The following is a 91,319-nucleotide window of genomic DNA, read 5'->3' on the forward strand; positions in this document are numbered from 1 at the left end:
TAACTATAAAGCTGGGGAATAGTAACAAGGTATTATTAAGCCTCCATTGGAGGCTTTTTAATATCTTAAAGATAATCTTGGTCAGGTAAGGGGGTAGGGGAAATAGAACGGTCATCTGCTTTGTCAGACCGCTTGAAAAGGTCCAGATATTTCGCTGCACTGTCTTCCGCGCATTTGACCGTTCTATTACCCGCAGAGAATACATGGGACTTATTCACACCTTCCTAGCCAATAAACTGTTTAAGCGGTGTTATTATGTGGCCTTTTAAATCTATTAGAGCCCAATTAAATAGTGAAACCTGATCTGCTTAATGGTGAAGTTCGACCGACCCTAATTAAAATGACGTTACCGATGATGCTCGGTATCGTTAGTTTGATGCTGTTTAATGTTGCAGACAGCTACTTTGTTAGTCAGTTGGGAACTGAGCAGTTGGCTGCATTGGGTTTTACTTTTCCAGTTTCCTTTACCGTTATAAGCCTCTCCATCGGACTCAGTGTAGGAACATCGGCCACTATTGCTAAATTAATTGGCTCCGGTGACAGTAGTAAGGCTCGTCAGTTGACGACTGATAATCTGTTACTAACGACTCTGTTAATGGCGATGATAGCGATCATCTCTACTTTGGTTATTGACCCGCTGTTCAGATTGTTGGGAGCAGGCGATGACCTGATGCCCTATATTCACAGTTATATGTCCGTTTGGTTCTTCGGTGCTGTTTTCTATGTTCTGATCATGGTGTCTAACAGCTCGCTTAGAGCGAGTGGAGATACGAAAACACCCGCGATGCTGATGGGGTTCTCATCTATTCTAAATTTAATACTGGATCCGTTGCTTATTTTTGGCTGGGGTCCAGTGCCGGCATTGGGTATTCAGGGAGCAGCAATTGCCAGTGTGATCGCTTGGGGGATCGCTGCGGTTGCCGCTTTGGTCAACTTATATGCCCGTAAAGGGTTGTTAATACTGAAGATAGAGTCACTTTCTGTTGCGGTGCAGCATTGGCTTATGGTGATGGAAATAGGTTTTCCTGCAGCGCTTTCCAACATGATGACACCGATAGCCGCAGCGATTATGACTGCCCTAGTCGCAACTCATGGACCGGAAGCGGTAGCGGCCTTTGGTGTTGGTAACCGTCTTGAATCTCTCTGTTTGTTGGTAAATCTTGCACTGTCGATGACTCTGCCACCTTTTATTAGTCAAAATTATGGCAAGGGGCAGGGGGCGCGTGTACGTGTTGCATACTATAGCGCTATTAAATTTGCTCTGCTTTGGCAGGTACTTATCTATCTGTTTCTACTGGTCTTTGCTGGAGGAATTGGTTCTCTGTTTAGTGATCAGGAAGAAGTGGTTAGCCTCATCAGCCTGTGGATTCTTATTGTTCCTTTGGGCTTTGGTTTTCAGGCAGTAACTTTTCTGACGGCCTCCAGTTTTAATGCTGTGCACCAACCAATGAGAGCGATGCGGATCAGTATTTTCAGACTGTTTATTCTCTATGTACCGCTTGGTTTTGCCGGTAACTATTTAGGTGGTTTACAGGGGATGTTTATCGGCTTTGTTATTGCAAATATGTGCACTGCAGCAATGGCGTTTATGTGGATGAGACGCCATCTTGAGCGTATTTAGAGGCTTGGGAAAATAAGTTTTTTTTGTCTTTACTTTGTCACAGCTGAAAAGTAGCCTTAATTTACTAATTAGAAATTGCTCAATGAAATTAGAAATTACTCAACGAAAGTCATATTACTACTCAGTGGCTTTGGTTATATGATTTAGTTAGTAAAAAAGTATAAAAAGAAAATAATAACAATTCAAAACAACAAATCTCAAAAAGCAAAGAGGAAGTGAGCATGACACAGAAAATTGCTCTGGTTACTGGCGGTACAGGCGGTATTGGTACTGCAATTTGTCGCGCATTAGCTGATTCAGGTGTAAAGGTTGTCGCTGGTTATAACTCTGGTGGTAAGCATGAAAAGGCTAAAGCTTGGCAGGAAGAGCAGAAAGCTGAGGGTTACGATATTCTGGTAGCCTATGGTGATGTGACAGACGAAGAATCATGTGCTGCATGTATTAAAACGGTTGAAGAAGTAGCCGGCGGCAGCGTTGATATTCTGATTAACAATGCGGGTATAACCCGTGATGGTACTTTCCGTAAGATGACCTGGGAACAGTGGAGTGAAGTACTTTCTGCTAACCTGGACTCAATGTTCCATATGACTCGTCTGGTTATTAATCCAATGTTGGAGAAAAACTGGGGCCGGGTTATCAACATCTCTTCTGTAAACGCACAGAAAGGTCAGTTTGGTCAGTGTAACTACTCTGCAGCTAAAGCAGGTATTCATGGTTTCACTAAAGCATTGGCTCAAGAAGTGGCTGCTAAGGGTATAACCGTTAACACGGTATCGCCTGGTTATGTTCTTACTCCGATGGTTAAAAAGATTCCTGAAGAAGTTCTGCAGAAAATTGTTCGTCAGGTGCCAGTAGGTCGTTTAGGCGAGCCTGAAGAGATCGGTAAAGCGGTTTCATACTTAGCCAGCGATGATTGCGGCTATGTGACCGGTTCTGACTTCTCTATCAACGGTGGTCAGCACATGTCTTAAGCTGATATATCAGCCAAAAAAAACCCGCTTATGCGGGTTTTTTTTATGCTGAAGATAAGGGCTCAGTTTTAACCCTGACAAGCTTGGAGGTTTTTCTATCTCACCTGCTGCAAGTTACTGTAAAAGCGAATCTGAAGTGCTTCATGTTGCAGTGTAAATGGATGGCATAGCCACTCCAGTTCCAACTTTTTCAATTCGTTAGCATTGGCGGATTTTTCCCGTTGCTCAAGGGCCTTCTGCAATCGATCCATCTGGTATTCCATTCGCAGAGACTGATCTTGTTCAGGAGACTCCTGACCTAAGAGTATTTCAAGTCTGATACAGAGCTGTCGTAGGGCTGTCTCGGTGACTTCAAGCAGCTGTTCTATCTCAATCCTTCCAGATATGAACTCGAGTAGCATTTCATAGCGGCTATATATCAGCGGTTCAAAGTGCGAGGCTGGGCGGTCAGACTGTTCCCATGCGGACTGAATATCATCAAGAGCCAGTTGGTCCAGCGTACCGTTCTGAATCAGGTTTTCCAGCTGATCGCAGAGCTCGATTCGGCGGGTTAGTGCCTGGTCATGTTGTTTATTAGCGCTGGCAGCATCCGGAGTCTGCTTCTGTATCTGCTTCTCTTTATTCAGATTATCAAATACAAGGTTGCAGGCCTGGCGGAATTCAGGCCAGAGCTCACGTTCCACATTATGAAAGGTGTTGCCAGCTTCTTTCCAGCGTTTCTGTAGTGCTTTGATTAAACTGGCAGCGTTTTCGATGTTCTCAGTGGTGGATAGTTCGATTGCTTGTGCCAGAATAGCTCTTTTTTCGTTGGCAACCTGTTCTCGGTGACCCGATATTTTCGCATCAAGTTTTTTTAGTAAGGCATTGAATTCAGTCTGTACCTGTCGTCCAGGAGTCCGGTCAACAGGGGCATATTCTTTCCATTCTCGCTTAACTGTCCGGCTAAGTTGTTCCATCAGAACCCAGTCGGGCTGCTGCCAGTCAACTTGTTCAAGATAGCCACTGAGTTCAGAAACGAGGTGGGTACGCTTGCTAAGATTATTCTCACGTTGCTGCTTCTGATCCCGGAAATAACTTTCGCAAGGGGCATAGGCCTGATCGGAGGCTGCTTTAAAACGTTGCCAGATCGAATGTGAGTGGAACGGATCACTGCTATCAAGCTGTTTCCACTGCTGTTGTATCTGGTTAATTTTTTTAGCGAGTACGGAAGGCTCAGTGGAGTTGCCTATGAGCGCTTCCATCTGCTCGCAGAGCTGCTCTTTCTTCTCTTCTATGGCAAAGCCTTGCCTGTTCTTAAGTTCAGATAAGCGCGCGATAAGGCCTTTGTAGCGCTGCTGTAAGTGCTTGGGTGAGCGGCCGCTCATACTATTCAAGCTTACTTCTATCTGTTGCTCTATCTGCCCGGCGGCTTTTAGCTGCCCCGCTTCAATTTGCTGCTCGAACTTATTGAGCAGTTCTGACAGGTCTTGACTACAATGCTGTCGTTCAATGTTGAGCTGTTGTAGTTGATCGTGAATTTCACCTTGTCTCTGAACAACGGATTGTAGTTGACTTGGTTCTTTCAGATCCGCTGGCCAGCCGATCTGTTGAATAAGGAGGTTAATCTTATTCAAGTATTGCTGCAGTGGGGCTGCTATTTGGTTGTCTGGTGATTCACTGAGTAGAGCAGTTACTTCCTGATTGAGTTTTAACCACTCTCTGGCAGCGTTTTGGTAAAGAGCAAAACGTTGCTTTGGCTGTTTTAGCCCAGCGATGTTTGATTGGTTATCACTGCTGTTGCGCAATTGTTGCTCAATATCATCCCAGCAGCTTTGTTCAGCATCAAGATCAGCTTTGCAGAAATGTTCTCCGGCGATTAATGTTGCGCACCGAATAGTCGTTTCATCAAGTTTTTGCAGTAACTCTGTTTCTCGTTGTTCTTTTAGCAGGCTCTTTTGTTCATCCTGCTGTTCTGCATCATAGCGCTGCTGTTCTGCATCGAGAGTTTGCTGGCTACGTTCAGTGAAGTTTTTATATCGCTGGCTGATTGATTCATTCGGGGTACTTTGGAGCTGACTCCATTGATGACAAAGAGCATCCAGTTTAGCGCCATAGAGAGGAAAGAAAGCGGTCTGACTTAAGTGTTCAAGGCTGCTTAGTAGCTCTTCCTGTTGAAGACGTGACTTTTCTTCAATTCGAGATTGTTCTTGTAACTGTTGCTGTTTGTTCCGGATGATTCGGTAGACGGTTTTATCACGGCCTTTAATAGCCTTACCGGCTTGTTCCAGTAGTTCAGGTAGGTAAAGTTTTTCAGCTGCAGTCTGACGAATCTGGGTACAGTTACCGTTAATAGCCAGGCTGATAAGGCAGTGTTGATCGGATATCCTTTGCAATGCTTGCTGCTGGATTTCGGCACTGGAACTATTAAGTGCTATATGGGCGAGTATATTTTCGTCTTGAAGGTATGTCAGGCACTCTGACTGCTGGCTTAAGGTATAGCCAGGATTAAGAATGATATTGCAGATTCGTTGAGCGACACTGCGACGAATGTCAGGGTCTGCATCATGGGTCAGAATATCTGAAAGAAGGTCGGGTGCAGCAATCTTTTCGACAGCGGCCATGCGCACTTCCACACTCTGGTCCTGGCGGGCAAGTTGGGTTAAAACGTCAAGGTGCTCAGATTTACCGGGACTTAGCCGGTGAACTGCTTTAATACGTACGGCGGCTTTACTATGTTGCCAACGGGGTTTGAATAACTTCACAAACATTACATCGATCCTGCAATGGCCACTACATAAACTACGGTACCTGCGGCCTGAAGCCGGTATTCTACCGGCCTTTGACTGTGCAGGAAAAGCCTTGACAGAAAAGAAAACTGTAAGCCATAGCAGGTAACTCCCCCGGGGTGCTTGTCTGCCGGGCTTTACAGTGATTTTTTAGGGAAAAATATTTTTCTGATCAGTTACGTATTTCTACTTCTCCATCCACATAAAACCAGTGGTTATCCTGTTTTCTGAAGTTTGAGCGTTCATGCAGCTCGTTTTGTTCTTCGTCTGTCTCGAAGCGAGCAATAAACTCAACGACGCCATTAAGGTCATCAGCTTGTCCTGCTTTTGTGTTGAGAATCTTTAATCCTGTCCAGGTGGTCGCAATAACTTGTTCCGCGAGGAGGTCTGCATCCTCTGGATTTCGATATTCTTCAGCGGTTGTATTTATAATATAATCTACCGCTCCCAGTGCAAAAGCGGTATACCTTGATCGCATGAGTGCTTCAGCTGTACGGGCTGGCTTATGGCCTTCTATTGCCGGTTCACAGCAGAATGAAAATGGCTTATTCGAGCCACAAGGGCAGGTAAGCGTGGTATCTTTGTGATCGTGAAGCATAGAGTCCCCGGCTAAGTTTATGATTGCTCTTTTACTGGACATTATAGGCTGCTGACAAATTAAGCATATTGATCAAAAGCATAACCATACCGAGATAACCGGTTTTAAGGCGAACAGAATGGCTGCATCCTCTCAAAAGACTTTTTTCTGGCATGACTATGAAACCTCAGGCGCTGATACAAAGCGTGATCGACCGCTGCAGTTTGCAGGCATTCGGACGGACCAGGAACTGAACATTATTGAAGAGCCGGTGATGTTTTACTGTAAACCAGCTGAAGACCTTCTGCCCCATCCTGAGGCCTGTCTGATTACCGGTATCACTCCGCAGAAAGCGATTCAGGACGGTTATTGCGAAGCCGAGTTTATCGGGTTGGTCCATGAACAGTTATCTCGCCCGGGTACTTGTGGGGTGGGTTACAACAGTATTCGTTTTGATGATGAAATTACCCGTCACAGCCTCTACAGAAATTTTATTGACCCCTATGGCCGAGAATATCAGAACGGCTGCTCTCGCTGGGATATTATCGATATGTTGCGGTTAACCCGGGCACTACGTCCAGAGGGAATTGAATGGCCCTCCTATGAAGATGGCCGACCCAGTATGCGACTGGAAGACCTGACCCGGGCAAACGGGATCGATCATGGTAATGCTCATGATGCCTTGGCCGATGTTCATGCAACGATTGCCATGGCTCGGTTAGTCAAAGAGCGACAGCCAAAACTTTATGAGTATGCTTTGAATAATCGTGACAAACGGAGTATTCAGGAGAAACTAGATGTACTGACGATGAAGCCGGTTCTGCATATTTCTTCAATGTACCCATCGGAGTGGGGTAATGCGGCAGTGGTAGCTCCCGTGGCAAATCATCCCGTCAACCGTAATGCGGTGATCGCTTTTGATTTGCGCGTCGATCCTACTGCTTTGCTTGAATTGTCTGCAGAAGAGATTCGTCGTCGTATCTATACCCGAGCTGAAGATTTAGCGGAAGGTGAGGTGCGTATTCCTCTAAAACAGATTCATATCAATAAATCTCCGGTTATTGCGCCGGCTGGAATGCTTTCGGCAGTAGAAGCCGAGCGGTTGAATATATCCGGTGGTCTGTGTCGTACGCATTTGAAAATGCTCAGAAGTAGCCCAGACCTGAAACAGAAAATTGCAGAGGTGTTTGCAGAATCAGATTTTGCAGAAGATTTAGACCCTGATCACATGCTTTATAGTGGCGGATTCTTTGGTGATGCCGATAAGAAGAGTATGGAGCTGATCAGAAAGACTGAACCGCAGCAATTGGGGGGGCTTGAACTGGCTTTTCAAGATTCCCGACTGGAAGAGATGTTCTTGCGTTATCGTGCGAGAAACTATCCCTTCAGCCTCAATGATGATGAGCGCAGTCGCTGGGAAGAGTTCCGTCATCAGCGTTTGCTGGGGCCAGAAAATGGAGGATACCTTACGATGACTGCGTTATTCGCCAAACTAAATGAGCTATACCAGAAGCCAGAGCTAAGTGGCTCGCAAAAAGAAATATTAGAAGAATTAGCTTTGTATGCTGAAGCAATCTATCCGATGGATGAGATGCATTGATTAACCGAACTGTTTATGCAAAAACTGCTTGTCTGATCGCTTCGGTGATCAGCTTGTCAGTCTATGCTGACAGGAAAGAGGATTTGGTTAATCCAATCTCTTATGCGGTAACTGTTCCCGGTGGTTATATAGATTCACCGATCGATCCGAAAACCCTGTATGAAAATCGGCGCAGGGGTTACGTTGATAGTGAACCGATGCTAGAAATTGAGCCAGTGCTTATACCAGAATTACAGCTGCCTCCGCCCACGGTGATATCTCACGGGGACTATGAGCCGGTAGAGCGGGTTGTCAGTGTAGAAAAGAAAGCGCCACCACTGCAAGGTGAAGATCGGGTATTTGAACAGATTGCCCGGGATGAACTGGAAATTAAATGTCTGATGGATGATGCATTAGATCAGTGTGAAGGGATCGAGATTGAAGTACCACAAGAGAATAAACCCCGCTCTCGCAGGGTAATTGATCGTCAGATTCAGACTTCAGGTACAAACTGACCCTGCTCTTTTAACCGTGCGATTTCAGGATCGCAGATCTTTTCGAGAGCTTTTGAACTAGCTTCTTTTCGGTGTTCTTCACCAAAGGTACGCACCGTTAATCTGCGTTCTGGTAGATTCCTATAGCATTTGCGCAGGTCGGCCAACGTCAGGGAGCTAATTGCCTCGGTTAGCTGTTCCCGGCTGTCAAAGCTATGTTCATCCCGATCGATCTCTTGCCAGTAACGTTCACTTAACTCGCTCATTCGATTTTCTTTACGGTTTATTCTGGATAGCAAACTCTCTTTATAGCGCGCTACCTGCTCATCGGTCATCTTTTCCAGTTGAGATTCCATCTGGGTGATGAACTCGTCAATATGCTTTTCTAATCCTATAGGACCAGTGTTTGGCGATTGAATGACAAAAGCCATTCCCGGTGCTTTGCGCATCGATAAAGAGGTTTCAAATACCACGTAACCCAATTGTTGCTCGGTGCGTAGCTGACTATAAAAAGGTGCTGAGAGTATCTCGCTTAGCAGTGCGTACTCTGCACGGGTTTTCGTGTCACTATTATCCGCTTGAAAGTAGACGCTGATGGCAGAGTCGTTGTGTTCTACAGGCAGTGTCTGCGTCAGATTGGATTGCTTATCTAGCAGAATAACGGGTAGGCGGCTGCGATAGCTGATAATTGGCTGAGTAGGCAGGTGTGTGCGAACGGTATTAGCCATCTGCAGTGCTTCTGCTTCTGATAGGTTGCCATGGGCAAGCATTCTTACTTCTGTTTGATCCAATAGCAGAGGAATAAAAGTTTGTAGTGTTTCTAGATTTACACTGTTTAATGCGGTTAGCTTTTTCTCAGCGCTCCAGCTCTGCAAAAGGAGGTTGTATACTGCGCCAATTGTCTGGTTGTAGGGTTTATCTTTCAGACTGTTTTTTAATTCCTGTGCATACTTTTCTTTAATGCGAGAAAAATTGGTCTGAGTGAAGTCTATCTGCTGCAGGCTATTCATTACCTGGCTGAGTAGTTTAGGTTGCTTATCGTTATATCCAGAGATACGAATGCTCAACCCCCGCATATGCGGATAAACACGGGTTTTCAGGCCGGCGAGAGTCGCATCGTAAAGTGTCTCATTCAGCTGGTCTTTGACCAGTTTAGTATAGAGGGCCGTCATCACCGTGTTTTCAGGAGTCAGGCTAGCTTGTTTTGATATGATCGAGACAAAAAAGTCCGTCTTTGGCAGCTGAAAAGTCTGATCCTGTTTATGCCAGAGAGAATAACCATCCTGTTGCAGAATAAGCTCAGGTCGATTTTTTCTGCTATTTAATGCTTCACTAGCAATTTGTTTTACGTTGAGGTTTTCAGCAATAAAAGGATTCAACTCTCGCATTTGAAGAGCCTGATTCTTAGCTGGATTATTCCATAGTTCACGTCGTATTGAATCGATCGGCATAACGCTGTACTCAGCATTAAACCAAGGGTCTTTGTTATCTGTTTTAAGGTTTTGTGACTGCAGAGTAAGCAGTAAGTTATCCGGGGTCATCTGTGAAAGAATATCTTTAATCAGTTCGGGCTGGAACTTCTCTAATAGATAGTCGGCACTGATAACTGAGTCTGCTGGATAAAGCTGAAGGTTGCGAGACAGGTGTGCAACTTCATGAATTGGCTGAGATTTTTCTTTGAACCTGAAGCTGATGTTACTCAGTTTCTGTTCTTCCAGATACAGTGCTTCGTTAATGCCCTTTTCCTGTAGTAGCTTGATAGCTGCAAAGGTGGTTTCAATGACTTTGTCATGATTTTTAAGACCTTCATCGGTCAGGGAAAGTGACAGTGCAACAGATGATTGGTCGGGTAGGTCGTTACCCCGATGGGTATTCAAACCATTTACCCAGCCTTTAGCCTTAAGTGCAGAAAAAAGACTGCCTTTACCTTCATAGCCCAGCATTGAACCGATAAAGTGCGAAGGCTTTTCCTTATAGTAATCACGGGTTGCCTGAATTGGAAATGTCAGCGTTAGTTGCTGAAGATCTTTAAGCGTTTTTATGTTCTGTTGTAATGGCAGATTCTGATATAGAGGGACCTGGGAAATAAATTGGACCGCATTGCTGTTTTTGACCGCTGCAAATTTATCTTCAATAAGATGTTTCAGTTCTAATACCGACTCCTTGCCCAGAAGGACGACGGTCATTTGGTTCGCAGAGTAGTGTTGGTTATAAAAACTGGTCAGATCCTGTCGAAGGTTGCCATCTTCATTCGATAAGGTTTCCAGGTTGCCGACGGCAAACTGACTCATACTGTGTTTCGGGTTCATTACCCGCTTGCCTGCGGAATAGCCGCGGCGACCATCGTCTCGTAATTTCGACTGGTATTCAGAATTGACTGCGTGTCTCTCCCTGTCCACGTACTTTTCTGAAAAGAGTGGGTCGATAAAAAAGTGTGAGAAACGATCCAGAGCGGGTTCTAGCTGGTCAGCTTTGATATCAAAAAAGTAGTTTGTGTTTTCAAAAGCAGTATAGGCGTTATGACTCCCACCATTATTACTGATGTACTCCTGATAACTACCGGCCTCAGGATATTTCTTCGTCCCAAGAAACAGCATGTGTTCGAGGAAGTGCGCCAAACCCAGACGATTTTCAGGATTAGCATTGGAGCCAACATTGACGTCAACTGAGGCGGCTGCTTTATCTGTTGTTGGATCGGATATAACAAGGGCTTTCATCTGGTTAGGGAGTGTGAAAGCAAGATATTGGCGATCGTCCGTGGGGCTTTTATGGACTGCCGCGTAGGTCAGTTTTGTTGTCATGAAAAGCAATAGCATTAGAACATGACGGGTGCTTTTCTTATTATATCTGTAACGCATTCACTATAGCCCCTGTGCTTGGCAGTCTCTCAGGCAGAGAGAAATTCTGTTTTGAATAACAACATAACGTCTTTTTTAACGTCTATAAAAACCAGATTTAAAACTTTACGAAAATAGGAAAATAGCACAGCTGAAGAGCTACCAGATGAGCTTAGTTGGCTTTACGTTTTTTAGCGTTATAGCCGACATAAGCGTATAAGGATAGTTAAAAATCTCAATACTGTCTATTTTTTAACCAGTTGTTTTGTTATATGCCTTTGAACTTTGGTTATTTAAGATCACAAGCGATTAAGTGTTCGACAAGGGGTTTGATAGTTGGTTCGATGATTTCTCTATTATTACCGGATGCTTTACAATCCTCTGTAGTAAGCTTTTGTTGTTATTACTCTTTGTTTAAAAACACTACTCAGACTTTGGGATGGATTCTATGAATCGCGAAAAGGTAATTTTTGCATTTTTTATAGTACTGGCACTAACCTTGAATTTCGGTTTCTTTCTCGGTGAGATAGAGAACCTAGCCCACCATAATGTATTTGAATTCTTCGCCGCTATTGTGGTGAGTATGATCTGTACGGTACTCAAGTTTGGTGATCGAACTCACATAGGCGCATTGATGCTGGCAACCAGTCTGGTTGCTGACCTCCAGCTGGTAGTGGCGGCAATGATTTGGGGCTATGGTGCACAAATATCGGTTGATGGTGTTACTCCCGAAATGATTAGCAGCGTTGTATCTTTGTCCGGCGGAGCGTTGCTGGCTAACGTAGTGTCGGTGATTCTGCTGATGGTCGAGACGATTGTTGTACGTCGTTAAAGGCGAACCAGCATGAACGATATTTTCTATCTGCTGCTGCGTAGACTGCGGCAACCCCTGATCATTCTGATCGTTATCTATTCGGTCTCCACTGTTGGGTTCGTCATCATTCCTGGTCAAGATGACCAGGGTAATGTCTGGCATATGGATTTCTTCCATGCTGTCTATTTCGTTAGTTTCATGGGATCAACTATAGGTTTTGGTGAGATTCCCTATGCTTTCACTGCGGCACAACGTGTCTGGACGCTGGTTTCAATTTACGGAACGGTTATCTCCTGGCTGTACAGTATTGGTTCGCTGCTAGCGCTGTTTCAGGAACCAGTATTCGGGCGGATGTTACGACGTCGCTCCTTCGTAAACGAAGTCAGTAATTTCAATGAACCTTTCTATCTGGTGTGTGGCTACGGCATAACGGGAAGCGCCATTATCAAAAAACTCAGCGAACGAGGGATTCGTGCGGTTGTGATCGATATTGATCAAGAGCGTATCGATCGACTTGAAATGGATGATCTGTTGACTAGGGTACCAGGGCTTTGTGCTGATGCTTCGCTCCCTGAAGCGCTAGACGATGCAGGCTTGCAGCATGCTTCCTGTGTGGGTGTTTTGGCGTTGACTAATAACGACAATGTGAATCTATCAATCTCAATTGCCAGTAAGTTGCTAGCACCTCAGCGGGTGGTTGTGTCCCGGACTGAGTCAGAAGTAAATGCGCGTAACCTGTCATCTTTTGGTACCGATCATATTGTCGATCCATTCAGAGCCTATGCCGAATACCTGTCTTTAGCGGCTCATTCACCCTATATGCATCTGGTCTATGATTGGTTAATTAATCCCGACCATCGACCGCTATCCAGCGCTTATAAAAAAACCAGTGGACTCTGGATTATCTGTGGTTTGGGTCGTTTCGGTAAGGCGCTCTATTATGAGTTTGCAAAGCATGATGTGGAACTGGTGCTGTTGGATGATGATGAGCGTCAGTTGAAAAATTATAAAAATACGGTTGTCGGTCTGGGAACCGAGGCTGCGACCCTTGAGATAGCTGGGGTTCGTGATGCTGTAGGCATCATCGCCGGCACAGATAATGATGCAGATAACCTGTCGATCATTATGACCGCACATGAGTTGAACCCGAAATTAGTCACGGTAGTTCGTCAGAACCTGAATACCAATACACTGGTTTATAAGAACTCGAATGCTGATTTTATTATGGAGTCGGGACGGATAATCGCAAACCGGATTCTGGCAAAACTTAAAACACCGCTACTACCGATGTTCATTGAACAGATGCAGCAACAGGACGATGTCTGGGCGCATACGTTGTTGAACCGGATGAGTAATATTGCTGATGATAGAGAGCTGGATAGTTGGTCTATTACGGTGAATGAAGCCGAAACGCCGGCAATCATAGCTGTGTCGGCCGAATCTACGCCGGTGAAACTGAGTGTCCTGATGAAAGACCCTCGTCATCGCAAGGATCAACTTCGCTGTTTCCCACTGATGTTAAGACGCAACGGTGATTTGAAACTTTTACCTGGTGAGTTGACCGTTTTGGAAGAAGGTGACCAAATATTGTTCTGCGGTCTTGCTGACGCCAGTGATCAGATGAGTTGGAGTATTAATAACTACAATATTCTCTTCTATCTACAGACCGGGGAAGAGCCCAGTCATAACCTTTTGGCTAAACTACTGAAGCGAGTCTGATGCCCTATTTCTTTCTGACGATGACTGTTCTGTTCTGGGCCGGTAACTTTGTGACTGCCCGCGGAATACACGCTGATTTTCCGCCATTGACGATGTCATTTATGCGTTGGGGGTTAGCGTTACTTATCATATTGCCTTTTGTGCTGCCACGTATCTGGCGCAAGCGGGTGCTGATTAGGGCTAACTTGCCGATTCTAGTACTACTATCTGTGCTCGGAGTGGTCTGTTTTAACTCCTTTATCTATATGGGGGTGCAAACCACGCAGGCGACTAATGCGACGCTGATGCAGTCGGCAATACCGATACTTATTCTGGTAATAACATCATGGTTTCTGGGAGAAACGGTTGTTCGACGGCAGTGGTTTGGTGTTTGTCTCTCGTTAACCGGTGTATTGATGCTGGTGGCCAAGGGCGATCCGCAGGTATTGCTGACACTCTCTTTTAATCGTGGTGACCTTTGGGTTTTGACCGCGGTGCTTTGCTGGTCCGCTTATTCAGTATTGCTTCGCTGGAAGCCTGCTGAGTTGGATGGTTTAACCTTTTTTGGTTTCACTGTGATGATCGGAGTACTGGTGCTATTCCCGTTTATGCTGACGGAGGTTCTTGCCGGTGAACGGCCAGTGTGGAGTTCTTCTACTTTATCGGCTATTTTGTATATGGCAATTTGCCCTTCAATTCTTTCCTACCTTTTTTGGAATAGAGGTGTTGCTCAACTGGGGGCAGCTAAAGCCGGTCTGTTTATTCACCTGATGCCGCCGTTTGGTCTGATTCTGTCAGTTATCTTTCTTAATGAAACCGTTGAGCCTTTCCATTTTATAGGGATGGGGCTAATATTCAGCGGAATCTATCTGGCGATCATTACCGGTCGCAAACACAATGATAAAAAGGCACCTGCGTAATACAGGTTGTGTACTGAGTGCCTTAAATTCTGCGAAGGAGTTTCTATGCGAACACTGTTGGTTTCATTTTTTGCCCTGATTATCAGCTTTGGCATGTTAGTGCCTGATGCTGAAGCCAAACGTTTCGGTGGTGGTTTTAGTTTGGGTAAGTCTTTCAAGTCACCTAAGCGTGTTCAGCCTGCCGCTCCTTCAAAACAGCAGGCAGCCCCAGCCAGTGGAACAGCTAATAAGGCAGGTCAGCCGCGCCGTAGTGGTTTTGGTGGACTGATGGGAGGCTTGTTAGCCGGTGGTTTGTTAGGTGCACTTTTCTTAGGTGGTGCTTTTGACGGTATTCAGTTTATGGATATTCTACTCATTGGTCTGTTGATTTTTGTCGCGGTGAAAATTTTCGCTGGGATGAAGCGGGCTCAGCAACCGCAGTATGCGGGCCATCAACGCGAGCAACCAGAAACGGAACAACAGTCTGAGAGTGAAACATATCAGAATGTGCCGCCGGCAGCCGGTGCGGGTTTTGATTCTGAACCTTTGTCACTACCTGAGTGGTTTAATGAGGAAGCTTTCGTCGAGGGGGCCAAAGGACACTTTACTCACTTGCAACAAGCCTGGGACCGAAGTGACTGGGATGACATTCAAACCTACACTACGCCTGAGCTGTTAGAGACACTCAAGCAGGAGCGAGCTCAACAGACGGCAGACCAGAAGACAGAAGTTGTTTCTGTGATGGCTGAAATGGCTAACTTTATCGATAATGATGATCATGTTATCGCTTCAGTTAACTTCTATGGCTGGCTTAAAGAAGATAGTGATGAAACCACAGAGTTTAGTGAGATCTGGCATCTGCGTCGCGAGATGAACGGAGATGATTCTGATTGGGTTATTGTAGGAATTCAGCAGCCTTGATTGCTGAAGTTTAGCTATAAAAAAACGCAGCCATTGGCTGCGTTTTTTGTTTAAGCGAACGGTTTTCTCTAATTAAATCTCTTTACGGGTATATACCCAGGTATCTTCCTTAGAAAGGCTTTCGTCATATTGGTAGCCACCCAGATCAAAGTTTTTCAGCTGCTCAGCGTCGGTGATCTTGTTTTTAATAGCGTAGCGACACATCAGCCCGCGGGCTTTCTTGGCAAAGAAGCTAATGATTTTATATTGTCCATTTTTCCAGTCCTTAAACACAGGGGTGACCATTCTGCCCTGGAGGTTTTTAGGCTTAACTGACTTAAAGTACTCATTTGATGCCAGGTTAACTAGTACTGGTTGTTCTTCTTCTGTCAAAGATAGGTTCAGGTCGTCGGTGACAATATCGCCCCAGAACGCGTAGAGATTCTGTCCGCGGCCGTTCGCTAGCTTGGTGCCCATCTCCAGCCGGTAAGGCTGCATCAGGTCCAGCGGCTTTAGTACGCCATACAGGCCTGACAGAATGCGCAGATGTTTCTGGGTGAAATCTAATTCGTCTTCGTTGAAATCTTGTGCATTAAGGCCGCTGTATACATCCCCGTTAAATGCCAGCACTGCCTGTTTGGCATTATCGCTGTTAAAGGGCTGCGACCAGCTTTCATAGCGGGCAACATTGAGTGCTGAAAGCTTATCGCTGAGTTTCATCAGCTCGGCTATATCCTGTACTGAATAGGTGCGCAGTTGTTGAATCAGCTGGCTGGAATGCTCCAGATGCTGTGGCTGTGTAAAGCGGCTAGTTGTGGCCGGAGTCTCATAGTCGAGATTTTTTGCAGGGGAGATAACTAGTAGCATAGTTTTCTTGTGTCATTTTCGGATAATGATCTGATCCTAAACTAAAAAGGCCAGCACTGGGAAGAGCTGACCTGATTAGTTGTCGCTATCAGTGTGATAGTTCTGAGCTTTCTAGCTGTTTCTCAGGAGTGGAGCTGTACGTTAAGCTGGTCCACCACTTCACTCCAGTCCGAATCGTTGTCCAGGCTCTCTTTGATAAAATTGGCCTGGCTGGCCGTCCAGAATGTTGCCTCATCCAGCCTGATTTTTTGACTGAAAAGGGTATGGGTGCGGATAAACTGATCGATATATGAATCTTCGCCGGGCAGCCCTAGCTGCTCAAACAGGGTGTTCATAGTATGAACTGATCTGTCCATTGAAACCTCCGTTATTGACTGGCTGTCTTTACAGTCTTGGTCAGGACAGAGGCTTTGTCAAAGGCTGTAGTGATAAGCTTAATCGTTACTGTCTTGTTTGCGGACCAGCTTCTGCTTTTTATCCAACTTGATATAGATTGCCAGGGCGCAAAAAGTGCCTATAACGACCAGTATCGAAATAATGAGCGGGTCTGCGTTCTCATTACCAACCGCGCGGGTATACATCGCTGAGACCAGCATCCCGCCGACGAAACAGAGGGCGGTCATAATGATCCCACTGACAATCGTACCTGGCTGACGATCGGGTGCCCGTTTGAGCATAATAAACAGTGTTACCAGCAGTGAGCCGAGGACAATAAACGAAGGGAAAAGCGCTAACATAATCATTCCTTACATAAGAGATGGCTATTTGTACCACTGATCACTGTCTGAAAAAACCCTTCTAAGGGATACTCTATTGATTTCAGAGGCGATAACATCGATTTTCTTGTATTATAAGGCGCAATTTTAGTTAGCTTTCAGAAAAAGATAATCCGATGACCAAGCAGACAGTTCTGACCGGTATAACAACCACCGGTACCCCACATATTGGTAACTACCTAGGTGCCATTAAGCCCGCAATAGAAGCCAGTCTGAACAGCAATAATGACAGTTTTTTCTTTCTGGCTGATTTCCATGCGTTGATTAAGTGTCATGATCCCGAGCGGGTGGCCAGCTCTACCCGGGAAATCGCGGCTACCTGGCTGGCGCTCGGTTTAGATACTGATAAGGCGACTTTTTACCGTCAGACCGATATACCTGAGATTACAGAGCTGACCTGGATTCTTACCTGTATGACCTCTAAAGGTCTGATGAACCGTTCCCATGCGTATAAGGCGTCTGTTGATGCCAACCGTGAGGCGGGTCGACAGGATGACGATGACGTCACTATGGGATTATTTAGCTACCCTATACTGATGGCGGCAGATATTCTGATGTTTAACGCCGATATTATTCCGGTAGGTAAAGATCAGATTCAGCATATCGAGATGGCACGGGATATTGCTGGTCGTTTTAATCACACCTATGGCACGCTGTTTAATCTACCTGAAGCTCAGGTAGATGAGCAGACGCAGCTTATTCCGGGTCTGGATGGACGGAAGATGTCTAAGAGCTATGATAATACGATTCCTTTGTTCTGCTCTTCAGATGAACTGTATAAGTTGATCAAGCAGGTTAAGACCGATGCTCTTGAGCCTGGCGAACCTAAAGATGCAGACAACAGCACGATATTCCAGCTGTATGCTAATTTTGCCTCTGTTGCTGAGCAAGCACAGATGCGTACCCGGTTTGAGAATGGTATTGGTTGGGGTGATGCTAAGAAAGAGTTGTTTGAGTATCTGGACAGTTATCTTACTAAACCACGGGGTGAATATAATCGCCTGATGGGTGACCTCGGCTATGTTGAACAGCAACTTCATAAAGGTGCAGAGAAGGCCCGTCGTCACGCCTCACCATTCCTGGATAAAGCTCGTGTGGCTGTGGGTATCCGCCCATTAACCTGGCAGCCTGAAGCCGGTGCTCAGCAGGAAGCTAAGAAAGATAAAGAGCAGTCTGCTGAGCAGATTGCCCGGGCTGAAGAGGGTCGCCGTCGTGCTATCTTAATGCAACTAAAGCCGATGCTGGATCGGGTAAACAATGCAGAAGACAGTGCTGCAGAAGCTAAGTTGCTTGTTTCAGAGAAAGAGTCAGCGATCGAGTCTCTGAAGAAAAAAGCCAAACAGAAAGCTCAGAATGAACTGGATCTGTTACGCGAAGAGTTTGCTGGTTTATTAGGCTAAACCTTAAAAAGTGAACCCTGATAGAAATTTTCAAGGAGGCTAGTTGATGTTTACCACATTGATCTCAGTGTCAGAACTAAGCGACCTGTTACAGGAAAAAAGCTCTGCAACAGTGGTTTTGGACTGCCGATCCTACCTAACCGCTCCTCATCAGGGGAAGCAGGTCTTCCTTGAAGGGCATATTCCAGGTGCTGGATATCTCCATTTGGAACATGATCTTTCAGCGCCTGTAACAACTGATTCCGGTCGTCATCCGCTGCCCAGTTTTACTCAGCTGGCAGAAAAAATCCGCGCCTGTGGTGTAAACAGTGATACTCAGGTTGTGGTTTATGATGACTGCGGCGGAGCGATGGCTGCCAGAGCCTGGTGGTTGTTTCGGGTGTTAGGGCACTTTACAGTGGCAGTGTTGGATGGTGGTTATCCTGCCTGGACTAACGCTAGTGGGGATGTTTCAGATCAGCTGCCTTCAGTATCTCCCGGGACATTTAGTGGCGAGCCTGATCTTTCAATGATATTGCCACTTGGGCAGGTTGCTGGCTTCACTTCTGACGGGTTATTGGTTGATGCCCGGTCCCCGGAACGCTATAGAGGTGAACAGGAACCAATCGATCCAGTAGCCGGGCATATTCCAGGTGCGGTTAACCGTCCACTACAGTTAAGCCTGACCGCAGATGGATGTTTTAAAAGCGTTGAAACTTTGCAGCAGGAGTGGCTTGGTTTTATCGAAGGTTATGAATCAAACGAGGTAGCACACTATTGCGGCTCAGGCGTCACAGCATGTCATAACCTGTTGGCGATGGAGCATGCCGGGCTTAAGGGCGCAAAAGTTTATCCTGGCTCCTGGAGTGAGTGGATTCGTGATCCACAGCGGCCGGTGGCAAACGATAAATAGGCCCGGTCACAGGGGTGGTATTAGAGCAGATATCAGAGCTTATTAAAGGATATTATCTATGGATTATCAGGCCGCCCGTACTTATATGCTAAGTCGTCAGGAAGCCTGGGAAGATTTCCCTTTTTATCCCGATGTCGCGGTGATGAAAGTTCGCAATAAGATGTTTGCCACGCTCTCTTCTGAAGCCGGGGTAGCCCGGATGAATCTCAAATGTAACCCTGATGAAGCGCAAATGCTGCGGGATATTTTCAGTGCCGTATCGCCGGGCTTTCATATGAATAAACGTCATTGGAATACTGTACTGCTTGATGGCAGTATTCCTGCAGGTGAACTGGAGCGTATGATCGATCGTTCCTATGGCCTGGTAGTAAAAGGGATGACCCGTAAGGAACGTCTGCCGCTGGAGCTCAAATATGGTAGCGATGTTCTGTATCGTTAAATAGCTTATAGATTGTGTAAATCAGCTCAATAAATAAAGCTAAGCTTACTTGTGAACAATCTCTTTATATACTGGGCTTATTCGCACCGCTCTAAGGCTTAATTTGATATGGAGTTCGTTATGGCCCGCTTTCAATCGGGTGTTATCGCTGAAGCTAACACCGATGCACTTTTTATTACCCTGAATATCAATTCTAAAACTGATTCGATAGTAAATCTTCGACAGGTGCTGTCAGGTATTCCTGCGACTGAATTGTCTTTCAGGCAGCGCTATCCTGAGGCCGATCTACATATCACGATTGCTATTGGTAGTGAGTTTTGGGACCGGTTAAATCCGGGCGCAAGGCCCTCGGAATTGGCCGCTTTTCCTGCGCTGAAAGATCAGGCTTTAGATGCGCCACATACTCCGGCGGATCTACTGCTGCATATCCGCTCAGAGCGACATGATCTGAATTATGAAGCGGCAGTGCTATTGCAAAGCCGGTTAGCGGAAAGTGTGACTCTCATTGAGGAGGTTCATGGGTTTCGCTACCTAGATAGCCGGGATCTGACCGGTTTTGTGGATGGTACTGAGAACCCTCAGGGAGATCATCGTGCAGAAGTGGCTCTGGTAGGGGATAACGATCCAGTATTCAGTGGCGGTAGCTATTTGCATCTGCAGCGCTATGAACATGATCTGGAGGCTTGGAATCGAGTATCTGTGAAGCAGCAGGAAGATATACTAGGTCGTACCAAAGCGGATAATAGGGAATACGCCAGCGCAGATAAAGCTCCGTTTTCACATACCAAACGAACCTCGCTGAAAGATGCACAGGGTAAGTCTGTTGAGATTTTGAGGCACAGCATGCCCTACGGTAACCTGAGTCAAAGGGGGCTGTTATTTGCTTCTTACGCTCGCTCACCCGTGCCCTTTACGCAGATGCTGGAGAGTATGATTTTGGGCGATGGGGCTGGAAACCATGATCATCTCTTACACTATAGCCAGGCGGTAACTGGGCAAGCATTTTTTGCGCCATCGATTGACTGGTTGGAGTCCCAGGCATAGCTTTGTTTTGTCTATCGTTAAGAGGGCTACCCCAGTGGTCACATAAGCTTCAGTAAACTGTCACTGGCTTGTAAAACACCTGTTCTAAGCTAAGCTTTAAGGAATATGCAAAATATTCTGGAGAATAGACTGCAGCAGTTTTGAGATGCTATTGCTCATCGTGAGAGGCTTCTCATCTAAGAGAGTTCATTCGAGATAGGTGATTAAAGGGAGAGACTGCTAAAAAGCAAAGTGACAAGATAATAAAAGCGGAGCCCGATTATGCAAAACGAGGCGATTACTAAAACCATTGCAGTGTTAGGTGTAGATGGTGAAAACTTTGAAGTGGATGGTCATTTCAAAGGAGAAGAGCGCAAAGCGCGTTGGTATACGATACGTAAGTTGAGTGATGGACGGACCTTCGTCGATCACCTTTCTACTTTTCCTAGTCATGATGAAATTCGGAAAATGGTGTCTTAACCCTTACTATCATTAGAGATTTTCAATAAAAAAACCGGGCTTGGCCCGGTTTTTTTATATTTTCAATATCGATTGGTCAAGTTACTGAACCAATTCGTTCTCAGTGAACATCCCATCAAACAGGGCCGTTGACAGATAGCGCTCACCTGAGTCAGGTAGAATAACAACGATCATTTTCTCTGCATTTTCAGGCAGGTCAGCTAATCGAACCGCTGCAGTGAGTGCTGCGCCACAAGAAATTCCTGCCAGAATGCCCTCTTTTAACATCAGCTGGCGAGCCATCTCTATCGAATCTTCGTTACTGACTTGCTCTACCTGATCGACAATGGACAGATCGAGGTTTTTAGGTACGAAGCCCGCACCGATACCCTGAATTTTATGGGGTGAGGGTTTAACGTCATCACCATTTAATGTCTGGCTGATAACAGGGGAAGCGGTAGGTTCTACAGCAACAGAGGTTATCGCTTTATGCTGTTTGATATAACGGGAGATACCACTGATAGTACCGCCGGTACCTACGCCGGACACCAACATGTCGATCTGGCCATCGGTATCCTTCCATATTTCCGGACCGGTTGTCTGTTCATGTATTTGAGGGTTAGCCGGATTCTCAAATTGTTGTAACATCAGGTAGGTATCCGGGTCACTATCGACCAGCTCCTGAGCCTTATCGATGGCGCCTTTCATCCCTTTGGCTGGTTCTGTCAGGATAATCTCAGCCCCTAATACTTTCATCAACTTTCGTCGCTCGATGCTCATAGAGGATGGCATAGTAAGTGCCAGCTTATAGCCCCGTGACGCGGTAACAAATGCTAGTGCGATACCGGTATTGCCCGAGGTCGGTTCTACCAGGGTCATGCCGGGTTGTAGAGAACCATCTTTTTCTGCAGCCCAAATCATATTTGCGCCAATGCGGCATTTTACTGAGCCTGCCGGGTTGCGGCTTTCAAGTTTGGCGTAGATTTTTTTCCCCGGTGCAATTCGATTCAGGTGAACCAGCGGTGTTTCACCGATCGTCAGGGAGTTATCTTCAAATGTTTTCATTAGGGTTCCTGTAACGATTTAATGACTGACCGGACATCTGTCTCCGGTACTGCTCAAAGGTAGATTGGATAGCTTAGCTTATTCCTTTGAGATATAAAAAATGTATTTTCTATAGTTAAACTGATAATGATTTAAGCCTAAACTCTTGAGTATGGCAAGTCTGTATATAATCGTTATTGAGGCGGGGCGGTATGTAAGCCCTACTTTTTTATTGGCGGTTTAAATATTAGAGAATTCTGATATTGTAACGACTCTCTATAGTTTTGTAAGATGGTAATCAGATGCGTTTGTTTATGACCTTGTTTGCTCCGCTTTTGGGCTGGCTCGCTTTCCAGCTGTTTCGCTTTCCGCTGTTTAAAAAATCTCAGATTAAACATCGGTTAGTGATGAAATTATTCCGTTATGCCGCCGATAATGGCAGTGTTCGGGCGCTCTCTGTATACGGCCACCTGTTACTTTTTCGTGGAGAGGGGGTGACGAATCGAATACAGGGTGTTATCTACATTGAGCTGGCCGCAGATAAAGGCGACAGTAAAGCGGCCTATCAGATGGGGAAGATCTTTGAAGAGGGGTATCAAAACTACCCTGTTAATCCAGATAAGGCGGTTAAGTATTACCGCAAATCGGCGGATAGCGGTCATATGTTAGCGATTAGGCGGCTGGTTGATGTCTATAATAATGGAGAGCTGGAGCAGGCTAAGTCTGGAGCAGACGCTGCATACTGGTTAAATAAGTTGGAAGAAGGTCATTTCTAATTGCTTGATACACCCGGCTGAGTAACCGGGTGTATGTTGTATGTATAGTAAGCTGATGATTACAGCTTCATCGTTAAAATCTTAGAGCTTCTTTATTTCGGTCTTGAAATTTAACTGGGTGCTACTGTCCGCTGGAAGATCGATAATCCAACGGTTTTGACTGGCATTGACTCTTGTATAAGAGTGACTGCTGTCGGTAATTTTCCAGTCTTGATGAAAATTGGCCGTGATGCTTATCTGTTTTACCTGATCACTGCTGTTGATCAATTCCAGTTCATGGCCTGTTTGAAAAGAATCATAATTCTTTTTAAACAGGCTCTGCTGCCGCTTAATCGTCAGGTCGAACGCTTTGCCTATTGGCAATTCAACCTTCTGGCTTTTGCTGGTATTGCGGATTCTGGCACTGCCAATGAAGTGACGATTACCTTCGCTGTCCGGGCTGAAAACCCGGGCGTTACCCGCAGGCAAAGCGAATCCCAGACCCTGACTCTCCGTATTAGTGAAACTGATTCTAATATCTGGTTTCTGATCATAAAGCTGCCGGTCAAGTGAGGGGTAAACCTGCATCTGATAGTGATAGCTTTTGTCTGCCTTAACCTTCTCTGCACTGATCAGGCTGACTTGCTTGGTCTGGCCATTAAGCAAGTTTGCTCGCTGTGGCAGGCGGTATAACTGATAATCTTGAAAGGCTTCCGGAGTTCCGCTTTCAGAGATTGAGTCTGCCATCACCATGGCTGTTTTATGCCGGCGTATAAGCTGCTCCGGAGGCTGGTTAACCTGACCAGCCATTAGCAGCACTTTGCTGTTGCGAAAGTCTACACCGGTTTGGTTATTAAGTGTGGCAAGGCCATCCAGGTTCAGACGATCGCCTTTACTATTTAAAACCAGTGCGTAATCCATCTGCCAGCTGAGCCCCTGGGTCAGGTAGGTAAGTACTGCATCACTAGCTTTGCTGGTTCCTTCAGAACGGATCTCCAGACTGGGGCGGGCTTGCATTCCTTCCGGAATAGCCGGAAATATAAAGCGCCAGCCCTGTTGATTGACCGGTATTGTTTCAATCTTTCCCTGATGTTCTACCAACGCGAATTGACCATTGGCACTTAATAGCCAAGCATCCTTGATCGTTTCACTACCGCTGACACTGTTGAAACGGGCCAGTTGAATTTTTTTGCCGGTATATGCCTGCAACAGCGCTGGTACCGAGATAAGATTGTTATTCAGATTCTGTTCCAGAATCTTTCCTGCATTTTCAACCTGTAACGTCTGGCTCATGATCTGATGACTAACATCGCGTATGTAGAGCGTTTGTCCCTGATTAATGCGGGGTAGGCTACGAACATCCCGTACCAGTCCTAGATTTTGATTGTAGAGGGTGATACTCAGGTCCTGCTGTTTTTCTAAGTCGACTGTCAGCGGTGTTGCCAGAGTCAGCGGAGCGTTGATGAGCAGAGCGCAGATCAAACTACCGTTCAGGCCTGATATAAGATGTTTGTACATCAATTATTCCTCAGTTGCTGTATCGGACAGGTCGAGTGCTATGCGGAATCCCCAGCTATTCTTCGTGCTACCTGGAGGATGACGATAACGACTTGATGAACGAATTACTCGACCAATATCAAACCAGGAGCCGCCACGCATAACCCGGAATTCACAGGTGCCGTCGATCATCGCGGCGCCATCTTTTGACGCATTGAAATAAGAATCCTGATAGCAGTCCTCAACCCATTCATCAACATTACCGTTCATATCATGAATGCTCCATGAATTGGGTGGGAACGATGCAATAGGTGCTGTCTTTCGTCCATCCCATTCAGTTCCGCACTCACTGCATACCGCACGTTCCTGTTCTAGCTTATCTCCCCACCAGTAGTTGGTGTCAGTACCCGCGCGTGCTACATACTCCCACTCTGCCTCTGTAGGTAAACGGTAAGGCTGGCCAGTCAGTAAAGAGAGCCACTGCACATAAGCTTTTGCTTCCAGCCAGCTAACATTGATGACCGGCCTGTTTCCTCGGCCCCAACCTTCATCTGCAGGCAGCGGGCGGCCCATAGTGCGGGCGTAGTAGTCATAATCGTTAAAAGTGACTTCATTGCGGGAGAGGGCAAACCGTTTACTAATGATCACCTGATGGGCAGGCCGCTCGTTGTCATCGCCGATCAGTTGCTGATCACCCATTGTGAAGCTGCCCCGGGGAATAATGACCATCTGAGGTCCTTTAAATCCTTCAGGCAGCTGGTCTGTGAAAACGGTTAGTTTATCTGGGTCGGCAAATTTTATATCTAACAGCTCTTTGTGAAGAGTATCGACTTCGTTGATCTTCTTACTTAACGCGGTTTGTAGCGTTTCAGTTTCCGAGGTTCTTTCTTCACGCTCAAGACTCAATGTTTGCTGAAGGCCTGTAATGTCTTCCTGTACTTTCAGAAGCTCTATGCGTGTTTGGTTGAGAGCCTGTTCAATCTGATGGGTATTTTGCATTCCGAGAACGAAAGCGATAACAAAACCCAGTAGAAAACCGAAACAGAAAATAAAGACGGGTACTGTCCATTCAGGGATGGAGAACATGCCAATTTTGCGTCTTTTACGGGGTGTTGCTGAAAGGGGTTCTGGGGCTTCCTCTTCATCTACTTCGTCGCCTGCATTGATAATTTGTTTGAACAGCAGGCCTGCTTTCTGAGGACGTTGCTCCGGGTCTGTCGAAAAAGCTGACTGAAGAACTTCCCATTGATTTTGATTCAGTGATGCGGGCTTTTTAAGTTCTTTACGGACCCGGGTCATCTCATCATCATTGGGTTTGAATGGTGCTTTACCACTGAGCAATTGATAAACGATACAGGCGAAAGAATAGATGTCAGCGGCTATAGAAATCGGGGTAGGATGAAAGGCTTCAGGGGCCTGGAAAGTAAGGTGTGAAGAGGGGGTGTTATTCAGCTCCCCTGCGATAGTCATAGCCTCTTCAAAGGCGAAATCCGCAAGCTTTACTCCTCCTTGTTTGTTGATAAATATTGACTCAGGGCAGATCCCTTTATGAGCCTGGCCAGCTCCCGCATGAGCATTATCTATCGCCGTGGCTAGCTGCTGTAGTAATCCTTTTTTCTGGTTGTCTTTCAGTTTTCGGGCTTGTCCGCTACTAATTAACTGTTCCAGTGTTAGTCCATCTAACAGTTCCATGGCAAAAAATAATAGCACCCCTTTTTGACGAAACATTCCGTAATATTCGGCAAGATGAGGGTGTTTGAATTTTTTACTCAGGACGATGTGTTTCTGGGCGGCTTCAATAAACCCTTGATGCTTAAGCAGCGCAGGGTTAAAAACCTGTAGGGTGACGGGTACTGAAAGACTGGTAGACAGATCTTCGGCGTGCCATAGCTGGCCAAAACGATTGGTTTTTAATTGTGATGTCAGTTTGAACTGATGATGATCTGGACCAATGATCTGACCAGATTCAAGCCCATCGTAGATCGGTTCGTTTGTCGTCGCCATTCCTGTGCACCTTGAATCGATAATATCTGCTGATATTACTCGATAATAGAGTAAGGCTTACAAAGAGTTAAGGGTCAGAGTTGTCAAAACGACAGATATATTTTCAGAGTTGAGAGTGTTTATAGCTGAGAGAGGTTGAGCGACCCTTAGGGGGTCGCTCTAAGAACTATTCGGTCACGAGTGGAGGGAAGCTTTTAATCAGCTCATCAACTGCTTTCATCTGAGCCAGATAGGGTTCAAGCTTATCCAAAGGTAATGCGCAAGGGCCGTCGCATTTTGCTTTAGTGGGGTCGGGATGGGCTTCAAGAAACAGTCCGGCAATTCCTTGAGCTAGTCCAGCACGGGACAACTGTGCCACCAGTGCGCGTCGGCCATCAGCTGAGTCGCTTCGTCCACCGGGCATTTGCAGGGCGTGAGTTGCATCAAACATGACCGGATAACCCATCTCTTTCATGGTAGAGAACCCCAGCATGTCTACAACCAGGTTGTTATAGCCAAAGCTGCTGCCACGCTCACAAAGAATCAGGTTGCTGTTGCCTGCGTCTTCGCACTTGCTGAGGATATGCTTCATTTCCTGAGGAGCCAGGAACTGGGCTTTCTTTATATTAATCACTGCGCCGGTAGCAGCCATTGCCTGCACCAGATCCGTTTGGCGAGACAAGAAAGCGGGTAACTGGATAATATCGCAGACTTCAGCGACAGGTGCTGCCTGATAGGGTTCATGCACATCGGTAATTAAAGGGACATTAAAGGTTTCTTTAATCTCCTGCATAATTTTCAGCCCCTCATCCAGGCCCGGCCCGCGGAAAGAGGTAAGCGATGAACGGTTGGCCTTATCGAAAGAGGCTTTAAACACGTAGGGAATGTTGAGTCGGTTGGTGACTTCCACGTAGTGTTCAGCAATCTGCATAGCCAGGTCCCGGGATTCCAGAACGTTCATGCCGCCAAACAGAACCATCGGTGTCTCATTCGAGATAGAGATGTTGCCAACTTTAACCACTTTTTGTTGCATTTTTAGAACCCTGTCAGTCTGAATACGCCGCTGATTATACGTCAATCTTTCGCCCTATGGGGTATATTTATAATAGGGTTAACTAAATTAACAGAGAATAGCAAATGAGCAGAAAGGAAAATAAATAAGCGGCTGAACAGGCTGGGTATCCGCTGACTGAATTGCATCTTTGTTGCTTTGTGTTGTATCAGTTGACAGCCATTTATTCGTTTTAGCGTTAGCTTTGGTGCTTTTTACCGCCAGAGTATAGGGCGCTCCTATGATAGTCAGGCTGCAATCTGCTTCCAGAGTGAATATAAGCTGTCCATACAGGAATGGTTTTAACTAAAAATTGAACTGAACAACTAATTTCTTCCTCTACAATAGGCGCGAGGCTATTTTCAGCCTTGATGCAAAACCAATATTATTTTGATGAGGAGAGTCGTGTGCTTCCAATGGGAACAATTATGACGGGATGCATGGTGATAGGAGGGCTATTTGCGACTCGATTACCAGTATTGCGTACAGTGCAGAAATTACCTGCTTGGTTTAGAAAAACAATGGCGTTTGTGGTTTTTTCAGCGGGCAGCTGGAATGTATTTTGGTATGCCATGCAGCATTATGCTGAGTTTTGGGGTATGGCGGCCCTGATTTCTGGCTGCTTAATGTTACTAACCTCGGCATATATCTTTAACGTTAAGTGCTTACCGAGTTTTCTGCAAAAGATGCGTCCAGGTGTTTTGTTTCTGCTGCTATGTTGCGCAGTTTTATATGGGACTACTATTTATCGGTTATGAAAATGTTGCCGCTTAGACGTTAGTCTTCCGTCTTATGGGCATATTTATAACCGGGGAATCAATTAAAAGAGAATGTTAAATGAGCAGAAAGGAAGAACGGCAAGCGCCTGAACAGGCAGGGCAACAGCTGATCAATTTGCTCGAACGGTGCAAAACGCTGCAGCTGGCTACTTTGGGTCAAGATGGGCCAGAAGCCAGTTATTCGCCCTTTCTTTTTGACGAAGGAGTGTTGTTTATATTTGTGAGTCAACTCGCCAGTCATACGCAAAACCTGATTAATTCATCGGCGGTGGGGGTGATGCTGATTGAAGATGAGACAGATAGTCGTAATCTGTTTGCCCGAAACCGGATGACTTTGCAGTGCCATGTTTCAGAGGTGAAGGTTGATGCGAAGGCTTATGAACCGGTGATGGATCTCTATCGTCAACGACATGGGTCTACTGTCGATCTTTTGCGTACCTTGCCTGATTTTGTGTTGTTCAGATTGACCCCTGTTCGTGGGCGGCTGATATTGGGGTTTGGCCGGGCGTTCAGAATAAATTTGCCGGGTTTTGAGCTAGAAGCGATCGAATCATAAGCCAGCCTGAGTGACCGCAAGGAGGGCCTCTTTAGCTCGTTTTATCCTTTAGCCTTCTATCATATAAACAGCAACCGATTTGACCAGGAATGCAGCCAAGCCTAATCCCAGAGCAAAGAACAAAACCGCAGTGCCAAATTTGCCGGCCTTCGATTTTTTAGCCAGATCATAGATGATGAAGAATATATAAGCGGCGAAAATCACAAGGCCAACGTTGAGTGTTATCGTTTCAATTTCTGCCAGACGCACTTGAAAGGTTCCTTAGAATAAAGTGTAAAAAGGTCAGGAATTGTACAGAGACAGGTCTCCTAAGTGCAATCGGTCTGAAGTATAAACATCGGATAGTTAAAGATGTTTTCGATATAAACTTATATATCATGCACTAATAGGCGAAGTGGATTTGCTCCACTGCATGAGGTTATCGATCTCTTGCTTGAGCGATAGCATGCTTAGCTGGCCCTTACAGTGAATTCCCAATAGTTGATTGTCAGCCACCAAGACCGTGAAATGATCACCGGACTGAGTACTCAGGTGAAAGCTTTCCACGGCGCCAAAATCATCGACTCGTCGGCGTACCCGGGGGATTTCAGACGAGAACTGCTGGAGTATGTCGAGTTCTGTTTTTTCGAGGGAGGAGTACTCTGCTAGGTTGTCATTGTTGATCAGTGCGGTGCCGGTGACCTGATCAATTTTTTCAATATCATTAACGAGCCCAGGCGTAAATACCGGGAACTGTGGGGCTGTTGAAAACAGCTCATCAATACTCATTTCCTCTTCAGATTCCCATGCAGAAGAAGAGGGGGAGGCCTGAATTACGGGCTTTTCAGACTGCAGGACCTCATCAATTAGCATATGTATATCTTCAGCTCTTCGGGCATCAACAAAAAAAAGTGGTGCGTTGATTTCCAGCTCAGCTAGCCAGCCTGCATAATCTGACCGGGATGGCGTTTGTATCAGGTCGCTTCCGGTGATGCCGATAACTAATCGAACTTTAGGATTGTAAGTGCGGAAATTTTGCAGGTAAAACTCAAGATCCTGGCGGGGATGATTACGGGCATTATCTAATAACATAATATGTCCACTGCAATCGTGGGCAAGTTCTGTGGTAATCATTTCCCACATAAACCGGAACCGTTCCTGTCCCGGTGTCCCGTAAAGGTGGATACGTTCATTGCCGGTATCTAGTAATGCGTAATCCATGGCAACGGTAGTGCTTTTTTTACGTCTGACACTGCTATCAGATACACGGGCGTCAGTCGTAGCATTGTCGCTATGGGTGACAGCGTCAATGGCAGTGGTTTTTCCTGCCCCGACCGGGCCGAAGAAAATGATTTTCTTGTCCTTCATGTCTGCATAAGCCTGTCCATATGGGTCGCGCATCCACCTGATTTTTCTCTTATCGAACTACAACGGTTTTCCACGGAAATTAAAAGAATCGGTGAGTAATACCCCTGAGTTGATTGTTTATGCCCATATCAGAGTATATGGGCATACGATGGATTGGAAGGTTCATTCAGGATTTTCTAATTAAAGTGACTGTTGTGAAAATAGTGGTCAGAATTGCCAGTCCAGATGCTAGCAGTAATCCCTCGGCCATGGTAATTCCAAACAGTAATTCAGGGGTCCAGCCACAAAGTTCCCAGGGCTCGAAAATAGAGGGAAACCATTGGTCTAGTGCAAACCAGTCGGGCAGGCCAGCACCCATAGTACAGCTACCCTCGATCAGATTACGCTCAATGGCAAATGTCATCCAGGAACGTTCACTCAAACCGATTGCAGCAATAACAGTCAGTGCGCTTATGAAAATACTAAGGGGTCGGCTGTTTCTACATAGCAGTCCCACGACACCGAGCAGGATAAAAGCCATCACCCAGATTCGTACATGGATACAAAGCACGCAGGGACCGTAGTCCAGACCATACTGGAAATAAAGAGCTATTCCTTCCATCGCGAGACCTGTGAGTATCATGGCCAGCCAGTACCACTGACTACGAACGAAGCAGGTGAAGGTGTTGAGCATGGTTGTTCCTGTATTTGAAAAGAATGAATGATCTAGTCAGATTAATAATCGTAAAAGAAGTTCAGTTAGCGCTGAAAATATCAATGACCTGCTGCTTTATTGAGATCGCAAGTTGTTGATGTTGTTCCAGATCCAGATGTATTCCATCAACCCTGCTGGCGTTGATTACTGTGCCTGCATCAAAGAAGTAACACCGGTTTTCACTCGCAACCCGTGCAAGTTCCTTGTTAAAACCGGGCCACTTTAACTCAGCTCCCTTGAACTTAGCTGCTATGGCCCCTTTAGGACAGGTGATTGGAGGAGGGCTGATCAGTAGGATTTCAGGCATCGGCATGCCTGGCTCAATAGGCGCTTTGCGAACAATCGGTATCAGCGCGGCAACCCCTTGAGCGGCTTCCGCTGCTTTGAAATTATGAGAGCTCTGGAAATCATTGTTACCCAGCATGATGATAACGAGGGCTAATGGTGAATTGATTTCGATGCGTTGTTGCAGGCCTTTCAAACCGTTTCTTCCCGGCTTGAAAGGATCGTCCAGAACTGTTCTGCGACCATTCAGGCAATCTTCAATGACCCGGATGCTTTTGCTTTCTTTTGACAGGAGTTGTTCAAGCTTTCCAGGCCACCTCTGGTGGAAATCAAAACGGTTACGGCTATTGGGAATGATGCCCCAGCTGAGTGAATCTGCGTAAACCAGAATCTGTTTCATTGAGGGCTCCGATATTCTATTCCTGAAAATGAATCTGACTATTGAAAGCGATAACTACCCTATCTTTTTTGCTGAAGTAGGGCATGGCTGCATGTTTCAGGTATGAAGGAAATATGACTACCTGTCCTTCTACCGCTTCGAAATCCCAACTGCCGGTTCCATTAAGATAAGCGGTGCCGGCATCCAGATACTGATCAGCGCCGTGACGAGGGTCGTAGAAGCGGTTGATGCCGTTTCGACTACTGATGTCACACTCACCAGCATCCACATAGTAGATGCCGCACCAGGAGCAATTAGGGTGGGCATGAGTATCGTGGTAGCCGCCGTTCTCAGTAACATGAAACCAGGATTCAACAATATCTGCTCGCGCCTGAGCACCTTCCGGCCAGAAAGGTTCATTAACGGCGCTGGCAACGGTGATAAGCATGTCTTCAATAAACTCTCGAAGCTCTCCTATCACCGATTCCGGGCGTTGAAGAAGATCCAGAGTGCTTTCATAGAGAGCATGCTTGGCTGTAGGTGCAACCTCACTCTCTATGGCTTGCTGCTGGTTATCCCTAAGGTTGTAAATCAGTTTTAACAGTGGCTCACGGATATCGCTGTGCAGTGGATTTTGCACGGTGAACATTTGGGTTTCCCAAACGTTGATATCTTCGATAATGATTTCTGGTTGATCCATAGTCGGGTTTTATTTTCCAGAATCCAGAATATTTAAAAGAGCGTGGGCCTTGTCTGCTGCTTCATGGCCCAGAGGGGTTAGGTAGCCACCGTCAAACAAAGTGATCAGTTTTTTATCAAATAGACGTTGTGTTGAATTCACCAGTTCAGGCGCAGCTACGTCATGATGAACTTTCAATCCCTGATGATCGCTGCTCTGGCTAAACCGAATAAGCATGTTGATCTCTTCAAGAATGTCGTTTGTGCAAGGCATATTGTGATTCTCCAGACGCTATTACATATTTCCCACACATTGGCACAGGATAACGACAAGGTACAGAGGGTGAATGAATTAATCTGCAGGTTATTGATGTGAGGAGGGGCTTTAAAGCAGTGGTTCGATGTCCGAGCGTCATTAAGGTGCGTGACTTGTCCGTTGTCCGGAAGAGCGCTGTTAGGTTGGAGGGAGCAGATGGCTAGTAATTGCTGTTACTAAGATAGGGTTCAATTGAATAGGTTGTTGGATTAGTCGTGAAGAAGCTGCTTGAAGCTTTTGACGTTGCAGACAGAGTAATTGACGAAGTCGCGTCTAGGTGGATTACCGTTGCGAAAAGAGCGCACAACGTTGTCTCCGTTCGCAGGCTCACTTCGGCTCAAACCACCTTCGGTGGTGCGAACTCATTACCAAACGATAAAAACAAAAACGCCCCGCGAAAAGCTGCGAGGCGTTTTTGTTTTTAATTCGATGGTGGTGGGGGGGGGATTATTCCCCTTCGGGCCGTTGCGAAAAGGCGCCGCAACGTTGTCTCCGCTCGCAGGCTCGCTTCGGCTCGAACCACATTAGTGGTTCTCATCCCCCCCCATCAAATATTGGAGGCACAAAAAAGCCCCGTTGGTTAACGAGGCAATTTCGTATCGAATTCGATGGTGGTGGGGGGTGGATTCGAACCACCGAAGCTCGCGCGTCAGATTTACAGTCTGATCCCTTTGGCCACTCGGGAACCCCACCACAAGGAGCGCGTATACTATTGATTTGTGACCCGGCTGTAAAGCAGAAAGAGCAAACTTTTTGCACAGATTGGTAGGGTATTTTGATCATTATCAAAATTTATGAATTTTTTGATTTTAATTAAAATTATTCAATTTTTAAGTAATTTTCTGTAACGCTGATGGCACGGGCTTTTGACCAAAATTTAGCGTTTGGCTACACCCATAAAAAGTCAAAATCAAGTATTGTAATTAACTCGTTTATATCTATATTTAGTGGCTGTTGTTTTGGCGCGCACAACATGTAGTGTGCTTAACCGGTTACTGCTACAAGTCAGTCGTTGGGTCAAATTCAACATCAGGGATTTTTAGGTCTAATGGATCAATGAGCCTAGTCCCGCCCTTGAAAGGCCATTTAAGAAGCCTTCATACACCATAATTTTCAGACTTGGGAAAGCGAAATGCAGGACATATTGGTAACGAAACGGGATGGTCGTCAGGAAACTCTGGACCTGGAGAAAATTCACCGAGTAGTTATCTGGGCCGCACACGGCCTTCAGAATGTCTCAGTCTCTCAAGTGGAATTGAAGGCACATATTCAGTTTTACGATGGCATTAAAACCGCAGATATACACGAAACACTGATTAAATCAGCTGCGGATCTAATCTCAGAAGATGCGCCGGATTATCAGTACCTGTCAGCACGTCTTGCTATCTTTCATCTGCGTAAGCGCGCTTTTGACAGCTTTGAGCCCCCACATCTGATGACCCATGTGGCGCAGATGGTCGATGCTGGCCGTTATGATAAGCACCTGATAGAAGATTATAGCGAAGACGAGTTCAATCAGCTTAATGAATACCTTGATCACGGTCGGGATATGAACTTCAGCTATGTTGCAGTTAAGCAGCTGGAAGGTAAGTACCTGGTTCAGAACCGTGTCACCCACGAGATTTATGAAAGCCCGCAGATTCTATATATGTTGGTATCTGCTTGCCTGTTTGCTAACTACCCGAAAGAGAGTCGCCTGGAATACGTTAAACGTTTCTACGATGCCTGCTCTCTGTTTAAATTGTCCTTGCCTACGCCAATTATGGCGGGTGTGCGAACGCCGACACGTCAGTTCAGCTCCTGTGTACTGATTGAGTCTGGCGATTCACTTGATTCGATTAATGCAACCGCGAGTGCGATTGTTAAATATGTCAGTCAGCGTGCAGGTATTGGTATCAATGCAGGTCGTATTCGTGCGTTGGGTAGCCCTATTCGCGGTGGTGAAGCTTTCCACACTGGTTGTATACCGTTTTATAAGTACTTTCAGACCGCTGTGAAATCTTGTTCGCAGGGTGGCGTCCGTGGTGGTGCTGCAACTTTGTTCTATCCGTTATGGCATCTTGAAGTTGAATCGTTATTAGTTCTTAAGAACAACCGTGGTGTTGAAGAGAACCGAGTTCGTCATCTGGATTATGGTGTTCAACTGAATAAGCTGATGTACACCCGTCTAATCAAAGGCGGCGATATTACGCTGTTTAGTCCCCATGAAGTTCCAGGGCTATATGATGCTTTCTTTGCCGACCAGGATGAGTTTGAGCGTCTGTATGTGAAGTACGAGCAGGATGAAAGTATCCGTAAGAAGACCATCAAAGCGGTTGAGCTATTTGGTATTCTGGCTTCGGAGCGTGCATCGACTGGACGGATCTATATTCAGAATGTTGATCACTGTAATACTCACAGTCCGTTCGATCCTAAGGTTGCACCGATTAAACAATCAAATCTCTGTCTCGAGATCGCACTGCCAACGAAACCGATGAATGATATCAACGACGAGAAGGGCGAAATTGCACTTTGTACTCTGTCGGCATTTAATCTGGGAGCATTGGAAAGTCTCGATGAGCTGGAGAATCTGTCTGATCTGATCGTACGAGCATTAGACAGCTTGCTGGATTATCAGGACTATCCGATTGAAGCTGCCCGCACAGCCTCTATGAACCGTCGTACTCTTGGGGTAGGTGTAACAAACTTTGCCTATTATCTAGCGAAGAATGGCGTACGTTACTCTGATGGTTCTGCTAACGGTCTGGTCCACAAGACTTTTGAAGCGGTTCAGTATTACCTGCTGAAAGCGTCTAATCAGCTTGCTAAAGAGCAGGGCCCCTGTAAGTTGTTTAACGAAACGAATTATGCGAAAGGCATTCTGCCGACTGATACCTATAAGCGTGAAGTAGATGAGTTCTGTGATGAACCGCTGCACTACTTCTGGGAAACTTTACGTGAAGACATCCGTGAGTTTGGTTTGCGTAACAGTACCCTGACAGCGCTGATGCCATGCGAGACATCTTCTCAAATTACCAACTCGACTAATGGTATTGAGCCGCCACGCGGTTATGTTAGCGTCAAGGCCAGTAAAGACGGTGTGATGAAACAGGTGGTTCCTGATTATGCTGAACTGAAAGATGACTATGAATTGTTGTGGGATATTCCTACCAATGAAGGTTATCTGCAGCTGGTGGGTATCATGCAGAAGTTTGTCGACCAGGCGATCTCTTCTAATACCAATTATGATCCGGCTAAATTTCCAGGTGATAAGGTGCCGATGAAGCAGCTGCTAAAAGATCTGCTTACCGCTTATAAATACGGTGTTAAAACGCTCTACTACCATAACACCCGTGATGGCGCGACCGATCAACATGATGATATGACAGGTAGTTGTGAAAGTGGTGCCTGCAAGCTTTGATGCTGGCAGCACGAACTGTGTGAAGAATTCCAGGCCGGTGTGTCACAACCGCCGGTCGTTAGTTTTGTCACCCTGTAATCAGGGCAAGAGTATCGAGACGAAATGCTATATTCAACGTTTGATCCAACTTTCAATGATGCCACTAAAGAACCGATGTTTTTCGGTCATAGCGTCAACATCGCCCGTTACGATAAACAGAAGTACCCGATTATTGAAAGGCTGATTGAAAAGCAGCTTTCTTTCTTCTGGCGTCCTGAAGAGGTTGATCTGTCGACCGATCGTAAAGATTTCATGGTGATGCCAGAACATGAGAAACATATATTTCTCAGTAACCTGAAATATCAGACCCTGCTTGACTCTGTGCAGGGGCGTTCGCCTAATATCGCTTTTTTGCCGATAGTTTCTTTGCCTGAACTGGAAACCTGGCTGGAAACCTGGTCCTTTAGTGAGACTATCCATAGTCGTTCATATACTCACATTATCCGTAATATCATGACGGAACCGGCTGATGTATTCGATGAGATTGTGACTAACGAAGAGATCGTTAAACGAGCCAAGAGTGTTACCAAACTGTACGATGAATTCATTGAGATAATGACTATTTACATGATTCAGGGGGCTGGTCAGCATACTATCGATGGTAAGACCTACGATGTCAGCATGCGAACCCTGAAAACCAAGCTCTATCTGACCTTAGTCTCTGTAAACGTACTGGAAGCGATCCGTTTCTACGTTAGTTTTGCCTGTTCTTTTGCCTTCGCAGAGCGCGCGATTATGGAAGGTAACGCTAAGATCATTAAATTGATTGCCCGGGATGAAGCACTGCACCTGACTGGTACGCAGTTTATGTTGAATGTATTGGCCTCCGGTGCCGACGATCCTGACTTTAAAGAGATTGCCAAAGAGTGTGAACCACAGGTTTATGAGATCTTTAGAGAAGCGGCTGAGGAGGAAAAAGAGTGGGCTGAATATCTCTTCAAAGATGGTTCTATGATCGGTCTTAATGCTCGTATTTTGGCTGACTATGTTGAATATATTACTAATGTGCGGATGAAAGCGCTGAACTTGAAAGAGATTTTTCCGGCTAAGCAAAATCCGCTACCATGGATGAATGCGTGGCTGGTCAGCGATAACGTGCAGGTTGCACCGCAGGAAGCTGAGATCAGCTCGTATCTGGTAGGAGCGATTGATAATGAAGTGGCAGATGACGACTTCGACGATTTCGACCTCTGAGGCTGAAGGACCTAAGGAACAGGTGATGTCTGGAATTCCAAGAATAAAAGTTAATCATTACAGTACTTTTTTCTATCAGTATGAGTTTTCTCTACTGGATGCGCTTGAGGCACAAGAGATTCCCGCACCTTATAACTGCCGTGGTGGTTACTGTGGTTGCTGCCGGGTTCGCCTGATTGAGGGCGAAGTTGAAGAGGTTCAGGATGCGCTATATGACACCGTGGGTGATGAAATTCTGGCTTGTTGTATGAAACCAGTTTCCCATGTCGAGATAGAAATACCAGAAGATTAAACTCATTTGGAACCTTTAGGTTACATGATTGATAATGAGCGGTTACCTACGTGGGTAATCGCGCTATCCTGCGAAAGTTCTTCACAGCCTTCTAAGCTTTTCCTTAAGTCTATAGATTGTGCGATGCACAGGACTTAGATCGTTTCTGTGGTGGCCGCTAAGTGATTGAAAGATAATAGACTATATTTTATACAGCTGCTTTTCTAAACAGATCGCTGAAGTCCTTATATACCGTGCCTCAGGGCAGGTTGTAAAATAGTAATGCACTGACTTATCCACAGAAAATGTGCATTTTATAATGCTTGATACGTGGCTGTTTTTCTGGGTTTTTTATTCGCAGAGCAGCGTTAATAGTTTTATCAATTCGATCGATTCTGTGAACTGATCTCTAAACTCCGGTAGAATCACCGGTATAAGACTGAAATTGATTTTCCAGGCAGATGTTGCTCTGAGAGAGATGGGAATATGAACAAAAAGAAGAAAATTAACTCGATACTGAGAAAGCGAGCGAAGCGAGTGTCAGATCGCTTAAAGATTTCAAATAAACCTCGTTATGTTTCAAAAGCTGAAAGGGAACGTTTGGCTGAACAGGCCGAGGCATGAGCGAAGCACAAGGAACGGGCTCTCAACAGCAGAGCGCTCAGAAAAATAACCCATTACATGGGGTTACTCTGAAGCAGGTGGTAACCGAGCTTGAGGCTGAATATGGTTGGCAAGAGCTGGCTTCACGCATCGACATTCGTTGTTTCAAAAGTGATCCCAGTATTAAATCGAGTCTGAAGTTTTTACGTCAGACACCCTGGGCCCGTGAAAAGGTTGAGGGGTTGTGGATACGCCTACAGGAAAGTAAAAAAATCTGGGGATCTCCTGTAGAGTGAGAGTCTGATTATCTCATTCATCTACTGTGTTTATCTAATCCGGCTTGGTTACAGGGTAGTCTTGGCCTTGCCAGGAGTTAAATCCCCCGTCGAGCGCTACTGCTCTATCAAACCCTAGTTCTTTAAGAGTTGCTGCAGCAAGAGTGGATATTTTTCCATACTCACAGTAAGTCACGATCCTTAGCATTGGATTTGGCAAGAGCTCATTAACTTTAAGTTCCAGCTGTCCCCGTGGAATGTTAATTGCACCGGGAATATGCCCCTCTAGAAAAGCTTGCACCTCCCTGACATCGAGCAAAATAAAGTCCGCTGATTTTGAATTTACTCTCTTTGCTACTTCAGTTAATGACATAAAAGGTACTTTTTCAGCTGCTTCGGCAATCATCTTCGCAACCGTTTTTCCGCCGGAAAGGTTTGTTCGCAAAGCTTCGGTCAGGTGGTCTGGCATACTGAGGTTGAGGCTATTCATCTGCTTAATAAAGCCCGTTTGTTCGGTTATCTGAAGTCGCCGGTTATAGGCAAGTTCGTTAGCGATAGTAGAGTGCTTTTTGTCGCTGTAGATATGGGCGGGATAGACACGGGTATCGGGGGGTAAAAGTAATAACTTATTAAACAGGCTGTGATATAGCTTGCTGGGATCTCCTCCGGGTAGGTCACTGCGTCCTGTTCCACCTAGCAGGAGGGTATCGCCGGTTAGTACGCTGTCATTCACTACAATACAGATAGAGTCTTCCGTATGGCCAGGGGTATGCATAATCTCCAGTTTGAGGTTGCCTAATCGTATCATTTCACCGTCATTAACATGAAACGAGACAAAGGGGGCTGGGCTGCTCCGGTGCATGATGACCGGCACTTTTAGTTGTGATGAGAGAGTCTGGCTGGCGCTGAAGTGATCGGCATGTGTGTGAGTATCTATCAGGTAATGAAGACGTAACCCTTCTTTATTCAGTAAAGCCAGGTAGTTGTCCTGCATGGATAGTTCAGGGTCAACAATGATTGCGCTGCGTAGTTCACTGCAACCGATCAGGTACGACTGACAGCCGCGTTCAGTTGCAATTTGATGAAAGACTACCGCCATCATCTATCTCCAATAGAGTTTAAGACTCAGTATAGCAGCAGGCAATGTAGGAGATGTAAGGCTGACCCTGGAATACAGTCAGGTCTTGGGTTTTACCTTTGTATGCCTTTAATGAGTCCCTGTCTGCTGATAGCTTATTTATCCTTTTTACAAAGATGAAAGGCTACTCTAGAGATAGTATTTTAATAATCCTTCCCATGCGCTTTTTCATCGAAGGAGAGAGCCGGTCATAGTTATGAACTAACTGTTCTTGTTGGATGGTCAAAGGACGATTTCGATTTTTTGTACCGCACAGATACCATTCCACTGAGACGCCATAGGCTTCGCATAGACGAATGACATCATCCAGATTGCTGGGCTCAGCTCCGGTGGGAGATTCCCATTTTTTAATAGTTGAAAGCGACTTATACAGCAAAGATGCAATATCCTGTTGCGTCAGACCCTGGGTTAGCCTGGCTCGCTTCAGTCGTTCAGCTCTTTCTAAGCGGTTCATTATGATTGATGATCTTATAAACTGATTTGAGAGTCACTTAAAGTGTAACGCGCTTATTTCATACAAGCGTTTAAGTGTAAGCTGCTGCTACCTCTCTTTACATGTATCCCTTAGCGCTATAGATTCCTTTCTCCGCTTGGTTGTCTCTGTTGAACTTATACGCTGAACAGAAGCAAGTGGATTTCCGGTGACAGTTAAGTTGTCGTTGTCGGAATGCTGCCGGGACCCCCGGCAGCATCTTTAGTTAGTCAGTTCATATCGATTACAGTTCAATGGAAGATATGAACAAGGTCCTTGCTCTTTTTAGTATCCCCATCTGATTTCTCAGACAATTTGAAAAGGCCCCAGATATTTCGCTGCGCTGTCTTTCACACATATAAACGTTCTATTGCCCGCAGAGCACAGATCAGACTTATTAATACCTTGATTAGTAATTGCTTATTTCTGATGTCTTATAGATCAGTTGGTTACGCGAGCCAATTGATTTAGTGCACAGCCTAAATACTTTAAAATTTATCTTGCATAAATAATAAAACGAAAGTTTGATATAAAGCTATTGAATTATTTAACTTATTGAAAAATAAAGGAAAAATATTCATTGTCGTTTATGTGTACGATTTGTTTCAGTGCCAATAACCACGGGCGTTTTAGCCACTTGCCCCAATATTACTAACAGAATTATCCACAGAAAATGTGCACAACCACAGCAGTTGATAACTACACTTGAAAACGCAGATAGTTATTCATATATGCTTTAAATTACTAAGGTTTGATGGGCTTTGGTAAGTCTGCTTATTTACACTGATATCGATCAATCTATGTTGACTAAAAGGTATGAAAGTCCTCCCTGTATAGAAATTTAAATTTTAGAAAAAAGGAGGGGGGTGAAGATGAAGCCGAAGAGACGCAGGTCGCGTTAAGGTTGATTAATGATTAGTTTGATAACAAGGTTCATTTCCTGCTGGCAGTAGAGAAAATGAGACAGAATGCGAAGACGAATCGTGCAGTTACATAAGACAAGTGAAAGCCTATAAAGAATGGATTAAAGCAATCGGCACTAGTGATGTCTGTAACCCGTTGGGCAAAGAGCTGGTTAAATACATATAAGACGAGACTAAAAGAGGTTGAAAGGGTTATTCAACCTTTTCTTTAAACTCACAGAGGTCTTCAATAAGGCAGGAACCGCAGCGAGGCTTTCGGGCAATACAGGTGTAACGGCCATGCAGAATAAGCCAGTGATGAGAGTCTATTAGAAACTCTTTAGGGATAAAGCGCATCAGCTTCTTTTCTACCTCAAGCACATTTTTACCCGGGGCTATTTTAGTTCGGTTTGAGACCCTGAATATGTGAGTATCGACGGCCATAGCCGGCTGGCCAAATGCAGTGTTCAGGACAACATTAGCGGTTTTACGCCCGACACCGGGTAGCGCTTCAAGGTCTTCCCTGTTCTCTGGAACTACAGAGTTATGTAGATCGACCAGCATCTTACAGGCTTTGATCACATTCTCAGCTTTAGCGTTATATAAACCTATTGTCTTGATATATTCTTTGAGGCCGTCCACACCCAGCGCGTAGATCGCTTCAGGGGTGCTTGCCACTGGAAACAGCTTGCGGGTTGCCTTATTTACACTGACGTCTGTAGCTTGCGCTGAGAGCGTTACAGCAACCAATAATTCGAATGGACTGTTGTATTCCAGTTCTGTTTTTGGATTAGGGTTTGCTTCTCGCAGACGGGTAAAAATTTCGTGGCGTTTTGCGGCGTTCATAGCTTCCAGAATAGTAGTGATCTGATTGGAAGGTTATGTTATCCGGGACCGGAGCTTCGGGCAACTCCTGTACGAGGTCTGTGCTCCGCACATAGCTAGACGTTGCTATGCAACTTTCTGATAGTTAGGGAATACGTCGTGGTATGTATTGAAGAGTGAGTTGCTTTCAAGATCTGGATTGACCCTGAAAGTATAGAAGTGAAAAGTGCTTAGTGATGGTGTTCGCCTAGTAGGTTAGCGTTATCTCCTTTTAATCGCTTAGCTGCCTTTTTCTCTTTAGGTGTCAAAAGTGGTTTTTTCTTAGACTCTTTTTTACTGTTCTTATCTTTACTCATTTTAATACTCCAGGTAATGGTTAAATAGTTAACAAAAAAAACCACAAGCATCTGATTTAAATAGATAAACATAACAACTGGTTTTACGTAAATTAACTATACAGTTGAGACGTTCGCGAGTGGACATAGCCGAGGCTACACAGGAGAGATTAGGAATTAGTGCAGGAAAGACAACTCATAGTAGCATGTATGGAAGAGAACGGTGCTTCGCACCTGGCTAGGCGTTAGACGCCATTGCGTGGATTGTTAGAAAAAACGTATGAGCGGGCTGTCTTGATTGTTGGCTTATCTGTATATGTCGTTATCTAAGCCAACTGTAAGTGGTTTCTTTATCGGTGAGGATTTCAACAAGGGGGAAAATAAAAAGCGACTATAACGTCGCTTTTCTACTTTTTCTAGCTAGCGGCAAAGTCGCATTCGAGCCTCTAGAAAACTGTGTGGCAATATCTGATTCGTTGCGTTCTATGAAATATTCCCTGTTACCCTTACCCGCTTAGACTCTCCGGAACTCACCGACACTTGAGGCCCTTTACGCTTCTCTTCTAAACGTTTGTCTATAATGTTTTTCAGCGCGATGAGTAGTCCCATGCCGACAAATGCACCCGGTGGCAGGATGGCGAATAGGAAACCGACGTAGTCTTCGACGATAACGATTTTCCAGCTTTCGGCAGCAGGCCCAAAGAGTAGCTGCATATCGGTGAACAGAGTGCCAAGCCCGAGAATTTCGCGCATACCGCCGAGAATCATCAGAACAGCGGTGAAGCCGATGCCCATCATTGCGCCATCGAGCAGGGAAGCCCCTACCGGATTTTTGATAGCAAAGGCATCTGCGCGACCCATGATGGCGCAGTTGGTTACGATCAGCGGAATAAAAATGCCGAGTATGGTGTAAAGCTCGTAGGTGAAAGCCTGCATCAGCAATTCGATACAAGTTACAAATGAGGCGATGATCATCACAAAGATGGGCAGGCGAACCGATTCAGGTACAAATTTACGGAACATGGAGATGGTCAGGTTAGAGCCCATCAAAACGATGGTGCTGGCAAGGCCTAGTCCCATTGCGTTAACAACTGTGCCGGTAACCGCCAGTAGAGGGCAAAGGCCGAGCAGCTGTACCAGCGCCGGGTTGTTGTCCCAGAGCCCATCCAGGGTGATCTTTCTGTAATCATTGGCCATCTTATTCTGCTCCAGCCGGCTGTTGAATCAGTTTTTCTTTGTTCTCTAACAACGCGGTTTTATGTTCGCGGAAGTAGTGGATTGCGCGACCTGTTGCGTTAACTATCGCCCGGGGGGTGATAGTTGCACCGGTAAACTGATCGAATCGGCCGCCATCTTTTTTCACTGCCCAGCTGGGGTCTTCATCGCCCTCATAGTGCTGCCCATTGAAGTTTAGCACCCACTCTGACTTTTTAAGCTCGACTTTGTCACCCAATCCCGGTGTTTCTTTGTGGGCAAGTACTCGTACTCCAGCGATGCTTTCATCGGCGTTAATACCGACAATCATCTTTATCTTGCCGGTGTAACCGTCGGGGGCTACTACCGGTAGGATGACGGTCACCACCTTGCCATCGCGGCGGGCGAGGAATGCATCAACGGGCTCTTCGCTGGCGGTGAGTGTTGGTGCATTAACGGTATAGGTATCTTCCAGGAGGTTGTTGTCGATACTCTCTCTGGGGACTATCTCATAGAGCGCTTTAGCGCGAGCCTCTCGCTCATTTGCTAAAATTTTATCTTTGGTAGAAACCTGGGTCAGAGCAATGGCGCCTGAAGTGATGACGGCAAAAATACTCAGGCCAACGGCACTGTTGCGAATAGCGGTCAACATTTCCATTATTTAGCCCCCCGATTCGGCTTGGCATGGCCATAGCTACGAGGTTGAGTGTACTGATCGATAAAGGGTGCGCAGAGGTTCATCAGCAGGACAGCAAAAGCAACGGCGTCGGGGTAGTTGCCCCAGGTACGGATAATAAAGATTAACAGTCCGATACCTGCGCCAAACCAGAGCTTGCCTTTGTTGCTGGTGGCTGAGGTGACCGGGTCAGTAGCGATAAAGAAGGCCCCCAGCATGGTCGCACCGACCGTAAGATGGAAAAATGGGTCAGGGAACTGATCAGGTGCTATCAGGAAAAACAGAGTAGATATCAGTGTCAAACTCCCTAGCATCGCAACCGGTGTGTGCCAGGTGAATATTTTCCGGTACAGCAGGAATACACCGCCCATGACGTAAGCAGCGCTGACTGCATGCCAAGCGCCGATGCCGTTAGCCAGTAGTGTGCTTTCTGTCCACATCTCTTCAGTTGTGAAGCCGCCTCTGTGACGCATAATATCAAGAGGGGTGGCCATCGTATGGCCATCTATCGCAGCAGGAATCGATGAAAAAATGGCGCTAAGAGTATCGCTTAGCGAGAGTACCGCCCAGCCTTCGCCGGACATCACAAAGGGCGCTGCCCAGCTGGTCATCTGTACGGGGAACGAAACCAGTAGTAAAGCGTAGGCAACCATAGCTGGGTTAAAGGGGTTACTGCCCATGCCACCGTACATCTGCTTAGCGATGACAATTGCGACAATAATGCCGACCGTCATTACCCACCAGGGCGCGAAGGGAGGTAAAGCCAAGCCTAATAATACAGCGGTGACCACCGCACTGTAATCGGTGAGGTAAAAACTGACCGGGCGACCGCGTAGCTTTACTACAGCAGCTTCAAGACTTATCGCGAGAAGAGTTCCCCAGATTACCTGAATCAGTGTTCCCCAACCGAAGAAGAAGGTCATAGCCGCTAAACCGGGCAGGGTCGCTAACAGCACGGTAAGCATCACGTTACCGGTGCTACCGGAACGGTGGGCGTGTGGTGATGTAATTCTGATCAATGACATTCTATTTTCTCAGGTCTAACCGTGTTGTTTGTTGGCAATACTTATTCAGTACAAGACTCAGGCCAGCTTATTCAGAAAAGCGTTCCAGAGTGGCATTGAGCTTTTCAGCCTGGGCCCTGATTGCCAGAAGCTCTTCTTCGAGTGTTTGCTTGCCATCGTCTTCTGCCTTGGTCAGTGCACGTTCCGCTTTAGTGACGGCTGCTCTTGCCAATGCGGCATCAATCTTAAGTTGCTTCAGGTCGATACCTTCCTGGGCAGCAGCTGCGATCAACTCTGCCTCTGCTGTATCGTAGGTTGTTTTGGCAGTGCCATGACGCAACTTAAGCTGATCTATCTCTGCAATAAGCTCAGAAGCCAGGGCTGATTCTTTTTCATCTTCAGATAGCTCAGCAAGCTGCTTTTCCGCTTTTTTCAGCTTGGTTCGCATAATTGAAACCTGTTGCTTAAGCGCTTTCATATCCAACGCTTCGCTCTGCATCTGCGTTTCATCTTGCTTAGCATCTGACTTAGTTGTTATTGCTGTCAGCTCATCTTGTAGTGCTTTGAGTTTATCTTTCAGTTTATTAACGCCGACGGCCATCTTGTCTGCTGCGGGACTGCCAGACTCTACGGCTGTTTTCCAGGCGGCTTCACCTTTATCAACTTTAGCCTGCATCGAGGCGATATCTGCTTCCAGTTCAGATGTGTCGATTACCGGCGCTGCTGTTGCGATAGCAGAGCTTTTTGCTGCGGCCAGTTCATCCTGCAGCGCTGTCAGTTTATCTTTTAGCTTTGTGACACCGGCAGCCATCTTGTCTGCTGCGGGGCTGCCAGACTCTAGGGCTGTTTTCCAGGCGGCTTCACCTTTATCAACTTTAGCCTGCATGGCAACGATATCGGCTTCCAGTTCGCATGTGTCGATTACCGGTGCTGCGGTTGCGATAGAGGCGTTTTTAATTGCTGCCAATTCATCCTGCAGCGCTGTCAGTTTATCTTTGAGCTTAGCGACACCGGCAGCCATTTTATCGGCTGCGGGACTGCCAGACTCTACGGCAGTTTTCCAGGCGGTTTCTGCTTTATCTACTTTGCCCTGCATGGCAACGATATCGGCTTCCAGTCCTGAGGTGTCCAGGGCTATGGCTGGTGCTGAGTTATCCTTACCAGACTCAGCATTCTCATAGACCTCTGTTGCTTTAGCTGTTCGTTCTTGAAGTGTCACTACCTGAGCTTTAAGGGCGCTAATGTCACCTTCGCCACTGGCTTCCGCATCGGCCAGTTGTTTTTCGGCCTTTTTCAATTTGGTGCGGGCGATAGCGGCGTTATTCTTTAGATCTTTCAAGCTGCTAGCTGGAGCCGCTACAGGAGCTTTGGCCGGTGCGTTCTGAGCCTGTTGATAAGCCTGTTCCGCTTTGTCTGATTTTTCCTGCAGTTGTATTACTGTAGCTTGAAGGGTGTCGACGCCTTCTTGACCTTTATCCTTGGCGTTTGCCAGTGCTTTTTCTGCTTGTCTTAGCTTGGTGCGGGCGATCGCTGCGTTGCTTTTCAGCTGTTTTAGATCGGGTTCAGAAGATTCAGCATTGGCCGTTGAGGCGGGTTTCGGGGTCAGTGCTGCATCTTTCTTAGCGGCTTGTGCGCGGGCTGCATCGGCGGCGCGCTGCTTACGGCGCTCCTCTTTCTCGACTTTCGCGCGCTCAAGGCGTTCAAGGCGGGCTTCGAAGCGGATTCGTGCGTGATCAGATTTACGCTGCTCGGCATCCTCTTTACGAATTTCAGCTTTGGCAAAGCGATAGTATTGCACCAGCGGAATGTTACTTGGGCAGATATAGGAGCAAGCACCACACTCAATACAATCAAACAGATTGTGGTTGCGGGCTTTATCGAATTCACGACCTTTGGCAAACCAGTGCAGCTGTTGTGGCAGCAATTCAGCAGGGCAGACCTGTTCACACATACCGCAGCGAATACAGGCTTGTGCCGGAGGTTGAGGAGGCATCTCCTGAACGCTACCAGCGATAACGCAGTTGGTGGTTTTGATCACCGGTATCTGTTCGTCTTCGACCGTGATTCCCATCATCGGCCCACCGACAATAAGACGGTACATCTGTTCACGATCAACGTCAGAATGATCTAGCAGATCAGCAAAGCGTGTGCCGATCCTTACTTCGTAGTTTTGTTTGTGTCTGGCGGCTTGTCCGGTCACCGTAACGATTCTGGAAATCAGCGGCTCACCATAGGTAACCGCTTTAAATATCGCCGTTGTGGTGCCGATGTTCTGGCAGACAATGCCGACATCCGCCGGAATCTTCCCGCTGGGAACTTCAATCCCGGTGAGTAGTTTGATCAACTGTTTCTCGCCACCAGAGGGGTATTTGGTGGGGGTGATTACGATATCAAGGTTGAGCGTGCTGTTGTCTAGTGCGGCATGCAATGCACGGATCGCCTGAGGTTTATTGTCCTCAATGCCGACCATGATGTGCAGTGGTTTGAGCAGGTGGGCGATGATCTCAATACCGCCCAGAATCTGCTCAGCTCGCTCCCGCATCAGCATATCGTCGGCAGTGATATAGGGTTCACACTCGGCGGCGTTGATGATCAAAGTGTTGACGATATGATCATCACCAAGGTGCAGTTTTACATCGGTAGGGAAGCCTGCGCCGCCCATGCCCGCTACTCCAGCCTGGCGGATAAATTCAATCAGTTCAGGTTTAGGTAGCTGGGTGTAGTCTTCGAGTCCCTGGTGTTCAATCCATTCATCGTTGCCATCGGCTTCGATAATCAGGCAATCTGCCGGCATACCGGACATATGGGGGACGGGGTGTGACTCAATTGCGGTCACTACTCCGGAAGTAGAGGCATGGATATTGGCACTAATGCGACCGATCGCTTCGGCTACCAGCTGGCCTTTGAGAACTCGCTCACCGACTTTAACGACTGGGTCAGCAGGCAGTCCGATATGCTGTTGCAAAGGCAGCACAATTCGTGACGGAACCGGCGCCATAGTGATCGGGGCTCCGGTTGATTGTTTCTTGTTTTCTGGTGGATGTATGCCGCCATGGAAACTGTGCACTCTTACGGTATTCTTCATACTTCAGCCTCCAATGCGATACCCGGGTGGCGATCTGTGGCGATCAGCTCAATACCGGGTTTTGGGGCTGGCCACTGCCAGCTGTTGAGAGTGGGCGCAATTGGGAGCATATCAATACAGTCAACAGGGCAGGGTTCGACGCAGAGGTCGCAACCGGTGCATTCAGATTCAATAACGGTGTGCATCTGCTTAGCGGCACCCAGAATGGCATCCACAGGGCAAGCCTGGATACATTTGGTGCAGCCGATACATTCATCTTCACGGATATAGGCGACGGTCTTAATCTGTTCTTCGCCGTGTTCAGCATCTAGCGGAACGACTTCTACATCCAGTAAGTCTGCCAGGGCTTCAATGGTGCTTTGGCCGCCGGGTGGGCATTTGTTGATCGCTTCGTCGCTATTAACAATCGACTCAGCATAGGGACGACAGCCGGGGTGTCCACACTGTCCACACTGGGTTTGTGGCAGCAGGGAATCGACCTGATCGACCAGAGGGTTACCTTCAACCTTGAAGCGAATTGAGGAATAACCCAACAATATGCCGAATACCAAGCCTAGTCCTAATAATACCAGAACGGCAATTAATACAGCGCTCACGGTAACTCCTTAAAACTGAACCAGGCCGGTGAAGCCAAGAAAGGCGAGTGACATCAGGCCAGCTGTGACCATCCCAATAGCGGACCCTTGAAAGGGCACGGGTACATCGGCAATCGCTATTCTTTCCCGCATGGCGGAGAACAGAATCAGTGCCAGTGAAAAACCGACAGCCGCACCAAAGCCGTAGACGATGGAATCGACAAAACCGTTCATCTTTTTAATGTTTAGAAGAGCAACACCGAGAACTGCACAGTTAGTAGTAATCAGAGGGAGAAATATCCCTAACAGCTTATAGAGGAGGGGGCTGGTTTTGCGCACCACCATCTCAGTAAACTGAACCACCACTGCAATCACTAAAATAAAAGAGATCGTCTTCAGAAAGGTGATATCCAACGGAGCTAGCAGGTAAGTGTATACAAGGTAGCTGCAGACCGATGAGAGTGTCAGTACAAAAGTGGTGGCGAGCGACATCCCCATCGCTGTTTCAAGTTTATTGGATACGCCCATGAAGGGGCAGAGTCCCAGAAACTGAACCAGTACGAAGTTGTTCACCAAAACGGTGCTGATAATAATTAGCAGATATTCAGTCATAATGTTGTTACATCATCACCGGCGCTGTCACTACCGGGCTTGCCTTAAAATTAGAAAGTTCTAAAGTTTAACGATTTTAGAGGCTATCCGGTATAGCTTTCTGCTTAATATGCCCCAATTTTTCGCAACTGCGTAATAAATCGAGGTCTTTATAACAAAGTTAACCGGATCTGACTTGCATCAGACCCGGTTAGTCTACCGGCAGAGCTGTTCTGGATTAAGCTGCGCCTTGCAGGCGAAGCAGTTCCAGAATGGCATTAACCTGAGTCGTAACCGGCTGTTCAGAACCGTTTAGGCGAAGATCAGCCTCAGCGCCATCAAGGTCAACAAGCAGTGTTCCTTCTGGTAACGCACTGTCGGTTGCTTCAGCCAGTACAATCAGCCCGTTTTCGTTCAGCAATGTTGCAACAGCATTCAGCTCGGCTGGCAGGTTGTTGCGATTCAATAGCGCCACGGCACGTCCCTGAGTAAACAGTTGGCGTTCAAGAGTGAATAACAGGGTGTCGCGTTGCTGTTCAGAACCACCACGGATAGCCAGGGTAACGGCTTTCTGGCCATAGCGACGCTCTCGATCAGCTTTAGTGATGCTGGCGTTACTGGTGATCAGGGAGTCACTTATCTCATTTTCTGAGGCGCTATCGGCCGCAATCATGCCGGCTGCTACTGTGGAATTAGTCAGGCGGTCAACAATGATAAAAGATCCGGTTGTGTGGTGGGCGCGGTAATCATCGGTGACAACCGGGCGCTCCAGTGTGATCTCACAGCGGGCGATCTCATTGAGCTTTAATGTCGCAGCGGGGTGTGGCTCCTGAGTGTTTACGTCAACACAGTAGCGGATACTGGTAATACCGCCAGCGATAGTCTGAGTAGCCAGCTTAATATCGTACTGTCGACCGGGCATGAGTTCCTGCTCAGCCATCCAGACAATCATCGCATCAAAACGATTACTCACCTGAACGTTATCGCTACTATGGACCAGCATGTCTCCACGGCTGACATCGATCTCATCTTCCAGTGTCAGCGTAACTGACATTGGCGGAAAGGCTTCCTGAATCTCACCATCAAAGGTGACAATCGATTTAACCCGGCTAGTTTTGCCTGAAGGTAGTACGGTAACTTCATCGCCAGGACGAACAATACCGGAACCCAGAGTGCCGCAGTATCCACGGAAATCCAGATTAGGGCGGTTTACATACTGGACAGGAAAGCGCAGCTCATCAAAGTTCTGATCGTTAGCTATTTCGGTGGTTTCGAGAAACTCCATCAGTGGAGCCTCTTTATACCAGGGCATGTTATCGCTCAGGTTTACCACGTTGTCGCCGTTCAGTGCTGACATAGGCACGAACTGAATATCCTTCAGATCCAGATCAGCGGAGAAATCTATATAGTCCTGCTTGATCTGCTCATAACGCTCTTCGCTGTAGTCCACCAGATCCATCTTGTTGATAGCAACGATAGTATGTTTGATGCCCAGCAGGGAAACGATAAAGCTGTGACGCTTGGTTTGTACCTGTACACCGTGACGGGCGTCGATCAGGATGATGGCCATATCACAGGTAGAAGCACCGGTCGCCATGTTGCGGGTGTACTGCTCATGCCCCGGGGTGTCCGCGATAATAAACTTACGCTTTTCGGTAGAGAAGTAACGGTAAGCAACATCGATAGTGATGCCCTGTTCCCGTTCTGCCTGCAGGCCATCAACCAGTAAGGCGAGGTCCAGCTCTTCGCCGGCATTACCCATCTTAGCGTTGTCTGCGTGCAGTGCTGCCAATTGATCTTCGTAGATCATTTTGGAGTCATGCAACAGCCGACCGATTAGGGTTGATTTGCCGTCATCTACGCTGCCGCAGGTGATAAAGCGCAATAGTTCTTTGTTTTCGTGTTGTGCCAGATAAGCTTCGATGTCGCTGGCGATCAGATCTGAGTGATGACTCATGATTGTATTCCGTATTCTTAAATTCTGTACTTGAAGAGATTATCGTATCGGTAACGGCTAAAGCGCTTGAGTAATGCTAACAAGGCGGAGAATGGTAGGAAGTGCTCAGTGTACCTATCAATAAATAGGTGAGCATTATCGAACCAGTCTGCAACGCCGTTGCAGCAAACTCAGACGTTTTAGAAGTAGCCTTCCATCTTCTTCTGTTCCATTGATCCAGCGCCATCGTTATCGATGACCCGACCCTGGCGTTCTGAAGTGGTGGTTAACAGCATTTCCTGAATGATCTCAGGCAGTGTTTGAGCTGTTGAATCCACCGCGCCGGTCAACGGGTAGCAGCCCAGGGTGCGGAAACGTACCATCTTCATCTCTGGTACTTCGCCCTCTTCAAGCGGCAGACGATCATCATCAACCATGATATCAACACCATCACGGGTAACGATGGGACGTTTAGCAGCAAAGTAGAGCGGTACAATTGGAATGCTTTCAAGGTAGATATACTGCCAGATATCCAGCTCGGTCCAGTTAGACAGCGGGAATACACGGATGCTTTCGCCTTTGTCTATTTTAGTATTAAAGGTATTCCACAGCTCAGGGCGCTGGCTCTTTGGATCCCAACGGTGATTCTTGTCACGGAATGAGAAGATGCGCTCCTTAGCGCGGGACTTCTCTTCGTCGCGGCGGGCACCGCCAAAGGCTGCATCAAACTTGTACTTGTCCAGAGCCTGTTTAAGGCCCTGGGTTTTCATGATGTCGGTATGTTTTTTGGAACCGTGGGTAAAGGGGCTGATATTCATATCAACACCTTCCTGGTTAGTATGGACAAGCAGCTCCATACCAGCTTCTTTAGCCATCTTGTCACGGAAGCTGATCATTTCTTTGAACTTCCAGGTAGTGTCCACGTGCATCAATGGAAACGGAGGCTTGCCTGGGTAAAAGGCTTTACGGGCCAAGTGCAGCATGACTGCAGAGTCTTTACCAACTGAGTAAAGCATGACCGGATTTTCGAATTCCGATGCTACTTCGCGAATGATATGGATGCTTTCAGCTTCCAGCTGACGCAGGTGGGTCAGTCTGTGTTCCGGCAATTGACTCATTTTATTAACTCTTTCTACCTAATATGACAAAAATTTTCTAGCACGCAACAGGCTTTAAGTCTTTACAGACTGGCAGGCTTAAGGCGCACGGATCCTTATATTGGTCGGTATTATCGCAGATTTGTCCTTAAAATCAAAAAGAATATGTTGGAATGTTTTAGTAACTTTTTGGAATAAGAAGAGAATGGTGAAAATCTTCAAGAAAGTGTCTCGCAACCTAATCGCTAGCTTTACGTATAAATACATACGCATAGGACAGCTGTGGATTCCTTTAGATCAAAAAGTAATTAATAAATTTATAATTATTATTTTGAGTTATAAGAGAGCTTTCGTTATTATAGCGGATTCTAATTTTGCGGCGCTCCGTCTGAATAGCGGAAGCCATTATATATGACAGCCTTTTAGGCAGCTGAGAACGTTGATGGAAATTGCTTACAGCTTTGCCGGCCTGGTGGTTGGTATTATTGTTGGACTAACAGGAATCGGTGGTGGTGCATTAATGACGCCGATTCTGATTGTTGTCTTTGGTATTCCACCGGTAACGGCGGTAAGTACTGATCTGTTGTATGCGGCCATTACTAAATTTGGTGGAAGTATTACTTACACTCGCAAAAAGTTAGTCGAGTGGAAGGTAGTTTTATTGTTGCTGGGTGGTAGTATTCCCGGCGCTCTTTTCACTCTGAATTATCTGGAAGGTTTAGGTGGTCTTGAGAAGATAGAGCACCTGATGAATATTACGCTGGGGGTGTCGTTGGTTTTAACCTCGATAGCGGTTTTCTTTCGGACTAAGATTCGCAACTCGGTTGTTAAACTTAAAGGGACTGCCTTTGAAAAGCATGGTCGCCGCTATCGTCCCTACGTAACTTTGTTGATGGGAATTATATTAGGTAGCTTGGTAACGCTGTCTTCAGTCGGTGCCGGGGCGCTGGGTACAGCACTGCTGATTGTTCTGTATCCGAGAATGAGTATGCAGAGCATAGTGGGTACCGATCTTGTTCATGCGGTGGTTCTGACCGGTATCGCCGGAGCTGGCCATTATAGTATGGGTAACGTGGATCTCTGGTTGCTTCTGTATCTGGTCATAGGTTCTCTGCCGGGGGTTTTTCTTGGTAGTCATCTCGGTAGCAAACTGTCGCCACGTGTTATCCAGCCAATTATGGGTACCTTGTTGCTGGCGATCGGTATGCGGTTTGTATTGGCTGGTTAAGCAAGAATAAGAACGTTTTAAGTACTGATATAAAAGCTTATATCAGGCTATTGAATTTCTGAATTGTAATTTTTAAAGGGTGAGGGTCGGTTAGCCGGCGGTATAAACGATGTATCAATATAACGAACAGGATCAGAATCTGATCAATGCGCGGGTTGAGCAATACCGCGATCAGACCCGCCGCTTTTTGGCAGGTGAAATTCCCGATGAGGAGTTCCGTGGCCTGCGACTGATGAACGGCCTTTATATCCAGCGTCAGGCGCCAATGCTGCGTATCGCTGTTCCCTATGGACTGATGAACTCTGTTCAGGTTCGCAAGCTGGCGGATATCACCCGTAAATATGATAAGAATTATGCTCATATCACTACGCGGACTAATGTTCAGCTGAACTGGCCTAAGCTGGAAGAGGTGCCTGATATCCTTGCTGAACTGGCCGAAGTTCAGATGCATGCGATTCAGACCAGTGGTAATTGTTTGCGTAACACCACCACCGATCATTTTGCTGGTATTGTTCCGGATGAGATTGAAGATCCGCGCCCATGGTGTGAAATCATCCGCCAGTGGACTACGCTACACCCGGAATTTGCTTATCTTCCACGTAAATTCAAGATAGCTGTTACCGGTGGTCCTGAAGACCGTGCCGCTTCTCAGGTGCATGATATTGGTCTGCATATGGTGAAGAATGCAGAAGGTGAAGTTGGTTTTGAAGTGCTGGTGGGTGGCGGTCTGGGCCGTACGCCGGTAATTGGTAAAGTGATTCGTCAGTTCCTGCCAAAACAAGACCTGTTGACTTACCTTGAAGCTATTCTGCGAGTTTATAACCTGAATGGCCGTCGGGATAACAAGTACAAAGCGCGTATCAAAATACTGGTTAATGCTCTGGGTACTGAAGAGTTCAGCAAGTTGGTCGAAGCGGAATGGGAAATTATTCGCACGACAGAGCTGGCGTTGACCGAAGAGTATATTGAAAAGATTAAAGGCTTCTTTGAACCGCATCCTTATGCAGTCGATGCTGTGGATGGTCTTGCTGTGCTGGAAAATCAGCTGGCAGATAATAAGGAGTTCGGTGCCTGGTACGAGCGTAATACCCGTGAGCATAAAGTAGCCGGATATCGCGCTGTTGTTATCTCTCTGAAACCTCACTTAAAACCGCCAGGGGATATTACCGATGTGCAGCTTGATGCGGTTGCAGATCTGGCAGATACCTTTAACTTTGGTGAAATTCGCAGTACTCACGATCAGAATCTTGTATTTGCCCATGTTGCCGCCGGTGATCTTTATACACTGTGGCAATCATTGCGTGACCTGAATCTGGCGCGTGCGAATATTGGCACATTGACCGATATGATCGTTTGCCCAGGCTTTGACTACTGCTCCCTGGCGAATGCTCATACTTTGAATGTGGCGGATCAGATTAACGCAAAATTTGATGATCTGGATTATCTCTATGATATCGGTGATATCAAACTAAATATGTCTGGCTGTATCAATGCCTGCGCTCATCACCACGTTGCTCATATCGGGGTTCTGGGTGTGGATAAGGGCGGGGAAGACTTCTACCAGATTACTCTGGGTGGTTCATCCCGTGAAGATGCCTCTTTAGGTAAGATTATTGGTAAATCGGTACCTCAGGCTGAAGTGGCTAATACCATTGAGACCATTTTGCAGGTTTATGTTGAAAACCGTCATGAAGAAGAACGTTTTATCGAGACAGTTCGCCGTATCGGTGTAATACCGTTTAAGGAGAGAGTTTATGCCCCTATTAATTAATCGTGCTGTAGCTGAAGATAGTTGGTTGCTGGTTGATGAAGACAACCTCTCTGCTCATGTCGATGAAGATATTGTCGTCCCTTATGAGCTGTTTGCAGAGAATGTTGATTCTCTGATGCAGGCTAAAGGAGCGTTGGGTGTCAGAATCAATGGAGATCAGAACCTTGACCTCGTGCTCCAATATCTGGATAAGCTGGCGTTGGTTGCGATAGAGTTTCCTGCCTTTACCGATGGGCGGGGTTTCAGCTTCGCTAGAATTCTGCGGCGTTCCGGTTTTACCGGTCAGATTCGCGCAGAGGGTGATGTTACCCGGGATCGTCTGGAATATATGGAGCGTTGTGGTTTTGATGCCTTTGCTATTCCAGCTGATCGTTACAGTGCGGATATTGCCAATGCCTTTGGTGAAGTCACTGTACACTATCAGGGCAGCGCCGATGATGAACGACCTATTTTTCGCCAGTAACTGATTAGGAGATAGAGCCATGAGCGAACAAGTAACCGCGGAACTGGAAGCGAAAATCGCTAACTCCATCTCAGTACTGCAGCAAGCTGCTGCTGAGTACGCCGAGGGCAAGATAGTGTTTGCCAACAGCCTGGGTGCTGAAGATGTGGTGATCACTGACCTAATCAGTAAACATGCCTCACAGATCGGTATGTTCGTATTAGATACCGGTCGCCTTCCTGAAGAGACGCTGAAACTATTGGCCGATGTTCAGGCGCTTTATCGAAACTTAAAGGTTGAGCTTTACTATCCTGAATCGGCAGATGTTGAACAGTATGTTCATGACAATGGCGTTAATGCTTTTTATCAGAGCCAGGAGATGCGCAAAGGTTGTTGTTTTGTGCGTAAGATCAAACCTCTGAAACGTGCTCTGGTCTCTCGGGATGCCTGGATTACAGGCCTGCGTCGAGAACAATCTGTAACCCGTGATGAAATCGGCTTTAAAGAGTTTGATGAGGGTAATGGCATCGATAAGTTTAATCCGCTGGCGGACTGGACTGAAAAAGAGGTGTGGGCTTATATTCGGGCTAATAATGTGCCGTACAACGAGCTTCATGATAAGCAGTATCCGAGCATCGGTTGTGCGCCTTGTACCAGAGCGGTTGCCGCAGGTGAAGATGTCAGGGCCGGTCGCTGGTGGTGGGAAAATCCAGAAACTCGTGAGTGTGGCTTGCATCCGGGAACCCCGGTTGCTGAGACAAAACCGATCAATGTGATGGATTTTCTGCCAAAGTAGCGCGTTTTAATAAATTGTCTATGAGCCCGCTAACTGCGGGCTCTTCTTTTCTGCTATCTTTTCATTAACTCTTATATAAGAACTTAATTTTCAAAGTTTATTTTCATCTCTGTTTCTGAGGACGTTCTGTGGATTACCTGCCGTTATTCTTTAAACTGGAAAATCGAAGCGCTCTGTTAGTCGGGGGCGGTCAGGTTGCCTTGCGTAAGGCGACGCTGCTGACTCGAGCAGGTGCTCGGGTGACCGTAATAGCTCATCAAGTTGAGCCAGCGTTAACAGAATTGGTTGAACAGAATGGCGGCCAGACTATCATTGGCGAATACCACAGCGGCCTTCTGGATGATGTTTACCTGGTCATTGCTGCGACAGACGATGATCAGCTCAATGAACGAGTCCATTACGACGCGGTAGCGCGGCATATTCCCGTCAATGTGGTTGATAATCAGCCCCTTTGTACCTTTATCTTTCCGGCCATTGTTGATCGATCTCCGATTGTTATCGGTATCTCATCAGGGGGAGAATCTCCGGTACTTGCTCGGCTATTGCGAGCAAAGCTCGAGACCTGGATTCCCCAGGGCTATAGTCGTCTGGGACGGCTGGTTGGGCAGTTTCGACAACAGGTGAAAGAGACATTCACTAGTGTAGAGCGTCGCAGAATCTTTTGGGAAAAAGTTCTTCAGGGGCAGATTGCTGAAAAAGTATTTGCCGGGCGGGATAGCGAAGCACGCACTTTATTGGAATCCGCAATTGAAAAGGCTGACCCCGAACATCAGGTGGGCGAAGTTTATTTGGTTGGCGGTGGGCCGGGTGACCCTGAACTGCTGACATTCAAAGCACTACGATTGATGCAACAGGCGGATGTAGTGTTGTTTGATCAGTTGGTTTCTCCAGCAATTGTTGATCTCTGTCGTCGTGATGCTGACCGGGTTTTTGTTGGTAAACGGCGGGATAACCATACCTTACCTCAGGAAGGTATTAACGAATTGCTGGTGAAATATGCTCTTCAAGGGCGAAGAGTGCTGCGATTGAAAGGGGGTGATCCTTTTATCTTTGGTCGGGGCGGGGAGGAGCTGGAAACTTTGAAACAGCATAATATCCCGTTTCAGGTGGTCCCGGGTATTACGGCAGCTAGCGCCTGTTCGACCTATGCGGGTATTCCATTGACCCACAGAGACTATGCACAGTCGGTCAAACTGGTTACCGGACAGCTAAAAAACCGGACATCTGACCTTAATTTTGATGAACTTGTTCACCCTAATCAGACGATTGTCTTTTACATGGGGTTACATACTCTGCCAGAGCTCTGCGAACAACTGATTGCTCATGGTAAACCTGCAGAGACGCCAGCCGCTATAGTATCCAATGGCACCAGGGCTGAACAGAAAGTTTTGACCGGCACTTTGGATAGCTTGTCTGAACTTCAGAGCAAAGCGCAGTTGCCGGCTCCAGCGTTGATCATTGTGGGCGAAGTCGTGTTGTTGCATGAGAATCTGGCTTGGTTTGGTGAGGATGTTTTGCAGAATCATGGTTTGATTCTACCTGACGCCGAATAACTGGATTCCTGAAGTGCTTTGTAACCATTATGGCTAGGGTATTGAGCTTAACTGCCGATAGCTACGTATATACTGATATTAAATGGATTATCAGGAATGGTTTCTTACACATAGCTGAGTGCTCCGAAGATAGAGGAAGTCATTGTGGATGAACTAAGCAAAAGAATCTCAACCCTGGAATTTGTTAAGAACAGGATAGATAGTCTGCCTTTGTTACCCTCTGTAGCCCATGAACTGAAGCAGTTGAGCCAGGATTCTGTCGATTTTTATACCAAAGTGGCCGAGCTTGCTGAGCAAGACCCTCCATTGGCCGCAAAGTTACTGACTGCCGCTCATGCTTCTTCAGGGGCTCTTAAACCTGAATATAATATTGAACAAGCGCTTGAGCGAATGGGTGTTTTTAATACCCTTAAGTTGATGAATTCCCTGATTAAAACTGATGTGTTTGAGCCCACTAAACCGGGTCATAAAGGTGGATGGAGACATTCTGTAGAAACCGCGCGGTTTAGCCGTTTCTTGGCTGAGCATACAGTGGGATTCAAGGTTGACCCTGATCTGGCCTATATGAGTGGTTTGTTACATGATATAGGTCGCTTTGTTCTATTGCAGGTCGCGATTAAAGCGGTGGAAGTTGTCGATGATACCGGTTGGAACTCTCCTGAGGAGCTGACCGATGTGGAAGATAAGTTATTTGGCTTTACCCACGCTGAGGTAGGTTTTCTGGCAGCTCAGCATTGGAAGCTTCCGAGTACTATAACGAATATGCTGCGGTTTCATCATCACTACAATCTATGGGAACTCGAAGGACTTTCTTTACCCTTCAAACAGCTCCTTACCATTGTTCAATTCGCTGATTTCCTCAGTGTAATGGTCATTAAGCATCCCGAATGGCCCGCCTGGTCTGAAGATGAACTAAGGGAACGGGTCACCAGTTTTTGTATTCATGAAAAATGGCCTGAAATTGAGTTTCCGATAGATCAGCTAATTTCAGAGATGCCGGCTATATCGGAACAATGCCAAAAAGTGATGATAAAGGCAGGAATTGCCTGAGTGTATTCTGAGTTTCTTTTAGCTGATGTACCTACCAACTGCTGATAGCGCCAAAGAGAGCTTGTAGCGAACCAGAGCTGCTAGAGCTATATAAAATCTTCTTTATGAAGGTTGGGTTAGTTGAAGTTTCCTTTGAGGTAATCGTTTATAGATTGGGTAATATCTTCTACCCGCTGTTTGTCACAGAATTGCGAAACTTTGCGGCTCTGTACGCTATGAAATCCTATGCCATTGAGTTCGTGAGTAATGGCGTCTTCGCCATATTGATTGATGAGTCTATTTATCATTGTCTGTTTATCAAATGGAACTCTGCAGGTCTTGGCTGCACCCAGACGAGACCATGTTGTTTGCAATTGCTCATCATAGCCAAGAGCATCTATGCCGGTGAAGCCACTATTGTAGTGAAAAAGGTAGACGTAGGGCATTATGTTCCACTTTGTCATCCCTCCTGTGCCGCTGTAGATGGGCTGCTTAGGTTTATCTAAGCTGGTACAGCCTGTGATAATTAACGTAGCAAAACAGGCTGCTGTGGTGAATCTGTTCATTGCCCATGCTCTCCAGATTACTGTGATTTTTTTTGCACCAAGGTGAGCATATGTTCCCTAACAGGAAGGGCGGATCACCTAATATTGAAATTCATAACATAAATTTATACTGTATTTTTACAGGAGGACACTATTTAAGTGAATAGGTAATAATTTGTTGCTTTATGTTGGTTGAATATATGTCCGATAGTTGCCATGTTAGTCTTTGATAAATAAGGTACCATTTTGGTTTGAAATAGTTGTTTAAAAATTAGATTAGTGTCTGCTTAATGCTACACTTCGCTGTATAGGTTAAATTTGCTTTAATAATTTGAAGAGTTGGGACTGGAGCGTATGAAGCTTAATGCGCATTGTTTCGGATTGTTTTGGCTAGGGACATTATTCATATTAGGGGTAGGGGTATGAATCGTAAGGTGTTTATTGGTTTTTCGTTGTTGCTAGTTGCCGGTTCGAGCAGCGCAATGAGCGTGGATGAAACTGTTTCCAGCAGTCTTTCATACCATCCAGCGATGAGTGCAGCGACAAATGATCAGCGGGTTTCAGAACTTCAAATTGATGAAGCGAAGAGTGGCTATCGCCCAACAGCCTCGATTGAAATTTCGTCAGGGGTTCAATGGGCTAACAACACTACTATTCGAGGTTTTCAGGATGGTGGGAATGATACGCATGTTAATAAGGCCGATTTTCGTCTTCGACAGATGTTATTCGATGGGGGCTCTACTCGTAGCCGGCTAGATGCGGCTAACAGTGGATATGAAGCTGCAGGATATCTGGTTAATGAGAGACAGCAGGATATTATTACGTCAGCAGTGCAATCGCATCTGAATGTACTCAGAAGTGAAGAGTTGTTGGCGCTCGCAACAGATAATCTTGAAGCGCATCGTAAATATCTTGAAGATATCGAAAGCAGGGCAAGTCAGGGCGTTATTACAGAAACCGATGCTCACCATGCGCGTGCCCGTTATGCCTTTGCTGATGCTTCATTGATGCAACAGGAAGAAGGGCATCTGGTGGCAATCAGCAGATATCTTGAGATTGTAGGTATTAAACCAGAGGGATTAGACCCGGTTAGTCGTCCGACTGTAGCTTACAATAGTCTCGAAGAAGCACTGGACTCAACTCTAAACCATCCGACGGTTATGCAGTCTGGGGCTGTAGTTCAGCAGGCCCGAGCGAATTATGAGCAGTCAAAGACCGCTTTCGCACCAACAGTTGACTTTGAAATTCGTAGTACTATTCAAGATTCGTCAGCGACCTCTGATCTCTCTATCTATAACCCCCAGTCTTACGATACTTTCGCTGGTGTTGTAGCAAGCTATGATCTTTCAAATGGCGGGGCTGATGTTGCTAGAAAAGGGGTAACAGCAGCCCGGCAGGCATCTGCTGAAGAGCTATACAAACTAGCTGCTCGTGATACCAGGGAAGCGATTCGCACCAGTTGGTATTCCCGTGATAAAACAGCTGATCGGGTACCTTTGTTACAAAGCTATACCGACTCTTTGGAACTGGTATTGGCTGATTACATTGATCAGTTTTCAGTTAACCGTCGAGACTTACTTGATCTGCTTGATAGGCAATCAGAAACCTTTAGGGCTAAAGCGGATTTAGTGGATGCTCGATATGACCTCTTAATCCAAGATTTTGAACTGCTGCAGGCAACTGGGCAGCTGTCTGGCCGCTTTAGTAACTAAGATTTTTTAGGCTATCGCTTAGTGCACTTACTAACTAAAAAGCTCCTCATTTGAGGAGCTTTTTAGTATTAACTCGTTAATAAGTACCCGGAATGGCTAACTAATTAGCAAATATACTATTTTCATTTGTTATTATTGTTTTCAGCATTTATTAGCAGGGTGTTTACAGCAAGTTGTTCACTCTGATCAGCAATTATTTGCAGTAATGCAGGAGAGTTATGGCATATCAGTCTGGTCTGATTAAGGGTATTTTAGCTGCAGCCAAAGTATTGGGGCGTAACCTGGATGAAAAGTCACTTACCGTCGGTTTGGTTGCCGATGCCGAGGCGCCTGGAGCTGATTATATTTCCGAGATTCTGTCTCGGGCGGGGCTGGCCTATGACCGGCTGACGCTAAAGCTTGAAGATATACCCAATGGCAGTGGGCCGATTCTCTTGCTGTTGAAAGGAGGAGAGTGGGCACTGTGGCGTGGAAAAGAAACGCCCATTATGTATACGGCTGAAGGTGAAACGGCTATTTCCCACAGCCAGCTGTCCGCAGTCTATGAGGGGCAAGCCTGGGTTATCTATCTTCCTGTTCGTTGGCAGCAGACAGAGTTACCCGATGCTGATCGTACTGCCTGGTTCAGGCACCTGCTGGCAGGCCAGAGCTGGATCTTTAGTTATGCTTTACTGGCAACGCTGATTATTAACCTGTTTGTTATGGTTATCCCTTTCTTTACTATGGCTGTTTATGATCGGGTCATTCCTAATAATGCGCTTACCAGCCTTACTGCATTGGCAATCGGGGCTGCGGTGGTTTTGGTATTTGATTTTGTCATCAAAAATATTCGCACTTATCTGATTGAATCAGCCGGTCGAAGAATCGATAATCAGCTGGGTGTTACGGTATTCGCGCGTCTGATTAAACTTAAAACACGCGCAAGGGTTCAGCCTGCGGGTCAGTTGGCATCAACTATTAAAGACTATGAAACCATTCGTAATTTCATGTCTGGTGCTACCATTACCCTGTTAGGCGATCTGCCATTTTCGCTGTTATTTATCGCCATTATTGCTTTTGTAGCCGGTCCGATGTGGATATGGCCATTGATAGGGTTGGTGGTCATTTCTGGAATAGGTATCTTATTGCAGATTCCTCTGCGGCGTTTGGTATCGGAGAGTCAGAAAGATAGTACTGAGAAAAATGTCCTGCTGTATGAATCTCTTGATGGTATTGAGTCTTTGAAGGCATTAGGCGCTGAAGATTGGAGTACTCAGCGCTGGCGTCAATTGGTTGGGCTTAACAGTGTTAATCAGGATATGTACCGTCGTTGGAGTGGTTTTTCTCAACACTCCGCAGGTCTCATTCAGATGTTGGTGAGTATTGCTGTTATCGTGCATGGCGCGATATTGGTCGCTGATGGAGAGATAACGACAGGTGTGCTTATCGCTTCGATGATGCTTAGTAGTCGGGCGATGAATGCTTCAGGTCAGGTTGCCAATTTGTTGGTGAGTTACCATCAGGCCAGCCTTAGTTATGCTGTAGTCAATGGTGTCATGCAGGGAGAGTCGGAAAGCCGTTCAGCAGAAGAGACGATAAATAAGACCTGTTTTCAAGGACACCTCAAGGTGGAGAACCTTACCTTTAGCTATCAACCAGATCTGCCCCCCATTTTTACAGACTTGAATATTGATATCCAACCGGGTGAGCGGGTGGGGATATTGGGAAAAATTGGTAGCGGAAAAAGTACGCTATTGAAATTATTGATGGGATTGCAGCAACCTGGCGGGGGGCGGGTGTTGATAGATGATCTTAATATTGAATCTTTGGATATGGTCAGCTTACGGCGAAATATTGGCTATCTTCAGCAGGAAAATCACCTCTTTAGCGCTAGCCTGCGGACTAATATCTCATTGAGAGACCTGACTGGTGATGATGAAGCGGTACTTAAAGCCATGAAAGTGGTTGGTATCGATCAAGTCATCGGTCAAACAGCTCAAGGACTGGATCTCCCTATTGGTGAACGTGGTGGAAGTTTATCGGGTGGCCAAAGGCAGTTAGTTTGTTTAGCCCGTGCTTTTTATTCAGAACCACCGATTTTATTATTGGATGAACCAACTAGCTTGCTCGATAACAGTTCAGAAAAGCGTGTATTACAAGGCATGAAAGAGGCCATTGGTGAAAAGACATTGGTGCTGGTTACCCACCGACCGAGCTTGCTCACGTTGGTTGATCGTCTGATCGTTCTGGAAGGGGGCAGAGTTGTGGCAGATGGGCCGAAAGATCAGGTACTAAACGCACTAAACTATCACGAACAGCAGGGAGCTCCGTCATGAGTATTCTGCAGAGCACCGCGCTGTCTTTACATCTTGATGTCAACCGTGGCCCTCGACTGGCGGTGGTACTACTGTTGATAATTATTGCTACTTTTCTATCCGGTTTTTTGGTTTGGGCCAGTGTTGCTTCACTGGATATTACCGTTTTTGGTAGTGGTCGAGTGGTGCCTTCGGCTAAGTTACAGGTGGTGCAAAATCTTGAGGGCGGAATAGTTTCAAATATTCATATTCAGCAAGGTGAATATGTACAAAAAGATCAGTTATTAATGGAAATTGATAATACAGGGTTTACGGCCAATCTGGAGGAAGTAAGAGCTAACTATCTTGGTGCGCTTGCAGGTGCTGCCCGGTATTTTGCAGAAGCTGAAGGTCATGAACCTCGGTATCCTACAGAATTAAATGTGCACAAAGAGTTGATCAAACAAGAGGATCAGCTGTTCCTGGAGAGAACACTGGAACTGCAGGCGGGTCTTGAGGTGCTGAGCCAGCAAGAACAACAGCGTGGGCTGGCCAGAGATGAGATAGAGCAACAGATAAGATCTAATCGCAGAACATTATCTCTGATTAGAGAAGAGTTGCGATTGAATCGTCCTCTGGTGGAGAAGGGTGCTACCTCACGGGTTGAATATATCCGTTTGCAGCGAGAAGAATCAACCTTAGTGGGTGAGATTGAGGGGCTTAAGCTGGCGTTTACCCGTACCAGCGCTGAAATGGCTGAAGCGCGTTCCAGAGTGACTCAGATGGAGGCTACTTTTCGTTCAGAAGCTCGCTCCCAATATAATGAGCTGCAAACCCGTATTTCTGCAATGAGGGAATCTCTCAAAGGTGAGCAGGACCGTGTTGAACGGCGTCAGATTAAAGCGCCAGTTTCAGGTATTGTAAATCGCTTGCTGATCAATACTATCGGAGGGGTAAGTCGCCCCGGTGATGATCTGATTGAGATAGTGCCTGATGAAGATAACCTGCAGATAGAGATGCGGGTTAAACCCGCAGATATAGGTTTTATAAACCAGGGGCAGCCAGCACTCATTCGCTTTACAGCTTATGATGCCTCAATATTTGGGCCGTTAAATGGCACTGTATTACAGATAGGTGCCGATACTTTGACAGATGATCGGGGTGAAGTCTTTTATCAGGTGATTGTAAAAGGAGAGCGAAGCTTTATGGGGGTTGCTGAAAACCCACTGCCGATTATTCCTGGCATGGTAGCTGAAGTGCATGTAACCACGGGTAAACGAACACTCCTTGATTATATTGTTAAGCCAATTAGTAAATTAAAGCAGCAGGCCTTAAGAGAAAGATAATAATGTTGCTTGATTAGGATAGGTCGGGTGCAATATGCGCCTTTGAATATCTCTTTAAATAGTTTAGTTCTGGGTAAAGATTATTTATAGTGAGATAACTGAGAGTGTTATAACCATGGATGTTTTTAGGCCTAATAGGAGGTTTTATGCCCAGTTGCACGATCAATAACCGGGAGATGCATTATCTGGATCAGGGAAGTGGATTTCCACTTCTGTTGGGTCACAGTTTTCTCTGGGACAGCCGAGTTTGGGCACCTCAACTCGAGCTGCTATCGCAACATTTTCGCTGTATCGTTCCCGACTTATGGTCCCATGGCCAGTCCCAGCCAATATCAGAAGGTGATCTGAGTATTGAGCAGTTAGCTGATGATCACCATCTGTTGATGCAGCAATTGGGAATCGAACGCTATAGCGTATTGGGTATGTCTACTGGCGGGCTATGGGGCGCTCGATTGGCGTTGAAATATCCTGATGAAGTGGCCAGCCTAACATTGATCGCTAGCTATCTTGGCAGTGAAGCGGCAGAAAACCGGGAAGATTATCTTGAACTCTTTCATATTGTTGAACAGTTAGGTGAGCTTCCCTCTGCGGTGGTTGATGCGGTAGTCAGAATCTTCTTTTGTCCTGAAACTCAGGAGATAAACCCCGCTTTGGCTGAAACTTTTCGGTTTGATCTTATGTTCCTTTCACCGGAACAGATCGCTGGGATCGTCGCCATGGGAAAACAGATCTTTACGCGTAGCTCAATGATTGATGAGCTTGCAGATATTCAATGCCCAACATTGATTCTGGCAGGGCAGAATGATACTCCTCGTCCTCTGGCTGAGCTGAAACAGATGCACAATCTGTTACCGGGAAGTCAGTTTGCAATCATCGAACATGCCGGTCATATGCTAACGATGGAACAACCGGGTGAGGTCAATCAGCTTCTGGCTAACTTTCTCGCGTCTATTGATGGTGTGCAATTGGATTCCAGTGAGCTGGTTTTTGTCTGATGTCAGAGGCCTCACCCAGTTGGTATGTATATATATTACGGTGCGTGGATAGCTCGTTATATACAGGGGTCACTACCGATACCGAACGCAGGGTCAAAGAACATAATCAAAGTGATCGACTTGGCGCAAAATATACTCGCTACAGACGGCCGGTTAGCCTGGTTTATCGAGAACCTTGTAAAAACCGATCGGCGGCCTGCAAGCGGGAAGCTGAGATTAAAAAACTCTCTCGTCAGACTAAGATAAAATTGATTGGCACTTAGGTAGAGTAATGAATCTGTTTATTCGGTATTCACTGTACGTTACTGTTTTCATTCTTAATACTATTCGTCGTTAATTTTCGGTCGCTCCTACAGCAGGTAGATAATCTACTGACAGAAGTGAGTTCTACTACATATAACATTTGGCCTTCCAGTTGCGCTGTTAATTGACCAGTCAGATTAAAAAGAGACCTTAGGGTCTCTTTTTTGTTAATTATATGTTCTTCAAATCATAATTATTTCTGGCTCAGTACCTTATCAATGGCCGCCTGAGCGCAGGCCTGGTCAAGGTGACCACCTGGCGCACCGCCGACCCCGATACCGCCTATTTTTTGTCCTGCTACTTTAATAGGTAAACCACCACCCAGAATCAGGATATTTGGATCCATATCCCGTAGGCCTGCGACCTCAGGCATCTTCTTAATAAGATCAGCAAAATCGGCGGTAGGGCGCCCCATGCTAGCAGAGGTATAGGCTTTCTTTCGGCTACTTTCCAATGTGTGCGGGCCGGCGTTGTCTGCGCGGATCTGCACTCGGGTTATACCTGATGCGTCTACTACAGAAACACTGACGTTGTAGCCGTCTGTTGCGCATTGAGTCAGCGCTGCGCTGGCAAGTTTCTGTGCTGTATCAAGGTTAAGGTAGGCCTGCTGAGGGAGTGCTGTCGCCTGAACAGAACCAGCAAGAGTCATTGCGGCAGCCATTGTGAGAAGTTGCTTAATCATCGTCATGTTCCTCGTTTACTTTCATTTGATGATTGTAGGATAGGCCTTAGCACCTTACTCGGCCCTTTCTGCTTCATTACAGTTTTGTAACTTATGCTTTTCGTTGATGCTAAAGCTGAATGACAGTGCTACCGTTTAATACATGAAATTTTTATTGATAGAAGACGACCAAAAAATTGCCGCTTATATTGCTAAGGGCTTTCGCGAATCCGGTGATGTAGTGGATATTCAGTGTGATGGCCGCGATGGTCTGGCAATGGCATTAGACGGCGATTATGACCTGCTAATTGTTGATGTGATGTTACCCGGCCGGGATGGTCTGTCTGTTATAGAAGAGATGCGGGCCCGGGGATTGTCGACACCGGTAATCATTCTGAGTGCCAAGAAGTCGGTTGAAGATCGGGTGCGGGGGTTAGAAACAGGAAGCGATGATTACCTCACCAAACCCTTTTCATTTACTGAATTACAAGCTCGGGTGCAGGCTTTATTACGCCGGTCGTTGCAGCATAATAGCGCTGATCCCGGACTGCAGACAGAGTTACGCTTTGCAGATTTGATATTAGAGCCTTACCGCAAGACGGTAACCCGCAGTGGTAAGAAGATACGATTGCAGCCCCGTGAATTTCAGCTACTTGAATACATGCTGCAAAACCAGGGGCGGGTGTTATCTAAAACGCTGGTGCTGGAGCATGTCTGGGAATACAGTTTTGATCCCCAGACCAATGTTGTTGATGTTCTGGTCTGTCGTTTACGCAGTAAGATTGATAAAGATTTTACACCCAAACTGATTCATACCCTGCGTGGGGTTGGCTATGTTCTCAAAACTGATTAAATCGCTGCACAGAAATACAGCAGTAAGACTGAGCCTGCATTTTTCTCTACTGTTCTTGTTAAGCGCGCTGGTGCTGTTTGTCACCGTTGATTATCTGTTAAAAAAGTCTCAGACCGAGAAAGATCAGCAGCTGATTTCCTCCTTTATCGAGAGCTATCAACGGCTGCATCAACAGGTAGGCTTACATAAGTTAGAGCTGGTCATCGGGCGGGATGCCCCATATTTTCAGCGTAGCGAGATGCAGGTGATGCTGGAAGATGGCCAGGGAAAGCAGCTGATGCTGGTCCAACCTGAAAGCTGGCATGGCGAGTTACAATTTGTTACTCCTGTCGACTCATCCGATTGGCAGGCGGGGCAACTACAGGGGAGTGCCATCCGAGTATTGTTCAGGCAGGTTGAACTGAGTGATGGGGTGGTGCTGAGAGTCGCCAAATCTGTTGTGCCAGGTGAAACTCAGCTGGCCAGTTATCGGCTTCTCGTACTGCAGGTGATGGTACCTTTGTTACTGTTGGGCCTATTACTGACAATCTATATGAATTGGCGGGCTTTGCGTCCGGTGAATGACCTTATTGCAACGGTGCGTAGTATTCAGGCTAATCAGTTAAAAGCCCGGGTTGAAGTACGTAATCCAGAATCAGAGCTGGGTGAACTGGCGGGCATATTCAATGAGATGCTGGAGCAGATTGAACGACTCATTCTGGGCATGCAACAATCATTGGATTCAGTGGCACATGACCTACGAACACCGCTGTCCAGAATGCGTCTCAGTCTGGAAGCCGCACTGACAAAGCCGGATGAGCAAAGCCTGAAAGAGGCTCTGATGGATTGTGGCGAAGAGGGAGCACAGGTCGAAGCGATGCTGCGGGCACTGATGGATCTGTCTGAAGCAGAAAGTGGCATCATGAAGTTGCACCCCGAAACGCTGAATCTGTCACAGCTTATTAGAGATTGTATAGATCTTTATCATTATGTGGCAGAAGATAAATCTATTGAGGTTTTATTTACTGACGAGCAGGACTGCTTTATTACTGCAGATCCTATGCGCTTGCGACAAGTGGTGGCCAATCTGCTGGATAATGCCCTTAAATATACCCCTTCAGGGGGGGCTGTCAGCCTCGGAATTGAATCAGTAGATCAAAGGCTAAAGATTACCGTTACAGACACTGGCATAGGTATTGATGAACAGGATCAGCCGCTGGTCTTTGATCGTCTCTACCGTGCTGATAGCAGTCGCAGTGAAACCGGTATGGGGTTGGGGCTGAGTATGGTCAGGGCGGTAGTTCAGGCTCATCAGGGAACCATCAGTCTTGAAAGCGCTATTGGTCAGGGCAGCTGCTTCAGGGTTGAGCTTCCTGAAAATATGTCAGCCGGGGTTTATCCGGCGAGAGCATGAGCCGCTGTTTAAAGTTTTTGTTAGGGTAAAAACAGCAGAAATGACCAATATCAATTAACCAACCGTTCTTGTTGGTTAATATGAGCTTATTGTCTAAACAGTGATTTTAAAAGTCAGAGGTATTTATGAGCTCATGTTGTGGAGTTTGCGGCGGTCAGGACGCTGAAGAAGTAAAGAAGCAGGAAGAAAAGCAAGAGCAGCAAAAGCAGGCTAAATCGACTAAGGGCCAGGTCCAACAACAGGAAGCTGTTGAGCAAGAATAATCATAGTGACTGTTTGCTATAAGAGAAAGAGACCTTAGGGTCTCTTTTTTCACTTCTACTCCTTGAGTTTCTACCCCACCCAAAACAGTAAGCACCACTATCTGAAATAAGGTTAGCTGCGTTATAATTGACAGATACGCACAATATTCCCTAAGGACGACTTTTCTATGACCACCCTGACTATCCGTACGCCCGATGACTGGCACCTGCACTTCCGTGATGGCGATATGTTACCGGAAACAGTGGCCGCTACGGCTCGTTGTTTTCAACGTGCTATCGTGATGCCGAACCTGGCGCCGCCGGTTGTTAATGGTGCGATGGCGATGGATTATAAAGGGCGAATTCTGGCGGCTCGCCCTGCTGGTAATAGTTTTGAACCACTGATGACGATCTATCTGACCAATGCGACAACCGGCCAGGATATTATCGATGCCAAAGCGATGGGTGTTGTTGCTGCTAAGCTGTATCCTGCGGGGGCGACGACTAACTCCGCTGCCGCTGTGACGGATCTGGAGGCGATGTATCCAGCATTCGAGGTGATGGCAGAGCAGGGCATGTTACTGTTGGTACATGGTGAAGTGACCGACAATCACATTGATATCTTTGATCGTGAAAAAGAGTTTATCGATCAGAAGATGACTCAGATAGTAAACCGCTTTCCACAGTTAAAAATAGTCTTTGAACATATTACTACCGCTGATGCTGCGCACTTCGTTGAAGCGGCTTCGGATAATGTTGCAGCAACTATTACGCCTCAGCATCTGTTGTTGAACCGCAATGACCTGCTAGTAGGTGGCGTGCGGCCACATAACTTTTGTCTGCCGGTGCTGAAGCGTAATACTCATCAGGCAGTATTGCGTCAGATGGTGCAATCCGGTTCGCCAAAGTTCTTCCTCGGTACCGACTCTGCACCCCATGCGAAAGAGGCAAAAGAGAACGCCTGTGGTTGTGCCGGTTGTTACAGTGCCTGGAGTGCAATTGAACTCTATGCACATGTGTTTGAAGAGCTGGGTGCGCTGGATAAGCTGGAAGGCTTTGCCAGTAATTATGGTGCTGATTTCTATGGCTTGCCACGTAATGAAGGCAGCATTACCCTAGTACGTGAAGAGTGGACGCTGCCAGAAGAGATCACCCTGCCAGACGGGCGACCTATCGTGCCATTCTTTGCCGGTCAGAAAGTTAGCTGGAAGCTGCAGGACTGATTGTCGTTTGAATGTTATTCAAGCCCGGTGATGACCGGGCTTTTTTATATCTGCATAGCAGTGTTTAATAGGGTTTATGAAACAGAAAATATTGATCATCTATGCCGGTGGCACTATCGGTATGCAGGCCTCTGAAAATGGCTATGTTCCGGTAGCGGGTTTCGAGCAACAGGTGCGGCAACAACTGAGCACAGACAGTGCACGGCAATTGCCGGTGTTCGAGATGCTGGAGCTGGATCAACTGATCGATAGTTCAAACCTGCAGCCCCGTCACTGGACAGAACTAGCTCGAATAATTGAAGCGTACTGGCAGCAGTACGATGGCTTTGTTCTGCTTCATGGCACCGACACTATGGCGTATACCGCCTCAATGCTCTCATTTATGCTGCAGGGAATGGATAAACCGGTGATTGTAACCGGGTCACAGATCCCCCTGGCAGAGCTGCGAAATGATGCACTGGACAACCTGATTACATCGCTGATGTTGGCCGGGGGTTATGATATCCCAGAGGTTTGTATCTGCTTTAATGGTCGCCTGCTGCGGGGTAATCGCGCGAGTAAGCTTAAAAGTACCAGTCTTGATGCATTCGATTCGCCCAATTACGGGCATCTAGGGCAGGTGGGTATCAACATCGAACTGCATACAGAACGATTGCTTGAATCAAAACCCCTACTATTTAATATTCCAGAATTTAATCCCGATGCAGTGGTGGTATTGCCGGTCTATCCGGGGTTGTCTGCCAGAGTCGCTCGTGATCTGCTAAATCACAACTCGGTTAAAGGGATCGTATTACATACCTATGGGGCGGGTAACCCACCAGATGCAAACACTGAGCTGATGGTTTTGCTCGAACAGGCTGTTCAACGGGGTATCACTATCGTTAACGTGACGCAGTGTGTGCAGGGGCAGGTCAGCCAGGGCGCTTACGCTACCGGCGCAACGCTTAACCGCATCGGTGTGATACCAGGCAGTGATCTGACGCTGGAAGCCGCTTTTGCTAAACTGCATTATCTAATTGCGACTGAACCGCAAGACAAAATGAGCCAATTGATGAGTCAGTCACTCTGTGGCGAAATGACTGAGTAATTGAGATCGGTTTACTTTAGTAAAGCATCTAGGGGACTTGCCATCCCTGCCTCTTATTGCGGCGGAAAATGTTAAAATTACGCATAGGAGTATCTATATCTTGAAAAAACATATTTTCTATTTATGTGTATTCTTTTTATGCGGGTGTTCTGTTTTGGCTTATACCCCAGTTGTTGCCACATCAGGATTGGGCCTTAACAAAACAGACTTAAGTGAAAGCCAAGAATTCCAAGAGTTTATTAACCAACCATTCCGATTAACCACATTAGGTAACACCCCATGGCAACTCAAAAAATTCGGAGGCGGTAGGTATCATATAGAATTAGCAATAAGCCTTAGTAAAAAAGAAGTGATATGTGAGTTGGGTGCTAAAAGTATAGTTATAGACAAAATCTTCGACGACTCAATAAACGGTGGCATATTTTATAGCGCAAAAGTGACGTGCAATGATCATGTTTATAATGCGCCGCTCAACCGTTGGTCAGATAGGTTGAGGAATTCCATAGAATTTATTGGTAACAACAGTTAGCAAGTGCTCAAGCAAGGAAGCGCTAATGCGCGCCGCTTAGTATAGCGTTAAATGTGGGTGTTTCCCCAAAAAATAGACAGTCGATGACTGTGTAGCCTCAGTTAGTTTTTATTCAAATACCACAGAGCTTATCTTGTCGTTTTCAAAAATGTTTATATGACGGTTTGCACGTTTCAACAATAAAAAGCGAATAACCCGTAGTCACAGTTGACCGCTAATCCCACTTTTTACTGCTGCCCCTAATCTTCTCTGTACTCATCGATGCCAAATAGTATGTGGATTCAGGTTTTCAGCAGGGTTTACTGAGTTATTTTTTCTTCGAGTAAACCACCAATAATGCTGCCTACTTCTATGTCACTTATTCGGCCAAAATGGTTAAGTCTGATACGGCCATTCTTATCAATGACAATGAGTGTTGGAGTGCCCTGCATTTGATAGCTAGCCATAGTATGTGGGATAGGCTTCTTGTCTGAAGGCCTATCAATCGCTATCGGAAAAGGAATACGGTATTCATGAATAAACGCGGTTAATGCGTCAGAAGTCATGACGTCGTGATGTTCAAATACGGTGTGTAATCCAATAACTTGAACCTCTTGTCGCGGATAAAGCCTATCGATTACTTTTGCCTGGGGCAAACCGTGGAAGACACAGCCAGGGCATAGCATTTGAAAGGCGTGAATCACCACGACCTTGCCCCTTAATTCTTCGAGAGTGAGTGGCTCGGGTGTATTGAACCAGATAGTTGTATCCAGAGGTGGCGCTAAAGAGTGGCTTTGATGATTTTCCATACAGTTTACTCCGGTTTAGTTGATCTAGGTGATTCGACGTCCCTGTCTGCGTGATTACTGATTTACTTTGCCGGGTAAGCTCAAGTTACCGGAAGCGATGTCCATTACATCGACAACACAAAGCAAGGGCGCGTGCACACTTTTATTCACTCGCAAGCCTGCCGTCACTCCATCAAAATTAGCATCAGTGATATCTATTGTTCGGTCAAAAGCTACTTTCACTTCAACGGTATCGCTATTGAACGTTGGGTTCCACCCCGGGCTATCCAGCAGTATTGGCAGGCCTGGCCATGTGTTTGGTAACTTAGGAGAGCTGCCTTCGGGTATATCAACAACCCCTAAGGCGCCTTTGCCACACTGCTCATTGGGTTGCAGCACAACCCAGTGACTGTGCCAAACATTGCCATCGTTACCGGGATTATTATCGGCGTTTTCATCGTAGAGTGGAGTGTCGTCGAAATCAGGGTGGGCCGTTACAGCAAGTGAGAGTATCCCCGCATTATCTTCAAAACCAACCAGGTCACTATTCAGACTCGTTGGCCATACGTAGGAAAAAACATTGCTGCCAGCCAGTTTCCCGGTTGGTGTTGGCTTATCGGTTCCAGCCGCTGCAACAACTCTCATATGGAAAGTGGCGATATTATTTAGGGTAGTGATTTTGGCGTGAACAATATCGAATGAGGCCTCTATCGTTTTGGTTTGATCTGACTTGGCCTGAATGCCGCCAGTATGGTTACCGTCGGCAAGCGCCTGGGGAGATGTCGCAACAATGGTTAAAGTGGCTGCCAGAATAAGATTATTGGTATACATAATATGATCCTCTCTATGGATATTGTTTAAACTAGTATCGTCTCGATACCAATAAGATTACGCGGAAAGCGTGGCTTGTCAAGAAAGTTTTGATTCGATACTATATCGGTATGAATATTCTTAAAGCTCAACAATTACTCGAGCGGATGGCGAGCTTACTGCGCACAGAGGCTAGAGGCCTTCTGTATCAGCATGGTTTACAGCCGGTGCAATTCGAAGCCCTGCATTACTTGTCAATCTGTAATCGATATTCCGACACTCCTATGGGGGTGACTGAGTACCTGGGACAAACAAAAGGTTCAGTCTCGCAAACGCTTAAAGTTCTTGAGAAAAAGGGGTTCATTGAGAAAGTTCCTGATAAAACCGATAAACGAGTGACGCATCTGTCGGTAACAAAAACAGGATTAGATTTGGTTCACAGCATATTGCCCTCTCCATTACTGGAATCAGCGAGCAAGCAGTTAAATCAGGAAGATACGGTCTCTATCGAAGCTTCGTTGCATTGCCTACTACGGAGCATGCAGCATGCAAATGATTTCAAAACATTTGGTCAATGTTCTACCTGTCGTCACAACATTAAACATTCTGATGATAAATATATGTGTGGGTTAACAAACGAAGCACTTAGCCGTTCTGATATTGAACTTATCTGCCGCGAACATGAGCCTGCAAATCAGGCGGTAAGTAGTGATTCTGTATTGATGTGAATATTATCAACCCTCTGGGGGTTTTCTGTTGAGGCTAAGTTAGCCACTCACTTTTTATCGCATTCGTGATTACCTTGTACCTAGGTTTTTAAGGGCTCCGTCAGTAATTTGGGCGGGCCTGTAAACGCCGGTGTCTTGAATCCAACCCGTTACCAGCTCGGCAGGGGTAACATCAAATGCTGGGTTATACACAGGGGTGTTTTCCGGTGTCCAGATGATCTCTCCAAAACTACCGCTAACCCCTTGCACTTCAGCAGCACTGCGTTGTTCGATTGGGATTGTTTTACCATTGTCGCAACGAGGATCAACGGTAGTGTAGGGGGCTACTACATAGAAGGGCACTTTGTGATGCCGGGCAATCACCGCCAGGGAATAAGTGCCGACTTTGTTGGCAAAATCACCGTTAGCGGCTATCCGATCAGCACCCACCAGAACAACGTCCACTTTACCCTGAGCCATCAAAGTTGCGGCCATACTGTCACAGATAAGCGTGTGGGAAATATTAAGGTGGGCCATCTCCCAAGTAGTTAAACGGGCGCCTTGCAATAGAGGGCGTGTTTCATCGACCCAGACATGGGGTTGTTTACCCTGTAGTTGAGCGGCTCCGATAACGCCTATCGCCGTACCTACACCGGCGGTTGCCAGGCTACCAGTGTTGCAGTGGGTAAGAATATTAGCGCCATCGGCAATCAGCTCGGCACCGAAATCAGCCATACGCTGGCATAGCTCTACATCTTCATCAAATAGCTGCTCAGCACAGCTTGAAAGTCCCGCTGTGCCCTGGTTGTTCAATGTGTTCAGCATTCGGTCAATACAGTTCATTAGATTCACAGCGGTAGGACGAGCGGCTCGCAGGCGTTCGGCCTGAATCTTTAGTTCATCTGCGTTGAGTCCCTGTTCTGCCAGGTGAGCGAGTAACAGGCTGGCACCGATACCGATTAAAGGTGCGCCACGAATCTGCAATTTTTTAATCAGGCTGATCATCGTGTCAGTACTATCGCAGGGTAGCCAATGTTCCTGGTGTGGAAGCTGGTGCTGATCAAGTACGTACAGGCTACCCTGTTGATATTTGATGCTGGTGGCGAATAAATCTTTCATAGAGATCCAATGGCTATAGAGCTGTAAATGAGCACGGCAAAAGAGAGTGGCATAAGAGAGCTGTAAGTTATCAGGAACCCTGCATTCAGAAAAGGGGCTAGGCAGGGACCGACCGATTTGCCACAATGTCTGTCGCTCAGGCAGAGTTGCTTGTGCTGTATTGCTTTTCTTTATACTGCTCGCATTAACTGCTTTCTTTAATTGCATTGGAATCGACATTAAAAATGAGCTTTGAAAAATTTAACACCGATGTAGATGTCATCGCTTTTGCACGCCAACATAGTCAGTTGTTTTCTGATCAGGATCGGCTTCAGGTTGAAGAGATAGGCGATGGTAATATCAACTTTGTCTATCGTGTCTTTAGTGACAGTGACAGTCTTATTGTTAAGCAAGCGCTACCCTATATACGCGTGATTGGTGAGGGCTGGCCGCTGTCGCAGGATCGAATTCGTATCGAGTTTGAAGCACTTAAACTGGCGGCAAGACACTGTGAGAACTTTGTGCCTGAAGTGTACAGTTTTGATGCTGAACAGTGCGCCATTGTGATGCAAGATATTGGTGCTTATGGCAGCTTACGCAGCGCTTTGATTGAACGTCAGAAATTGCCGCTGGTTGCTGAGAAGATTGGTTGCTTCTTGGCGGATACGTTGTTCTATACCTCTGATCTCTACCTGGGATCGATCGAGAAAAAGGCCCTGGTTCAGCAATTTATCAATCCCGATCTGTGCAAGATTTCAGAAGAGGTCTTCTTTTGGGACCCATACTGCGATCATGAGCGTAACAATGTTAATGAACTGTTGCGGTCTGATGCAGAACAGCTTTGGCAAGACGTTGTACTGAAGCGTGAAGTGGCGCGTCTGAAAGCAAAGTTCCTCAATCAGGCTGAAGCTTTGCTACATGCCGATCTGCACTCGGGGTCAGTTTTTGCAAATCAGTCGGGTATTAAAATTATTGATCCTGAGTTTGCTTTTGTAGGTCCCATTGGCTTCGATATAGGCTTGATAATAGCGAACTATCTGTTGAATCTCTCGGGGCAGGCTAACCTGCCTGGCGATAAAACAGAACGTAGTGATTATCAGCAGTGGTTGTTAGTGAGTATCGAAACTATCTGGGGCACGTTTGCCCAGCGCTTCCGTAATCATATACAACAAGAGACCCAGGAGCCGAGCCTGCAGCTGCCCGAATATGCCGACTGGTATATACAGGAACTATTGGCAGACAGTCTCGGATATGCAGGCACAGAGGTGATTCGCCGCACTATCGGTGTGGCCCATGTCGACGATGTCGAGTCGATTAGCGACCCTCAGAAACGTGCCGATTCAGAAAGACTATCTTTGCTGTTGGGGCAGATGCTGATTAAAGAGCGGGCAACCTTTGAAAATATCGATCAGCTGATTTCACGCGTACGAGAACTGATGTATTGCCGATAATTTCTATGGCGCGCCAGACAATACATAGCCTGCTCCTGTCTTTAGGTATGCAGGCTTATTGTACGAGCAGGATGTGCTATCAGGGAAGGTAGATTAACGGCGTGAGTGTTCCCCAGAGAAAGGCGGTTGCCGATCGCAGTCCTACTAATATTATTAAACCTACCGTCAGTATCGATACGCAGAATAGAAAGCCTCGTTCTTCCGGTATCTTCATGATGATAGGTACGCCGGTAAACAGTAGGAAGGTACTGTAGGCCAAAGCAACGATACCTACGGCAACACAAAACCACAGCATCGGGTACAAGCCGGCAAAACCTGCAAGTAGTAATGGTGTTGCGGTATAGAGTGTCAGGTTCATACAGCGTTCGAGTGAGGCATGACCTCCATAGGTTTTTTCCATCCAGCGGATAGTAAACCCCATCAGACCAAGTGCAAAACAGAGAGCCAGATAGAAGGCAATGGAGGAGTTCAGAGCGCTTATCATGCTCAGTTTTACAGCGTCACCGCCGGGCGTCAGGCTCCAGCCAACCTGGGTGGTTCCGATAAACAGTGATACTGCCGGAATCAGTGCCAAGAGTGCCAGGATAAAAAGTACCTCAGTGGTACCTTTGAGTTTCTCATCCCGTAAGTGCTTCATCGCCAGACTAGGGTCATAGAAGATTTCAGACATCGATTTAATTGTCATGATAATCACCTGCTCAGTTTATGTGTGCTGCTAATCTGTTACGTGTATTGCTTAAGGGTAGATCAATAAATCAACAATCTGTACTGCTGTGGCTGACTAAAACTGTATCTGGTTAACCACTCACACTCTTTTGTATGCTGTGTGAAAGGGAATATGAGGACAGACACAATGAAAACGATTGGGCTGCTGGGCGGCATGAGTTGGGAGTCTACTGTCAGTTATTACAGGGCAATCAATTCGGGTATCAAAGATCAGCTAGGGGGCTTTCATTCATCTAAGCTTGCGCTGTATAGCGTTGACTTTGCAGAGATTGAAACCCTGCAAAGCCAAGGTGATTGGCAACAAGCCGGAGTTATACTTGCGCAGGCGGCACAGGCTGTGGAAGCCGCAGGTGCTGATTTTTTTCTCATTGGTACCAATACGATGCACAAGGTAGCAGCCCAGGCGGAAGCTGCAGTATCTATTCCTCTGCTACATATTGCCGATGCCACTGCTGCGCAACTTAAGGCGGATGGTGTTGAGAGGGTAGGTTTGCTGGGAACCCGCTTTACTATGGAGCAGGATTTCTACAAAGGGCGTTTGACAGATAAGCATGGTATCCGTGTTTTGGTGCCGGATGAAAATGCGCAGGATGTTGTACATCGCGTCATCTATGAAGAACTCTGCCAGGGGAAAATAAGTGATAGTTCCCGTAAAGCGTATGTAAAGATAATTGAAGATCTGTCTGCGGGTGGTGCGCAGGCGGTAATATTAGGTTGTACAGAGATCGCGTTGTTGGTGAGTCAGTCAGATACCGCGATACCCTTGTATGACACCACCGCAATCCATGCGACGGCGGCTGTAAAGCTAGCCTTGGCTTAATCGAAGCCAGGCTCTGCAAGAGTATTAGTCTGAGTTTGGCTTTACCTGGCGACAGTGCTGACGCATGACCTCGGTGATATCGTTATTGAGATGGTCATAAGATGTTTGCCCCACAATAGCCCGGCTATCGATTGTTACAGTATTGTTTCGCCCTTTCTCTTTGGCCACATACATGGCGATGTCTGCGCGCTTAATCGAGCCTTTAATATCACAGAAGCGACAGAGCTGAGTAACACCGAAAGAGGCGGTGACGCGGTGCAGGTTACCCTGGTGGCTGATACTGGCATCTGTCAGTTGCTTACGAATCCGATCGACAACTATGCCTGCCTGTTCCAAATCCATATCCGGGAAGATAAACAGAAACTCCTCGCCACCATAACGTGAAACAGTGTCATGGCGTCGGATCGCATTATTAAACAGTTCTGCGGTATGGCCCAGGAGAAGATCGCCTACATCATGTCCCCAGGCATCGTTAACATCTTTAAAATGATCAATATCAGCCATGGCGATACAGCAGTAATAATCTTCAGCTCGTTGCATTCTGCTATATTCGTTGGCCAGAACGGAATCAACAGCACGGCGGTTCATCAATCGGGTGGTGGGGTCAAACTGCTGTTTATTGAGCACTGAGAATTCAAACAGCATCATTACCATATCGAAGAACTCTTTTTGCGTTCGCATAAAGAGTTCAAAGTCTTTGATATTGATCTCGCGTTTCAAATTTAGCTGGGCGATTACGGTTCGTGCGCTGTCATGTAGCTGTTTGTGGTACTGCTCAATTTTAAGAAATGAGCTTTGTTGAAATAGCTCGTCTTCGAAGGTTTTTGTCAGCCAGCGACCAAAGTGACAGTAGAGATGAGCATCCGGGGCAATAAATTGGTTCTCATCCATCGGTTGGCGGGTAACCAATGCAGTAGTGATTCTTTGCATCCATTTACGATGCGCTTCCAGTGAGTTCTTGATATCGTCGGCAAGCGCCTCGAAATCATCATGATGCATGCTTTCCAGTAAATTCTCGATCACGTATCTATCCTTGATCCGCTTTTTAAGTATGAGCTTGCCCAGTACTATCGAGGCCTGATCACTAGGGTTTTTACTGCCGAACCTTTATTTTAGAGCGAGTTGCTCTGGCATCAGTTGTCGCAATACCTGACGCTGATAATGCCGTGCTGAACTGCTTATTTTGCCGCTTTTACCTGTAGTGATCCAACGCTTGATACGGCCGGCATCCCCTATAGGTGTACGTTTTCCGTATGAATTTAGCATAATCATTACGGTATCCCGACCATTGACCTTAGTCATCATGACCAGGCAGCGCCCAGCTTCGTTAAGATACCCGGTTTTGGTGACATCAATCGCCCAACTTTTTCGGTGCACCAGTACATTGGTGTTGCCATAGCGTAATGAATAAGAGGGTTTAGTAAACTTAGCGGTAAAACTTTGGGTGGTACTGTACTTAGTTATCTCCGGATAGGAGGCTGCTGCACGCACCATGATTGCCAGATCAGAGGCAGTGGAAACATTCTGCTCAGACAGACCTGATGAATCAACAAACTGAGTTTGAGTCATTCCCAATTGGCGGGCTTTTAGATTCATCGCTTTAACGAAAGCGTTAATCCCACCCGGATATGTATGTCCCAAGGCAGAGGCTGCCATGTTTTCCGAAGACATCAATGCGATGCGGATAACATCTTTGCGTGGAAGCATTGAGTCGACCCTAATGCGGGTATAATAATTGCTGTTGGCTTTTTTCTGATTCTGGGTAAAGAGTAATTTATCGTTCAGAGGGAGCTTAGCATCCAGTGTCACCATCGCGGTCATCAGTTTGGTAACTGAGGCAATTGGCACAACCAGTTCAGCATTTTTTGTATAAAGTGGCGCGCCGGTTTCAGCATCAATGACAGACGCACTGACAGACGCGAGCTCAATATTTTGGGGGTTCAGTTTGAGTAGTTTTTGGGTCGCACTGGAAACGGAGGCTAACTGTTCTTTAGGTTTTTCTTGAGCGGCAGCAGGCAGGGAACACAGAGAGGTGATAACTATGCCGGCCAGCAACTGGGATATGGGTTTTAGGTGCTCATTTAAGGGCATGTTAAATAGCTTAAATGGTAGTTTAGCTATTAGTTGGTCTGCTAAATTTTTCAAAACAATGCCGTATACTGATTTTTTAACTTTTATTGTTCGGAGCACCTATGAATAATAGAGAATTCATAGTGCCGTAACATTAACATAATCGGCCGTTTGAATCGTTGGTTTAATTACTCATTCTATGTTTTTATGATATCAATCAGTTGGTCAGGCCAGTTCTTAAAAAAACTCTAAGTTAAGCAATGGGTTAGGATAGACTCCCGTTTCTTAATAATCGACTTAAATAAATCCAGTGGTTAGACAATGGAACAGATAATTACCCTTATTCTCGACTCTGGTCGAACGGCTATGGATGTGGCGCTGTATGTATTGCTACCGGTAATGGTTGTGATGTTGGCGCTGATGAAACTACTAGAGAGTAAGGGAGTCTTAGGCTGGATCTCTAACAAGCTTTCCCCTGTAGTAAAAATCTTTGGCGTACCCGGGCTGGGTATTTTTGCGATGCTGCAGATTATGTTTGTCAGCTTTAATGCGCCGGTTGCTACGCTGGCGATTATGGATCGGGACGGTACCTCTCGACGCGCAATTGCAGCAACTCTGGCTTTGGTATTAACCATGTCTCAGGCCAATGTTGTATTTCCGATGGCAGTGGTCGGCCTTGATGTACCCTTTATCATGATGACCTCTTTGATTGGTGGCCTCATCGCAGCGGCAGCGACTTACTATCTGTTTGCTCGTGACCCAGCGCTGGATGATGATTACAGCCATACTGAGCACCTTGCGCCGGAACTTCATGATAAGAAAAACGTTATTCAGATCCTTTCCGATGGTGGTCAGGAAGGGGTAAAAATTGTTTTCGCTTCGATACCCCTGCTGATTCTTGCACTCTGCTTCGTTAATCTACTTAAGGTTACCGGATCAATAGAAGTACTAACTTCAATTTTGGCCCCGGTATTGGCGCTGGTGGATCTGCCTGAATCGGCAGTACTACCTATAGTGACTAAGTTTATTGCTGGCGGAACAGCGATGATGGGTGTGACTATCGACCTGCTGAACCAGGGGGCGATGACGGCAACTGACCTTAACCGGATTGCGGGCTTTATTATTAATCCCTTTGATGTGGCTGGGGTGGCTATATTGATAGCGGCCGGCAAACGGGTTTCTTCCATAGCTAAGGCGGCAATACTGGGGGCGATAGTCGGAACGCTGGTACGGGGTGTGTTACACCTGGTTATGTTCTGATTACCTGTCTGTTCTGCTTGACCCCCGGACAGACCAGACCTAGAGTTGGACCTTAATGTTGCGTGTTACGCAGGCCGATAAGGGATCAACAAATTGATGCAATACCCTCCGACTAAATTGCCGAAAGTTGGCATTACCATTTTTACTGAAATGTCGCAGTTGGCTGCAGAGTATGGAGCGATAAATCTATCCCAGGGTTTTCCTGATTTTGATGGGCCTCTAGCCCTGTTGGATAGGGTAACTTATTACCTGGAAAATGGTTTTAATCAGTACGCACCAATGGCCGGCGTTGTTGGGTTGCGCAACGCAATTGCCCTGAAAGTTGAAAAACTTTATGGCTGTGAAGTAGATTCAGAAACCGAGGTGACTGTCACATCAGGGGCGACCGAAGCGCTGTTTTCTGCGATTGGTGCCGTTGTTTGTGCCGGTGACGAAGTGATTGTGTTTGATCCCGCCTATGATAGTTATGAGCCTGCTATCGAGTTGAACGGCGGCACGGCAGTGCATCTGGCACTGACTGCTCCGGCTTTCTCAATCGACTGGCAACAGGTTGCGAAAGCGATCACCCCAAAGACGCGGATGATAATCCTCAATAGTCCCCATAACCCTACCGGTGCTGTGCTGACTGCTGCTGATCTGGACCAGTTGGAAGCACTATTAGAGGGGACAGATATTCTCTTGCTCAGCGATGAGGTGTATGAGCATATATGCTTTAACGGCACTCATCAGAGTTTATTGCGACGGCCAGCATTGGCTAAGCGGGCGTTTGTCGTTTCATCGTTTGGTAAAACTTACCATACTACCGGATGGAAGGTAGGCTACTGTATCGCGCCTACCCAGCTCTCGGTAGAGTTTCGTAAACTGCATCAGTATCTGACCTTCTGTACGGTTCATCCGATTCAACTGGCATTAGCCGATTTTATAAATGACTATCCGGAACACACCCTTGAGCTACCCGAATTTTACAGACAGAAGCGGGATCTCTTTTGTGAATTGATGGAGAGTAGCCGTTTTAGTTTTGTGCCATCTGAGGGGACTTATTTCCAGTTAATGGATTACTCAACCATTGCGCCGGAGATGGATGATCTGTCTTTTGCCCGCTGGTTGACGAAAGAGGTGGGCGTCGCGGCGATACCGATCTCTGTTTTCTATGAGTCGCCACCGGAACAACGATTAGTACGTTTCTGTTTTGCTAAAGATGATGAAACCCTGAGACAGGCTGCGGAGAAATTATGCAGGATCTGAAAGTTACCCTGATTCAGCCCGATATGCATTGGCAGAGCCCGGCTGAAAACCGGACGATGTATGAACAACTGGTGGATCAGAATGCCAGTAATACTGATCTTGTGGTGCTGCCCGAGATGTTTTCTACCGGCTTTACGATGGACAGCCGGACTGCTGCAGAGCCGATGGGCGGAGATAGTTGTCAGTGGTTACAGCAACAAGCTCAGCAGCGGGGGATAGCCATTACTGGCAGCCTTGCGATCGCCTCAGGGGATAGTTACGTAAATCGTATGATTTTCAGCTTTCCGGATGGCAAACAGATCTTTTATGATAAACGGCATCTGTTCCGGATGGCCGGTGAGCATGAACGTTATCAACCGGGAGATAAGCGGGTGGTGGTGGAATACCTGGGCTGGCGGATTCTGTTACAGGTTTGTTATGACCTGCGTTTTCCGGTGTTCTCTCGTAACAACAATGATTATGATCTTGCGTTGTATGTCGCCAATTGGCCCGAACCCCGTCGCCAGCCCTGGCGTAAGTTGCTGCAGGCCAGAGCAATTGAAAATCTATGTTATGTGGCTGGCGTAAACCGAGTAGGCACCGATGCTAACGGTCATAAATATAGTGGCGATAGTATGCTGGTGGATTTTAAAGGAGAGCTTCTGATTGACCATCAACCGAGTGTTCCTTTCTGTGATACATCGATACTTTCTGGACAGTCATTAGCTCAATTCAAGGAGTCATTCCCTGCTTGGATGGACGCTGATTCCTTTATTATCGAAGATTAAAATTTATCGACTTGATCAAAACGGGCAGGTCAGTCTTTGGCATAGAAACAAGCTTAATGTCGATACTTGCCCCTCTTTCTCCCCCCTGTAGAGCGGTAAGTGTCATCCTTCTAAACTTTTGGCGAACTCTTTCCTGTCTTTAGCGGTCTACTCATTAGTCCCCGACATTAGGAGCGCTGAATGCGTTTATCTGTATGGTCTGCTTTAGTTCTGATTATGATCAGCCTTAATGGATAAGCCGAAGATGCATTTGAATGTGTAGAGGTTGGCAAAGGAGAACGGTCACAGTCCATTTTTAATATCTGTGATGTTGAGGTAGAAGTGCTCTGGTGCCATAACCAAAAAGCGCCGGGCTATGGTCGTGGGCTTTGTGGCTATCAGGAAAAATATTATCAGAAACAGGCAGTGCTTCAGCCAGGCGAACAAAAACAGAATTATTTTTCACTTCCATTTAACAGCACCCTCTATATTGCCGCTTGCAAAGGGGGGCACTACTCCACTCGACAAATTGGGATGGAAGGAGGCTACCTTTGTGACTAGTAGCGCTAAACTGAGGCCCCTCTGGATACCTAGGTTCTTTATAGTCCCTAAAGTTGTTCAGCAAAGAATGTCTGTCGATGGAATAGGGCTAATACAAAGAAATCTATTTGAATGAGATAGCTCCTGTAATTAGTAAGATTACTCGGTTGGAAATACCCGCTTCATGCGGGTTTTTTATTGTCTCACCATTGTTGAACTATACTTTCAATATTCAAAACGGTCTGCGGACCGGGAGGTATGAAATGAGACGATTAACTTTCCTGACGCCAGATCTGGCTCATGCTGAAACGGTAGTGGAGGAATTGCGGGAATTGCACATCGCAGAGGAAGTGATGCACCTGGTCGCAAAGGATCATGAAATGCTCCAGAGTGCTCATCTCCATGAAGCGACAGAGATGGAAACGTCTGAGGTCGAAAATGACTTTAACTGGGGTATTGTGGCTGGAGGTATGATGGGGCTGGTGCTGGGATTAACAGCTTATGGCTCAGCATTTTTCAGTGTTGAGGTCGGCATGATTAGTTTGCTGGTGATAATTATTATCGGAGCAGTTGCTGGAGGCTGGGTAGGCAAAGCGATTGGTGAGAGTACGCCTAACTTCGGCCTGGAAAAATACCAGCATGCGATAGAAGCAGGACAGATTCTGGTAATAGTTGATGTAGCTGCTGAGTTGTTGCCCGATGTATATAAGCGGGTGCGCCAACACTGTCCAAAAGCAATGGTTGAGAGCAAGCATGTTTTTCACGATCATCCACTTGCGGCGTGAAGGCGTTTGTAAATAAACGCTATGGATAGGCAGAATTACCCTGGTGGATGAATAAGAGCGGCCGGAGATGGCCGCTTTTTAGTAAAGTTTTCATATCTGTTCCTTAACTTTTTTCAGCTTTAGGCCTATGGTTATTAAAGTGCATACTAGTTTGATTTGAAAGGAATAGTCCTATGTCAAAAGGCCATGCTAAGCATCAGGAAAGACACCATGGTTTGTCGCAGTTTGGTAAGGATTTGATCCGCCGGTGTGGATCTAAATGTGAACTGTGTGAGGCCCATGGGGTTAAGTTAACCGTTTACGAAGTACCACCCATTGCAGCAGATCCCAATTATGATCAGTGCATCATGATTTGTGATATCTGTAGTAGCCAGCTGGATAATCCCAAAACCATTGATCCCAGCTATTGGCGCTTTCTGGCCTCAATAATGTGGAGTGATCTGGCGCCGATAAAAATAATTTCTGTTGCTCTGTTGAAGCATTTGGAGACGACGGAAGACTGGGCCGCTGAATTACGGGATCAGGTCTATATTCAACAGGAAGAACAGGATTGGCTTGATCAGATAGACCTTTTTGGATAGATAATCAGTTTGTTACGGGTTTAAGTATTCGTATTATGAATTTTTTTCATTTTAGATCTTAAAGAGTCTGGCGATAACGATTTAATTGAATAATAAAAATCGGGTCTGGCTATGTTTAATCCATTAAGCTCATCACCTTTCTTCTTTAATCCTGGTTTGGCTTATCAGTCTGATAATCAAAGCCGCCATGTAGAAGGTGCGCCGTCTTCTGATCGTTCGGTGGAAAGCAGGCCTAATGCGGTAGCCCCAGCTCGTCAGTCATATTCCTTATCTGAGCGTTTCAGCCGTGATGATAGCTTTTCAATAAACCTTACGACCCAGGATGGGGATCAGGTTGAGATTACCTTTAATAGCGAGACCAGCTATAAATCTGATTACGATCTACGTAGTGGTCATGGCCGTGAACATCAACGTTATAGCATTGAAAAAGAGCAGAGTAGTGAGTTCGGTTTTTCCGTAGAAGGCGACCTTGATGTAGAAGAGATTGATGCGATAGCTGCCCTGGTTCAGGACCTTTCTTCGCTGGCCGCTAATTTCTTTAATGGCGACCTGCAAACATCGATGCAACAGGCCGGTGATCTCTCTTTTGATTCAGGCCAGTTGGCACAGATGGATATCTCAATGCAGCAGTCGATAGAGTATCGTGCGATTGAGAAATACCGTGAAGTTCAGTCGATGGGGGACGAATCGTCATCTTCGCCTCAGCGCGCTCTGGCGCCGTTTGCGGAACAGCTACAGAATCAGGTAGTCAAAAGTGAGCAACGAATTGAGAATTCAACCGAATTTACCCTGAGCCTGTTTGTTAATCTGGTTGAGCATGATATTCGCTTTACTGGAGCCAGTGAGTCTGAACAAACCTCTCTGACAGAAAACCTCGTACGAGTCGGTGATATGGCTCATCGCGGACATCATGAGCACGAGAGAGACTCAGATGACGATGAGCATGAACATGAATCACGCCACTCTCATAGGGACGATAATGTTGCCGCTGTTGATGGAGCTACCAACAGTGATCCTATGGTAGCAACGGCCTAAGCTTTGCTCCTGGGGGGATATGCGCCATATTTGATATGGCGTTTTTTTTGCCTGTAAATATTCTACTGCCTGTTAGAATACTCACTTCTGTTTATCGCCCGTACCGGAACACCTTCGCACATGAGTATTCTCCCTGTCTCGGAAGTCCTTGATCAGCTTAATTCTGTACTGAGTCAGAATGATGATCTGGTTCTGGAAGCCCCACCAGGTGCGGGCAAAACAACTCTCGTACCACTGGAGCTGCTAAATCATCCAGACTTGCGTGGACAAAAAATCCTAATGCTGGAGCCCCGGCGATTGGCCGCCCGAATGGCTGCTGCCCGTATGGCCAGTCAACTCGGTGAATCGGTGGGTGAAACTGTCGGCTATCGGGTGCGGATGGACTCTAAAGTGGGCCCGCAGACCCGCATTGAAGTGGTTACCGAGGGTATTCTCACCCGTATGCTCCAGGATGACCCAAGTCTGGATGGTTATGGTCTGGTTATTTTTGATGAGTTTCATGAACGTAGTCTGGATGCTGATTTTGGTTTGGCACTAACCCTGCAGGGCCGGGAACTGTTTCGGGATGAACAGCCTCTTAAACTATTGCTGATGTCCGCTACGCTGGATCAACGGGTCATCGATCAACTATTACCTCAAGCACCATTGATTAGCAGTAAAGGACGAACTTATCCGGTGGATGTTCGTTATCTGGGAGCTCCGGGGCGATATCAGCGACTGGAGGAGTGGGTTGCTCAGGCAGTCATGCAGGCACTAGACGAGGAATCCGGTAGCTTGCTGGTATTTTTGCCGGGGCAGAGAGAAATTCGTAATGTCGCGAGAGCCCTCAGCGTTCAGGTTGAGAAAAACATTGTCCTGACGCCTCTTTATGGTGACCTGAGTATTCAGGATCAGCAGCGGGCGATACAGCCTGCACCATCAGGGCAGCGAAAGATCGTACTGGCGACGAATATCGCAGAAACCAGCCTGACTATAGAAGGTATTCGGGTGGTGATTGATGCAGGATTAAGCCGCGAAGCCCGGCTTGATCCGGCCAGCGGCATGACCCGGCTCCATACCTGTAAAGTGTCACGGGCAGCCAGTATCCAACGCGCCGGACGAGCAGGCCGAATGGAGCCGGGTAGTTGTTACCGGCTTTGGTCTGAGAGTCAGCAGGCGCAGCTAGCACCACACGCAACACCAGAGATTATGTCAACAGATCTGACTGCGCTGGCTCTACAGTTGGCCCGCTGGGGAGTGGAGGATACTGCAGAACTTCGTTGGTTAAATCCGCCTCCTGATGCGGCGCTTTCTCAGGCGCGGGATCTTCTTATTCGATTAGGGGCGCTTCAGTCCGCTGATGAGGGTCTGCAGTTAACCCCTGCCGGGGAGATGATGGCCCGGTTGCCTCTGCACCCTCGTCTGGCTCATCTGCTGTTAGTGGGCTGGGAGAAAGGCTGTAGTGAGCTCGCCTGTGATATCGCGGCTTTATTGAACGAGAGGGACCCTCTGAGCGGCGATGCAGACTTTGAACGGCGGTTAAGCTGGCTAAGGGGGGATATCCCATGTTCTGCATCTCAAAAATCGATGCTGCAGCGCATTCGTCAGCTAAGTCAGCAATATCGAAGAAATTGTAAAAGACACCTGAGTAAGGTTTCACCACAGCCGTTAAAACTATCGACCCCTGAACTGTCAGCGCTACTGATTGCTCAGGCATACCCAGATCGAATCGCTTCCCGTCGCAGAGCGGGAGCAGGTGATTATCAGCTGAGTGGCGGTCGTGCTGTACGGCTGGCTGAAACTGACCCCTTGATAAAGCATGACTGGTTAGCGGTGGCAAACTGCGGCGGAACGCAGGGACAGACTACAGACCGGGTGTTTTTAGCGATCCCTCTACCCGAAAAACTGTTCGAAACTGCGCTGGCAGGGGTGGTGCAACAACAGAAAGTCGTTGAATGGGACCGACAACAGGGGCGCATGTGTTGTGAGTTGCAGCGTCGTATTGGGGTGTTGGTTGTTAGCCGTGAAGAGTTGAAGGAGATTCCATTACCGGAGAAAAACCAGATTCTTATCAATCTAATTCGTAAACAGGGATTACAGATCCTGCCCTGGAATGAAGAGATTGAACGCTGGCGGCAGCGGGTTATGTTTCTGCACTGTTCACAGCCGGAAGATGGCCCCTGGCCAGATCTTTCCGATGACTCTTTGTTGAAGACTCTGGAACAGTGGTTAGCGCCCTATCTTGATTCGGTTAATCATATAAATCACTTTAGCCGTCTGGATCTGTTCGCTATTTTGCAGGCTTTACTCGAATGGCCTCTACCTAATGAGCTGGGGAAACTTGCACCGCCCCGACTTAAGCTGCCATCAGGGCATACGGCGGCGGTTAATTACACTGAGTTTCCGCCGGTGCTGGCGGTTAAGCTTCAGGAGATGTTTGGTTCGATAGACACGCCGGTTATTGGTTACAGGGTCGCGCTGAAAATACATCTGCTGTCTCCGGCGCGCAGGCCGTTGGCAGTAACCCAGGATCTGGCCAGCTTTTGGGCCAATGGTTATCGGGATGTTCAGAAGGATATGAAAGGGCGTTATCCCAAGCACCCTTGGCCTGATAACCCTCGGGAAGCTATTCCCTCCAGTGGGGTTAAGAGAAAAAAGCGCACATAAGCCAGGTATGTGGCAAAAACTTTTCAAGTCGTCATCGGTGTTTCTGTACTAAGATGAAGTTACTCTGCAATGTCAGAGCTGATATAGCCCCAATCGGTTGGGGTAGCAAATAATTAGAAGAATACAATTCACATGCTACATGTAGCCCCGCCATTGCGGGGCTTTCTGTTTTTATCTATCTATAAAATTCTTTTGCGCTGGTATCACCTAAGACTGGTCTCACTTTGGGAAGGGACTTGTTCGCAACTTCCTTTGCTTGAGTTTCATAACTGCAGACGCCATAGTTATCAGACTATCGAAACGCATCGGGTATCAACTTGTGAGCCTGACATGTTTCAGCAGAGAAACCTCCGGAGAGTTGTTATGCAGAGTCAGACTATCGCGTTTGATGTTTACGGAACCTTGGTAGACCCCCTAGAGATGAGTCGGCATTTACAGATGATGGTGGGTGATAAAGCTGACTCATTATCCAAACTTTGGCGTGAAAAGCAGGTCGAGTACGCTTTTCGTAGAGGTCTGATGGGGCGCTATGAACCTTTTGGCGTTTGTACCCTTCAGGCACTGAATTACGCCATGAAGGTGTTGGACGTTTCGCTTTCAGTAGAACAGCAAGGTTTTTTGATGGCGCAGTATCAGCAGCTACAAGCTTATGCCGATGTTATTCCGGGTATCGAATCGCTCAAGGCTCAGGGACACTATTGTGTGGCTTTTTCCAATGGCCCAGCAGTTAAAGTGAAAGAGCTATTAGGAAACGCGGGTGTGTTGGAATTGCTGGACGATGTGGTCAGCGTTGATGAAATCTCGAGATATAAGCCAGACCCGGCAGTATATCTTCATCTGCTTAAACGAACAGGTAGCCACGCAGGGAATAGCTGGCTGATCTCCAGTAATGCCTGGGATGTCATGGGCGCGAAACATGCAGGCTTAAATGCTGCATGGGTGCAACGAAGTTCTGATGCAGTTTTTGATCCCTGGGATATACAGCCTGATCGGGTAGTTAATACGCTGCAAGCGTTAGCACTTGAGCTAAGTAAATAGCTTTAGACTTAGCAATGCAGGTCTATTTCGTACGTTTTTTTTAGATCGTATATGAGTTGTTTTGTTGCGGTGCGGATAAAAAAAGACCCGGCGGGCGCCGGGTCGAAATAAGCCGAATTAGTGGCTCAAAAAGCAAAGTGCTACTTCAATATAGCGAATTATTTGTGCAATGCAACATAATTTGAGCGGTTTTGATGGTAGAAGTCGTTTTTAAGGGGGAATTAGGGGTTTAAGTGGGGTTTGTAGTTATAAAAACTATTAATCTTAGGGCAAGGTGAAATAAAAGCCTTCCGCTTTGCTGATTCCCCGTAACGATATAAAAGGCTCATCCTCAAACAGTATTGTATCGCCTGCCTCCAGAATACTTCCGTTTACCTCTAACTCACCCTTGAGCAGATAGAGGAAACCGTTTCCCGCTTCGGGCAGACCGCAACTTTTATGATGCAAACGGAACTGATACATCTCTATATCTTGTTCAATCTGTAGCGAATCGTCACGACCATCTGGAGAAATGATCAGTTGCACTCCTTCCCGACTAAGAAGCTTACGGGATTGATAGCGGGGTGTATTGCCGTTTTTTTCCGGAATAACCCAAAACTGAAGCATTTTCAGGCTGCTTTCCAGAGAGGCATTTTGCTCAGTGAATTCGGTACCTGTTCCGGTGCTCAGTAATTGAAGGCTTCTGCCTTGGAGTAGTTTTCGGTTACCCAGAGAGTCGGTATGCAGGTTCTTGCCATCAAGAATGACGGATATGATTTCCAGGTCCTGATGTTTGCTGGGATCTAACGCTGCTCCAGGCTGCAACAGGTCTTCATTTGCCACCCGTAATTCAGATATTCCCATCCAGTCTGGGTCGAAATAGCTACCAAATGAGAATACATGTCGGGATTCAAGCCAGCCGAAATGGGCATATCCTCGGTCTGGAGCACGTTTTATTCTGATCATGAAGGTTCGCAAATGGAGACTGTTGCCCTCTTTTTTACCTTGTCAGCACCGGACTGTAAACATAGCAGTTAGTTTTAACCA

The 91,319-nt window shown here is 46.6% G+C and carries 87 protein-coding genes, 1 tRNA gene and 1 other RNA gene; 49 read left to right on the forward strand and 40 right to left on the reverse strand.

The window, feature by feature from the left end; all coding sequences use genetic code 11:
- Window positions 1-292 precede the first annotated feature (292 nt).
- The gene (locus tag QZZ54_RS08795) at window positions 293-1,621 is read left to right on the forward strand and encodes an MATE family efflux transporter (protein ID WP_290701734.1); all 1,329 of its coding nucleotides are present in this window, start codon (window positions 293-295) and stop codon (window positions 1,619-1,621) included.
- A 221-nt stretch (window positions 1,622-1,842) separates the two neighbouring features.
- Window positions 1,843-2,592 carry an acetoacetyl-CoA reductase gene (gene phbB, locus QZZ54_RS08800; RefSeq protein WP_290701737.1) on the forward strand — a complete coding sequence of 250 codons (750 nt, stop codon included), beginning with the start codon at window positions 1,843-1,845 and terminating at the stop codon, window positions 2,590-2,592.
- A 95-nt stretch (window positions 2,593-2,687) separates the two neighbouring features.
- Here the strand turns inward: phbB and QZZ54_RS08805 are convergent, their stop codons facing one another.
- Both QZZ54_RS08805 and QZZ54_RS08810 read right to left on the reverse strand, forming a co-directional pair.
- Window positions 2,688-5,339, reverse strand: a complete 2,652-nt coding sequence (locus QZZ54_RS08805; RefSeq protein ID WP_290701740.1) for a DUF349 domain-containing protein — start codon at window positions 5,337-5,339, stop codon at window positions 2,688-2,690.
- A gap of 190 nt (window positions 5,340-5,529) precedes the next feature.
- Window positions 5,530-5,997, reverse strand: coding sequence for a YchJ family metal-binding protein (locus tag QZZ54_RS08810; RefSeq protein WP_290701742.1), 468 nt, complete (start codon window positions 5,995-5,997; stop codon window positions 5,530-5,532).
- A gap of 76 nt (window positions 5,998-6,073) precedes the next feature.
- Here QZZ54_RS08810 and sbcB point away from each other — a divergent pair, with 76 nt between their 5' ends.
- Window positions 6,074-7,534, forward strand: a complete 1,461-nt coding sequence (gene sbcB / locus QZZ54_RS08815) for an exodeoxyribonuclease I (RefSeq protein WP_290701744.1) — start codon at window positions 6,074-6,076, stop codon at window positions 7,532-7,534.
- On the forward strand, window positions 7,531-8,028 hold the full coding sequence (locus QZZ54_RS08820; RefSeq protein ID WP_290701746.1) for a hypothetical protein: 498 nt from the start codon (window positions 7,531-7,533) through the stop codon (window positions 8,026-8,028). Before sbcB ends, QZZ54_RS08820 begins: the two co-directional genes overlap by 4 nt.
- Here the strand turns inward: QZZ54_RS08820 and QZZ54_RS08825 are convergent.
- Window positions 8,007-10,865 (reverse strand): insulinase family protein, encoded by a 2,859-nt coding sequence (locus tag QZZ54_RS08825; RefSeq protein WP_290701748.1) that lies wholly within the window; start codon window positions 10,863-10,865, stop codon window positions 8,007-8,009. The two genes, QZZ54_RS08820 and QZZ54_RS08825, sit on opposite strands and share 22 nt — an antisense overlap.
- A 427-nt stretch (window positions 10,866-11,292) precedes the next feature.
- On the opposite strand from QZZ54_RS08825, the gene QZZ54_RS08830 reads away from it, so the two are divergent.
- Genes QZZ54_RS08830 through QZZ54_RS08845 form a run of 4 tightly spaced genes read left to right on the forward strand, consistent with a single transcriptional unit; the run spans window position 11,293 to window position 15,176 of the window.
- On the forward strand, window positions 11,293-11,676 hold the full coding sequence (locus QZZ54_RS08830) for a DUF6394 family protein (protein ID WP_290701750.1): 384 nt from the start codon (window positions 11,293-11,295) through the stop codon (window positions 11,674-11,676).
- Window positions 11,677-11,688: 12 nt separating this feature from the next.
- Window positions 11,689-13,377: a TrkA family potassium uptake protein gene (locus QZZ54_RS08835; protein ID WP_290701753.1), complete on the forward strand. Its 1,689-nt coding sequence runs from the start codon at window positions 11,689-11,691 to the stop codon at window positions 13,375-13,377.
- Window positions 13,377-14,276: a DMT family transporter gene (locus QZZ54_RS08840; RefSeq protein WP_290701755.1), complete on the forward strand. Its 900-nt coding sequence runs from the start codon at window positions 13,377-13,379 to the stop codon at window positions 14,274-14,276. The genes QZZ54_RS08835 and QZZ54_RS08840 overlap by 1 nt, the downstream gene beginning before the upstream one ends.
- A 45-nt stretch (window positions 14,277-14,321) precedes the next feature.
- Complete coding sequence (locus QZZ54_RS08845) at window positions 14,322-15,176, forward strand: Tim44 domain-containing protein (RefSeq protein ID WP_290701758.1); 855 nt, start codon at window positions 14,322-14,324, stop codon at window positions 15,174-15,176.
- A gap of 72 nt (window positions 15,177-15,248) precedes the next feature.
- Here QZZ54_RS08845 and yaaA read toward each other — a convergent pair whose 3' ends face one another.
- From yaaA to QZZ54_RS08860, 3 genes are all read right to left on the reverse strand, one after another.
- Window positions 15,249-16,022: a peroxide stress protein YaaA gene (gene yaaA, locus QZZ54_RS08850; protein WP_290701761.1), complete on the reverse strand. Its 774-nt coding sequence runs from the start codon at window positions 16,020-16,022 to the stop codon at window positions 15,249-15,251.
- 122 nt (window positions 16,023-16,144) lie between these two features.
- Window positions 16,145-16,378, reverse strand: coding sequence for a DUF2789 domain-containing protein (locus QZZ54_RS08855; RefSeq protein ID WP_290701763.1), 234 nt, complete (start codon window positions 16,376-16,378; stop codon window positions 16,145-16,147).
- Window positions 16,379-16,456: 78 nt separating this feature from the next.
- Window positions 16,457-16,759: a hypothetical protein gene (locus QZZ54_RS08860; protein ID WP_290701766.1), complete on the reverse strand. Its 303-nt coding sequence runs from the start codon at window positions 16,757-16,759 to the stop codon at window positions 16,457-16,459.
- Window positions 16,760-16,914: 155 nt separating this feature from the next.
- On the opposite strand from QZZ54_RS08860, the gene QZZ54_RS08865 reads away from it, so the two are divergent.
- The 5 genes from QZZ54_RS08865 to QZZ54_RS08885 all read left to right on the forward strand — a co-directional run bounded on the left by QZZ54_RS08865 (window position 16,915) and on the right by QZZ54_RS08885 (window position 21,032).
- Window positions 16,915-18,198, forward strand: coding sequence for a tryptophan--tRNA ligase (locus QZZ54_RS08865; protein ID WP_290701769.1), 1,284 nt, complete (start codon window positions 16,915-16,917; stop codon window positions 18,196-18,198).
- A 46-nt stretch (window positions 18,199-18,244) separates the two neighbouring features.
- Window positions 18,245-19,090 carry a sulfurtransferase gene (locus QZZ54_RS08870; RefSeq protein ID WP_290701771.1) on the forward strand — a complete coding sequence of 282 codons (846 nt, stop codon included), beginning with the start codon at window positions 18,245-18,247 and terminating at the stop codon, window positions 19,088-19,090.
- A gap of 58 nt (window positions 19,091-19,148) precedes the next feature.
- Entirely contained in the window at window positions 19,149-19,529 is a 381-nt protein-coding gene (locus QZZ54_RS08875) for an MmcQ/YjbR family DNA-binding protein (protein ID WP_290701774.1), read from the forward strand.
- A 120-nt stretch (window positions 19,530-19,649) separates the two neighbouring features.
- Window positions 19,650-20,573 (forward strand): Dyp-type peroxidase, encoded by a 924-nt coding sequence (locus QZZ54_RS08880; RefSeq protein ID WP_290701778.1) that lies wholly within the window; start codon window positions 19,650-19,652, stop codon window positions 20,571-20,573.
- A gap of 261 nt (window positions 20,574-20,834) precedes the next feature.
- A complete protein-coding gene (locus tag QZZ54_RS08885) occupies window positions 20,835-21,032 on the forward strand; it encodes a hypothetical protein (RefSeq protein ID WP_290701781.1) in 198 nt (65 codons plus the stop codon).
- 81 nt (window positions 21,033-21,113) lie between these two features.
- Here QZZ54_RS08885 and cysK read toward each other — a convergent pair whose 3' ends face one another.
- Window positions 21,114-22,076: a cysteine synthase A gene (gene cysK, locus QZZ54_RS08890; protein WP_290701784.1), complete on the reverse strand. Its 963-nt coding sequence runs from the start codon at window positions 22,074-22,076 to the stop codon at window positions 21,114-21,116.
- A 281-nt stretch (window positions 22,077-22,357) separates the two neighbouring features.
- Here cysK and QZZ54_RS08895 point away from each other — a divergent pair, with 281 nt between their 5' ends.
- Window positions 22,358-22,831 carry a sel1 repeat family protein gene (locus QZZ54_RS08895; protein WP_290701787.1) on the forward strand — a complete coding sequence of 158 codons (474 nt, stop codon included), beginning with the start codon at window positions 22,358-22,360 and terminating at the stop codon, window positions 22,829-22,831.
- A gap of 81 nt (window positions 22,832-22,912) precedes the next feature.
- On the opposite strand, the gene QZZ54_RS08900 is transcribed toward QZZ54_RS08895, so the two are convergent.
- From QZZ54_RS08900 to kdsA, 3 genes are all read right to left on the reverse strand, one after another.
- The gene (locus QZZ54_RS08900) at window positions 22,913-24,328 is read right to left on the reverse strand and encodes a hypothetical protein (protein ID WP_290701790.1); all 1,416 of its coding nucleotides are present in this window, start codon (window positions 24,326-24,328) and stop codon (window positions 22,913-22,915) included.
- Between the two features lie 3 nt (window positions 24,329-24,331).
- On the reverse strand, window positions 24,332-26,311 hold the full coding sequence (locus QZZ54_RS08905; RefSeq protein ID WP_290701794.1) for an SUMF1/EgtB/PvdO family nonheme iron enzyme: 1,980 nt from the start codon (window positions 26,309-26,311) through the stop codon (window positions 24,332-24,334).
- Window positions 26,312-26,477: 166 nt separating this feature from the next.
- Window positions 26,478-27,323, reverse strand: a complete 846-nt coding sequence (gene kdsA, locus QZZ54_RS08910) for a 3-deoxy-8-phosphooctulonate synthase (protein WP_290701797.1) — start codon at window positions 27,321-27,323, stop codon at window positions 26,478-26,480.
- A 389-nt stretch (window positions 27,324-27,712) separates the two neighbouring features.
- Here kdsA and QZZ54_RS08915 point away from each other — a divergent pair, with 389 nt between their 5' ends.
- Window positions 27,713-28,099, forward strand: coding sequence for a hypothetical protein (locus QZZ54_RS08915; protein ID WP_290701800.1), 387 nt, complete (start codon window positions 27,713-27,715; stop codon window positions 28,097-28,099).
- 79 nt (window positions 28,100-28,178) lie between these two features.
- Window positions 28,179-28,676: a pyridoxamine 5'-phosphate oxidase family protein gene (locus QZZ54_RS08920; RefSeq protein WP_290701803.1), complete on the forward strand. Its 498-nt coding sequence runs from the start codon at window positions 28,179-28,181 to the stop codon at window positions 28,674-28,676.
- Between the two features lie 48 nt (window positions 28,677-28,724).
- Here QZZ54_RS08920 and QZZ54_RS08925 read toward each other — a convergent pair whose 3' ends face one another.
- From QZZ54_RS08925 to QZZ54_RS08960, 8 genes are all read right to left on the reverse strand, one after another.
- Window positions 28,725-28,925, reverse strand: coding sequence for a DUF2788 domain-containing protein (locus QZZ54_RS08925; protein WP_290701806.1), 201 nt, complete (start codon window positions 28,923-28,925; stop codon window positions 28,725-28,727).
- Between the two features lie 126 nt (window positions 28,926-29,051).
- On the reverse strand, window positions 29,052-30,023 hold the full coding sequence (locus QZZ54_RS08930) for an ATP/GTP-binding protein (protein ID WP_290701809.1): 972 nt from the start codon (window positions 30,021-30,023) through the stop codon (window positions 29,052-29,054).
- Between the two features lie 166 nt (window positions 30,024-30,189).
- Window positions 30,190-30,696 (reverse strand): disulfide bond formation protein B, encoded by a 507-nt coding sequence (locus QZZ54_RS08935; protein WP_290701812.1) that lies wholly within the window; start codon window positions 30,694-30,696, stop codon window positions 30,190-30,192.
- A 61-nt stretch (window positions 30,697-30,757) separates the two neighbouring features.
- On the reverse strand, window positions 30,758-31,402 hold the full coding sequence (locus tag QZZ54_RS08940; RefSeq protein WP_290701815.1) for an SGNH/GDSL hydrolase family protein: 645 nt from the start codon (window positions 31,400-31,402) through the stop codon (window positions 30,758-30,760).
- Window positions 31,403-31,418: 16 nt separating this feature from the next.
- Complete coding sequence (locus QZZ54_RS08945; protein ID WP_290701818.1) at window positions 31,419-32,081, reverse strand: TIGR02466 family protein; 663 nt, start codon at window positions 32,079-32,081, stop codon at window positions 31,419-31,421.
- A gap of 9 nt (window positions 32,082-32,090) precedes the next feature.
- The gene (locus tag QZZ54_RS08950; RefSeq protein ID WP_290701821.1) at window positions 32,091-32,333 is read right to left on the reverse strand and encodes a TIGR02647 family protein; all 243 of its coding nucleotides are present in this window, start codon (window positions 32,331-32,333) and stop codon (window positions 32,091-32,093) included.
- A 472-nt stretch (window positions 32,334-32,805) separates the two neighbouring features.
- A non-coding RNA gene (locus QZZ54_RS08955) (RtT sRNA) lies at window positions 32,806-32,934 on the reverse strand.
- Between the two features lie 50 nt (window positions 32,935-32,984).
- Window positions 32,985-33,068, reverse strand: a tRNA-Tyr gene (locus QZZ54_RS08960).
- 439 nt (window positions 33,069-33,507) lie between these two features.
- Here QZZ54_RS08960 and nrdA point away from each other — a divergent pair.
- From nrdA to QZZ54_RS08985, 5 genes are all read left to right on the forward strand, one after another.
- Complete coding sequence (gene nrdA / locus QZZ54_RS08965; protein ID WP_290701823.1) at window positions 33,508-35,775, forward strand: class 1a ribonucleoside-diphosphate reductase subunit alpha; 2,268 nt, start codon at window positions 33,508-33,510, stop codon at window positions 35,773-35,775.
- A 102-nt stretch (window positions 35,776-35,877) separates the two neighbouring features.
- Window positions 35,878-37,008 carry a class Ia ribonucleoside-diphosphate reductase subunit beta gene (nrdB, locus tag QZZ54_RS08970; RefSeq protein ID WP_290701827.1) on the forward strand — a complete coding sequence of 377 codons (1,131 nt, stop codon included), beginning with the start codon at window positions 35,878-35,880 and terminating at the stop codon, window positions 37,006-37,008.
- On the forward strand, window positions 36,968-37,300 hold the full coding sequence (locus tag QZZ54_RS08975; RefSeq protein ID WP_290701829.1) for a 2Fe-2S iron-sulfur cluster-binding protein: 333 nt from the start codon (window positions 36,968-36,970) through the stop codon (window positions 37,298-37,300). Before nrdB ends, QZZ54_RS08975 begins: the two co-directional genes overlap by 41 nt.
- Before the next feature lie 465 nt (window positions 37,301-37,765).
- Entirely contained in the window at window positions 37,766-37,903 is a 138-nt protein-coding gene (locus tag QZZ54_RS08980; protein ID WP_290701832.1) for a DUF2986 domain-containing protein, read from the forward strand.
- The gene (locus QZZ54_RS08985) at window positions 37,900-38,178 is read left to right on the forward strand and encodes a VF530 family protein (protein WP_290701834.1); all 279 of its coding nucleotides are present in this window, start codon (window positions 37,900-37,902) and stop codon (window positions 38,176-38,178) included. The genes QZZ54_RS08980 and QZZ54_RS08985 overlap by 4 nt, the downstream gene beginning before the upstream one ends.
- Before the next feature lie 34 nt (window positions 38,179-38,212).
- Here the strand turns inward: QZZ54_RS08985 and QZZ54_RS08990 are convergent, their stop codons facing one another.
- The 12 genes from QZZ54_RS08990 to cysD form a co-directional block, all read right to left on the reverse strand.
- Entirely contained in the window at window positions 38,213-39,259 is a 1,047-nt protein-coding gene (locus tag QZZ54_RS08990) for an MBL fold metallo-hydrolase (protein ID WP_290701837.1), read from the reverse strand.
- 160 nt (window positions 39,260-39,419) lie between these two features.
- The gene (locus QZZ54_RS08995) at window positions 39,420-39,749 is read right to left on the reverse strand and encodes a helix-turn-helix transcriptional regulator (RefSeq protein ID WP_290701840.1); all 330 of its coding nucleotides are present in this window, start codon (window positions 39,747-39,749) and stop codon (window positions 39,420-39,422) included.
- A 1,133-nt stretch (window positions 39,750-40,882) separates the two neighbouring features.
- A complete protein-coding gene (gene nth, locus QZZ54_RS09000) occupies window positions 40,883-41,515 on the reverse strand; it encodes an endonuclease III (protein ID WP_290701842.1) in 633 nt (210 codons plus the stop codon).
- Between the two features lie 209 nt (window positions 41,516-41,724).
- A complete protein-coding gene (locus QZZ54_RS09005; RefSeq protein ID WP_290701844.1) occupies window positions 41,725-41,850 on the reverse strand; it encodes a hypothetical protein in 126 nt (41 codons plus the stop codon).
- Window positions 41,851-42,312: 462 nt separating this feature from the next.
- Window positions 42,313-43,026: an electron transport complex subunit E gene (locus QZZ54_RS09010; RefSeq protein ID WP_290701846.1), complete on the reverse strand. Its 714-nt coding sequence runs from the start codon at window positions 43,024-43,026 to the stop codon at window positions 42,313-42,315.
- A 1-nt stretch (window position 43,027) separates the two neighbouring features.
- Entirely contained in the window at window positions 43,028-43,681 is a 654-nt protein-coding gene (gene rsxG / locus QZZ54_RS09015; RefSeq protein WP_290701849.1) for an electron transport complex subunit RsxG, read from the reverse strand.
- Entirely contained in the window at window positions 43,681-44,724 is a 1,044-nt protein-coding gene (gene rsxD, locus QZZ54_RS09020) for an electron transport complex subunit RsxD (RefSeq protein ID WP_290701853.1), read from the reverse strand. Before rsxD ends, rsxG begins: the two co-directional genes overlap by 1 nt.
- A gap of 67 nt (window positions 44,725-44,791) precedes the next feature.
- A complete protein-coding gene (rsxC, locus tag QZZ54_RS09025; protein ID WP_290701857.1) occupies window positions 44,792-47,788 on the reverse strand; it encodes an electron transport complex subunit RsxC in 2,997 nt (998 codons plus the stop codon).
- On the reverse strand, window positions 47,785-48,384 hold the full coding sequence (gene rsxB, locus QZZ54_RS09030) for an electron transport complex subunit RsxB (RefSeq protein ID WP_290701860.1): 600 nt from the start codon (window positions 48,382-48,384) through the stop codon (window positions 47,785-47,787). Before rsxB ends, rsxC begins: the two co-directional genes overlap by 4 nt.
- 9 nt (window positions 48,385-48,393) lie before the next feature.
- Window positions 48,394-48,975, reverse strand: coding sequence for an electron transport complex subunit RsxA (rsxA, locus tag QZZ54_RS09035; protein WP_290701863.1), 582 nt, complete (start codon window positions 48,973-48,975; stop codon window positions 48,394-48,396).
- Between the two features lie 217 nt (window positions 48,976-49,192).
- Window positions 49,193-50,911: a sulfate adenylyltransferase subunit CysN gene (gene cysN, locus QZZ54_RS09040; RefSeq protein WP_290701867.1), complete on the reverse strand. Its 1,719-nt coding sequence runs from the start codon at window positions 50,909-50,911 to the stop codon at window positions 49,193-49,195.
- A gap of 179 nt (window positions 50,912-51,090) precedes the next feature.
- Window positions 51,091-52,008 (reverse strand): sulfate adenylyltransferase subunit CysD, encoded by a 918-nt coding sequence (gene cysD / locus QZZ54_RS09045; protein ID WP_290701870.1) that lies wholly within the window; start codon window positions 52,006-52,008, stop codon window positions 51,091-51,093.
- A 421-nt stretch (window positions 52,009-52,429) separates the two neighbouring features.
- Between cysD and QZZ54_RS09050 the strand changes: the two genes are divergently transcribed.
- From QZZ54_RS09050 to QZZ54_RS09075, 6 genes are all read left to right on the forward strand, one after another.
- Complete coding sequence (locus QZZ54_RS09050) at window positions 52,430-53,215, forward strand: sulfite exporter TauE/SafE family protein (RefSeq protein WP_290701873.1); 786 nt, start codon at window positions 52,430-52,432, stop codon at window positions 53,213-53,215.
- A 109-nt stretch (window positions 53,216-53,324) separates the two neighbouring features.
- The gene (locus tag QZZ54_RS09055) at window positions 53,325-54,986 is read left to right on the forward strand and encodes a nitrite/sulfite reductase (RefSeq protein ID WP_290701876.1); all 1,662 of its coding nucleotides are present in this window, start codon (window positions 53,325-53,327) and stop codon (window positions 54,984-54,986) included.
- Window positions 54,970-55,449, forward strand: coding sequence for a DUF934 domain-containing protein (locus tag QZZ54_RS09060; protein ID WP_290701879.1), 480 nt, complete (start codon window positions 54,970-54,972; stop codon window positions 55,447-55,449). Before QZZ54_RS09055 ends, QZZ54_RS09060 begins: the two co-directional genes overlap by 17 nt.
- Before the next feature lie 19 nt (window positions 55,450-55,468).
- Window positions 55,469-56,224, forward strand: a complete 756-nt coding sequence (locus QZZ54_RS09065) for a phosphoadenylyl-sulfate reductase (protein ID WP_290701881.1) — start codon at window positions 55,469-55,471, stop codon at window positions 56,222-56,224.
- Window positions 56,225-56,352: 128 nt separating this feature from the next.
- Window positions 56,353-57,777: a siroheme synthase CysG gene (gene cysG / locus QZZ54_RS09070; protein WP_290701883.1), complete on the forward strand. Its 1,425-nt coding sequence runs from the start codon at window positions 56,353-56,355 to the stop codon at window positions 57,775-57,777.
- A 144-nt stretch (window positions 57,778-57,921) separates the two neighbouring features.
- On the forward strand, window positions 57,922-58,827 hold the full coding sequence (locus tag QZZ54_RS09075) for an HDOD domain-containing protein (protein WP_290701885.1): 906 nt from the start codon (window positions 57,922-57,924) through the stop codon (window positions 58,825-58,827).
- Between the two features lie 116 nt (window positions 58,828-58,943).
- Here QZZ54_RS09075 and QZZ54_RS09080 read toward each other — a convergent pair whose 3' ends face one another.
- Window positions 58,944-59,372 carry a hypothetical protein gene (locus QZZ54_RS09080; protein WP_290701888.1) on the reverse strand — a complete coding sequence of 143 codons (429 nt, stop codon included), beginning with the start codon at window positions 59,370-59,372 and terminating at the stop codon, window positions 58,944-58,946.
- A gap of 401 nt (window positions 59,373-59,773) precedes the next feature.
- Between QZZ54_RS09080 and QZZ54_RS09085 the strand changes: the two genes are divergently transcribed.
- From QZZ54_RS09085 to QZZ54_RS09105, 5 genes are all read left to right on the forward strand, one after another.
- Window positions 59,774-61,063, forward strand: a complete 1,290-nt coding sequence (locus QZZ54_RS09085; RefSeq protein WP_290701891.1) for a TolC family protein — start codon at window positions 59,774-59,776, stop codon at window positions 61,061-61,063.
- A gap of 218 nt (window positions 61,064-61,281) precedes the next feature.
- Window positions 61,282-63,378 carry a type I secretion system permease/ATPase gene (locus tag QZZ54_RS09090; protein WP_290701894.1) on the forward strand — a complete coding sequence of 699 codons (2,097 nt, stop codon included), beginning with the start codon at window positions 61,282-61,284 and terminating at the stop codon, window positions 63,376-63,378.
- Complete coding sequence (locus QZZ54_RS09095; RefSeq protein ID WP_290701897.1) at window positions 63,375-64,682, forward strand: HlyD family type I secretion periplasmic adaptor subunit; 1,308 nt, start codon at window positions 63,375-63,377, stop codon at window positions 64,680-64,682. The genes QZZ54_RS09090 and QZZ54_RS09095 overlap by 4 nt, the downstream gene beginning before the upstream one ends.
- A gap of 146 nt (window positions 64,683-64,828) precedes the next feature.
- The gene (locus QZZ54_RS09100) at window positions 64,829-65,677 is read left to right on the forward strand and encodes an alpha/beta hydrolase (protein WP_290701900.1); all 849 of its coding nucleotides are present in this window, start codon (window positions 64,829-64,831) and stop codon (window positions 65,675-65,677) included.
- The gene (locus tag QZZ54_RS09105; RefSeq protein WP_290701903.1) at window positions 65,677-65,940 is read left to right on the forward strand and encodes a GIY-YIG nuclease family protein; all 264 of its coding nucleotides are present in this window, start codon (window positions 65,677-65,679) and stop codon (window positions 65,938-65,940) included. Before QZZ54_RS09100 ends, QZZ54_RS09105 begins: the two co-directional genes overlap by 1 nt.
- Window positions 65,941-66,173: 233 nt before the next feature.
- On the opposite strand, the gene QZZ54_RS09110 is transcribed toward QZZ54_RS09105, so the two are convergent.
- Complete coding sequence (locus QZZ54_RS09110; RefSeq protein WP_290701906.1) at window positions 66,174-66,662, reverse strand: heme-binding protein; 489 nt, start codon at window positions 66,660-66,662, stop codon at window positions 66,174-66,176.
- Window positions 66,663-66,804: 142 nt separating this feature from the next.
- Here QZZ54_RS09110 and QZZ54_RS09115 point away from each other — a divergent pair, with 142 nt between their 5' ends.
- The 6 genes from QZZ54_RS09115 to QZZ54_RS09140 all read left to right on the forward strand — a co-directional run bounded on the left by QZZ54_RS09115 (window position 66,805) and on the right by QZZ54_RS09140 (window position 71,968).
- Window positions 66,805-67,494, forward strand: a complete 690-nt coding sequence (locus QZZ54_RS09115) for a winged helix-turn-helix domain-containing protein (protein ID WP_290701909.1) — start codon at window positions 66,805-66,807, stop codon at window positions 67,492-67,494.
- Complete coding sequence (locus QZZ54_RS09120; protein ID WP_290701912.1) at window positions 67,475-68,887, forward strand: HAMP domain-containing sensor histidine kinase; 1,413 nt, start codon at window positions 67,475-67,477, stop codon at window positions 68,885-68,887. Before QZZ54_RS09115 ends, QZZ54_RS09120 begins: the two co-directional genes overlap by 20 nt.
- A 125-nt stretch (window positions 68,888-69,012) precedes the next feature.
- On the forward strand, window positions 69,013-69,150 hold the full coding sequence (locus QZZ54_RS09125; protein ID WP_290701915.1) for a hypothetical protein: 138 nt from the start codon (window positions 69,013-69,015) through the stop codon (window positions 69,148-69,150).
- Window positions 69,151-69,317: 167 nt separating this feature from the next.
- The gene (pyrC, locus tag QZZ54_RS09130; protein ID WP_290701918.1) at window positions 69,318-70,352 is read left to right on the forward strand and encodes a dihydroorotase; all 1,035 of its coding nucleotides are present in this window, start codon (window positions 69,318-69,320) and stop codon (window positions 70,350-70,352) included.
- A gap of 76 nt (window positions 70,353-70,428) precedes the next feature.
- On the forward strand, window positions 70,429-71,439 hold the full coding sequence (gene ansA, locus QZZ54_RS09135) for an asparaginase (protein ID WP_290701921.1): 1,011 nt from the start codon (window positions 70,429-70,431) through the stop codon (window positions 71,437-71,439).
- Window positions 71,440-71,539: 100 nt separating this feature from the next.
- Window positions 71,540-71,968: a hypothetical protein gene (locus QZZ54_RS09140; RefSeq protein ID WP_290701924.1), complete on the forward strand. Its 429-nt coding sequence runs from the start codon at window positions 71,540-71,542 to the stop codon at window positions 71,966-71,968.
- A 299-nt stretch (window positions 71,969-72,267) separates the two neighbouring features.
- Here the strand turns inward: QZZ54_RS09140 and QZZ54_RS09145 are convergent, their stop codons facing one another.
- Both QZZ54_RS09145 and QZZ54_RS09150 read right to left on the reverse strand, forming a co-directional pair.
- Entirely contained in the window at window positions 72,268-72,756 is a 489-nt protein-coding gene (locus tag QZZ54_RS09145) for a redoxin family protein (RefSeq protein ID WP_290701926.1), read from the reverse strand.
- A 54-nt stretch (window positions 72,757-72,810) separates the two neighbouring features.
- Entirely contained in the window at window positions 72,811-73,566 is a 756-nt protein-coding gene (locus QZZ54_RS09150) for a hypothetical protein (protein WP_290701928.1), read from the reverse strand.
- A gap of 89 nt (window positions 73,567-73,655) precedes the next feature.
- Between QZZ54_RS09150 and QZZ54_RS09155 the strand changes: the two genes are divergently transcribed.
- The gene (locus QZZ54_RS09155) at window positions 73,656-74,273 is read left to right on the forward strand and encodes a helix-turn-helix domain-containing protein (RefSeq protein WP_290701931.1); all 618 of its coding nucleotides are present in this window, start codon (window positions 73,656-73,658) and stop codon (window positions 74,271-74,273) included.
- 69 nt (window positions 74,274-74,342) lie between these two features.
- On the opposite strand, the gene mtnA is transcribed toward QZZ54_RS09155, so the two are convergent.
- Window positions 74,343-75,371, reverse strand: coding sequence for an S-methyl-5-thioribose-1-phosphate isomerase (mtnA, locus tag QZZ54_RS09160; protein ID WP_290701934.1), 1,029 nt, complete (start codon window positions 75,369-75,371; stop codon window positions 74,343-74,345).
- A 224-nt stretch (window positions 75,372-75,595) separates the two neighbouring features.
- On the opposite strand from mtnA, the gene mtnK reads away from it, so the two are divergent.
- Entirely contained in the window at window positions 75,596-76,801 is a 1,206-nt protein-coding gene (gene mtnK / locus QZZ54_RS09165; RefSeq protein ID WP_290701937.1) for an S-methyl-5-thioribose kinase, read from the forward strand.
- Window positions 76,802-76,880: 79 nt separating this feature from the next.
- Here the strand turns inward: mtnK and QZZ54_RS09170 are convergent, their stop codons facing one another.
- Window positions 76,881-77,486, reverse strand: coding sequence for a Yip1 family protein (locus QZZ54_RS09170; protein WP_290701940.1), 606 nt, complete (start codon window positions 77,484-77,486; stop codon window positions 76,881-76,883).
- Window positions 77,487-77,654: 168 nt separating this feature from the next.
- Here QZZ54_RS09170 and QZZ54_RS09175 point away from each other — a divergent pair, with 168 nt between their 5' ends.
- Window positions 77,655-78,347: an aspartate/glutamate racemase family protein gene (locus QZZ54_RS09175; RefSeq protein ID WP_290701943.1), complete on the forward strand. Its 693-nt coding sequence runs from the start codon at window positions 77,655-77,657 to the stop codon at window positions 78,345-78,347.
- Window positions 78,348-78,371: 24 nt separating this feature from the next.
- On the opposite strand, the gene QZZ54_RS09180 is transcribed toward QZZ54_RS09175, so the two are convergent.
- The gene (locus tag QZZ54_RS09180) at window positions 78,372-79,370 is read right to left on the reverse strand and encodes a diguanylate cyclase (protein WP_290701946.1); all 999 of its coding nucleotides are present in this window, start codon (window positions 79,368-79,370) and stop codon (window positions 78,372-78,374) included.
- 84 nt (window positions 79,371-79,454) lie between these two features.
- Window positions 79,455-80,438, reverse strand: coding sequence for a D-alanyl-D-alanine endopeptidase (gene pbpG, locus QZZ54_RS09185; protein WP_290701949.1), 984 nt, complete (start codon window positions 80,436-80,438; stop codon window positions 79,455-79,457).
- Between the two features lie 300 nt (window positions 80,439-80,738).
- On the opposite strand from pbpG, the gene QZZ54_RS09190 reads away from it, so the two are divergent.
- The 3 genes from QZZ54_RS09190 to QZZ54_RS09200 all read left to right on the forward strand — a co-directional run bounded on the left by QZZ54_RS09190 (window position 80,739) and on the right by QZZ54_RS09200 (window position 83,689).
- Window positions 80,739-81,677, forward strand: a complete 939-nt coding sequence (locus QZZ54_RS09190) for a nucleoside recognition domain-containing protein (protein WP_290701952.1) — start codon at window positions 80,739-80,741, stop codon at window positions 81,675-81,677.
- A gap of 96 nt (window positions 81,678-81,773) precedes the next feature.
- Window positions 81,774-82,922 carry a pyridoxal phosphate-dependent aminotransferase gene (locus QZZ54_RS09195; protein WP_290701955.1) on the forward strand — a complete coding sequence of 383 codons (1,149 nt, stop codon included), beginning with the start codon at window positions 81,774-81,776 and terminating at the stop codon, window positions 82,920-82,922.
- A complete protein-coding gene (locus tag QZZ54_RS09200) occupies window positions 82,910-83,689 on the forward strand; it encodes an amidohydrolase (RefSeq protein ID WP_290701958.1) in 780 nt (259 codons plus the stop codon). Before QZZ54_RS09195 ends, QZZ54_RS09200 begins: the two co-directional genes overlap by 13 nt.
- 295 nt (window positions 83,690-83,984) lie before the next feature.
- Here the strand turns inward: QZZ54_RS09200 and QZZ54_RS09205 are convergent, their stop codons facing one another.
- Window positions 83,985-84,140, reverse strand: coding sequence for a hypothetical protein (locus tag QZZ54_RS09205; RefSeq protein WP_290701961.1), 156 nt, complete (start codon window positions 84,138-84,140; stop codon window positions 83,985-83,987).
- Window positions 84,141-84,471: 331 nt separating this feature from the next.
- Here QZZ54_RS09205 and QZZ54_RS09210 point away from each other — a divergent pair, with 331 nt between their 5' ends.
- The 5 genes from QZZ54_RS09210 to QZZ54_RS09230 all read left to right on the forward strand — a co-directional run bounded on the left by QZZ54_RS09210 (window position 84,472) and on the right by QZZ54_RS09230 (window position 90,293).
- Window positions 84,472-84,993: a hypothetical protein gene (locus tag QZZ54_RS09210; protein ID WP_290701963.1), complete on the forward strand. Its 522-nt coding sequence runs from the start codon at window positions 84,472-84,474 to the stop codon at window positions 84,991-84,993.
- Window positions 84,994-85,166: 173 nt separating this feature from the next.
- Window positions 85,167-85,574, forward strand: a complete 408-nt coding sequence (locus QZZ54_RS09215; protein ID WP_290701966.1) for a phnA protein — start codon at window positions 85,167-85,169, stop codon at window positions 85,572-85,574.
- A 111-nt stretch (window positions 85,575-85,685) separates the two neighbouring features.
- The gene (locus tag QZZ54_RS09220) at window positions 85,686-86,609 is read left to right on the forward strand and encodes a hypothetical protein (RefSeq protein ID WP_290701969.1); all 924 of its coding nucleotides are present in this window, start codon (window positions 85,686-85,688) and stop codon (window positions 86,607-86,609) included.
- Between the two features lie 120 nt (window positions 86,610-86,729).
- Complete coding sequence (hrpB, locus tag QZZ54_RS09225) at window positions 86,730-89,255, forward strand: ATP-dependent helicase HrpB (RefSeq protein WP_290701972.1); 2,526 nt, start codon at window positions 86,730-86,732, stop codon at window positions 89,253-89,255.
- A gap of 363 nt (window positions 89,256-89,618) precedes the next feature.
- A complete protein-coding gene (locus tag QZZ54_RS09230; RefSeq protein ID WP_290701975.1) occupies window positions 89,619-90,293 on the forward strand; it encodes a haloacid dehalogenase type II in 675 nt (224 codons plus the stop codon).
- Window positions 90,294-90,557: 264 nt separating this feature from the next.
- On the opposite strand, the gene QZZ54_RS09235 is transcribed toward QZZ54_RS09230, so the two are convergent.
- Window positions 90,558-91,238: a pirin family protein gene (locus QZZ54_RS09235; protein ID WP_290701979.1), complete on the reverse strand. Its 681-nt coding sequence runs from the start codon at window positions 91,236-91,238 to the stop codon at window positions 90,558-90,560.
- Between the last annotated feature and the right edge of the window lie 81 nt (window positions 91,239-91,319).

The sequence above is a fragment of the Amphritea sp. genome, from assembly GCF_016744155.1.
GTDB lineage: Bacteria > Pseudomonadota > Gammaproteobacteria > Pseudomonadales > Balneatricaceae > Amphritea.

Excerpts from the sequence above, each read along its gene's own strand:
- QZZ54_RS09195 (WP_290701955.1), top strand. The coding sequence starts at position 81,774 with ATGCAATACCCTCCGACTAAATTGCCGAAAGTTGGCATTACCATTTTT.
- QZZ54_RS08975 (WP_290701829.1), top strand. The coding sequence starts at position 36,968 with ATGAAGTGGCAGATGACGACTTCGACGATTTCGACCTCTGAGGCTGAA.
- QZZ54_RS09150 (WP_290701928.1), bottom strand. The coding sequence starts at position 73,566 with ATGTATACCAATAATCTTATTCTGGCAGCCACTTTAACCATTGTTGCG.
- QZZ54_RS08985 (WP_290701834.1), top strand. The coding sequence starts at position 37,900 with ATGAGCGAAGCACAAGGAACGGGCTCTCAACAGCAGAGCGCTCAGAAA.
- QZZ54_RS08995 (WP_290701840.1), bottom strand. The coding sequence starts at position 39,749 with ATGAACCGCTTAGAAAGAGCTGAACGACTGAAGCGAGCCAGGCTAACC.
- QZZ54_RS09100 (WP_290701900.1), top strand. The coding sequence starts at position 64,829 with ATGCCCAGTTGCACGATCAATAACCGGGAGATGCATTATCTGGATCAG.
- QZZ54_RS08945 (WP_290701818.1), bottom strand. The coding sequence starts at position 32,081 with ATGGATCAACCAGAAATCATTATCGAAGATATCAACGTTTGGGAAACC.
- ansA (WP_290701921.1), top strand. The coding sequence starts at position 70,429 with ATGAAACAGAAAATATTGATCATCTATGCCGGTGGCACTATCGGTATG.
- QZZ54_RS08825 (WP_290701748.1), bottom strand. The coding sequence starts at position 10,865 with ATGCGTTACAGATATAATAAGAAAAGCACCCGTCATGTTCTAATGCTA.
- QZZ54_RS08950 (WP_290701821.1), bottom strand. The coding sequence starts at position 32,333 with ATGCCTTGCACAAACGACATTCTTGAAGAGATCAACATGCTTATTCGG.
- cysD (WP_290701870.1), bottom strand. The coding sequence starts at position 52,008 with ATGAGTCAATTGCCGGAACACAGACTGACCCACCTGCGTCAGCTGGAA.
- rsxD (WP_290701853.1), bottom strand. The coding sequence starts at position 44,724 with ATGTCATTGATCAGAATTACATCACCACACGCCCACCGTTCCGGTAGC.
- rsxC (WP_290701857.1), bottom strand. The coding sequence starts at position 47,788 with ATGAAGAATACCGTAAGAGTGCACAGTTTCCATGGCGGCATACATCCA.
- QZZ54_RS08810 (WP_290701742.1), bottom strand. The coding sequence starts at position 5,997 with ATGTCCAGTAAAAGAGCAATCATAAACTTAGCCGGGGACTCTATGCTT.
- QZZ54_RS09190 (WP_290701952.1), top strand. The coding sequence starts at position 80,739 with ATGGAACAGATAATTACCCTTATTCTCGACTCTGGTCGAACGGCTATG.
- QZZ54_RS09205 (WP_290701961.1), bottom strand. The coding sequence starts at position 84,140 with ATGGAAGTGAAAAATAATTCTGTTTTTGTTCGCCTGGCTGAAGCACTG.
- QZZ54_RS09080 (WP_290701888.1), bottom strand. The coding sequence starts at position 59,372 with ATGAACAGATTCACCACAGCAGCCTGTTTTGCTACGTTAATTATCACA.
- QZZ54_RS09105 (WP_290701903.1), top strand. The coding sequence starts at position 65,677 with ATGTCAGAGGCCTCACCCAGTTGGTATGTATATATATTACGGTGCGTG.
- QZZ54_RS09120 (WP_290701912.1), top strand. The coding sequence starts at position 67,475 with ATGTTCTCAAAACTGATTAAATCGCTGCACAGAAATACAGCAGTAAGA.
- QZZ54_RS09210 (WP_290701963.1), top strand. The coding sequence starts at position 84,472 with ATGAGACGATTAACTTTCCTGACGCCAGATCTGGCTCATGCTGAAACG.
- QZZ54_RS08885 (WP_290701781.1), top strand. The coding sequence starts at position 20,835 with ATGCAAAACGAGGCGATTACTAAAACCATTGCAGTGTTAGGTGTAGAT.
- QZZ54_RS09005 (WP_290701844.1), bottom strand. The coding sequence starts at position 41,850 with ATGAGTAAAGATAAGAACAGTAAAAAAGAGTCTAAGAAAAAACCACTT.
- QZZ54_RS08920 (WP_290701803.1), top strand. The coding sequence starts at position 28,179 with ATGAGCAGAAAGGAAGAACGGCAAGCGCCTGAACAGGCAGGGCAACAG.
- QZZ54_RS09235 (WP_290701979.1), bottom strand. The coding sequence starts at position 91,238 with ATGATCAGAATAAAACGTGCTCCAGACCGAGGATATGCCCATTTCGGC.
- QZZ54_RS08860 (WP_290701766.1), bottom strand. The coding sequence starts at position 16,759 with ATGTTAGCGCTTTTCCCTTCGTTTATTGTCCTCGGCTCACTGCTGGTA.
- pbpG (WP_290701949.1), bottom strand. The coding sequence starts at position 80,438 with ATGCCCTTAAATGAGCACCTAAAACCCATATCCCAGTTGCTGGCCGGC.
- QZZ54_RS09095 (WP_290701897.1), top strand. The coding sequence starts at position 63,375 with ATGAGTATTCTGCAGAGCACCGCGCTGTCTTTACATCTTGATGTCAAC.
- cysN (WP_290701867.1), bottom strand. The coding sequence starts at position 50,911 with ATGAGTCATCACTCAGATCTGATCGCCAGCGACATCGAAGCTTATCTG.
- QZZ54_RS08845 (WP_290701758.1), top strand. The coding sequence starts at position 14,322 with ATGCGAACACTGTTGGTTTCATTTTTTGCCCTGATTATCAGCTTTGGC.
- QZZ54_RS08915 (WP_290701800.1), top strand. The coding sequence starts at position 27,713 with ATGCAAAACCAATATTATTTTGATGAGGAGAGTCGTGTGCTTCCAATG.
- kdsA (WP_290701797.1), bottom strand. The coding sequence starts at position 27,323 with ATGCAACAAAAAGTGGTTAAAGTTGGCAACATCTCTATCTCGAATGAG.
- cysK (WP_290701784.1), bottom strand. The coding sequence starts at position 22,076 with ATGAAAACATTTGAAGATAACTCCCTGACGATCGGTGAAACACCGCTG.
- QZZ54_RS09065 (WP_290701881.1), top strand. The coding sequence starts at position 55,469 with ATGAGCGAACAAGTAACCGCGGAACTGGAAGCGAAAATCGCTAACTCC.
- QZZ54_RS08835 (WP_290701753.1), top strand. The coding sequence starts at position 11,689 with ATGAACGATATTTTCTATCTGCTGCTGCGTAGACTGCGGCAACCCCTG.
- QZZ54_RS09125 (WP_290701915.1), top strand. The coding sequence starts at position 69,013 with ATGAGCTCATGTTGTGGAGTTTGCGGCGGTCAGGACGCTGAAGAAGTA.
- QZZ54_RS08935 (WP_290701812.1), bottom strand. The coding sequence starts at position 30,696 with ATGCTCAACACCTTCACCTGCTTCGTTCGTAGTCAGTGGTACTGGCTG.
- QZZ54_RS08875 (WP_290701774.1), top strand. The coding sequence starts at position 19,149 with ATGGATTATCAGGCCGCCCGTACTTATATGCTAAGTCGTCAGGAAGCC.
- pyrC (WP_290701918.1), top strand. The coding sequence starts at position 69,318 with ATGACCACCCTGACTATCCGTACGCCCGATGACTGGCACCTGCACTTC.
- QZZ54_RS09170 (WP_290701940.1), bottom strand. The coding sequence starts at position 77,486 with ATGACAATTAAATCGATGTCTGAAATCTTCTATGACCCTAGTCTGGCG.
- QZZ54_RS09115 (WP_290701909.1), top strand. The coding sequence starts at position 66,805 with ATGAAATTTTTATTGATAGAAGACGACCAAAAAATTGCCGCTTATATT.
- QZZ54_RS09050 (WP_290701873.1), top strand. The coding sequence starts at position 52,430 with ATGGAAATTGCTTACAGCTTTGCCGGCCTGGTGGTTGGTATTATTGTT.
- QZZ54_RS08930 (WP_290701809.1), bottom strand. The coding sequence starts at position 30,023 with ATGAAGGACAAGAAAATCATTTTCTTCGGCCCGGTCGGGGCAGGAAAA.
- QZZ54_RS08905 (WP_290701794.1), bottom strand. The coding sequence starts at position 26,311 with ATGGCGACGACAAACGAACCGATCTACGATGGGCTTGAATCTGGTCAG.
- QZZ54_RS08895 (WP_290701787.1), top strand. The coding sequence starts at position 22,358 with ATGCGTTTGTTTATGACCTTGTTTGCTCCGCTTTTGGGCTGGCTCGCT.
- nrdB (WP_290701827.1), top strand. The coding sequence starts at position 35,878 with ATGCTATATTCAACGTTTGATCCAACTTTCAATGATGCCACTAAAGAA.
- QZZ54_RS09010 (WP_290701846.1), bottom strand. The coding sequence starts at position 43,026 with ATGGCCAATGATTACAGAAAGATCACCCTGGATGGGCTCTGGGACAAC.
- nth (WP_290701842.1), bottom strand. The coding sequence starts at position 41,515 with ATGAACGCCGCAAAACGCCACGAAATTTTTACCCGTCTGCGAGAAGCA.
- QZZ54_RS08855 (WP_290701763.1), bottom strand. The coding sequence starts at position 16,378 with ATGGACAGATCAGTTCATACTATGAACACCCTGTTTGAGCAGCTAGGG.
- QZZ54_RS08880 (WP_290701778.1), top strand. The coding sequence starts at position 19,650 with ATGGCCCGCTTTCAATCGGGTGTTATCGCTGAAGCTAACACCGATGCA.
- QZZ54_RS08940 (WP_290701815.1), bottom strand. The coding sequence starts at position 31,402 with ATGAAACAGATTCTGGTTTACGCAGATTCACTCAGCTGGGGCATCATT.
- QZZ54_RS09215 (WP_290701966.1), top strand. The coding sequence starts at position 85,167 with ATGTCAAAAGGCCATGCTAAGCATCAGGAAAGACACCATGGTTTGTCG.
- QZZ54_RS09060 (WP_290701879.1), top strand. The coding sequence starts at position 54,970 with ATGCCCCTATTAATTAATCGTGCTGTAGCTGAAGATAGTTGGTTGCTG.
- mtnK (WP_290701937.1), top strand. The coding sequence starts at position 75,596 with ATGAGCTTTGAAAAATTTAACACCGATGTAGATGTCATCGCTTTTGCA.
- mtnA (WP_290701934.1), bottom strand. The coding sequence starts at position 75,371 with ATGAAAGATTTATTCGCCACCAGCATCAAATATCAACAGGGTAGCCTG.
- QZZ54_RS08990 (WP_290701837.1), bottom strand. The coding sequence starts at position 39,259 with ATGATGGCGGTAGTCTTTCATCAAATTGCAACTGAACGCGGCTGTCAG.
- phbB (WP_290701737.1), top strand. The coding sequence starts at position 1,843 with ATGACACAGAAAATTGCTCTGGTTACTGGCGGTACAGGCGGTATTGGT.
- QZZ54_RS09110 (WP_290701906.1), bottom strand. The coding sequence starts at position 66,662 with ATGATTAAGCAACTTCTCACAATGGCTGCCGCAATGACTCTTGCTGGT.
- QZZ54_RS09200 (WP_290701958.1), top strand. The coding sequence starts at position 82,910 with ATGCAGGATCTGAAAGTTACCCTGATTCAGCCCGATATGCATTGGCAG.
- QZZ54_RS08830 (WP_290701750.1), top strand. The coding sequence starts at position 11,293 with ATGAATCGCGAAAAGGTAATTTTTGCATTTTTTATAGTACTGGCACTA.
- QZZ54_RS08980 (WP_290701832.1), top strand. The coding sequence starts at position 37,766 with ATGAACAAAAAGAAGAAAATTAACTCGATACTGAGAAAGCGAGCGAAG.
- QZZ54_RS09145 (WP_290701926.1), bottom strand. The coding sequence starts at position 72,756 with ATGGAAAATCATCAAAGCCACTCTTTAGCGCCACCTCTGGATACAACT.
- QZZ54_RS08900 (WP_290701790.1), bottom strand. The coding sequence starts at position 24,328 with ATGTACAAACATCTTATATCAGGCCTGAACGGTAGTTTGATCTGCGCT.
- hrpB (WP_290701972.1), top strand. The coding sequence starts at position 86,730 with ATGAGTATTCTCCCTGTCTCGGAAGTCCTTGATCAGCTTAATTCTGTA.
- yaaA (WP_290701761.1), bottom strand. The coding sequence starts at position 16,022 with ATGCTACTAGTTATCTCCCCTGCAAAAAATCTCGACTATGAGACTCCG.
- sbcB (WP_290701744.1), top strand. The coding sequence starts at position 6,074 with ATGGCTGCATCCTCTCAAAAGACTTTTTTCTGGCATGACTATGAAACC.
- QZZ54_RS08870 (WP_290701771.1), top strand. The coding sequence starts at position 18,245 with ATGTTTACCACATTGATCTCAGTGTCAGAACTAAGCGACCTGTTACAG.
- QZZ54_RS08840 (WP_290701755.1), top strand. The coding sequence starts at position 13,377 with ATGCCCTATTTCTTTCTGACGATGACTGTTCTGTTCTGGGCCGGTAAC.
- QZZ54_RS09220 (WP_290701969.1), top strand. The coding sequence starts at position 85,686 with ATGTTTAATCCATTAAGCTCATCACCTTTCTTCTTTAATCCTGGTTTG.
- rsxG (WP_290701849.1), bottom strand. The coding sequence starts at position 43,681 with ATGGAAATGTTGACCGCTATTCGCAACAGTGCCGTTGGCCTGAGTATT.
- QZZ54_RS09085 (WP_290701891.1), top strand. The coding sequence starts at position 59,774 with ATGAATCGTAAGGTGTTTATTGGTTTTTCGTTGTTGCTAGTTGCCGGT.
- QZZ54_RS09055 (WP_290701876.1), top strand. The coding sequence starts at position 53,325 with ATGTATCAATATAACGAACAGGATCAGAATCTGATCAATGCGCGGGTT.
- QZZ54_RS09175 (WP_290701943.1), top strand. The coding sequence starts at position 77,655 with ATGAAAACGATTGGGCTGCTGGGCGGCATGAGTTGGGAGTCTACTGTC.
- QZZ54_RS09230 (WP_290701975.1), top strand. The coding sequence starts at position 89,619 with ATGCAGAGTCAGACTATCGCGTTTGATGTTTACGGAACCTTGGTAGAC.
- rsxA (WP_290701863.1), bottom strand. The coding sequence starts at position 48,975 with ATGACTGAATATCTGCTAATTATTATCAGCACCGTTTTGGTGAACAAC.
- nrdA (WP_290701823.1), top strand. The coding sequence starts at position 33,508 with ATGCAGGACATATTGGTAACGAAACGGGATGGTCGTCAGGAAACTCTG.
- QZZ54_RS08805 (WP_290701740.1), bottom strand. The coding sequence starts at position 5,339 with ATGTTTGTGAAGTTATTCAAACCCCGTTGGCAACATAGTAAAGCCGCC.
- QZZ54_RS09090 (WP_290701894.1), top strand. The coding sequence starts at position 61,282 with ATGGCATATCAGTCTGGTCTGATTAAGGGTATTTTAGCTGCAGCCAAA.
- QZZ54_RS08865 (WP_290701769.1), top strand. The coding sequence starts at position 16,915 with ATGACCAAGCAGACAGTTCTGACCGGTATAACAACCACCGGTACCCCA.